77 protein-coding genes and 1 other RNA gene are annotated in these 88,780 nt (G+C 64.4%); 49 read left to right on the top strand and 29 right to left on the bottom strand.

Going from position 1 to position 88,780, the window contains the following annotated elements:
* The 8 genes from LNV23_RS22190 to LNV23_RS22150 all read right to left on the bottom strand — a co-directional run.
* On the bottom strand, window positions 1-2,048 hold a 2,048-nt coding region (locus tag LNV23_RS22190; RefSeq protein ID WP_263564993.1), incomplete at its 3' end, for an MCP four helix bundle domain-containing protein.
* Between the two features lie 36 nt (window positions 2,049-2,084).
* The gene (locus tag LNV23_RS24010; protein ID WP_318023260.1) at window positions 2,085-4,949 is read right to left on the bottom strand and encodes a methyl-accepting chemotaxis protein; all 2,865 of its coding nucleotides are present in this window, start codon (window positions 4,947-4,949) and stop codon (window positions 2,085-2,087) included.
* 40 nt (window positions 4,950-4,989) lie between these two features.
* On the bottom strand, window positions 4,990-7,326 hold the full coding sequence (locus LNV23_RS22175; protein WP_263564992.1) for a chemotaxis protein CheA: 2,337 nt from the start codon (window positions 7,324-7,326) through the stop codon (window positions 4,990-4,992).
* Window positions 7,317-7,649 (bottom strand): STAS domain-containing protein, encoded by a 333-nt coding sequence (locus LNV23_RS22170; protein ID WP_263564991.1) that lies wholly within the window; start codon window positions 7,647-7,649, stop codon window positions 7,317-7,319. Before LNV23_RS22170 ends, LNV23_RS22175 begins: the two co-directional genes overlap by 10 nt.
* Window positions 7,650-7,709: 60 nt before the next feature.
* Window positions 7,710-8,075 carry a response regulator gene (locus LNV23_RS22165; RefSeq protein ID WP_263564990.1) on the bottom strand — a complete coding sequence of 122 codons (366 nt, stop codon included), beginning with the start codon at window positions 8,073-8,075 and terminating at the stop codon, window positions 7,710-7,712.
* Between the two features lie 41 nt (window positions 8,076-8,116).
* Window positions 8,117-8,704, bottom strand: a complete 588-nt coding sequence (locus tag LNV23_RS22160; protein ID WP_263564989.1) for a hypothetical protein — start codon at window positions 8,702-8,704, stop codon at window positions 8,117-8,119.
* 367 nt (window positions 8,705-9,071) lie between these two features.
* Window positions 9,072-9,557, bottom strand: coding sequence for an outer membrane lipoprotein (locus LNV23_RS22155; RefSeq protein ID WP_263564988.1), 486 nt, complete (start codon window positions 9,555-9,557; stop codon window positions 9,072-9,074).
* 154 nt (window positions 9,558-9,711) lie between these two features.
* The gene (locus LNV23_RS22150) at window positions 9,712-10,269 is read right to left on the bottom strand and encodes an HNH endonuclease (RefSeq protein ID WP_263564987.1); all 558 of its coding nucleotides are present in this window, start codon (window positions 10,267-10,269) and stop codon (window positions 9,712-9,714) included.
* A gap of 382 nt (window positions 10,270-10,651) precedes the next feature.
* On the opposite strand from LNV23_RS22150, the gene LNV23_RS22145 reads away from it, so the two are divergent.
* The 8 genes from LNV23_RS22145 (at window position 10,652) to LNV23_RS22110 (ending at window position 19,443) form a co-directional block, all read left to right on the top strand.
* Complete coding sequence (locus tag LNV23_RS22145) at window positions 10,652-11,356, top strand: TetR/AcrR family transcriptional regulator (RefSeq protein WP_263564998.1); 705 nt, start codon at window positions 10,652-10,654, stop codon at window positions 11,354-11,356.
* 37 nt (window positions 11,357-11,393) lie between these two features.
* Window positions 11,394-13,184 carry an acyl-CoA dehydrogenase C-terminal domain-containing protein gene (locus LNV23_RS22140; RefSeq protein WP_263564986.1) on the top strand — a complete coding sequence of 597 codons (1,791 nt, stop codon included), beginning with the start codon at window positions 11,394-11,396 and terminating at the stop codon, window positions 13,182-13,184.
* A 71-nt stretch (window positions 13,185-13,255) separates the two neighbouring features.
* The gene (locus LNV23_RS22135; protein ID WP_263518889.1) at window positions 13,256-13,690 is read left to right on the top strand and encodes a DUF2147 domain-containing protein; all 435 of its coding nucleotides are present in this window, start codon (window positions 13,256-13,258) and stop codon (window positions 13,688-13,690) included.
* A 119-nt stretch (window positions 13,691-13,809) separates the two neighbouring features.
* Window positions 13,810-16,206: a 3-hydroxyacyl-CoA dehydrogenase/enoyl-CoA hydratase family protein gene (locus tag LNV23_RS22130; protein ID WP_263564985.1), complete on the top strand. Its 2,397-nt coding sequence runs from the start codon at window positions 13,810-13,812 to the stop codon at window positions 16,204-16,206.
* Window positions 16,207-16,340: 134 nt separating this feature from the next.
* Window positions 16,341-16,841: a DUF4442 domain-containing protein gene (locus LNV23_RS22125; RefSeq protein ID WP_263564984.1), complete on the top strand. Its 501-nt coding sequence runs from the start codon at window positions 16,341-16,343 to the stop codon at window positions 16,839-16,841.
* A gap of 17 nt (window positions 16,842-16,858) precedes the next feature.
* Window positions 16,859-18,073, top strand: coding sequence for an acetyl-CoA C-acyltransferase (locus tag LNV23_RS22120; RefSeq protein ID WP_263564983.1), 1,215 nt, complete (start codon window positions 16,859-16,861; stop codon window positions 18,071-18,073).
* The gene (locus LNV23_RS22115) at window positions 18,073-18,618 is read left to right on the top strand and encodes a DUF1569 domain-containing protein (protein ID WP_263564982.1); all 546 of its coding nucleotides are present in this window, start codon (window positions 18,073-18,075) and stop codon (window positions 18,616-18,618) included. The genes LNV23_RS22120 and LNV23_RS22115 overlap by 1 nt, the downstream gene beginning before the upstream one ends.
* Before the next feature lie 60 nt (window positions 18,619-18,678).
* Window positions 18,679-19,443: an enoyl-CoA hydratase gene (locus tag LNV23_RS22110; protein WP_263564981.1), complete on the top strand. Its 765-nt coding sequence runs from the start codon at window positions 18,679-18,681 to the stop codon at window positions 19,441-19,443.
* A 9-nt stretch (window positions 19,444-19,452) separates the two neighbouring features.
* On the opposite strand, the gene LNV23_RS22105 is transcribed toward LNV23_RS22110, so the two are convergent.
* Both LNV23_RS22105 and LNV23_RS22100 read right to left on the bottom strand, forming a co-directional pair.
* Window positions 19,453-20,595 carry an NAD(P)/FAD-dependent oxidoreductase gene (locus LNV23_RS22105; protein WP_263564980.1) on the bottom strand — a complete coding sequence of 381 codons (1,143 nt, stop codon included), beginning with the start codon at window positions 20,593-20,595 and terminating at the stop codon, window positions 19,453-19,455.
* Window positions 20,596-20,620: 25 nt separating this feature from the next.
* On the bottom strand, window positions 20,621-21,061 hold the full coding sequence (locus LNV23_RS22100; protein ID WP_411910618.1) for an acyl-CoA thioesterase: 441 nt from the start codon (window positions 21,059-21,061) through the stop codon (window positions 20,621-20,623).
* A 209-nt stretch (window positions 21,062-21,270) separates the two neighbouring features.
* On the opposite strand from LNV23_RS22100, the gene LNV23_RS22095 reads away from it, so the two are divergent.
* Window positions 21,271-23,097, top strand: coding sequence for an ABCB family ABC transporter ATP-binding protein/permease (locus LNV23_RS22095; RefSeq protein ID WP_263564979.1), 1,827 nt, complete (start codon window positions 21,271-21,273; stop codon window positions 23,095-23,097).
* 119 nt (window positions 23,098-23,216) lie between these two features.
* Here LNV23_RS22095 and LNV23_RS22090 read toward each other — a convergent pair whose 3' ends face one another.
* The gene (locus LNV23_RS22090; protein ID WP_263564978.1) at window positions 23,217-23,849 is read right to left on the bottom strand and encodes a PEP-CTERM sorting domain-containing protein; all 633 of its coding nucleotides are present in this window, start codon (window positions 23,847-23,849) and stop codon (window positions 23,217-23,219) included.
* A 246-nt stretch (window positions 23,850-24,095) separates the two neighbouring features.
* Here LNV23_RS22090 and LNV23_RS22085 point away from each other — a divergent pair, with 246 nt between their 5' ends.
* From LNV23_RS22085 to LNV23_RS22065, 5 genes are all read left to right on the top strand, one after another.
* Entirely contained in the window at window positions 24,096-25,022 is a 927-nt protein-coding gene (locus LNV23_RS22085; RefSeq protein ID WP_263564977.1) for a LysR family transcriptional regulator, read from the top strand.
* 139 nt (window positions 25,023-25,161) lie between these two features.
* A complete protein-coding gene (locus LNV23_RS22080; protein WP_263564976.1) occupies window positions 25,162-26,058 on the top strand; it encodes a transporter substrate-binding domain-containing protein in 897 nt (298 codons plus the stop codon).
* Between the two features lie 167 nt (window positions 26,059-26,225).
* Window positions 26,226-26,915, top strand: coding sequence for an amino acid ABC transporter permease (locus tag LNV23_RS22075; RefSeq protein WP_263564997.1), 690 nt, complete (start codon window positions 26,226-26,228; stop codon window positions 26,913-26,915).
* On the top strand, window positions 26,912-27,577 hold the full coding sequence (locus LNV23_RS22070; protein WP_263564975.1) for an amino acid ABC transporter permease: 666 nt from the start codon (window positions 26,912-26,914) through the stop codon (window positions 27,575-27,577). Before LNV23_RS22075 ends, LNV23_RS22070 begins: the two co-directional genes overlap by 4 nt.
* 21 nt (window positions 27,578-27,598) lie before the next feature.
* On the top strand, window positions 27,599-28,333 hold the full coding sequence (locus LNV23_RS22065; RefSeq protein ID WP_263518867.1) for an amino acid ABC transporter ATP-binding protein: 735 nt from the start codon (window positions 27,599-27,601) through the stop codon (window positions 28,331-28,333).
* Window positions 28,334-28,550: 217 nt separating this feature from the next.
* Here the strand turns inward: LNV23_RS22065 and LNV23_RS22060 are convergent, their stop codons facing one another.
* Entirely contained in the window at window positions 28,551-29,441 is an 891-nt protein-coding gene (locus LNV23_RS22060; protein ID WP_263564974.1) for a DUF4394 domain-containing protein, read from the bottom strand.
* Between the two features lie 137 nt (window positions 29,442-29,578).
* A complete protein-coding gene (locus tag LNV23_RS22055) occupies window positions 29,579-31,213 on the bottom strand; it encodes a GGDEF domain-containing protein (protein WP_263564973.1) in 1,635 nt (544 codons plus the stop codon).
* Between the two features lie 101 nt (window positions 31,214-31,314).
* Between LNV23_RS22055 and pyrC the strand changes: the two genes are divergently transcribed.
* The 4 genes from pyrC (at window position 31,315) to LNV23_RS22035 (ending at window position 35,571) form a co-directional block, all read left to right on the top strand.
* Window positions 31,315-32,403 carry a dihydroorotase gene (gene pyrC / locus LNV23_RS22050; RefSeq protein WP_263564972.1) on the top strand — a complete coding sequence of 363 codons (1,089 nt, stop codon included), beginning with the start codon at window positions 31,315-31,317 and terminating at the stop codon, window positions 32,401-32,403.
* Window positions 32,404-32,474: 71 nt separating this feature from the next.
* Window positions 32,475-33,167 carry a DUF3025 domain-containing protein gene (locus tag LNV23_RS22045; RefSeq protein WP_263564971.1) on the top strand — a complete coding sequence of 231 codons (693 nt, stop codon included), beginning with the start codon at window positions 32,475-32,477 and terminating at the stop codon, window positions 33,165-33,167.
* A 35-nt stretch (window positions 33,168-33,202) separates the two neighbouring features.
* On the top strand, window positions 33,203-34,600 hold the full coding sequence (locus LNV23_RS22040; RefSeq protein ID WP_263564970.1) for a S1 family peptidase: 1,398 nt from the start codon (window positions 33,203-33,205) through the stop codon (window positions 34,598-34,600).
* A complete protein-coding gene (locus LNV23_RS22035) occupies window positions 34,567-35,571 on the top strand; it encodes an FHA domain-containing protein (protein ID WP_263564969.1) in 1,005 nt (334 codons plus the stop codon). Before LNV23_RS22040 ends, LNV23_RS22035 begins: the two co-directional genes overlap by 34 nt.
* 85 nt (window positions 35,572-35,656) lie before the next feature.
* Here LNV23_RS22035 and cysK read toward each other — a convergent pair whose 3' ends face one another.
* Window positions 35,657-36,574, bottom strand: a complete 918-nt coding sequence (gene cysK, locus LNV23_RS22030) for a cysteine synthase A (RefSeq protein WP_263564968.1) — start codon at window positions 36,572-36,574, stop codon at window positions 35,657-35,659.
* Between the two features lie 112 nt (window positions 36,575-36,686).
* On the opposite strand from cysK, the gene rnpB reads away from it, so the two are divergent.
* An RNA gene (rnpB, locus tag LNV23_RS22025) (RNase P RNA component class A) lies at window positions 36,687-37,059 on the top strand.
* Window positions 37,060-37,515: 456 nt separating this feature from the next.
* Here the strand turns inward: rnpB and LNV23_RS22020 are convergent.
* A complete protein-coding gene (locus tag LNV23_RS22020; protein WP_263564967.1) occupies window positions 37,516-38,508 on the bottom strand; it encodes a Gfo/Idh/MocA family protein in 993 nt (330 codons plus the stop codon).
* Between the two features lie 119 nt (window positions 38,509-38,627).
* Here LNV23_RS22020 and LNV23_RS22015 point away from each other — a divergent pair, with 119 nt between their 5' ends.
* Together LNV23_RS22015 and LNV23_RS22010 are read left to right on the top strand one after the other, a co-directional pair.
* Complete coding sequence (locus tag LNV23_RS22015; RefSeq protein ID WP_263564966.1) at window positions 38,628-39,833, top strand: multidrug effflux MFS transporter; 1,206 nt, start codon at window positions 38,628-38,630, stop codon at window positions 39,831-39,833.
* Between the two features lie 97 nt (window positions 39,834-39,930).
* Window positions 39,931-40,938, top strand: coding sequence for a carbonic anhydrase (locus LNV23_RS22010; protein ID WP_263564965.1), 1,008 nt, complete (start codon window positions 39,931-39,933; stop codon window positions 40,936-40,938).
* 67 nt (window positions 40,939-41,005) lie between these two features.
* Here LNV23_RS22010 and LNV23_RS22005 read toward each other — a convergent pair whose 3' ends face one another.
* On the bottom strand, window positions 41,006-43,321 hold the full coding sequence (locus tag LNV23_RS22005) for an ATP-binding protein (protein ID WP_263564964.1): 2,316 nt from the start codon (window positions 43,319-43,321) through the stop codon (window positions 41,006-41,008).
* A gap of 370 nt (window positions 43,322-43,691) precedes the next feature.
* Between LNV23_RS22005 and mraZ the strand changes: the two genes are divergently transcribed.
* The 19 genes from mraZ to LNV23_RS21910 all read left to right on the top strand — a co-directional run bounded on the left by mraZ (window position 43,692) and on the right by LNV23_RS21910 (window position 66,879).
* Complete coding sequence (mraZ, locus tag LNV23_RS22000) at window positions 43,692-44,120, top strand: division/cell wall cluster transcriptional repressor MraZ (RefSeq protein ID WP_263519163.1); 429 nt, start codon at window positions 43,692-43,694, stop codon at window positions 44,118-44,120.
* The gene (rsmH, locus tag LNV23_RS21995; RefSeq protein ID WP_263564963.1) at window positions 44,120-45,124 is read left to right on the top strand and encodes a 16S rRNA (cytosine(1402)-N(4))-methyltransferase RsmH; all 1,005 of its coding nucleotides are present in this window, start codon (window positions 44,120-44,122) and stop codon (window positions 45,122-45,124) included. Before mraZ ends, rsmH begins: the two co-directional genes overlap by 1 nt.
* 4 nt (window positions 45,125-45,128) lie before the next feature.
* The gene (ftsL, locus tag LNV23_RS21990; RefSeq protein ID WP_263564962.1) at window positions 45,129-45,440 is read left to right on the top strand and encodes a cell division protein FtsL; all 312 of its coding nucleotides are present in this window, start codon (window positions 45,129-45,131) and stop codon (window positions 45,438-45,440) included.
* Entirely contained in the window at window positions 45,437-47,293 is a 1,857-nt protein-coding gene (locus LNV23_RS21985; protein ID WP_263564961.1) for a peptidoglycan D,D-transpeptidase FtsI family protein, read from the top strand. The genes ftsL and LNV23_RS21985 overlap by 4 nt, the downstream gene beginning before the upstream one ends.
* 2 nt (window positions 47,294-47,295) lie before the next feature.
* On the top strand, window positions 47,296-49,089 hold the full coding sequence (locus tag LNV23_RS21980; RefSeq protein WP_411910617.1) for a peptidoglycan D,D-transpeptidase FtsI family protein: 1,794 nt from the start codon (window positions 47,296-47,298) through the stop codon (window positions 49,087-49,089).
* 4 nt (window positions 49,090-49,093) lie between these two features.
* Window positions 49,094-50,593, top strand: a complete 1,500-nt coding sequence (locus LNV23_RS21975) for a UDP-N-acetylmuramoyl-L-alanyl-D-glutamate--2,6-diaminopimelate ligase (protein ID WP_263564960.1) — start codon at window positions 49,094-49,096, stop codon at window positions 50,591-50,593.
* Window positions 50,594-50,607: 14 nt separating this feature from the next.
* A complete protein-coding gene (locus LNV23_RS21970; protein WP_263564995.1) occupies window positions 50,608-52,011 on the top strand; it encodes a UDP-N-acetylmuramoyl-tripeptide--D-alanyl-D-alanine ligase in 1,404 nt (467 codons plus the stop codon).
* 4 nt (window positions 52,012-52,015) lie between these two features.
* Complete coding sequence (gene mraY, locus LNV23_RS21965; protein WP_263564959.1) at window positions 52,016-53,194, top strand: phospho-N-acetylmuramoyl-pentapeptide-transferase; 1,179 nt, start codon at window positions 52,016-52,018, stop codon at window positions 53,192-53,194.
* Between the two features lie 16 nt (window positions 53,195-53,210).
* A complete protein-coding gene (gene murD / locus LNV23_RS21960) occupies window positions 53,211-55,088 on the top strand; it encodes a UDP-N-acetylmuramoyl-L-alanine--D-glutamate ligase (protein ID WP_263564958.1) in 1,878 nt (625 codons plus the stop codon).
* 17 nt (window positions 55,089-55,105) lie between these two features.
* Window positions 55,106-56,353 (top strand): putative lipid II flippase FtsW, encoded by a 1,248-nt coding sequence (gene ftsW, locus LNV23_RS21955; RefSeq protein ID WP_263564994.1) that lies wholly within the window; start codon window positions 55,106-55,108, stop codon window positions 56,351-56,353.
* Entirely contained in the window at window positions 56,350-57,438 is a 1,089-nt protein-coding gene (gene murG, locus LNV23_RS21950; RefSeq protein WP_263564957.1) for an undecaprenyldiphospho-muramoylpentapeptide beta-N-acetylglucosaminyltransferase, read from the top strand. The genes ftsW and murG overlap by 4 nt, the downstream gene beginning before the upstream one ends.
* Window positions 57,435-58,838, top strand: a complete 1,404-nt coding sequence (murC, locus tag LNV23_RS21945; protein WP_263564956.1) for a UDP-N-acetylmuramate--L-alanine ligase — start codon at window positions 57,435-57,437, stop codon at window positions 58,836-58,838. The genes murG and murC overlap by 4 nt, the downstream gene beginning before the upstream one ends.
* A complete protein-coding gene (locus tag LNV23_RS21940) occupies window positions 58,835-59,821 on the top strand; it encodes a D-alanine--D-alanine ligase (protein ID WP_263564955.1) in 987 nt (328 codons plus the stop codon). Before murC ends, LNV23_RS21940 begins: the two co-directional genes overlap by 4 nt.
* A 27-nt stretch (window positions 59,822-59,848) precedes the next feature.
* Entirely contained in the window at window positions 59,849-60,721 is an 873-nt protein-coding gene (locus LNV23_RS21935; protein ID WP_263564954.1) for a cell division protein FtsQ/DivIB, read from the top strand.
* A 13-nt stretch (window positions 60,722-60,734) separates the two neighbouring features.
* Window positions 60,735-61,964, top strand: coding sequence for a cell division protein FtsA (gene ftsA, locus LNV23_RS21930; protein ID WP_102766240.1), 1,230 nt, complete (start codon window positions 60,735-60,737; stop codon window positions 61,962-61,964).
* 138 nt (window positions 61,965-62,102) lie between these two features.
* Entirely contained in the window at window positions 62,103-63,380 is a 1,278-nt protein-coding gene (ftsZ, locus tag LNV23_RS21925) for a cell division protein FtsZ (RefSeq protein WP_263564953.1), read from the top strand.
* 187 nt (window positions 63,381-63,567) lie between these two features.
* A complete protein-coding gene (locus LNV23_RS21920; protein ID WP_263564952.1) occupies window positions 63,568-65,691 on the top strand; it encodes a sensor histidine kinase in 2,124 nt (707 codons plus the stop codon).
* Window positions 65,692-65,708: 17 nt separating this feature from the next.
* The gene (gene lpxC / locus LNV23_RS21915; protein ID WP_263564951.1) at window positions 65,709-66,644 is read left to right on the top strand and encodes a UDP-3-O-acyl-N-acetylglucosamine deacetylase; all 936 of its coding nucleotides are present in this window, start codon (window positions 65,709-65,711) and stop codon (window positions 66,642-66,644) included.
* A gap of 49 nt (window positions 66,645-66,693) precedes the next feature.
* Window positions 66,694-66,879, top strand: a complete 186-nt coding sequence (locus LNV23_RS21910; RefSeq protein ID WP_263564950.1) for a hypothetical protein — start codon at window positions 66,694-66,696, stop codon at window positions 66,877-66,879.
* Between the two features lie 25 nt (window positions 66,880-66,904).
* Here LNV23_RS21910 and LNV23_RS21905 read toward each other — a convergent pair whose 3' ends face one another.
* On the bottom strand, window positions 66,905-68,545 hold the full coding sequence (locus LNV23_RS21905) for a M20/M25/M40 family metallo-hydrolase (protein WP_263564949.1): 1,641 nt from the start codon (window positions 68,543-68,545) through the stop codon (window positions 66,905-66,907).
* Window positions 68,546-68,974: 429 nt separating this feature from the next.
* On the opposite strand from LNV23_RS21905, the gene LNV23_RS21900 reads away from it, so the two are divergent.
* The 3 genes from LNV23_RS21900 to LNV23_RS21890 all read left to right on the top strand — a co-directional run bounded on the left by LNV23_RS21900 (window position 68,975) and on the right by LNV23_RS21890 (window position 74,679).
* On the top strand, window positions 68,975-70,801 hold the full coding sequence (locus LNV23_RS21900) for a M4 family metallopeptidase (protein WP_263564948.1): 1,827 nt from the start codon (window positions 68,975-68,977) through the stop codon (window positions 70,799-70,801).
* 167 nt (window positions 70,802-70,968) lie between these two features.
* A complete protein-coding gene (locus LNV23_RS21895; RefSeq protein WP_263564947.1) occupies window positions 70,969-72,756 on the top strand; it encodes an HDOD domain-containing protein in 1,788 nt (595 codons plus the stop codon).
* 132 nt (window positions 72,757-72,888) lie between these two features.
* Window positions 72,889-74,679 (top strand): HDOD domain-containing protein, encoded by a 1,791-nt coding sequence (locus LNV23_RS21890; protein ID WP_263564946.1) that lies wholly within the window; start codon window positions 72,889-72,891, stop codon window positions 74,677-74,679.
* A 310-nt stretch (window positions 74,680-74,989) separates the two neighbouring features.
* Here the strand turns inward: LNV23_RS21890 and LNV23_RS21885 are convergent, their stop codons facing one another.
* A complete protein-coding gene (locus tag LNV23_RS21885; RefSeq protein ID WP_263518821.1) occupies window positions 74,990-75,565 on the bottom strand; it encodes a nuclear transport factor 2 family protein in 576 nt (191 codons plus the stop codon).
* A gap of 1 nt (window position 75,566) precedes the next feature.
* Between LNV23_RS21885 and LNV23_RS21880 the strand changes: the two genes are divergently transcribed.
* Complete coding sequence (locus tag LNV23_RS21880) at window positions 75,567-77,507, top strand: CocE/NonD family hydrolase (RefSeq protein ID WP_263564945.1); 1,941 nt, start codon at window positions 75,567-75,569, stop codon at window positions 77,505-77,507.
* A 264-nt stretch (window positions 77,508-77,771) separates the two neighbouring features.
* Here LNV23_RS21880 and LNV23_RS21875 read toward each other — a convergent pair whose 3' ends face one another.
* Entirely contained in the window at window positions 77,772-78,584 is an 813-nt protein-coding gene (locus LNV23_RS21875) for a spondin domain-containing protein (protein ID WP_263564944.1), read from the bottom strand.
* A gap of 316 nt (window positions 78,585-78,900) precedes the next feature.
* Here LNV23_RS21875 and LNV23_RS21870 point away from each other — a divergent pair, with 316 nt between their 5' ends.
* A complete protein-coding gene (locus LNV23_RS21870; protein ID WP_263564943.1) occupies window positions 78,901-79,527 on the top strand; it encodes a pyridoxamine 5'-phosphate oxidase family protein in 627 nt (208 codons plus the stop codon).
* Window positions 79,528-79,530: 3 nt separating this feature from the next.
* Here the strand turns inward: LNV23_RS21870 and LNV23_RS21865 are convergent, their stop codons facing one another.
* Window positions 79,531-80,484 carry a LysR family transcriptional regulator gene (locus LNV23_RS21865; RefSeq protein ID WP_263564942.1) on the bottom strand — a complete coding sequence of 318 codons (954 nt, stop codon included), beginning with the start codon at window positions 80,482-80,484 and terminating at the stop codon, window positions 79,531-79,533.
* A 91-nt stretch (window positions 80,485-80,575) separates the two neighbouring features.
* On the opposite strand from LNV23_RS21865, the gene LNV23_RS21860 reads away from it, so the two are divergent.
* The 4 genes from LNV23_RS21860 (at window position 80,576) to LNV23_RS21845 (ending at window position 83,242) form a co-directional block, all read left to right on the top strand.
* Window positions 80,576-81,124, top strand: coding sequence for a carboxymuconolactone decarboxylase family protein (locus LNV23_RS21860; protein WP_263564941.1), 549 nt, complete (start codon window positions 80,576-80,578; stop codon window positions 81,122-81,124).
* Window positions 81,125-81,214: 90 nt separating this feature from the next.
* Window positions 81,215-81,697 (top strand): nuclear transport factor 2 family protein, encoded by a 483-nt coding sequence (locus tag LNV23_RS21855; RefSeq protein ID WP_263564940.1) that lies wholly within the window; start codon window positions 81,215-81,217, stop codon window positions 81,695-81,697.
* 83 nt (window positions 81,698-81,780) lie between these two features.
* Complete coding sequence (locus LNV23_RS21850; protein WP_263564939.1) at window positions 81,781-82,677, top strand: HD domain-containing phosphohydrolase; 897 nt, start codon at window positions 81,781-81,783, stop codon at window positions 82,675-82,677.
* A 40-nt stretch (window positions 82,678-82,717) separates the two neighbouring features.
* Window positions 82,718-83,242 carry a DUF7482 domain-containing protein gene (locus LNV23_RS21845; RefSeq protein WP_263564938.1) on the top strand — a complete coding sequence of 175 codons (525 nt, stop codon included), beginning with the start codon at window positions 82,718-82,720 and terminating at the stop codon, window positions 83,240-83,242.
* 207 nt (window positions 83,243-83,449) lie between these two features.
* Here LNV23_RS21845 and LNV23_RS21840 read toward each other — a convergent pair whose 3' ends face one another.
* The 9 genes from LNV23_RS21840 to LNV23_RS21800 form a co-directional block, all read right to left on the bottom strand.
* Window positions 83,450-83,872, bottom strand: a complete 423-nt coding sequence (locus tag LNV23_RS21840) for a hypothetical protein (protein WP_263564937.1) — start codon at window positions 83,870-83,872, stop codon at window positions 83,450-83,452.
* Window positions 83,873-84,279: 407 nt separating this feature from the next.
* Window positions 84,280-84,651, bottom strand: a complete 372-nt coding sequence (locus tag LNV23_RS21835) for a hypothetical protein (RefSeq protein WP_263564936.1) — start codon at window positions 84,649-84,651, stop codon at window positions 84,280-84,282.
* A 75-nt stretch (window positions 84,652-84,726) separates the two neighbouring features.
* The gene (locus tag LNV23_RS21830) at window positions 84,727-85,146 is read right to left on the bottom strand and encodes a hypothetical protein (protein WP_263564935.1); all 420 of its coding nucleotides are present in this window, start codon (window positions 85,144-85,146) and stop codon (window positions 84,727-84,729) included.
* Between the two features lie 177 nt (window positions 85,147-85,323).
* Window positions 85,324-85,737, bottom strand: coding sequence for a hypothetical protein (locus LNV23_RS21825; RefSeq protein ID WP_263564934.1), 414 nt, complete (start codon window positions 85,735-85,737; stop codon window positions 85,324-85,326).
* Window positions 85,738-85,786: 49 nt separating this feature from the next.
* Window positions 85,787-86,104, bottom strand: coding sequence for a hypothetical protein (locus LNV23_RS21820; protein ID WP_263564933.1), 318 nt, complete (start codon window positions 86,102-86,104; stop codon window positions 85,787-85,789).
* A 75-nt stretch (window positions 86,105-86,179) separates the two neighbouring features.
* Window positions 86,180-86,527 (bottom strand): hypothetical protein, encoded by a 348-nt coding sequence (locus LNV23_RS21815; RefSeq protein ID WP_263564932.1) that lies wholly within the window; start codon window positions 86,525-86,527, stop codon window positions 86,180-86,182.
* Between the two features lie 331 nt (window positions 86,528-86,858).
* On the bottom strand, window positions 86,859-87,407 hold the full coding sequence (locus LNV23_RS21810; protein WP_263564931.1) for a GNAT family N-acetyltransferase: 549 nt from the start codon (window positions 87,405-87,407) through the stop codon (window positions 86,859-86,861).
* Between the two features lie 83 nt (window positions 87,408-87,490).
* Window positions 87,491-88,003, bottom strand: a complete 513-nt coding sequence (locus tag LNV23_RS21805) for a GNAT family N-acetyltransferase (protein WP_263564930.1) — start codon at window positions 88,001-88,003, stop codon at window positions 87,491-87,493.
* Window positions 88,004-88,165: 162 nt separating this feature from the next.
* Window positions 88,166-88,780: transposase (locus LNV23_RS21800; protein WP_263564929.1), on the bottom strand; the 615-nt coding region annotated here is incomplete at its 5' end.

Genomic DNA, 88,780 nt, shown 5'->3' with positions numbered 1-88,780 from the left:
GCTTCGATCGCGGCATTGAGGGCCAGCAAATTGGTCTGGTACGCGATGTCGTCGACGATGGAAATCTTGGTGGCGATCTGCTTCATCGCATCCACCGTCATGCTGACGGCCTGACCGCCCTCCATGGCCTCGGCCGCGGCCTTGGTGGCCATGCTGTCGGTGACATGGGCGCTGTCGGCGTTCTGCTTGACCGAGGCCGCCATCTCCTGCAGTGAGGCCGTGGTTTCTTCGACATTGGCGGCTTGCTGCGAGGCCGAGTGGGAGAGCGACTGCGAGGTCTGCGAGACCTGGTCCGAGGCGCTGGACAGCTGCTCTGCGGCAGCCCGCACCTCGACGATGGTCTCCGCCACGGTGGCGATCAAGCTGTTGAATTTCTCGCCGATCTGGCGGAAGAAGCCTTGCTTGCCGTCCAGTGGAATGCGCTGGCTGAGGTCGCCCGCATTGGCGGCGCTGGCCAGGGCATCGAACTCACGCTCGGCCGCTAGCTGTTCGCTGCGGTCGATCCACTGGCCCACGCTGCCGACTATGTTGCCGCTGGCGTCACGGATGGGCGAGGTGGTGACGGCGTAATGGCGCCCGCCCAGAACCAGCTCGTCCTGGACCGTGGAATTGAGCTTGCTCAGCTGGGCCAGCGCCACCTGCGAGTCGCGGTAGAACATGCCGGCGGAGCCGCCGACGATGCGGCGAGCATCGAAGTTCGGCAGCTCGGCACGGATGGCGCTCTCGTCGCGCAAGGCCAGCTGGCTCAGTGCCTGGTTGATGTAGACGATGGTGCCGTCGGCGCTGGCGATTCGCACCGGCATGGCTGCCACATCCAAGGCCTCCTTGATGCGCGCGTTTTCTGCGGCCAGAGCCAGCTCGGCTTCGCGGGCTGCGAGTTCGGCGGTGCGGTCCTGCCATTCGACCACCGTACCCAAGCGTGTGCCTTGCGCATCGACGATGGGGTTGGCGATCAGGCGAAAAGTCAGGCCGGCCACCTTGATCTCGGTTTTGTACTCCGACTTGAGGCCGCCCAGCAGATTGCGTTGGTGGCTCGGGTTCTTGTGGAATTTGTCAAAGTTTTGCCCGACCAGCTCTTTCACATTGAGTTGCGGAAGTTCACGGCGCAGGGCGGCCTCATTGCCCTGCATCATCGCCATGACCGAGGCATTGGTGTAGATGATCTGACCGTCTGGGTCGGCCACCATGACGTTGGTGGAGCAGCGATCCAAGGCCTGGCGCACGCGGGCGTTTTCGGCCGCAACGCGGCTGTCGCGCTCATTGCGTTCGCGCAGCTGGGTCTGCATATGCTCCAGGGCTTGCAAGAGGCGCGCGGTCTCGTCTTCGCCCTCGCTGCGGAATTGGTTGTTCAGCTCGCCCTGGCCGATCGCCTCGGCCACCTTGCTGGCGATGGCCAGCGGCCGTGTGACACCGCGGGTCAACCACCAGGCTGTGGCAGCGCCGAGGACCAGGGCCAAGGTCGTCAATGCCATCATCAGTTTCTGCATCTGTGCGAAGTCCTGGGTGCCTTCCTCCGCGTCTGCCTGGGCGTCTGCGATTTGCAGCTTCAGCCCTTGGTCAATCGCTGCCTGTAAAGCCTTGGCCACAGGGCTGGCCTTGCTCAGCAGCAGCTCGGCAGCCTCGCTGTCCTTGTTCTGACGTGCCAGCTCGAAGACTTGATCATCGAGCGAACGAACCTGCGCACTCAGGGTCTGCACTTGCTTGAGGACGGCCAGATCCTCCTCACGTGTCGAGTTCTTGAGGAGTTGGTCCAGGGCCTTGTCGAACTCACCGCGCGATTCAATGATCTTCAGCCGCTCCGCCTCGATGGCATCGGCACTGCTGCGCAGGATGGCGCTGCGGATCACTCGCTGTTCGACGTGGGTGTGCTCGGATACATCATTGAGCTGCACGATGCGGGTGAAGTTCTCATCCACCAAATGCTGCAGCATGTGGTGCAGATGGTTCAAGTCGCGCCAAGACAGGCCCACCAGCAATGCCAGCAAGCTCAGTACCAGCGCAAAGCCCAGGCCCAGGCGTTGCCCCACTTTCATGTCCTTGATTGACATCGTTGTGCTCCAAGAAAAAACGAAGGATGCCGAGCGTCAGCTCCGTCGACCGCGCCCACCTGCGGGTGCTGCGGCTGCCGGTTCGAGTTTGAAGAAAGCCATCTGCTCCTGCAGCTGGCTGGCCTGTGCCGAGAGCTCCTCGGCCGTGGCCGACAGCTCCTCGGAGGCCGAGGCGGTCTGTTGGGTGATGTTGGACAGCTGATGCATCGCACTGGTGATCTGGCTCACGCCCTGGGACTGTTCGCCCGAGGCCGTGGCGATCTCATAAACCAGCTCCGAGGTGCGGCGGATCGAGGGCAGCATGCCGCTGAGCAAATGCCCCGCTTTCTCAGCCAGGTCGACGCTGGAGCCGGCCAGTTTGGAGATGTCCTGGGCCGCAGCCTGGCTGCGCTCGGCCAGCTTGCGCACCTCGGCCGCCACCACAGCAAAGCCCTTGCCATGCTCGCCGGCGCGCGCGGCTTCGATGGCGGCATTGAGGGCCAGCAGATTGGTCTGGTAGGCGATGTCGTCGATGATGGAAATCTTGGTGGCGATCTGCTTCATGGCCTCGGCTGTGGAGCTCACCGCCTGGCCGCCCTCGATCGCTTCGTTGGCCGCCTTGGTGGCGATGCCATCGGTCAGCGTGGCGCTGTCCGCGTTCTGCTTGACCGAGCTGGCCATCTCCTGCAGAGAGGCGGTGGTCTGCTCGACGCTGGCGGCCTGTTGCGAGGCCGAGTGCGAGAGCGACTGCGACGTCTGCGAGACCTGGTCCGAGGCACTGCCCAGCTGATCGGCCGCCGCCCGCACATCGACGATGGTCTGGCTGATGGTGTTGATCAGGGCGTTGAACTTCTCGCCGATCTGGCGGAAGAAACCTTGCTTGCCATCCAGGGCGATGCGTTGGCTGAGATCGCCGGCGGCGGCGGCGCTGGCCAGGTTGTCGAACTCGCGTTCGGCTGCCATTTGATCGGTGCGGTCCTGCCATTGGCCGACCGTGCCCAGCTGCGCTCCTGAAGCGTCACGAATTGGCGAAGTGGTGACGTCGTAGTTGCGGCCGCCCAGCACCATGGACGTGCGGGCCGTCTGTTGAAGCTGGCGCAGGCGTTCAACGGCGTCCTGCGGATCGCGGTAGAACATGCCGATCGAGCCGCCGATCACCCGGCTGACATCGAAGTTGGGTAGCTCTTTGCGGAAGGCCGCTTCGTCGCGGCGCAGGATGTTCATCAAGGCCTCGTTGGCGTAGACGACCGTGCCCTGGTCGTCGGAAATGCGCACTGGCATATCGGCCACGTCCAGCGCCTGCTTGATGCGAGCGTTGGCGGCTGCGAGCTTTTGCTCGGTCTCGCGTGCCGCCAGTTCGGCCGTCAGGTCCTGCCACTCGACCACGGTGCCCAGGCGCTGGCCCCGCTCGTCGGTGATGGGGTTGGCGATCAGCGAGAAGGTCAGGCCGGCCAGTTGAATGCGTGCGCGGTGTTCGCCGCGCAGGCCGGCGAGCAGATGGCGCTGGTGTGCCGGATTGCGGTGGAAGACATCGAAGTTCTGGCCGATCAAGCGGGCGACATCCAGGCTCGGCAATTCGCGCCGCAGGGTGGATTCGTTCCTCTGCATCATCTGCAGGACAGAAGGGTTGGCGTAGACGATGATGCCCTCCGCGTCGGCCACCATCACATTGGTGGAGCATCGGTCCAGCGCCTGTTTGACCCGTCCAGTTTCCGCCGCCACCCGTGCATCTCGATCGAGGCGTTCGCGCAGATTGCCCTGCATTGCACGCAAGCTCTTGAGCAACTGGCCCGCTTCGTCGCGGGCTCGGTCCTCGGTGTCGAAGTCCAGGTCGCCCTGAGCCACGGCATCGGCCGCGGCCAGGGCCCGCCCGACCGGCTCGGTGACTGATCGGACGATGGCATAGCCCAAGGCCTGGCTGAGCAAGATCAGTCCGACCAGCGCGCCGAAGATCAGATTGCGTTGTTGCCGCTGGCTGTCGGCGCGTTCGTGCAGCATGGCCTCAAGCACGCCGGCCGTGGTGTTGACCAGGGCGAACTGGGCATCCACCGCGATGCTGCCTTCGGCGAACAAGTCCTGCGGGGATTTGCTGGGCTTGGCGTTGCTGCGCAGCTCTTGTTGCAAGCTGCTGACAAAGGTCTCGGCTGCCTGGTCGGCCGCGTCAAAGGGCTTGCGCAGGCTGTCTGCCAGTTGAGGTGCCGCGGCCACGGCCTTGTCGACCTGGCGCTTGCTGCGCTCGCGCCAGAAGCTGATTTCGCGGGTGATCTGCCCCAGCGCCTGGCGCTCGCTGTCGCTGACCTCGCGTCCGGCCGCCAGATTGGCCACCAGGGCGGCACCCTTGCCGCGCCCCTGGGCGACCGACTCGGCCAGGCGGGGCATGTACTCGGCCAGCGCCGTGATCAGGAAATAGCTCTCTTCGACCGGGTCCAAGGACAAGCCGGAAGCATCGGCAATGCCCTCGATCAGCAGCATCAGTTCGTCGACCAGGCTGGTGTGGCCGGCGAAGCTGGCACCAGCGTCGACGCTCCTGCTTTTGACTTTGTCCAGCAAGACCTGACTGCCGCTGCCGATGTGCTTGATCTTGTCGCGAACGGCTTGGTAGTGCGCGCCTTCGGGCACGGCTGTCTGCAGCGCCGCCAGGCTGTCTTTGAGCTTCTGCTCGGTGGCCTGGCGTGAGGCCAGGGCACTCTCGTCACCGTTGAGCATGCGCAGGGCGAGACCGCGGTGCGTCTGTAAATGCTTCAGAACCACCACGGCTGCCTTCAGTGGGTCGAGCCCCAGGTCTTCGTTGATGGCGGTTTCGACCTGGGCCATGCGGTCGCGCAGCACCATGGTGGACGGAATCCCGCAAGCCAGCAGGCCGAGCAGGCCTACCAGGACGAAGCGTTGCCACAGCATCAGGCGGCGAAGTAGGTTTTGCATGGGGAGACTGCTTTCAGGCGGGGATGGGCGTGCAGGGGTTTCAGTTCTGCCGGGACGCAGCCCGCTGGGCGCGCTGTTCGGGGCTGAGTTGGCCTTGCTCGCGCTCGCGCTGGCCGCTGCGGATGGCGGCTGCGGTGAGCCCGGGCACATCCAGCAGCAGGGCGACTTCGCCCGAGCCCAGGATGGTGGAGCCGGCCAGCGCTTTCAGGTGCTGGAAGATGCCCGAGAGCGGCTTGATCACGGTCTGGTGCTCACCCATCAGGCGATCGACGATCAGGCCCAGGCGGGTCTGGCCATCTCGCACCACGACGACGCTGCGGCGCCGCCTATCAAGGGCATGGCCCGTTGAGGCGCCGGCGGGCTCGCTGTCCTGCTGGATGCCATAGAAGCGCGCCAGGTCCAGCCAGGGCAGGACCTCGCCGCGCAAATTGAAGGTACCGCTGATGCGGCGCTGGCCGGCCGGGCGTTCGGCCTCGCGCTCGCATTCCGCCGGCACGTCGATGCATTCGGCCACGGCCGCCAGGGGCAGCACATAGTTGACGCCACCGACCAAGGTCAGGAAGCCGTCGATCATGGCCAAAGTCAGGGGCAGGCGGATCTGCGTCAAGGTGCCGCGGCCGCTGCTGCTGCTCAGGCTGATGGTGCCGCGCAAGCTTTCGATGCTGCGCTTGACCACATCCATGCCGACACCGCGTCCGGACAAGTCGGTGATGGCTTCGGCGGTCGAGAAGCCCGGCAGAAAGATCAGCTGCCACACCTCATGGTCGGACAGCACCTGGTTGTCATGGATCAGCTCGCGTTCTATCGCCTTGTTCAGGATGCGCTCGCGGGCCAGTCCGCGGCCGTCGTCGCTGACTTCGATGACGATGGAACCCGCCTCATGGAAGGCATTGAGGGCCAGCCGGCCCAGGGCCTGCTTGCCGGCCGCGAGGCGCTCCGGCGGCGCCTCCAGGCCATGGTCCATGCTGTTGCGAACCAGATGCATCAGCGGGTCGGCAATGGCGTCCACCATGGACTTGTCGAGTTCAGCGTCGCCGCCGGTGACGACCAGCTCGACCTCCTTGCCCAACTGCTTGGAGATGTCGCGCACGACGCGCTGGAAGCGCGCAAAGGTCTCGCCGATCGGCACCATGCGCAGGGCCAAGGTACCGTCGCGGGTTTCTTGCACCAGGTCCATGACGCGCGAGTTCGCTTCCACCAGGGCTTCGTTGCCCTCCAAATGGGCAATCATCTGGGCGCCCGAGCCGGCGATGACCAGCTCGCCGATCAGGTCGATCAGCTTGTCGAGCTTGTCAGCGCGGACCCGCACAAAGCGGGTCTCGTCGCCCGCGCGGCGGTCGCGGCCGCCCTCGCGGCGTTCGCCGACACCGCTGCGCCGGTCACTGCCGCGTGTTGCATTGCGTTCGGGTGCGGCGGCTCGGCGTTCAATATGGGGCACGAGCTGCGGTTCCGCGATTTCGCTGTCGCTTTCGTCGGGGCTGGCCACTGCTTCAAGCCGCAGCTCGAAGCGCAGGCCCATGCCATGCCAGCATTCGAACAAGGCGGCCCGTGCGGCCGCGTCATCGCCGCAGCGCAGGCTGGCCAAGGTCTCGAAGTCGGCCGGCGGCGCACCGGGCGCGAGGATCTGGACGTCACTGTCGTCGACCGCGAACTCGAAGACGCGCTCGATGTCCTGGCGGCTGGCTGGGCTGTCGAAACGGACCTCAAAGCCGAGATGGCAGGCTTCGGCGTCCAGGTCTTCCAGTGCCGGCACGTCCTGAACCTGGGTCCGCACCGCCAGCACATCACCAAGGGTGGCCAGATAGCGCAGAAAAGACAGTGGGTCCAGGCCGTTGCGCAAGGCGTCCTGCTGGAAACGCAGGGACAGATGCCAGCAACTGCGTGGCGCCACCTCGTTGGGCTCGGCCAGCCTTGTGGCGGCCGCTTCGGGCGCGCTGGCTTGCGGGGCTGCTTCAGGCACTTCTGTGTGGCCCAGCAAGGCCCGCAGCCGCGCTGCCAGGGCCTGGCTGCTGGCTTTGACCGCTGGGTCTTCCTGACCGCTGCGCACCTCTTCGAGCAGGGCTTCCATTTGGTCTCGGCTTTCCAGCAAGGCCGCGACCACGGTCTCGTCAAGCTGGCGCTGCCCTGAGCGCAAGGCCTCGAGCAGGGTTTCTGCTTCATGGGTGAAGGCCACCACCGCCTCGCAGCCGAACATGCCGGCCGTACCCTTGATGGTGTGGGCGGCCCGGAAGGCGGAGTTCAGGCTTTCACTGTCGCCGGGATCGCTCTCCAGCACCAACAAACCCTGTTCGAACTGCCGCAGCATGTCCTGCGCCTCGTCGAGAAAACCGGCACGGGCAACAGCCAGGATCTCGGCATCGTCGTCACTCATGGACATGGTGCTTGCTCCTCGTCGGCCGTGGCTTGCGGCTCCAGCTGTGCGTCGAGGCCGTAGCAGCGCAGGCCCGCCAGGACCACGGCACTGGGTTCCAGCAGCTGCAGGCGGGCGCCGCGTTGCTGCAAGGTCCGTCGTGTGGACAGGAGCAGCTGAATGCCGGCACTGTCGAACTCACTGATGGCCGCGAGCTGCAAGCCCAGATCGCCTTGCAGCTTTGGAAGCAGCTCCAGCAGTTTTTGGTGGACCTCGCCGGCTTGGGCGATCGTCAACTCAGGCCCCAGAGGCCAGACCATGGCAGCCGAGCCGTCTTGTGTTTCGGACATGGACGTCATCCTTCGCGCGCCGCAGCAGACCCGGGCGCAGTCACGTCAAGCTACAAAGCTTCAGACACACAGCTTGTTGACGGCATCCACCAGTTGCGAGGGTTGGAACGGCTTGGTGATCCAGGCCTTGGCACCGGCGCTGCGGCCTTCGGCCTTCTTGGCTTCCTGGGACTCGGTGGTCAGCATGATGACCGGCGTGAACTTGTAGGCTGCCAGGGACTTCACATGCTTGAGGAAGGTCAGGCCGTCCATATTCGGCATGTTGACATCGCAGACGATCAAATTGATCTTGGCGCCGGTCAGCTTGGCGACGGCGTCCTGACCGTCAACCGCTTCGATCACGCTATAGCCTGCTTTTTGCAGTGCCAGTTTGACGACGGTGCGGAAGCTGCCGGAATCGTCAACGACCAGGATGGTTTTGCTCATATCGCGGGTCCTCTCGGGAAGTATCAGTCGGATGGTTGGACTCAGAAGAAGTCGACTTTGTCGGCCTTGGGTGCGGCCGGTTGGCCATGGTGAAATTGCCGTTGCTCTTCGGTGGTGAAGCGGGTTTCCAGGGCGTTCAGCCAGTCCTGGGCATGGCTGTCGCTCGCCTCTGCCATGCTTGGCATCCGGTCAAGAAACTGTTCGGTGTCCAGGCGCAGGATGTCGACCATCTGCGCCAAACGGTCGCCGAACTGCAGGCCGTGCATGGCCTGCTCACTCAAGCCTTGCATGTCCTGGCTGAGTGCCAGCAGCTCTTCGCTCGTGGCCTGGCGCGCCAGCATTTTTTCGAACTGATCCTGCAACTCCATCAAGCTGGAAAAGCTGGCCAGCAACTCTTGAGCACCGCTTTGGGTGGTGGACTGAATGGCGCCCAGCTGCCGGGTCCAAGCGGGGATCACAGCCTTAGCCATCCTGCGTACGCCGGCGTCGAGGGAGGGCGGGGGCGCGAGTGGGGCCTTGGCCACGGAATCGGCGTCGCGGCGTGCCCAGAGCAGACCTGCTGCGGAGACGCAGAGCAGCACGGCGGGCCAGTCGCGCTGCCAGAGCAGCCAGCCAGTCAGCAGGAGCATGATCAGCCAGGGCAGGTCCAGACGTACATCGAGTACGCCCCGGAGACCGGGCCTGCGTGCGGCCCGTGGGGCGCCTCTGAGGGGGTGACTCATCCGCTCTGCCTTTCTGCAATGGGTCAGGCCCATCTGCGCACGACCAAGGCGGTCGCTCTGACTTGCTGGAAATTCAGTCTCCCCGGCCTCCCTGTCGCTAGCAAGCCGGATAAAGGGGCAATTTAGCAAGCAAATCGTCACACTTGCCGAGAAAGTGAATGTGACGATTTCCTGTTGCTTGGCGAATACAGGCGCAAAAAAGCCGCCGCGAGCGCTGGGCTCGGCGGCGGCTGGGTGCGGGTGCTTGGCCGACCGAAACCGGCAGCCCCGGGGCTCAGTGGGCGCTCGGTGCGCTCTGCACTTGTGGGGCGCGCGTGACGCGGGTCTTGCCTCCGGTGGTCACGAGGATCACGGCTTCGCCTGGGTTCAGGGTTTCATTGGCTTTGGCCTGAACGATGGAGCGGCGCTCGCCATTGCGCAATTGAACCAGGACTTCGATCGCTTCTTCGCGCGTGGAGCTGCGTTCGATGGCATTGCCGATCACTGCGCCCGCCACGGCACCGATCACGCCGACGATCTGACCTTCACGACGGCCTCCTACCGAGGAGCCCGCGACCGCGCCGACCACACCGCCGGTCACGGCGCCGGCGCCGCTTTGCGAGCCGTCAACGGTGACGTTGCGCACGCTCAACACGGTGGCGTCCTGGACCACGGCCATGCGTTGGGCTTCGTTGCGCTGGATCACGTCGGGGCTGGTGGTCGAGCAGGCGCTCAAGGCGGCGAGGGCGATCAAACTGGCGCTGATGAGGGACTTGTTCATGGCTTTCTATCTCCTGGATGCTGCACGTGGATGCGGGTGCAACGGGAACCATTGTGTAGTCGTTGACCGCTGGCATCCGTTCGGCATGGGCCGTCCGACCAGGTACCGGGCGCTGCCGCTTCCGGGCGCAGAGCCTGCGCCTTGGCCGAGGCTCTCAGTCGTGCAAGCGGCTGCTGCGCGGCACGCAAGCGAGCAGGAAGTCCATCTGGTCGGCCAGGATGCGGCGGCCGCGCAGAATCATGTCTTCGTGCAGATTGGGCACATAGGGCAGGTAGAGCAGGCTCATATGGGCCTCCTCGGGCATGCGGCTGCCCTTGCGGCCATTGCAGCCGCGGCAGGCGGTGATGCAGTTCATCCAGCTGTCGGCGCCGCCGCGTGAGCTCGGCTGGATATGTTCGCGTGTCAAGTCGTCCGGATGAAAGCTGTGGCCGCAGTAGGCGCAGATGAAGCGGTCGCGGGCGAACAGCTTGTTGTTGGACAGCGCCGGAGCCTGCCGCCAGGCGCGGCTGGGGACGGCGCCGCGCACGGCGATGATGGGGTGAACCTCGATGCGCGACTGCAGGCCAGTGCGACGCTGCAGGCCACCGCGCAGCACTTGGCAGGGCTCGCCCAGGGTCCAGGCCACGCCGTCGCTGGCGTAGATCACGGCCGCTTCACGGGTCGTGATCCAGGCCTGCGGCCGGCCAGAGACATCCAGTTGCAGCACATCCACGGGGCGAACCTCCTGTTCGGAGCGTACTGCAAGAACGGTGCCGGACTCAAGTTATTGCTGTGCTGGCGGCCCGCTTGGCCCTGCTCGCTGGCGCACTGTGGCTGGCCGGCCACCGCCAAGCCCGGACGGGGCTTGCTTGTCACAAGCCGGTCAAAAACATGGCTGCTAGGCTCAATCCTCTAAAAATCCGGGCGAAAACCTTGCCTGTACGGCCGCGCTTTCTGCAAAATAGAACGATCGTTCGTTTTATTATGCGAAGCGTCGCCGGCGGGTCACTATGGGCCAGTCGGCGGTATCAAGCCAAGCCGAACATAGAAACACCTCCTCCAGGAACCCGACCGTGGCCCTTGCCGATCCGATCCGCTCCAGCACTGCCCAGGCCATCGAGCCTACGGCCAAGCCTGCGCGCGTGACCCGGTCGCTGCAGAAGGGTTTGCACACCCGGGCCGTGATCTTGGAGGCGGCTCTGGGCTTGGCTTCGCACATGGGCCTCGAAGGCCTGTCGATTGGCGCCCTGGCCGATGTGACCAAAATGAGCAAGTCGGGCGTGTTCGCCCATTTCGGCTCGCGCGAAGAATTGCAGATCGCCGTGGTGATGGAGTACCACGCCAAGTTCGAGGAAGAGGTGTTCTACACCGCCATCCGCGAGCCGCGCGGCCTGCCGCGCCTGCGCGCTCTGTTCGAGCGTTGGGTGCGCCGCGTCTCGGTGGAAATCGATTCTGGCTGCATCTACATCAGCGGCGCGGTCGAGTTTGACGACCGCCCCGGCCCGGTGCGCGATGCCCTGGTGGCCATGGTCAAGGCCTGGCATGCCGCCCTGCACAAAGCCATCGTGTTGGCGCAGCAGGAAGGGCATCTGCATGCCGATGCCGATGTCGAGCAGATTCTGTTTGAACTGCACGGCCTGATTCTGTCCCTGCATCACGATGCCCGATTCATGCGCAAGCCTGGCGCGCTCGACCGCGCCGGTGTGGGCTTTGAGCGAACCATCCAGTTTTACGCGACCGAGGCCGGCTTGCAGGCCGAGGCCGCCTTGAACTCTCCCGAGCAGTCACCCAAGCCGGCGGCCAAGAGCCGCCGAACCTGATCCTTTATCCCTTTCCGTTCGAAACCAGGAGCACACCATGCCCCAGTACAACCCGCCGCTGCGCGACATGCAGTTTGTGATGCACGAAGTGCTGAACATCGTCGACGAGCTCAAGCAGTGCCCCAAGCACGCTGACATCGATGCCGACACCATCAATGCCGTGCTGGAAGAAGGCGGCAAGTTTGCGGCCGAGGTGCTGGCTCCGCTGAACCTCAGCGGCGACGCGGAAGGCTGCAAGCTGGACAAGGCCACCCATGAAGTGACCCCGCCCAAGGGCTTCAAGGAAGCCTATGCCAAGTATGTGGAAGGCGGCTGGCCAGCCCTGGGTTGCGACCCCGAGTACGGCGGCCAAGGCCTGCCCCTGGTGGTCAACCAGGCCTTCTATGAAATGCTGAACTCGGCCAACCAGGCCTGGACCATGTACCCGGGTCTGAGCCACGGCGCCTACGAGTGCCTGCATGCCCATGGCACGCCCGAGCAGCAAGCCACCTACCTGCCCAAGCTGACCAGCGGCGAATGGACCGGCACCATGTGCCTGACCGAGCCGCATTGCGGCACCGACCTGGGCCTGCTGCGCAGCAAGGCCGAGCCGCAAGCCGACGGCACTTACAAGATCAACGGCGCCAAGATCTTCATCTCGGCCGGTGAGCATGACATGGTGGAGAACATCATCCATCTGGTGCTGGCCCGCCTGCCCGATGCACCCGAAGGCTCCAAGGGCATCTCGCTCTTCATCGTGCCCAAGTTCCTGGTCAATGCCGACGGCAGCCTGGGTGCCCGCAACGGCATCTTCTGCGCCGGCCTTGAGCACAAGATGGGCATCCACGCCAACTCGACCTGCCAGATGGTGCTGGAAGACGCGGTCGGCACCCTGGTCGGCCAGCCGAACAAGGGCCTGGCCGCCATGTTCGTGATGATGAATGCCGCCCGCCTGGGCGTGGGCAACCAGTCTTTGGGCTTGACCGAAGTGGCCTACCAGAACGCTGCGGCCTACGCCAAGGACCGCATCCAGATGCGCGCGCTGAGCGGCCCCAAGGCGCCCGAAAAGGCGGCCGACCCCATCATCGTTCACCCCGATGTGCGCAAGATGCTGCTGACCGCGCGTGCCTACGCCGAAGGTGGCCGTGCTCTGTCGACCTATGTGGCCGTGACCCTGGACAAGGCCCTGGCCAGCGATGATGAAGACGAGCGCAAGGCCGCTGACGATGAAGTCGCGCTGCTGACGCCCATCATCAAGGCCTTCATCACCGACAACGGCTGGATCGCCACCTCGCATTGCATGCAGGTCTTCGGTGGCCACGGCTTCATCCACGAATGGGGCATGGAACAGTTCGTGCGCGACGCGCGCATCAACATGATCTATGAAGGCACCAACACCATCCAGTCTCTGGACCTGCTGGGCCGCAAGATCCTGGGCGACAACGGCGCCAAGCTGAAGAAGTTCGGCAAGAAGATCGCAGCCTTCGTCGAGGAAGAGGGCACCAACGAGGCCATGCAGGAGTTCATCAACCCGCTGGCCGATCTGGGCGACAAGGTCACCAAATTGACCACCGAGATCGGCATGAAGGCCTTCCAGAACCCCGATGAAGTGGGTGCTGCGGCGGTCGACTACCTGCGTGTCGTCGGTCACCTGACCTTCGCCTACTTCTGGGCCCGCATGGCCAAGGTGGCGCTGGAGAAGCAAGGCAGCGGCGACAAGTTCTACAGCGCCAAGCTCTCGACAGCCCGCTTCTATTTTGCGAAGCTGCTGCCGGAAACGGCCACGTTGATCCGCACCGCCCGTGCCGGTCTGCAGCCTTTGATGGAAATGGACGAGGCGCTGTTCTAAGCCACACCTTCACCTAGCACCCCAGCCCGGCCGCCAGAGCCTGGCTTTTCATACCGAAACCAGGAGACGCCATGAAGAACTTGTTCGCCGCTGCCGTACTCAGCCTTGTTGCCGCGATGGCCTCGGCCCAGACCACCCCGGTGGGCCTGTGGAAGACCATTGACGACGACGGCAAGACCGAGAAGTCCCTGGTCCGCATCACCGAGAGCGGTGGTGTGCTGACCGGCACCATCGAAAAAGTCTTCGATCCGGCCAAGCAAGACGCCAAGTGCGACAAATGCGCTGACGAACGCAAGGACAAGCCGGTGCTCGGCCTGACCATCCTGCGCAACGTCAAGCAAGACGCCAGCGACAAAGAGCACTGGACCGGTGGCGAAATCCTGGACCCCAACAGCGGCAAGACCTACAAGGCGCGCCTGACACCGATTGACGGTGGCAAGAAGATGGAGATGCGTGGTTACATCGCCTTCTTCTACCGCACCCAGGTCTGGCAACGCGTCGAGTGAAGTGAAGTCACGATGAGCGGACTGCGCCTGCGCGCGTGTTCCCTCCCGAACCCGAGTCCGGTGCCTGAGAGCGGCGCCGGCCCCCTAGAAAAAGCCAAGCCTCTTCCAAGGAGAAGTACGTGAGTCGATTCCAAGTTCGCAAAGTTGCCGTGCTCGGCGCTGGCGTGATGGGCGCGCAGATTGCTGCGCATCTGGTCAACGTCAAGGTGCCGGTCGTGCTGTTCGACCTGCCGGCCAAGGAAGGCCCGAAGAACGGCATCGTGGCCAAGGCCATCGACGGTCTGAAGAAGCTCAAGCCCGCGCCCTTGGGTGATGTGGCCGACGCCGCGCTGATCCAGCAAGCCAATTACGAAGAGCACCTCGAGCTGCTCAAGGACTGCGACCTCATCATCGAGGCCATCGCCGAGCGCATGGACTGGAAGCTCGATCTGTACACCAAGATCGCGCCCTTCATCGCCCCGCACGCCATCGTCGCCTCCAACACCTCGGGCCTGAGCATCACCAAGCTGAGCGAAGTGCTGCCCGAAGAAATCAAGCCGCGTTTCTGCGGCATCCATTTCTTCAACCCGCCGCGTTATATGTATCTGGTGGAGTTGATCAACACCCCGACGACCCGTCCGGAAGTGATTGACCAGCTGGAAGGTTTCGTCACCACTGCCGTCGGCAAGGGCGTGGTGCGCGCCAATGACACGCCTAACTTCGTGGCCAACCGGGTCGGTATCGCCGGCATGATGGCCACCATGATCGAGGCCGAGAAGTTTGGCCTCTCGGTGGATCTGGTCGACGACCTGACCGGCAAGAAGCTGGGTCGCGCCTCGAGCGGCACCTTCCGCACCGCGGACGTGGTCGGCCTGGACACCATGGCCCATGTGGTCAAGACCATGCAGGACACGCTGCAGTCTGACCCCTTCTTCAACACCTACGCCACGCCCAAGGTGCTGGCCGGTCTGATCGAGAAGGGCGCCCTGGGCCAGAAGGCCGGCGCGGGCTTCTACAAAAAGGTCGGCAAGGACATCCAGCGCCTGGACTTCGCCACGGGTGAATACGTCGCCGGCGGCAAGAAGGCCGATGAGATCGTCGCCCGCATGCTGAAGAAGCCGGCCGCCGATCGCATCAAGCTGCTGCGTGAATCGAGCAACCCGCAGGCCCAGTTCCTCTGGTCCATCCTGCGTGACAGCTTCCACTATGTGGCCGTGCACCTGGCCACCGTGGCCGACACCGCTCGAGAAATCGACTTCGCCATGCGCTGGGGCTTCGGCTCTCAACAAGGTCCCTTCGAGCTGTGGCAAGCCGCCGGCTGGAAGCAAGTGGCCGAGTGGATCCAGGAAGACATCGCTGCCGGCAAGACTCTGGCCAGCGCGCCGCTGCCCGCCTGGGTGTTCGAAGGCCCAGTGGCCGAGAACGGTGGCGTGCACAGCGTCAACGGTTCCTGGAGCGCCGCAGAAGGCAAGTTCAAGCCGCGCGCCGAGCTGCCCGTCTACGCCCGCCAGGCTTTCCCGGAGCGTCTGGTCGGTGAAGGTGCCGTCGAGCCGCTGAAGGCCGGCACCGAGCTGTTCAAGAACGAGGAAGTGCGCGTCTGGACACTGGACAACGAGGTGGTCATCGCCTCCATCACCGCCAAGCTGCACCTGATCAGCCCGACCGTGACCGAGGGCCTGCTCAAGGCCGTCGAGATCGCTGAAGCCGGCTACAAGGGTCTGGTGATCTGGAGCCCGGATGATGTCTTCTCGGCCGGCGCCAATCTGGAAGCGCTGATGCCGGTCTTCATGAAGTCGGGTGCCAAGGGCATCGCGCCGGAAGAGAAGAAGCTGCAGGACATGATGCTGCGCGTGCGTTACGCCCAGGTCCCGGTGGTGGCTGCCATGCGCGGTCTGGCCCTGGGTGGCGGCGCCGAGCTGGCCGTGCATTGCGCGCGCCGTGTCGCGCACATGGAAAGTTATGTCGGTCTGGTGGAAGTGGGCGTGGGCCTGATCCCCGGTGGCGGCGGCCTGACCTATATCGCTCGCCGTGCGGCCGAAATGGCAGCGGCCGGCAACTCCGGCGTCGACCTGTTCGCCTTCCTGAAGGACGGCTTCACCACCGCGGCCACGGCCAAGGTGGCGACCTCGGCCCTGGAAGCCAAGAAGAACGGCTTCCTGCTCGACAGCGATGTGATCGTGCCCAACAAGGACGAGCTGCTGCACGTGGCCAGCGCCCAGGTCAAGGGCTTGTTCGAGTCGGGCTACCGCCCGCCGCTCAAGGCCTTGTTCCCGGTGGCCGGTCGCTCGGGCATCGCCACCATCAAGGGCCAGCTGGCCAATATGCGTGACGGTGGTTTCGTCAGTGCGCACGATTTCCATCTGGCCGCCCTGATCGCCGATGTGGTCTGTGGTGGTGCGGTGGAAGCCGGCTCCATGGTCGACGAGGAGTACCTGATGTCGCTGGAGCGCAAGCACTTCTGCAGCCTGCTGGAACACCCCAAGACGCAAGAACGCATCATGGGCATGCTCCAAACCGGCAAGCCGGTTCGCAACTGAGGCTACTGCGCGAACCCATGGCGTCGTTGCAGCCCACGCAATCCTCACGACCCTCAAGGTCGCTCCGGTTGCTCGCGGGCACCCGCGCCTAGCCCTGGGTCCGCTCGCTACGCCTCCCAAACACTGACGACACGATGAGCTCCGCTCCTAACCGCCTCGCACGTACCTTGGCCAAGCTCGACGCCTGGCCAGCGGCTGTGCGGCCGATGGCGCGCAATCTGGCGTTGCGCCGAGCCGTGCCCTTCACGGGAACGGCGAAGCTGGACTTTGTGCGCCTGGATACGGAAGTGGCGGAGATCGCCATCGCCAATCGGCGGGTGGTGCAAAACCACATCGGCGGCGTTCATGCCGCGGCGATGGGCTTGCTGGCTGAGACGGCAACGGGCATGGTGGTTGGCATGAATGTGCGCGACGACTGCCTGCCGCTGTGTAAATCCATGCATGTGGATTTCAAGAAGCGCGCCAGCGGTGCGATGCGGGCACGCGCCACGCTGAGCGCTGCCCAGCGCGAGCTGATGTTGGCCGAGCCCAAGGGTGAGGTCACCGTGTCGGTGGTGGTGACGGATGAGGCCGGTGTGAACCCGGTTGAATGTGAATTTGTCTGGGCTTGGATACCCAAGACCCCCAAGAACTGAAAGGTTGGTTGAACATCATGGCAAAGCAAGTGCAAGAAGCGTATATCTGCGCCGCCACCCGTCTGCCCATTGGCAAGTCGGGCCGTGGTTACTACAAGAACACCCGCCCCGATGAGATGCTGGTGCGCGCCATCCAGGCGGCCCTGGCCCAGGTGCCAGGTCTGGACCCGGCTGCGATTGAAGACGCCATCGTCGGTTGCTCCTTCCCCGAAGGCGAGCAAGGCATGAACATCGCCCGCGTCGGCGCCGTGCTGGCCGGTCTGCCCAACAGCGTCGGCGGCGTGACCGTCAACCGCTACTGCGCCTCGGGCATCACCGCCCTGCAAATGGCCGCCGACCGCATCCGCGTCGGCGAAGCCGAGGTGATGATCGCCGCCGGTGTCGAGTCCATGAGCATGGTGCCCATGGGCGGCAACAAGCCCTCGCTGTCGCCGCTGATTTTTGAGCGTGACGAGAACATCGGCATCGCCTACGGCATGGGCCTGACCGCCGAGAAGGTGGCGCAGCAATGGAAAATCAGCCGCGAAGACCAGGACGCTTTCGCTGCCGAGTCGCACCGCCGCGCCCTGGCGGCCATCGAGGCCGGCCACTTCGCTGCCGAGATGACGCCGTTTGAGTTGCTCGAGCGCCTGCCCAATCTGGCCGATGGCTCCATCATCGAGCGCCGCCGCAGCGTCAGCATCGACGAAGGTCCGCGCAAGGACACCTCGATCGAAGGTCTGGCCCGCCTCAAGCCGGTGTTCGCCGCCAAGGGCAGCGTCACGGCCGGCAACAGCTCGCAGACCTCGGACGGCGCCGGCGCCCTGATCGTGGCCTCGGAAGCCGCCGTCAAGCGCTTTGGCCTGACCCCGTTGGCCCGTTTCGTCAGCTTCGCCGTGCGCGGCGTGCCGCCGGAAATCATGGGCATCGGCCCGATCGAGGCCATCCCCGCCGCACTCAAGCTGGCCGGTATCACGGCTGCCGATCTGGACTGGGTCGAGTTGAACGAAGCTTTCGCTGCGCAGTCGCTGGCCGTGCTGAACGACCTGGACAGCAAGGGCATCGTGCTCGATCGCAGCAAGGTGAACCCGAACGGCGGCGCGATCGCCCTGGGCCACCCGCTGGGCGCCACCGGTGCCATCCGCGCCGCCAGCGTGATCCACGGACTGCGCCGCACCGGTGGCAAGTACGGCATGGTGACCATGTGCGTGGGTGCAGGGCAGGGCGCCGCAGGCATCCTCGAGCGTCTCTGATGTCGAGGCCGCACGGCGCCGCGAGGCGCCGTTTTCTGCGCGCTAGCGCGCTGCTGCTGGCCCCCACCGCCTTGGCGGGCTGCAGCGGCGAGTTGCAGTCCTTCAAGACTTGGCGTTATGCCCGCGAGGCGGTGCTGGAGTTGCTGTTCGGCGAGCCGCGCCTGCACGGTAATGCGCAGTGGAATCTGGTGCAGATGCTGCAGCACACGGCGCAGAGCATCGAGTTCTCGGTGCGCGGCTTTCCCGAGCTCAAGCCCGCCTGGTTTCGCGCCACGGCGGGTGCGGCCGCCTGGAGCTGGTTCGATGCGCGTGGCGCCATGTCGCACAGCCTGGACGAGCCGATTCCCGGCGCGGCCGCGCTGGACCCTGCATTGGCGCTGAAGGTGGCGGTGCAGCGTCTGCTTGATGCCATGGAAGCCTTCAGCAGCCACCAAGGCGCTTACGCTCCGCATTTCGCCTACGGCGATTTGACACGGGCGCAGTATGAGCGTGCCCACCTGATGCACCTGGCCAACCATTGGCAGCAGCTCAAGCCGTCGGCCTGAGTGCGGCCGCCCGCATGAGATCCAGCCTGCACAATGGCGGGCTTGCAAGGAGAGTTTGAGATGAGCATCAAGACGGCAGTGGTCAATGGCGTGGCGACGATCGAGATCGCCCGCCCCGAAAGAAAGAATGCGCTGACCGGCGCCATGTACGAAGCCATGGCCGAGGCCCTGATCGCCGTCAACAGCGACAAGAGCGTGCGTGCCGTGCTGATCCAGGGTCAGCCCAATATCTTCACCTCGGGCAATGACATCGACGACTTCATGAGCCGCCCGCCGCGCGATGAAGACGCGCCGGTGTTCCAGTTCATGCGTGCCCTGCTGGGTTGCGAGAAGCCGGTGATTGCCGCCGTCAACGGCGCCGCCATCGGCATCGGCACCACCTTGCTGCTGCACTGCGATTTCGTCTTCGTGGCCGATGACGCCCGCCTGGCCATGCCTTTTGTGGGCCTGGGCCTGGTGCCCGAGTTCGGCTCCAGCTTGGTCGTGCCGCGCCTGATGGGCCATGTCAAGGCGGCCGAAAAGCTGCTGCTGGGTGACCCCTTCACTGGCCCCGACGCGGTGGAATGCGGCATTGCCAACGCGGTGTTGCCGGGCAGCGAGGTGGTGGCCCATGCCCGCCGCGTGGCCGAACGCTTCAACACCCTGGCACCGGGTGCCGTGCGCGAGAGCAAGCGCCTGATGCGCCGCCACAGCCAGGATCAGCTGAACGAGGTGATCAAGGTCGAGGCCGAGATCTTCGCGGCCAAGCTGCGCTCGCCTGAGGCCATGGAGGCCTTCCAGGCTTTCTTTCAAAAGCGCGCCCCGGACTTCTCCAAATTTGACTGAACACCCAGTTCAGATGACATTGAGCTCGCGGTAGGGTTGATTCGCTGCCAGCCGCGCTGGGCTCAGCGGACTCAGGTCCAGGCTCTCGAAGCGGCCCGTGTGAATCCATTCGGCCAGACCGCGCCCCACAGCCGGCGCATGCTGCAGGCCATGCCCCGAGAAGCCGCAGGCCAGCAGCAGATTGGCGCAGCCGGGCAGGGCGCCGACCAGGCCGTTGTGGTCGAAATCGTTCATCTCGTAGTAGCCGGCCCAGGCTCGTTCCAGGCGCAGGCTCTCGAATCCAGGTACGCGCTGGGCCATGGCGGGCCAGAGCGATGCTTCAAACAGATCGGCCTCCGGGTCCAGCGGCAGGCCTGGCGCATCGTTCAGGGGCGTGCCGCCGCAGATGAACTGGTTCGGCCCTTCCGGCCGCAGCCACAGGCCGCTCGGGTCGATCAGCAGCGGGCAGCCCGGCGCAGGCTCGGGGCTGCGGAAGACGTAGACACTGCGCCGTCTGGCGCTGATAGGCAGGTCCAGGCCCGCCGTGGCCGCCAGGCTGCCCGACCAGGCGCCGGTGGCCAGCACATAGACGTCGGCCAGCAAGACCTGACCCTGTCGGGTGCGCACACCGCTGAGCGCACCGTGGCTGCCTCGCTGTAGTTCCACTGCCTCATCGGCCAGGTAGCGCACGCCCTGACTCAGCGCTTGAGCACGCAATGTCTGCAGCAAGGCCCAGCCGTCAAACCAGCCCTCGCCGCTGCGGCCCCAACTGCCCAAGCGCAGATCCTCACAGGCCAGCCAGGGCCAGCGCTGCTTCAATTCGTTGGGCGGCATCAGCGCGATGTCGGCGCCGGCCGCGGTTTGGATTGCATGAAGGGCCCGCAGTCCATCGGCGCGCTCGGCCGTGTCGGCGAGGTAGAGGTAGCCCTGCTCGCTGAGGCCGCATTCCGGATGGGCGCGCAGCCAATGCAGGCCGAACTGCGACATGGCGATGTTCAGCGGTGTGGAGAACTGCTGGCGGATCGAAGCGGCCGACAGGGCCGATGAAGCCTGGGCATAGCTCGGGTCGCGCTCCAGCACGCGGATCTCGCCGCTCCATCCGCCCGCGGACAAATAGGCCGCCACGGCGCTGCCAATGGCACCGCCGCCGAGGATCAGAACCGATGAACTCATGGAGCTTCCGGAGTCGCCCTCTAGATCAGGCTTGCTCAGCGAAGGGGCGGGGTTTGCCTTGGTCGTCGATGGCCACATAGGTCAGATTGGCCTCGGTGACTTTGACTACCTCTGGATTCATGGGGTTGCGCTCAGCCACCACTTCGACTCGCACAGTGATAGAGGTGCGGCCGATGCGGGTGATCTGCGAGTAGAACGAGAGCAAATCACCGACCGAGACGCGCTGCTTGAAGATGAACTCGTTGACGGCCACGGTGGTGACCCGACCTCGCGACAAACGCGCCGGCTGCACGGAGCCGGCCAAGTCCACCTGGGCCATGATCCAGCCGCCGAAGATGTCTCCGTTGGCATTGGCATCGGCCGGCATGGGCATCACGCGCAGCACCAGTTCGCGGGGCAGGGCAGGTGCGCCGGTGTTGGCGGATGCGGCGGGGATGCTGTCGGTGGGCGTACTGCTGCTGCTCATGGAGTTTCCTGGTTCGAGAAGGTCTGAATTGTCCGCCAATCGAATCGGCCGCAGGTGGGAGAGTCTGCGACTGTGCTGGACGACTGCTCCTATTTGGCGATGGCTCGGCCTCTGGCGAGCAAAGCACCGAGAATCCAGCCCAGACACCCGATGCGGCAGGGCCGCCCCCTCTCGGCCGAAGCCTGCCGACTTTTTGACGACGACAACACATGCGTGATCGAACCGCTGCATTGACAGCCCCCCCGGCTTCCGCACCCGCGGCGGCCCCCGCTCGATCGGATTGGGCCACCATCCGCAAGCTGCTGCCTTATCTGTGGCGCTACCGCTGGCGCGTGGGACTGGCCCTGGGCTTCATGTTGGCGGCCAAGTTCAGCAATGTGGGTGTGCCGCTCTTGCTCAAGTCCCTGGTGGACAGCCTGGCGATCAAGCCTGGCTCTCCCGAAAGCATGCTGGTGCTGCCCTTGGGCTTGCTGATCGCCTACGGCGGTTTGCGCCTGTCGACCTCGCTCTTCACCGAGTTGCGCGAGCTGATCTTCGCCAAAGCCACCGAGGGCACGGCGCGCAGCATTTCGCTGCAGGTGTTCCGCCATCTGCACGACCTCAGCTTGCGTTTCCACCTCGAGCGCCAGACCGGCGGCATGACCCGGGACATCGAGCGTGGCACGCGTGGCGTGCATTCCTTGATCTCGTATTCGCTCTACAGCATCGTGCCGACCCTGATCGAGGTGGCTTTGGTGTTGGGACTGCTGGCCTTCAAGTTCGACGCATCTTTCGCCTGGATCACGCTGGGCGCCCTGGTGCTCTACATCGGTTTCACCATCACGGTGACCGAGTGGCGTACCAAGTTCCGCAAGCAGCTCAACGAACTCGATTCGGTGGCGCACAGCAAGGCCATCGACTCACTGCTGAACTACGAGACGGTCAAGTACTTCAACAACGAAGACTTCGAGGCGCGGCGCTATGACGAAAGCCTGGAGAAGTTGCGCCGCGCCCAGCTGAAGTCGCAGTCCACCCTGTCGCTGCTGAATACCGGCCAGCAGCTGATCATCGCCAGCGCATTGGTGCTGATGCTGTGGCGCGCCACGGCCGGCGTGGTGGCGGGCACCATGAGCCTGGGCGATCTGGTCATGGTCAATGCCTTCATGATCCAGCTCTACATCCCGCTGAACTTTCTCGGCGTGATCTACCGCGAGATCAAGCAAAGCCTGACCGACCTCGACAAGATGTTCAGTTTGCTGGAGCGCGAGCGCGAAGTGGCTGACCGCTCCGATGCTCGCGAGTTGCAGGTCGCAGGTGCCGCCGTCCGCTTCGACAAAGTCAGCTTCGCCTATGACCCCAGCCGCCCGATTCTTCATGAACTGAGCTTCGAGATTCCGGCGGGGAAGAAGGTGGCTGTGGTGGGCCCCAGCGGCGCCGGCAAGAGCACGCTGGCCCGCTTGCTCTACCGTTTCTATGACGTGGATTCAGGGCAGATCACCATCGACGGCCAGGAGCTGCGCTCGGTCACACAGTCCAGCCTGCGCCGCGCCATTGGCATCGTGCCCCAGGACACGGTGCTCTTCAATGACACCGTGGCCTACAACATCGCTTACGGGCGACCCGGGGCCACGCAGATCGAGGTCGAGGAAGCGGCGCGCGCTGCCCATATTCATGGCTTCATCAGTGCCACGCCCAAGGGCTATGAAACCATGGTGGGGGAGCGTGGGCTGAAGCTCAGCGGCGGCGAGAAGCAGCGCGTGGCGATTGCACGCACTCTGCTGAAGAACCCGCCCCTGCTGATTTTTGACGAAGCAACCTCAGCCCTGGATTCCAGCAATGAGCGGGCCATTCAGGCTGAGCTGGAGGCGGCGGCACAGAACAAGACGGTCCTGGTGGTTGCGCATCGCTTGTCCACGGTGGTGGACGCGCACGAAATCCTGGTTCTCGAGGCTGGCCGCATCGTCGAACGCGGTTCTCATGCCACATTGCTGGCACTTCAGGGTGTCTATGCGCGGATGTGGCGTTTGCAGCAGGCCGGTGGAGCGTCGGGCGACTGAGGCGAAACCGTCAGCAAGAACGGCGTGCAGCATGCAAAACGCCGGGCCTGTTGCCAGGTCCGGCGTTTGAGGTGGCTCTATGCCCTGGACGGGCTTGGCCTACAAACTACAACTTGAAATCAGCGAGCGCTGCGGCGACGGCTCAAGCCCAAGGCGGCCAAGGCTGCAAAGCCGAGTGCAAAGCTGCTGGGCTCAGGCACGGTCGAGCCAGGTTGACCCAGTTGGATGTTGTCGAAGAAGTAGTTCGCGGTGCTTCCAAACAGTTTGATCGTATGGGCCACGCCGTTGAACTCAAACTTGGTGATGTCCCACACGCACAGATCGTCGGTACTGCTGGGGCAAGAACCTGCCGGCGGCTTGAATTGCTCCATGCCGAGCAAATTGCCTTTTTCGTCATAAACAGCAGCCCGCCCGCTGGCACCGAGCTTTCCTGCATACTCGATCGAGAAGAAATCTGCAAAGCCGCCTGCGACTGTCAGGGTCAGCACGTTCTCTTGCGTCGGGCTGTCGTTGAACATCGCCAGAGCGCCCAAATTCATCGGGTCGCGGAAAAAATTGCCCGAGCCACCGGCATCGCGGGCGCTGCGAATACCGAATGCATTGCCGGAAAAGCCGATGCCGAGAGCAGCGTAAGGGTTGTTGCCCGCTTGGCTCAGATTCGTCATATCGCCGATCGTCTCAAACGTCAGCTGAGGAATCACGGTGCCTGCGAAGGCCGGTGCAGCAAGGGCCAGCACGGCAGATGCCACCATTGTCTTGAGAGCGTTCATAACCTATCCCGTTGATTTGATTGATGGGTAGTGAGTTGCAGTGATGCCGGGTGACGGCTGCATCCTGCGAAGCTACCGTGGTGTCCGTTTTCCCCTGGGCTCGACTGTAATCACAGACATGCACGGATGGCATGACCTGGCCCCCTCCACTTGAGGGGGCTGCGTGCCCGGAAATTCAAGCGGCAGAGGGTTTTCATGGGGGATGGTCAGCGCGGCTACACTGAAACCGTGGAAACCAAGTGGTTTGAAGATTTCGTCAGCCTGGCCGAGACGCGCAGCTTTTCGCGCTCTGCCCAGCTTCGGCATGTCACCCAGCCGGCCTTCTCGCGCCGCATCCAGGCGCTCGAGGCCTGGGCCGGCGTGGACTTGGTCGATCGCTCCTCCTACCCCACGCGGCTGACCGGGGCAGGTGAAACCTTGTTGGCGCAGGCCGTGGAGATCTTGGGGAATCTCCAGGCGACGCGCAATATGTTGCGCAGCCACCAGTCTGCTGGGCAGGACATGATTGAGTTTGCCGTGCCGCATTCTCTGGCCTTCAGCTTCTTTCCCCATTGGCTGATGGATCTGCGTCAGCGCTTTGGAGCCCTGAAGTGCCGCCTCAATGCCCTGAACGTGCACGACGCCATGTTGCAACTCAGCGAAGGCAATTGCGACCTGCTGATCGTGTATCACCACGCCAGCCAGCCCTTGCAGCTGGACCCCGAGCGCTATCAGATGGCCTCCTTAGGTCACGAGACTCTGGCGGCCTATGCGCGCGCCGACGCCCATGGTGAGCCCATGTTTCGCTTGCCCGGGCACCCGGGGCAGAAAATCCCATTTCTCAGCTATGCCTCGGGTGCCTACTTGGGTCGTTTGGTCGAGCTGATCGTCAAGGCCTCGCCCTTGCCCTTGAATTTGGACGCCATCTACGAAACCGATATGGCCGAGGGCCTGAAGGCCATGGCGCTGGAGGGGCACGGGCTGACCTTCTTGCCGGCCAGTTCGGTCAAGAAGGAGCTCCACGCTCAGCGTCTGGTGCAAGCCGCGCCTGCGGGTCAGTTCGAACTGACCATGGAGCTGCGCATCTACCGCGAGCGGCCAGAGCTGTGCCGGCGCAGCAAGCCAGGTGTGCAAGCGCTCTGGGATTTCCTCACCCAGCAGCAAAAATCCGTCTGAATGCCCGCGATTGCTGTCGGGGGCTTCGTAAAAACACGTATTTGGCTGCAGCCCCGCACGTGGTCTGCTCTGTCATCGCCTGCGGCCGCCGCTTTTCTCATCCCGCAACTGAAGTCTTTTGATTCTGGAGTGCTCTTTCATGAACAAGAAATCCCTGCTTGTACTCGCCCTGTTCGCAGCCACCGGCCTGGCTCAGGCTCAGGACACGCTGAAGAAAATCAAGGACAGCGGCAGCGTCACCATGGGTGTGCGCGAGTCTTCGGGCTCTTTGTCCTACACCCTCGGTGATGGCAAGTACGTGGGGTACCACGTCGAGATCTGCCAGAAGGTGCTGGCCGATGTGCAAAAGCAGTTGGGCCTGGCCAAGCTGGATGTGAAGTACCAGCCGGTCACTTCACAGAACCGCATTCCGCTGGTGCAGAACGGCACCGTAGACATTGAGTGCGGTTCCACGACCAACAATGCGACCCGCCAGAAGGATGTGGCTTTTGCGGTCACCACCTTCGTCGAGGAAGTTCGTATCGCCGTCAAGGCCAGTTCGGGTATCACCAGCATTGCTCAGCTGAACGGCAAGAACGTCGCCACCACCACCGGCACCACGTCTGTGCAGTTGCTGCGCAAGCATGAGCGCGCGACCGGCGTGGACTTCAAGGAAGTCTTCGGCAAGGACCATGCTGACAGTTTCCTGCTGCTGGAGTCGGGCCGTGCCGACGCCTTCGTCATGGACGGCGCCATCCTGGCCGGCAACATCGCCAAGGCCAAGGTGCCGGCCGATTTCAAGATCGTTGGCGAAGTGCTGTCGGTCGAGCCGATCGCCATCATGATCCGCAAGGATGACCCGGCTTTCAAGAAGGCCGTGGACGACAGCATCATGGCTCAGATGAAGTCGGGCGACATCGCCAAGACCTGGAGCAAGTGGTTCGAACAGCCCATCCCCCCGACCAACACCAAGGTGGGCATGGCGGTCAACGACAACACCAAGAACGCTTGGGCTCACCCGAACGACAAGCCCGCCGAGGACTACGCCAAGAAGTGAGCGCTGAGCAGCGCAAGCTGAATCCAGACGGATTTTTGCTGTCTGCATGAACGAGGCTGCCGGGATTTCGCGCCCGGTGGCCTCGCTGTTTTTCTGATCGGAGAGCTGCTGTGGCGACGACTTGGGATTGGCAGGTGTTCTGTAAGAACACCATAGACCAGGAGGTGATGCCGCGTTGCATGGGCAATGCAGGCGAAATCACCTACCTGGATTGGATGATGTCGGCTTGGGGTTGGACGCTGTCGGTGTCAGGCTTGGCCTTGATCGTGGCGCTGTTCTTTGGCTTGCTGGTCGGTATCTTGCGCACCACGCCCAGCCGCGCACTGGTCTTGATCGGCGATGCCTGGACCGAGCTGTTTCGCAATATTCCGGTGTTGGTCCAGGTCTTCCTCTGGTACTTCGTAATTCCAGAGTTGGTGCCTGTGCTCAAAACGGTCCCCAGCTTTTTGCTGGTGGTGCTGGGCCTGGGCTTCTTCACCTCGGCGCGTATTTCCGAACAGGTCAAGGCCGGCATCCAGAGCCTGCCCGGTGGCCAGCGCAATGCCGGCCTGGCCATGGGTCTGACCCTGCCGCAAACCTACCGCTATGTGTTGCTGCCGGTGGCCCTGCGAATCATCATCCCGCCGCTGACCAGCGAGGCCATGGGCATCGTCAAGAATTCGGCCGTGGCTTTTGCGGTCTCGGTGCCCGAGCTCATCATGTTTGCTCGCCAGGCCCAGGAGGAAACCTCACGCGGCATTGAGATCTATCTGGCTGTGACCGGCCTCTATTTCGTATCGTCGATCGCGATCTTCGCCTTGGCACGTTTCATTGAATTGCGTGCCCGCGTGCCCGGCATGGTGGGGAGCGCCCAATGAATCTCGATTTCACTTTTCTCAACTGGCCCGTCATTGGCAGCTATGTGCTGCAGGGCTTTTACTTCTCGGTGCAGCTGACGCTGGTCGCGATGGTTGGCGGTATCGCCCTGGGCACGGTGTTGGCGCTGATGCGCCTGTCCGGCAAACCCTGGCTGGCTCTGCCGGCCGCCGGCTACATCAACACCATGCGCAGCATTCCGCTGGTGATGGTGATTCTGTGGTTCTTCCTGCTGATCCCCTTCGTCATCGGCCGGCCGCTGGGTGCTGAGATCTCGGCGGTGCTGACCTTCACCTTGTTTGAAGCGGCCTATTACGCCGAGATCATGCGTGCTGGCATCCAGAGCGTGCCCAAGGGCCAGACCCATGCCGGTTACGCCATGGGCATGAGCTACAGCCAGACCATGCAGCTGGTGGTCTTGCCCCAGGCCTTCCGCAATATGCTGCCGGTGCTGCTGACCCAGACCATCATCCTGTTCCAGGACACCTCCCTGGTCTACGCCATCGGTGCCTATGACCTGCTCAAGGGTTTTGAGACCGCAGGGCGCAATTTCAATCGTCCGGTCGAGACCTATCTGGTGGCCACGGTGGTCTATTTCGCCATTTGCTTCGGCATGTCCATGCTGGTGCGCCGCCTGCAAAAGAAGATCGCCATCATCCGCTGATGCGCCGTAGAGGAATTTCAAATGATCGACATCAAAAACGTCTCCAAGTGGTACGGCAGCTTCCAGGTGCTGACCGACTGTTCGACCAGCATCCAAAAAGGCGAGGTGGTGGTGGTCTGCGGCCCCTCGGGTTCGGGCAAGTCCACCCTGATCAAGACCGTCAACGCGCTGGAGCCTTTCCAGAAGGGTGACATCGTCGTCGACGGCATCTCGCTGGCCGACCCCAAGACCAATTTGCCCAAGTTGCGTTCGCGTGTCGGCATGGTGTTCCAGCATTTCGAGCTGTTCCCGCACCTCAGCGTGACCGAGAACCTGACTCTGGCCCAGATCAAGGTCCTGGGCCGCACGCCCGACGAGGCCAAGACGCGAGGCCTCAAGATGCTGGACCGCGTTGGCCTGTCGGCGCACAAGGACAAGTTCCCGGGTCAGCTCTCCGGCGGCCAGCAGCAGCGCGTGGCCATTGCGCGGGCGCTCAGCATGGACCCCATCGTCATGCTCTTCGATGAGCCCACCTCGGCGCTTGACCCGGAAATGGTCGGCGAGGTGCTCGACGTGATGGTCAAGCTGGCCCAGGAAGGCATGACCATGATGTGCGTGACCCACGAGATGGGATTCGCCAAGAAGGTCAGCAGCCGAGTCATCTTCATGGACGCCGGCAAGATCGTCGAAGACTGCAAGCGCGAAGACTTCTTCGGCAAACCCGAAGAACGCTCACCGCGCGCCAAGGACTTCCTGGCCAAGATCCTGCAGCACTGAGCCGGGACCGAAGTGGGTCCCTGCGGACCCACCGACGCCCGGCGAAGGCCGGGCCGCGTCCCGCGCGGCCTGGTTGAGCTCACAAGATAAGTGGGTCCCTGCGGACCCACCGACGCCCGGCGAAGGCCGGGCCGCGTCCCGCGCGGCCTGGCTGAGCCCACAAGACAAGTGGGTCCCTGCGTAACCACGGCCTGCCAGCGAAAGCCATGCCGCGACCTCAAGGTTCGATTGCCGCCCCCACCACTGCCGCGCCGCCGCCAATCGTGCCGATGCGCGTGGCCCTGCCGGTCTCCAGGTCGATGCGGTACCAAACCGAGCTGGCGCCGCGGCTGATTGCCGAATACGCCGTGTTCGACACATCCGAAACATCGAGTGTGGCCCGCTCGAAGGAGCCCAATCCCAATGAGCCGATGGTGAAGAGTCGGCCGCTGTTGGGCGAGATCATGGGCTGCACGCCTTCCTTGCTGCCCTGATGTACCAGCAGTCCTTGTCGGCCCTCGAGCGCGTAGTTGGTGGTGATCTTTTCGTCGCGCTTGTTGTAGCTGTAACCCGCGGCGACGATGCCCACTGGCTTGCCGGCGTTCACATCGCCGGCGTCAAAGGCCAGCCGACCATCGAATTGCAAGCCGGGCTGCTCGGCATTGCCGTCCACCACCGCGCCGGTGTCAGGGTGCAGGCGCAGATTGAAGCCGGCGTCGTTGACCACGCGGATTCGGTCCACGGTCGGGTTGAAATCAAAACCCCATTCCTGCGCGCCGTCAGAAGGCAGGGCTGAGGGTGTGCCGACGGTGCTGACGCTGCCGTCCTGGGTGTTGATGCGATAGAGCTGGCCGCTTGCGCCCAGGCCATAGAGCTGGCCTTTGGCGACACGGTAGTCGATGCCCAGCAGGCGCTCTTGCGGCGCCAGGCCACGCAGCGGTTTGCTGCTCAGCAGCACTTGCGGCTGGCCGGCGTTGAACTGGATCAGTTGCTGCGTGCTGGTGACGGCATAGATCATTTCCTTGGCGGCAGGTCCCGGAGTTTCGTAGGGCACACTGCTGCAGGCTGCCAGGCCAAGCGAAGCCAGCAGGGCCATGGCAGGGTTGAAACGCAAGGGGGTCGATCGCATGAATTGCACTCCTGAAGCGGCAAGTTAGACGTGCCGAGCTGCTGCACTCGGGGCCGGTTGATGCTGCCATGCTTCGCGTCTGTCCGCTGGCGCGAGTCGCATGGGCTTTGCGAACTTGTTCGCATTGCTTGACAGCGTCAAATGCCTGCCTCGCGGACACAGTTGCGCCCACCCGATTTGGCCGAGTACATGGCTTTGTCGGCTCGGCACAGCAAAGCCTCCAGGTCATCGCCGGGCTGGCGCTGGGCGACACCGATGCTGACGCTGACCGGCTGCGACGTGCCACAGCGCGACCAGTCGAAATCGGCCACACGTTGACGCACGCGCTCGCAGATCTGGCGGGCCTCGCCCAGGGGGCGTTCCGGCAGCAGAAGCACAAATTCCTCGCCACCCAGGCGCGCCAACACATCACTGGCGCGGATGTCCTGCTGCAGCAGCCGGGCCAGTTGCTTGAGCACGGCATCGCCGACCGCATGGCCGCATTGGTCGTTGACATGCTTGAAATGGTCGGCATCGATCAAGGCCAGGGTCAGCTGGCTCAGCTCTGGGCCGGCGTCCCAGAAGGCGCGCGCCTGTGCCTCCAGGCCGCGCCGGTTCAGCAACTCGGTCAGCCCGTCGCACATGGCGTCTTGTTGCAGCTGGGCTGCGCGTGCCATCAGCTCGGCCTGGCTGCGGATCAGCGCGGCCTCGCGCTGGATGGCGGCGCGCGCGCTCAGGCGCGCCTGTTCGGCTTCGGCCCAGACTTCGGCGCTGCGGGCCACCATGCGCAGGCGGCGCTTGTAGTGTTCCATCATCAGCTGATGGCGTTGCTCGTAGCGCTGCAGGGCCGCCTGCAGATGGCCATAGCTGCGCTCCAGGTGGCTGAGCTCAAACAGAATTTGATGGGTCAAATCCGGTTCGCGACATTCTTGAGCGGTCAGCAGTGCGCGCTCCAGGGCCTCTCGAGCTTCCTGCTCGCGGCCGCCTTCGGCTGCGGCCATGCCGCGTGTCAAGCCCAGCTCGGCGCGCAGGGCCGCGTTTTCGGCGGCGACCGGGGCGGCCAGTTGCAGCAAAGCCGGCACGCCGGTCAGCTGCCCCTGCAAGACCAGGGCGCGGGCATGCTTGACATGGGTCTCGCCCAGAATGCTTTTTTGGCCGTGCAGGATGCAGGCCTCAGCGGCTCGCTCGTACCAGCGGCTGCAGTCCTGGGCATGGCGGGCGGCGGCCGCGTCGTCATGGAGCTCTCTGCAGCGCAAGGCCTGGGTCAGATGGATCTCGGCCAAATTGGACAGACCAGCGCAGGCCGAGAGGCCGTAGCCATGGGCCTGAGCTTGCTCAATCCCGACGCTGAGGCTTTGTTCTGCGAGCTGCCAGTCCCCCATCTGGCTGATCAGCACGGCGCGATTCAAGTGGGCCCGCACCAGCTCACGTGCCGCGCCTTGCTGTTCGGCCAGGGCCAAGGCCTTGCTGGCCCATTCCAGGCCGCGCTCGGGGTCGCCCAGCATGCCGAGCGAGAAGCCGAGGACGCTGTAAGCCCGGCCTAATTCATGGCGTGCTTCGGTCGCCTCCAGCACCGGCACATGAGGCAGCAAGCGTTGCATGGCCTCCTCGTGGCGAGAGTCGTAGGCGGCGATCAGGCCCAAGGCGATGGCGGCGCGGCTGGTGGCCAACTCGTCTTCTTGGGCCGTTTCCAGGCAGTTCTGAGCCAAGTCGCGGGCGGCTGCCAGCTGGCCTTGATCGAGCAGACCATAGGCACGTTGCAGCTCGGGGTCCATGGTTGGCGTTGCATTCATGGCTGGCCAGGTCCGCTTTGTGATGCGGCCAAGCTGGCTGCGCCCAGGCCGCGACCGGCACAGCCGCCCCGGGCGCGGCAGGATTTGGGACAATCAAGCTCATGGCGCATACATCTTCCCCCTCCACATCTTCTTCCTCGTCTGCGGCCGTCTCGGCGGCTCCTCAGACCTTGAGTATCACCCGGCCTGATGACTGGCATCTGCATGTCCGGGATGAGGCAGCCTTGCAAAGCGTGCTGCCCTACACAGCCCGCCAATTCGCCCGCGCCATCATCATGCCCAATCTGCGCCCGCCGGTGACCACGGCCGCGCAAGCCATCGCCTACCGCGAGCGCATCCTCGCTGCCGTGCCCGCAGGCCTGAGCTTCCAGCCGCTGATGACCATGTACCTGACCGACGTGACGCCGGTCGAGGAGATCCAGCGCGCCAAAGACGCCGGTGTTGTCGCCCTCAAACTTTACCCTGCAGGCGCCACCACCAACAGCGATGCCGGCGTGACCGACATTCGCAAAACCTACAAAACCCTGGAGGCCATGCAGCGCGCAGGTCTGCTGCTGCTGGTGCACGGCGAGGTGACCGACCCGGACATCGATGTCTTCGACCGCGAGGCCGTGTTTATCGACCGCGTGATGCAGCCGCTGCGCCGCGACATGCCCGAGCTCAAGGTGGTGTTCGAGCACATCACCACCAAGGAAGCGGCTGATTACGTCAGCAGCGCCGACGACTTCACCGCCGCGACGCTGACGCCTCAACACCTGCTTTACAACCGCAATGCCATCTTCACCGGCGGCCTGCGCCCGCATTACTACTGCCTGCCCGTGCTCAAGCGCGAGCTGCACCGCCGTGCCTTGATCGAGGCCGCCACCTCGGGCAGCAAGAAGTTCTTCCTTGGCACCGACAGTGCGCCGCACGCCTCGCAAATGAAGGAAAACTCGGTCTGCGGCGCCGGTTGCTTCACCGCCATGTCGGCGCTCGAGCTCTATGCCGAAGCCTTCGAGGCCATGGGTGCGCTGGACAAGCTGGAGGCTTTTGCCAGCTTCAACGGCCCCGACTTCTACAACTTGCCGCGCAACGCCGGCCAGGTCACCCTGGTCAAACAGGACTGGACCCTGCCCAGCGCCGTGCCCTTCGGCTCGGCCGAGATCAAGCCGCTGCGCGGAGGCGAAACCCTGGGCTGGAAGCTGCTCTGAACGCGCGGCTCTCGGCGGACATCGACTGGGACGCCGCCTGGCTGGCGCCCTACCGGCAGCGGGGTCAGGTCTTGAGTGCCGCCCTGGCTGCAGGCGCCAGCGTCGCCGAGGCGCTGAACGACCAGCTGCACGCGCAGCCTATCCAGCTCTCGGCCGGTGCCTTGCGCTTTGTTGACCAGGACGAGCTGCCCGAGGGTGAAGCCTACGAGGCCTTCATTCACCGCACGGCCCGGGTGCCCACGCGCGACAACGCGCATGACTTGCTCAACGGTCTGATCTGGCTGCATTGGCCGGCCATCAAGGCCCGCCTCAATGCGCTGCACGAGCAGGCCTTGGCCGAGAGCGGTGGCGTGCAGACCCAGCGCGGGCCGCTGCGCGATGCCCTGACCTTGTTCGACGAAAACGCGGCCTTTCTGCAAGCGCCCCCAGCGCTCGTAGAGGCCTTGCGTCAGCGCGACTGGCTCCGTTTGTTCGGCCCATTGCGGCCTTTGTGGCAGCAGGCGCGGCTGCATCTGTTCGGCCATGCCTTGCTGGAAAAGCTGATGCTCCCGCGCAAGCCCATCTGCGCCCATGTTCTGCTCTTGCCCGAGAAGGCCGATCCCGCGCGGCCCGGGGCCTGGATGGCGGAGGAGGCCTTGGCCAGCAAACCTTTCCTGCCGCTGCCGGTTCTGGGCGTGCCCGGTTGGTGGCCCGGCAATGAAGCCGCCAACTTCTATGTCGATGCCGCCGTGTTCCGGCCCATGCCGGGCGCGCAAACCGGCTAGCATCGCCGCTTCCCTGGAACTTGAGGAGCTTCCTCTTGCAATTGACGACCTTGAATCCGGCGCGGCACGCGCCGTCCTGGCGCGGGCTGCTGACGCTGGGCCTGCTGCTCTGCGGCGCCGTCAGCCAGGCGGCCCCTGAGCCCACGCCAGCGTCAGTGCCGGCGCCTGCCGCAGCCGCATCGGCGCCACCGGCGGCCGTCTCGGCGACGGCCCGGCGTGTCTACGAGGGCACGCGCAGCCAGTTGCTGCAGATCCGCACCCTGCTCAAGAACCAGGACAGCCAGGCTTCGGTCGGCTCGGGCTTTCTGGTCAGCGAAGATGGCCATGTGCTGACCAACTACCACGTGATCAGCCAGTTTGCCCTGGAGCCTGAGCGTTATCGCCTGCGCTTTGCCAGCACCGAGGGTCAGGAAGGTCAGCTGGAGCTGCTGGATTTCGACGTTCGCCGCGACCTGGCCCTGCTGCGTGCGCCCGCCGGTGCCTTGAAAGGGCGGGGTGCTCTGAGCTTCCGCCCGGTGGAGCGGCCGCTGGCCAAGGGCGACCGCATCTACTCGATGGGCAACCCGCACGACGTGGCCTTTGCCGTGGTCGAGGGCACCTTCAACGGTTTGGTCGAGCGCAGCTTTGACCCGCTGATTTATTACTCGGGCAGCATCAATTCGGGCATGAGCGGCGGACCGGTGGTCGACGAAGACGGGCAGGTGGTCGGGGTCAATGTATCGGCCATGTTCTTCGCCCAGCAGATGAGCTTTCTCGTGCCCGGTGATTTTGCCCGTCAGCTGTTCGAGCGCAGCCGCACGGCCAAGCCCATGAACACCCCGGCCTGGCCGCGCTTGCGCGAACAGTTGCTGCGCTATCAGGATGAGCTCAGCGCGCGCTTCATTCAGCAGCCCTGGTCCTCAGCCGGGCACAGCCGTTACCAGCTGCCGGTGCCGCAGGAGCAGTTCATGCGCTGCTGGGGCCGCGGCACGCCTGCGGACAGCAAGGGTCTGGAGTTCCAGCGTTCGCAATGCCGCATGGAGCATGCCGTGTTTGTCAGCGACGCCATGCAGACCGGCTATCTCGACATGTCGCACGAAGCCTATGACGGCGGCAAGCTCGGGGCCATCCGCTTTGCCAAGCAGTACTCGGCCAGCTTTCGCAATGAACGCCTGGGCCGCAATGACAAGGACCGCACGGCGCCATTCTGCAAAGAGGAGTTTGTTGACCGTGACGGTCTGCCCCTGCGCGCCGTGGTCTGCCTGCGTGCTTACCGCAAGCTGGCCGGGCTGCATGATTTGAGCGTGCTGGTGACCACGGTGGATGCCAGCACCGAAGGCGCGCTTGGCCGTTTCGACGCCCGCGGCGTTAGCTTTGACAACGCGCTGAAACTGAGCGCGCATTACTTGGAGGGCTTTGCATGGAACGGCAAGAAGACCAGCGCATCGCGGTGATTGAGGTGCTGGGCCGCGACGGCGAGGTCCACGCGCTCCAGCGTATCCAGCAATGGCCGGCCTTGATTGGCCGCTCCGTCCTGTGTGATGTGGTGCTGGAAGACAGCCATGTGGCGGCCGAACATGCGCAGCTGCTTTGGGACGAGCAGGGCCCACGCCTGCGCTTGTTGCCCAGCCTGAACGGGGGCTGGCTTGATGACCGCCGCATGGGCGGCGGCGAGGTGGCAACGATGCCGGCCGCCGCCTCTTTCCAGCTCGGTGCCACCCATCTGCGCTGGCGCAGCAGTGCTGAAGTTTTGGCTCCTGAGTTGCCCATGCAAGCACACCAGCAGCGCGCCGCCAAGGCTGCCGCGGCCTGGGTTCCCGGCCTCCTGTGCCTCTGGCTGGCCCTGCTCTGGTTTGACCAATGGTCCTTGCTCAACCCGGGCTCGCCCTGGGTGGACTACAGCGGCGCCGTGCTACTGCCGCTGGCCGTTCTGCTCGGCTGGGCTGCCCTGTGGTCCTTGGTGACCCAGCTCTTCCAGCACCGCTTCCCTTTTGCCAGCCATTTGCGCCGGGCCCTGGTCGGCTTGACCGGCTTGCATCTGCTCGGCCTGAGTCTGCCCTTGCTGGCTTACGCGTTGAATGTGCCGCGCCTGATGGTGGTGGATGCCCTGGTCTTCCCGCTCGGTGTGGCGGCCCTGCTCTGGTGGCATGCCATCCTGGTCTGGCCCCGCGCGCGGCGCTGGTTGGGCCTGGCCATGGCGGCCGGTCTGCTCACCTTGCTGGTGCTGACAGTGGCGCGCCGCCTGGAGCAGCAGCATTGGTTCGGCCCCAATTACCTGAGCGCCTTGCCGCCGCCGTCCTTCCGTTTGACAGAGCCCAAGCCACCCGAAGCCCTGATCGACGCCTTGCGCCCGCTCGAAGCCGAGTTGGCACGGCAGGCCAGCAAGGACAATGAGACACCGAGCGGCGACGGCGAGTCGGACTGAGCCCAAGCGCAAGCAGTTTGCATGCAAAAGAAAAGGCCCCGGCCAGCGCGAGCTGCCGGGGCCTTCTGACTTTGAGGAGCCAGACTCAGGCCGGCAGGAAGCCTTCAATCGACAGATATCGCTCGCCCGTGTCGTAGTTGAAACCCAGCACGCGGGCGTCAGCGCCAAGCTCGGGCAGCTTTTGCGCGATGGCGGCCAGGGTGGCGCCGCTGGAGATACCCACCAGCAGACCTTCTTGCGCGGCGCTGCGGCGTGCGTATTCGCGTGCGGCCTCGGCCTCGACCTGGATCACGCCGTCCAGCAACTCGGTCTTCAGATTGACCGGAATGAAGCCGGCGCCGATGCCCTGGATCGGGTGTGGGCTCGGTGCGCCGCCGCTGATGACCGGCGAAGCCGAGGGCTCGACCGCGAAGACCTTGAGCTGCGGCCAGTGTTCTTTCAGCACCTGAGCGCAGCCGCTGATGTGGCCGCCGGTGCCCACGCCGGTGATCAGAGCGTCCAGGCCTTCAGGAAAGTCGCGCAGGATTTCCTGGGCGGTGCTGCGCACATGGACGTCGATATTGGCCGGATTCTCGAACTGCTGCGGCATCCAGGCGTTCTCATGCTCGGCCAGCAGTTCCTGGGCTCGAGCGATGGCGCCCTTCATACCTTTTTCACGTGGGGTCAGGTCAAAGCTCGCGCCGTAGGCCAGCATCAGGCGGCGGCGTTCCACCGACATGCTGTCCGGCATCACCAGGATCAGCTTGTAGCCCTTGACTGCGGCCACCATGGCCAGGCCAACGCCGGTGTTGCCCGAGGTCGGTTCGATGATGGTGCCGCCCGGCTGCAGCAGGCCGCGTGCCTCGGCGTCTTCCACCATGGCCAGTGCAATTCGGTCCTTGATGGAGCCGCCTGGGTTGCTGCGCTCGGACTTGATCCAGACCTGGGCATCGGCCCCGAACAGGCGCTGGATGCGGATGTGCGGCGTGTTGCCAATGGTGGCGAGAATGTTGTTGGCTTTCATGGCAATGGGGCTCCTTGAGGAAGCGCAAATGCTAGCCTGTGGCGCGGTCCTTGCCTTCACTGTTTTCGTGATGAGCTTATGCCGAGTGCGCCATCAGGGATAATGCCGCTGTGAAGCAAGTCAGACCGCCGCTGGTGCGAGCATGGAAACATGGCACTGGAGGAAGGTCCGGACTGCATAGAGCGGCGTAGCAGCTAACGGCTGTCCGGCGTGAGCCGAGGATCAGAGCAACAGAGACGAGTCGATCAAACGTGCCGGGCGCAAGCCGGGCGGGACCGGAAGCGCAGCCTCCGGGGTCGGGTGAAACGGGCAATCTCTACGCGCAGCAACACCAAGTAGGCCCGTATTGATGCGGCTCGCAGAGCGGGCGGGTAGGTGGCACCGAGCTGGGCAGCGATGTCCGGCCAAGAGGAATGGCGGTCACAGGACCGGGCCCGCAAGGGTCAGGTCTTGCACAGAATCCGGCCTATCGACTTGCTTCACTCTTTCTTTCTTTTTCTTGGCTGAGTCGCTCCGATCGGCGCCTTTCGGCACAGAGTAGCCTCTGAAGGTTGGGCTTGTGCCAAGGGGCGTCGGGCGAGTGCTTCCGCTCATGTCTGGGCCAGCGGCCCAGCCCTTCGCCAGGCACGAACAGTCCTCAGGACTGTTTGAGTCCGGGCTCAGTCCTTCGGCCTGTGCAGCGCACAGGCCTCCCCCTTTACTTCGCTTCAGCACTCACCCGACACCCCTTGTCAGTGCGATCGCTCGTCGTTTTCGTCGAAGGAGCATGGCCTCGCTGGATCGGGACGGCTGGGTGCTCTGCGAAGTGAAGTAAAGGAGGAGGCCCCAGCCGCAGGCTGGGGTCGGGGGACATGAACGGAGCAGAGTACCCAGTCGGCCCGATCAACACCCGACCCAAGGGCTGCTTCGTGCCGGTTTCAGTCGCTCGCCGAAGTCATGCCTCAGGCAGACGGGTGGAGCAGCGCCTCGATGGTTTCCTGCACGGCCAGGGCCTCGGCAAAGCCGGGCAGGCCGTGCGGCCGCCCTTCGATCAGGGCCACCCATTGATCCAACTGGCTCAGCTGGCCGTGTTGCCGCCGCTCGTTGGGGCCCGCACCAGTCGATCCGTTTGCAGCGCCTGTGTCTTCGATGCGGCTGAACCATTCGCGCAGCTCGATGCGGCCGTTGCTGGCCTGCCAGACCATGTGATTGAGGTCGGCCTCGCTGCCGCCCACCTGGCCCTGGATGCGCAGGGGCACACCGCCGATCCGCAGTTCGGCACTCAGGCTGAGTTCGGAACCCTGGCCTTCAACGGGGTAGATGACCCGCTGCGTCAGCACCTGAGCCGGGCCCAGCACGCGCTGCGCGGCAAAGATGAAATGCGAGAGCACCTCGCGGCTGAAGCCGCCTTCGGCGCGTTCGCCCAGCCAGAGGCCGGCCGCTGCCTGCCAGGGGCGCGGCCATTGGGCAAAGCCCAGTTCCAGATCGATGCGCTCTAGACCACCGCGGTCGGCACCGGCCGGCGCGCCGAAACGGCTTTGCAGCAAGGCCAGGCCAGGAGAGGAGGCCAGGGCAAAGTTGACGGCCGCACGCTGGCCTTCGCATTTGATGCGCTGGATGCTGCGCCGAGCGCCCGCGAAGTCCACCGTTAGCGGCTTCTCGCAGAACACGGCCAGGCCGGCGTCAAAGCCGAGCTCGCTGAGCTGGAGGTGGGCCGCCGGCGGCGTGGCGATGTAGAGGCTGTGCAGGCCGGGGTTGAAGATCAAGCTTTCCGCGCAGGCGGCTGCACGCAGACCAGGGAAACGGGCGAGGGTCGCGGCTAGCGCTGCAGGGTTGGCGTCCCAAACCCAATCGGCGCGCAAGCGCGCGTGACCCTGCAAGCGCTCCAGCATGCGCTGGCCCATCACGCCCAGGCCGATCACGCCAATCTTCAATGCGCTGCTCTCGTTCGCCATGTCTTGTTCGCTGTGCAAAGCCCTCGGGGCCTGCAGTGTAGGGGGCACCGCTACACTCGACCGGCTCCGCTGCAGCAGGCACCATCGCCGGGCGCGTGAACCGAGCCCCCTGTGTACCCATGAATCCTGAAGCCAGCCGTTTGTGGCGCGCACCTCGTTGGGCCTTGGCCGTTTTGTTGGCCTGCCTGGGCATGGTGGGCCCGTTTTCCATCGACACCTACCTGCCTGCGTTTGCTGGCATTGCCAGCGCCCTGCAGGCCTCGCCGGTAGAGATGCAGCAGACCCTGTCCAGCTATCTGCTGGGCTTTGCGGTGATGAATCTGTTCCACGGCGCCTTGTCCGACAGCCTCGGCCGGCGACCGGTGGTGCTGGTCGGCATGGCCATCTTCACCCTGGCCTCGGTCGGCTGTGCCCTGGCCGGCAGCATTGGCCAGTTGGTGTTCTGGCGCACGGTGCAGGGTATGTCGGCGGGCGCCGGTATCGTGGTCTCGCGCGCCATCATCCGCGATATGTTCCCGCCGTCCGAGGCGCAGCGGGTGATGTCCCAGGTCACCATCTTCTTCGGTGTGGCGCCAGCGATCGCACCCATGGTGGGCGGCTTTCTGTTCGTCCATGCCGACTGGCATTCGATTTTCTGGTTCCTGGTCTTTGTTGGCGCCGCCCTGTTCGTCGCCAACTGGCGCTTGCTTCCGGAAACCCTGCATCGCAAGGACCGCCAGCCCTTCCATGCCGGTGAGCTGATGCGCGGCTACCGGCAGATGGTCGGCAACCGCCGTTTCATCCTGCTGGCGCTGGCCAGCGGCATTCCCTTCAACGGCATGTTCCTCTATGTGCTGGCGGCGCCGGTGTTTGTGGGCGAGCATTTGCAGCTGGCGCCGACGCAGTTCTTCTGGTTCTTCTGTTTTTCCATCGGCGGCATCATGGGCGGTGCCGCCTTGAGCGGACGGCTGGCCGGGCGCATCGCGCCGAAGCGGCAGATTCGTATGGGCTTCACCATCATGGTGCTTGTGTCCCTGCTCAATGTGACGCTCAATCTGCTGCTGGCGCCGAGCCCCTTCTGGGCCTTGCCGGTGATCTCCTGCTTTTCCTTTGGCTGGGCGCTGATGGTGCCGGTCGTGACCCTGCTGGTGCTCGACGTGGTGCCCGAGCGGCGCGGCATGGCATCCTCGCTGCAGGCCTGTATCGGCAGCGCCGCCAATGGCTTGGTGGCCGGGGTGGTCGTGCCCCTGGTGATGCATTCCACCGTGGCCCTGGCCTTCACGTCCATGGGCTTGATGAGCATCGGGCTGCTGTCCTGGCTCTGGATCAAGGGCGAAGTTCATTGAGTGCGGGCCAGCGCTGCCGCTCAAGCCCGCACTGATTTGACCGAAGACATGACGATCAGGCCCGCAGAGTGGCCGGGAGCAGCGCATGTCTTCGACGATGAACAAGAGAAACAGTGCCGGCCTGCGGGTCGGTGTGAGCGGCCTGATCTTGGCCTTGCTGGCCGCAGGCGTGCTCAGCGGGCCGGCGTCGGCCAATGAGGGCAAGGCCAAGCCTGGGCCCAAGTCCGAATCGAAGGCCGAGCCGAAAGCTGAAGCCAAGGGCAGCGGCGAGGAGTCGCTTGACGTGCTGCGCCAGCGCCTGGCCGAACGCTTGAGCGACAAGTCCGATGCGCCCAAGCCCATGAAGGTCAGCGGCAAGGGCGCTGCCGATGAAGGCAGCAAGTCCGGGCGCACCAAGGGCAAGGCGGAGGCCAAACATGAGTCCAAGGACCATGCCCATTGGGGCTATACCGGTGAAGGCGGCCCCGAGAAATGGGCGGAGTTGAATCCGGAGTTCCGCCAATGTGCGATCGGCACGCGGCAGAGCCCGATCGACATCCGCGAGGGCATCCGCGTCGACCTGGAAAAGATCCAGTTCGAATACCGGCCGAGCAGCTTTGCCGTGCTGGACAACGGCCACACCATCCAGGTCAATGTGTCGCCGGGCAACAGCCTGCAGGTGATGGGGCGGCGCTTCGAGCTGCTGCAATTCCATTTTCACCGCCCCAGCGAAGAGCGCATCAACGGCCGCCAGTTCGATATGGTGGCTCATCTGGTGCACAAGGATGCCGAAGGGCGGCTGGCCGTGGTGGCGGTGTTGCTGGAGCGTGGCCAGGACCAGGCCCTGGTGCAGACCATCTGGAACAACCTGCCGCTGGAAAAAGGCGAGGCCTTGCCCGCGCCGGGCGTTTTAGACCTGAATCAGCTGCTGCCGGAGAACCGCGCCTACTACACCTATATGGGCTCGCTGACCACGCCGCCCTGCTCGGAAGGCGTGCTCTGGATGGTGATGCGCACGCCGGTGCAGGTCTCGCCCAACCAGATCGCCATCTTCTCGCGCCTCTACCCGATGAATGCCCGGCCCATTCAGGCCGGCTCGGGCCGCTTGATCAAGGAAAGCAACTGAGGGCGTGTGGCCGGCGGCCCGTGGTGGCCGCCGTGTACGGTGTCGGCACTGGCGGCGGGCGCCCGGCTCAGGCGACCGGCTGGCGCTGTTGCTCGGCGCGCCGCTCCAGCCAGCTGAACAAGGTGGCGAACAGCTGCTCGGCGACCACGGGCTTGGCTACATGGTCGTTCATGCCGGCATCGAGGCAGCGTTGGCGCTCTTCGGCGAAGGCATTGGCCGTCATGGCGAGGATGGGCACATCGCGGCCCAGGGGCAGGCCGCGGATGGCCCGGGTCGCGTCGAGGCCGTCCATCAAGGGCATTTGCACATCCATGAGGATCAAGGCGTAGTCGTAGGCCCCGGCCATGCGCAAGGCCTCTTCGCCGTCGCCGGCCACGTCGACGACCAGGCCGGCGCTGCCCAGCAAGGCCACGGCCACCTCCTGGTTGACCGGGTTGTCCTCGGCCAGCAGGATACGGGTGCCGCTGAATTGTTTGAGCTGCTCGCGCGCGGCCGTGCCGCGCGGCGCCGCAGCCAGGGCGGGCAGGGCGGCCTGGCTCTTGTCCAGGCGCAGCGAGAACCAGAAGCGGCTGCCCTCGCCGGGCGTGCTTTGCACACCGACTTCGCCTTGCATCAGCTCGGCCAGGCGTCGGCAGATGGCCAGGCCCAGACCGGTGCCGCCATAGCGCCGGGTGGTGGAGCTGTCGGCTTGTTCAAAGTCCTGGAACAAACGGGCCTGGGCTTCGGCGGCGATCCCGATGCCGCTGTCCTGGACATCGAAACGCAGACGCAGGGCGTCGCCCAGGTCCTCTTGCACGCTGGCGCTCAGGCGCACAAACCCCGCGTCGGTGAACTTGACCGCATTGCCGGCGAAATTCAGCAGCACCTCGGTGATGCGCTGGGCGTCGCCCAACAGCACCTGGGTGGCGAGCTGGTCTTCCAGGTCCAGCTGCACGCGCAGCTGCTTCTCGTGGGCGCGCTGGGCCAGCATGCTCGAGATGTTGTCCAAGACCTGGATGACGGTGAACTCGGTGTGCTCCAGCTGCAATTTGCCGGCCTCGATCTTGGAGAAGTCGAGCACATTGTTGATGACGCTGAGCAGGTGCTCGGCGGCATCCGCCACCTTCTGCAGGCGCTCTTGCTGCTCGGGCTCGGTGGTGTCGCTCTGCACCAGATAGGTCAGGCCGATGATGGCGTTCATCGGCGTGCGGATCTCGTGGCTCATATTGGCCAGGAAGGCGCTCTTGGCCAGGCTGGCCGCCTGAGCCGCATGGGTGGCCTCGGCCAGCTCGGCGGTGCGCGCCTCCACCAGCTCTTCGAGATGGTGGCGGTAGCGCAGCAGCTCCAGGGCGTCGCGGCGCTGGCGCGAAATGTCCGTCAAAAAGCCGTGCCAGAGCACGCTGCCGCCGTCTTCCAGCTGGGCAATGGCATTGCCAAAGATCCAGCGCTCGCTGCCGTCGCTGAAATGGGTGCGGAACTCCTGTTGCCAGGGCGCCAGATGCCGGGCCGAGGCGAGCAGGGATTCGCGCACGCTGGCGCGGTCGGCCGCTTCGATTTGGGCAAACCAGGGTTCGGCGTCCTGGCTCAGGGCGGCGGCGTTGAGGCGGAAATAGTCTTTCACTGCCTCGCTGACATAGGCAAAGCTGAAGCGGCCGTCGGTGCCCAGGCGCAGTTGGTAGACCACGCCGGGTACGGTCTCGGCCATGCCGCGCAGGCGTTCGATCAGGGCTCGTTGGGCCTCGAACTGCTGCTGCAGCGCGTCGCGCATGTGTTCCAGGTGGCCGCCGAGCAGGCCGATCTCATCGGGCCGGCCCGGCTTGAGTTCGGCGCTGAAGCGGCCTTCGGCCAGGTCATTGGCGAAGTCGCCGAGTTCGCGCAAGGGCCGCATCAGGCGTGAATTGACCAGCACCAGAATCAGGGCCAGCGAGGCCAAGAGCTGGCCACCCACGGTCGCGCCATAGAGCCAGCGCTGCCGTGTCAGGGCGGCAGTGCTGAGGTGGTCGTCGATCTCAATCTGGATATGGCCGATGCGGGTCAGGCCGCGGAAGATCTCGCGCTCGCCCTTGATGCTCTGGCCCTTCTTTCGCTCGGGGAAGCTCATCTCGATGAAGGGCTGGCCTTGCGAGGCATCGCTGACGTTGACCCGCACCACATCGGGTGAGGTCATGATGGCCGAGACCACTTCGCGCGCGGCCACCGTGTCGAGGTTCCAAAGCAGCTCGGGCAGGCTGCTGACCAGCACATCGAGCTTGGCATCCAGCTCACGTTGCTGGGCCGCTTCGGCCACCTGGGGTTCGCGCAGGCCGATCAAGAAGCCGCCCACGGCAATGGCTGGCAGCACCAAGCCGATGCTGGCGCCAAGCGCAATCGCGAAAAACAGCGAGCTGGAAGCTTTTCTGCTCAATATGACCTCGTCGTGCTCTCAGGCTGGGGCGGCGGCACTTTTTTTAGGGCCGCCTGAAACACTTTCACACGCTTGACCTTGTTTCTCGGCAAGACCGCTTGAAGCTGAAGCGCATTTTGGCGGTGTAAGGCCTGGGCGGACAGCGAAAGCTGTCCCTGGCGAAGAATTTGTCGCTTTCAAGTTCATCTTCCACTTGCAGACAGCTTTGCAAGTCCTTCATTTTGAACAACTTTTATCTGTGGGTTGTGTCGAGAAGTTGTATCTAAGTGCTTGATTTCATTGGAATTTTTTGCGATTTGCCTTGACTGGCCCGGGTTCGGTTAGTAAAGTGGTGAAAAGTGCATTTTGGTGGGTCGCCGTGGCGAATTTTGTGTTTCAGGGGGCTTCAGCCTTGGCAATGGATGCCAAGGGGCGTTTGGCCGTCCCGACACGCCACCGCGAAGTGCTGCAAGCGCTGTGCGCCGGGCAGCTGACCGTCACCAAGCATCCGGAAGGCTGCTTGATGGTCTTTCCCCGCCCGGCCTGGGAAGCCTTTCGCGACCGCATTGCTGCCCTGCCCATGTCGGCGGCCGGCTGGAAGCGGGTGTTCCTGGGAAATGCCATGGATGTCGAGATCGACGGCGCTGCCCGCGTGCTGATCTCGCCCGAGCTGCGCACCGCAGCCGGTTTGCAAAAAGACGTGATGCTGCTCGGCATGGGCAGCCACTTCGAACTCTGGGATGCCGCCACCTATGCCGCGCATGAGGCCAAGGTGATGGAATCCGAACTGCCGGACGCCCTCAAGGACTTCAGCTTCTGATGGACGCCCCACAAGACACCCCAACTGCCCAGTTCTCCCACACCACCGTGCTTCTGCACGAAACAGTGGAGGGCGTGCTCAACGATCCGAATGGCTGCTACGTCGACGGCACTTTCGGCCGCGGCGGTCATTCGCGCCTGCTGCTCGGCAAGTTGGGCGAGCAAGGGCGCTTGGTCGGCATCGACCGTGATCTGGAAGCGATTGCCGCCGCCAGCAGCGGCGCTACGGCCATCACCGATGCGCGCTTTCGCATCCTGCATTCGCCGTTTGCCGACATGCGCTCGCAGCTGGCGGGTCTGGGCATCGAGCAGGTGCAGGGTGTGCTGCTGGATCTGGGCGTTTCGAGCCCGCAGATCGACAACCCCGAGCGCGGTTTCAGCTTCCGTTTCAACGGACCGCTGGACATGCGCATGGACACCACCCGCGGCGAAAGTGCTGCGGATTTCCTGGCCCGCGCCGATGAGCGCCAGATCGCGGAAGTGATACGGAACTATGGGGAAGAACGGTTTGCTGTTCAGATTGCAAAGGCGCTTGTTGCTCGTCGGGAGAGCGGGAGTCCTGTGCGAAGCACCGATGAACTTTCCGAAGTCGTGGCTCGTGCAGTCAAAACCCGCGAAGCGGGCCAGAACCCTGCAACGCGGACATTTCAAGCTCTTCGGATTCACGTCAACGGCGAGCTTGAGGAGCTCGAACAGGGGCTGAATGCGGCCCTGCGCCTGCTCGCACCCGGCGGCCGCCTGGCCGTGATCAGCTTCCACTCGCTGGAAGACCGCATCGTCAAGACCTTCATCGGCGCGCACAGCAAGGACATCGTTGACCGCCGCGCCCTGTTTGCCGAACCCAAGGCGCAGCCTCTGCGCGCCATTGCCCGCATCAAGCCCAGCGAGGCCGAGGTGGCCGCCAACCCGCGCGCCCGCTCTGCCGTGCTGCGCGTGGCCGAGCGCACCGACGTGCCCTTGCCGGTTGAACACCTGAAGCGGCGCCACCAACGTACGGGCGGCTGATTCCGTGGGGCGGCTGAACTTCATCCTGCTGATCGCTGTGCTGGCCAGCGGCCTGATGCTGGTGCGCAGCGCCTACGAGGCGCGCCGCCTGTTCACCGCCGTCGATCGCGCCCAGGCCGAAACCCGTCGCCTGGAAGCTGACAGCGAGCGCCTGCAGGCCGAGCGCCATGCCCAGGCCACCAATCTGCGGGTCGAAAAAGTCGCGCGCGAACGCCTGCAAATGCATGGCATCACGCCGGCGTATAGCCAGCAGGTCGAAGACCGCGGTGTAGCCGGCAAGGCGCGCGCTGTGGCTGCCTCTGGAGCAGCGCCATGAGTTGGCTGCGTGGCGGCAAAAAGGGCGGTGCTGGCGCCACCCAGCGTCCTCTGCCCAAGGCCTCGACCGTGCGCGCCCAGAGCGCGCGCAGCGTCAGCTATTCCACCAGCCCTTTGCTGGCATCCAAGACGCCGCCCTGGCGTTCGCGCTTCCTGGTTGGCCTGGTCGGCTTGGCGTTCGCAGGCCTGTTGGGGCGTGCGCTCTATGTGCAGGTGATCGGCACCGAGTTCTACCAAAAGCAGGGCGAGGCCCGCTTTGTACACACGGTCGAGCTGCCCGCCAGCCGCGGCCGCATCAATGACCGCAGCGGCCAGGTCTTGGCCGCCAGCGTGGCCGTGCCTTCGGTCTGGGCGATTCCCAAGGAGGTCGACGAAGACCCGGTCAAGCGCCGCGCCCTGGCCAAGATTCTCGGCATCAGCCCCGCCGAGCTCGAGCGCAAGCTCGACCCTGCCACTCGTTTCGTTTGGCTGCGTCGCCAGGCCGAAGACCAGGTGGCGGCCGACATCAAGGCCTTGGGTCTGAAGGGCGTGTTTCAGGACCGCGAGTACAAGCGCAAATACCCCGAGGGCGAGGCCGCTGCCCATGTGGTCGGCTTCACCAATATCGAAGAGCGCGGCCAGGAGGGCATCGAGCTGGCCTTCCAGAAGGCGCTGCAGGGCAAGGATGGCTCGCGTTCGGTCGTGCGCGACCGCCTGGGCCGGGTGGTGGACGAAGACGTCGGCGAGCGCGTGCCCGCTGCCAACGGTCGCGACATCGACCTGTCCATCGATTCCAAGGTGCAGTTCTTCGCCTACCAGCGCATCCGTGATGCCGTGGCCGAGCACAAGGCCAAGGCAGGCTCGGTGGTGGTGCTTGATGTGCAGACCGGTGAGGTGCTGGCCCTGGCCAACTTCCCCAGCTACAACCCCGGCGAGCGCAAGAACCTCAGCGGCGCCCAGCTGCGCAACCGCGCGCTGACCGACATCTTCGAGCCCGGCTCGACCATGAAGCCCTTCATCACCGCGCTGGCGCTGGAGACCGGCCGGGTGACGCCCGAGACGCAGATCCAGACCGCGCCGGGCAGCATCGTCATCACTGGCTCCAAGATCACCGACGCGCACCCGCACGGCATATTGACGGTGGCTGAGGTGATCCAGAAGTCCAGCAATGTCGGCACGGTCAAGATGGCCATGGCCATGCCGGCGCGCGAAATGCACGAGATGTTCACGGCCATCGGCCTGGGCCAGCGTCCGCAGATCGATTTCCCCGGAGCCATCACCGGCAAGCTGCGCCCCTACAAGAGCTGGCGGCCGATCGAGCAGGCGACCATGAGCTATGGCTACGGCCTCTCGGCCTCGCTGCTGCAGCTGGCACGCGCCTACACCGTGTTTGCGCGTGACGGCGAAGTTATCCCCATCACCATGCTGCACCAGCCGGGTGGCGACATGGTCCACGGCCTCAAGGTCTTTTCGCCCAAGACTGCGCAAGACGTGCGCCAGATGCTGATGGCGGCCGCCGCACCGGGCGGCACCGCCCCCTTGGCCATGGCCAGCGGCTACAGCGTCGGCGGCAAGTCGGGCACGGCGCACAAGCAAGAAGGCAAGGGCTATGCCGGCCACAAATACCGCAGCTGGTTTGTCGGCCTGGCGCCGATCAGCAAGCCCCGCATCATCGTCGCGGTCATGGTGGACGAGCCCAGCAACGGCGTCTATTACGGCGGCGCGGTCGCAGGCCCGGTGTTCAGCCAAGTGGTGTCGCAAAGCCTGCGCCTGATGGGCGTGCCTACCGACCTCGAGGTCAAGCCGCAGATCATCGCCAGCCAGGGTGCCGGCAAGTCGCCGGCCGCCATACAGGCCGTGGAAGAGAGCTTCTGATCATGTGGAAGCCCCGCTTCATGCGTCGCCCCGTTCGTGACGGCCAAACTCAGCGTGGCCTCAGCCATGCCCGCAGCCCGGTGCTGAGCACACGCACGCCGATCTGGCGTTCGCAGTTCCTGCTCGCCCTGGTCGGCGCCGGTTTGGCCGCCTTGCTGGGTCGGGCGCTCTATGTGCAGGTGATCGGCACCCAGTTTTTCCAGAAGCAGGGCGAAGCCCGTTTGGTGCGCACCCTGGAGCTGCCGGCCAGCCGCGGCCGTATCCAGGATCGCAGCGGCCAGGTGCTGGCCAGCAGTGTGGCCGTGCCGTCCTTCTGGGCCATTCCGGCGGAAGTCGATGCCAGCCCGTCCCAGCGCCGCGCCCTGGCTCAGGCCCTGAGCCTGAGCGAGTCAGAGCTGAGCGCCAAGCTTGATCCCAATGCGCGTTTCGTCTGGTTGCGCCGTCAGGCCGATGGCGAGACGGCCGCCCGCGTGCAGGCGCTCAAGCTCAAGGGCGTGTTCCAGGACCGCGAGTTCCAGCGCCAGTATCCCGAGGGCGAGGCTGCGGCCCATGTGGTGGGCTTCACCAATCTGGAAGACCGCGGTCAGGAGGGCATTGAGCTGGCCTTCCAGAAGGATTTGCAAGGCCGCGATGGCCAGCGCTCGGTGATGCGCGACCGCTTCGGCCGCGTGGTTGAAGCGGCGGGCGAAACCGTGCCGGCCCACAACGGCCGCGATGTGGCCCTGTCCATCGATGCCAAGACCCAGTACTTCGCCTACCAGGCCATCCGCAGCGCGGTGGCCGAGAACCAGGCCAAGGCCGGCTCGGTGGTGGTGCTCGATGCGCGCAGCGGCGAGATCCTGGCCCTGGCCAACTTCCCCAGCTACAACCCGGCTCAGCGCAAGCATCTGAGCGGCGAGCAGCTGCGCAACCGCGCGCTGACCGATGTCTTCGAGCCGGGCTCGGTGATGAAGCCCTTCATTGCCGCCCAGGCCATGGACAGCGGTCGCGTGCGCGCCGACACCGTGATCGCCACCGACGGCGGCCGCATGACCATCACCGGTGCCACCATCCACGACTCCCACCCCAGCGATTCGCTGACCGTGGCCGAGATCATCCAGCGCTCCAGCAATGTCGGCACGGTCAAGATGGCCCTGCAGATGCCGGCCCAAGAGATGCACGGGCTCTACACCAGCCTGGGGCTGGGTCGCCGGCCGCAGATCGACTTCCCCGGTGCCGTCTCCGGCACCTTGCGTCCGGCCCACAAATGGCGGCCGATCGAGCAGGCGACCATGAGCTATGGCTATGGCCTGTCCACCTCGCTGCTGCAGCTGGCGCGCGCCTACACCGTGTTTGCGAACGACGGCGAGATCATCCCGCTGCGCATGACCAAGCTCTCAGGCGGCGAGGCCGTGCAGGGCCAGCGCATCTTCAGCGCTCCAACCACCCGCCAGGTGCGCGCCATGCTGCAGACCGTGACCGAGCAGGGCGGCACCTCGCTCAAGGCGCGCAGCGAGGGTTACAGCGTCGGCGGCAAATCGGGCACGGCCTACAAGCAAGAAGGCCGTGGCTACAACAAGAACAAGTTCCGCGCCTGGTTCGTCGGCCTGGCCCCGATCGACCAGCCGCGCCTGATCGTCGCGGTCATGGTGGATGAGCCCACCGGCCGCTTCCACGACGGCGGCAAGGTGGCCGGCCCCGTGTTCAGCCAGATCGTGGGCAAGAGCCTGCAGCTGCTGGGCGTGCCGCCGGATCTGGCCGTCAGCTCCCAAATTCTGGCCACGCGCCCCGCGCCGGCCCTGGACGAAATTCTCTGAAGCCATGTTGACACGACTCAAGTCCCCCGAAGCGGCCGCCCGCTGGTTGCAGGAATGGACCACCGGCGCCTTGCGCACCGACAGCCGCCAGGTGCAGGCCGGCGATGCCTTCATCGCCTGGCCCGGCTATGCCCGTGACGGCCGCGGCTTTGTGGCTGGCGCGTTGGCAGCCGGTGCCGCCACCTGCCTGGTCGAGGACGAGGGCGTGGAGGCGCATGGCTTTGTCGACGCCCGCGTGGCCTCGCTGCCCGGGCTCAAGGCCCGCACCGGCCTGATCGCCGCGGCCTACTACGGCGAGCCTTCCCGGCAGCTGGCCGTCATCGCCAGCACCGGCACCAATGGCAAGACCAGCACCGCCTGGTGGACGGCCCAGGCTCTGAGCCTGCTGGGCCAGCGCTGCGGCGTGGTCGGCACCCTGGGTGTGGGCGAGCCGCCCATCCCGGGCCGCGAGCAGCCCAGCCAGATCGACTACACCGGCCTGACCACGCCCGACCCGGTGCTGCTGCAGGCCGCCTTCCGGCGCATGCAGGATGAGGGTTATGGGGCTTGCGCCATCGAGGCTTCCAGCATCGGCCTGAAAGAGCACCGCCTGGACGGCACGCAGATCCGCGTCGCCCTTTTTACCAATTTCACGCAGGACCATCTCGACTACCACGGCACGATGGAGGCCTACTGGGCCGCCAAGCGCGAGCTCTTTGATCGCCCGGGCTTGCAGGCGGCGGTGGTGAATCTGGACGACGCAAAAGGCCTTGAGCTGGCCGAGGTCCTGCAAGACCGCCTCGATGTCTGGACCTATGGTCTGAACCGCGAGGCACGCCTCAGCGCCATCGATCTGCATTACCGCGCCGGCGGCCTGGCGTTCACGCTCAAGGAAGCGGATCAGGCGGTGCTGGTGGAAACCGGCCTGATCGGCGAGTACAACGTGTCCAACCTGCTGGCCGTGATCGGTGGCCTGCGCGCCCTGGGCCATGGCCTGGCCGAGGTGGCCGCCGTGGCCGGCCGCGTCACCCCCGTGCCGGGCCGCATGCAGCGGGTCGGCAACGGCCTGGAGCTGCCCCAGCTGGTGGTGGACTACGCCCACACGCCCGATGCCCTGGACAAAGCGCTCGGCGCCCTGGCCCCGCTGGCGCAGGCGCGCGGCGGCAAGCTGGTCTGCGTCTTCGGCTGCGGCGGCGACCGCGATCGCAGCAAGCGCCCGGCCATGGGCGCCATCGCAGCCCGCCTGGCCGACCGCGTCATCGTCACCAGCGACAACCCGCGCAGCGAAGCGCCGCAGCAGATCCTGGCGGACATCGAAGCTGGCCTGCCGGCTGGTGACGACCACCATAGTGTGGTGGACCGCCGCGAAGCGATCGCCGAAGCCGTGCTGCAAGCAGGCCCGCGCGACGTCATCTTGGTGGCCGGCAAGGGCCATGAGGACTACCAGGAAATCCAAGGTCAGCGCCATCCCTTCTCCGATGTGGACGAAGCGCGCGCCGCCCTGATCCGGAGGGCCGGTCTGTGAGCGCCCAAGCCTTGATGACCCTGGGCCAGGCCCATGCCCTCTTGCTGCCGCTGCTGCCCACGGTACGCTTGATCGGCTCGCCCGACATCGCCATTCAGCGCGTGCACAGCGACACGCGCAGCCTGGCGGCCGGCGATCTGTTTGTCGCTCTGCGCGGCGAGCGCTTCGATGCGCACGAGTTCCTGCCCCAAGCCGCTGCCGCCGGTGCGGTGGCGGCCTTGGCCGAGCGCGGCCTGGTCGAGGCCGGCCTGGCCGGCATCGAGGTGCCGGACAGCAAGCAGGCCCTGGGTCTGCTGGCCCAGGCTTGGCGTGCCCAGGTGCAGCTGCCGCTGATTGCCGTCACCGGCAGCAATGGCAAGACCACGGTCACCCAGATGATCGCCAGCATCCTGCGCGCCTGGCATGGCAGCAACTGCCTGGCGACCGAAGGCAATTACAACAACGACATCGGCGTGCCCCTGACCCTGCTGCGCCTGCGCCAGGACGAGGTGCTGTGGCAGCGCGCGGCCGTGGTCGAGCTGGGCATGAACCACCCGGGCGAGATCGCGCCGCTGGCCGCCTTTGCCCGGCCCACCGTGGCCCTGGTCAACAACGCCCAGCGCGAGCACCAGGAATTCATGCAGACGGTGGAAGCCGCCGCCCGCGAGAACGGCGCCGTGATCGAGGCCCTGGGGGCTACCGGCGTGGCCGTGTTCCCGGCCGAAGATGCCTGCGCACCGATCTGGCTGGAGCTGGCCGGCAGCCGCCCGCATCTGAGCTTTGCCCTGCAAGGCGAGGCCGATGTCACCGGCAGCGCCCGCTGGGTGGACAGCGGCCATTGGGCTCTGGAGCTGCACACGCCGGCTGGCGTGGCGCCGGTGGCCCTGGCCGTGGCTGGTTTGCATAACGTGCGAAATGCACTGGCTGCGGCGGCCTGCGCCCTGGCAGCAGGTGCGCCGCTGGCGGTGATCGCCCGCGGCCTGGAGGATTTCCGTCCGGTCAAGGGCCGCTCGCAGCTCAAGAGCTTCGAGCGTGCCGGTCAGCGCATCACCCTGATCGACGACAGCTACAACGCCAACCCCGACAGCGTGCGCGCCGCCATCGATGTGCTGGCAGAGCTGCCCGGTGAGTCCTGGCTGGTCCTGGGCGATATGGGCGAGGTCGGCGACCAGGGCCCGGCCTTCCACCGCGAGGTGGGGGCTTATGCCGCCGAGCGCGGCCTGGCGGCGCTGTGGACCGCCGGCTCGGCCGCGGCCGATGCCGCCGCGGCGTACGGCGCGAAGGCGCGCGCCTTTGCCACCGTGGCGGATCTGCTGGCCGCGCTGGCCGAGTCCGCGCCGACGGTGCAGAACATTTTGATCAAGGGATCTCGCTTCATGCGTATGGAACAAGTGGTCGCTGCCCTGCTGCAGACGGCCGACACGAAAGCGGGGGCCTGAAGACATGCTGCTGTCCTTGGCTCAATGGCTGCAAGGCCTTTACCCGGATTTGGGCTTTTTGCGCCTGTTCCAGTACATCACCTTCCGTGCCGTGATGGCTGCCATGACGGCGCTGCTGATCGGCTTGGCCTTCGGCCCCTGGGTGATCCGCCGCCTGACCGAGATGAAGATCGGCCAGCCCATCCGCGAGTACGGAATCCAGCAGCATCTGGCCAAGAACGGCACGCCCACCATGGGCGGCGTGCTGATCCTGATCGGCATCGGCGTCTCGACCCTGCTGTGGTTCGACTGGAGCAACCGCTTTGTCTGGGTGGTGATGCTGGTGACCATGGGCTTTGGCGCCGTGGGTTGGGTCGATGACTGGCGCAAGGTGGTGGACAAGAACCCCGAGGGCATGCGCAGCCGCGAGAAGTTCTTCTGGCAGTCGCTGATCGGCCTGGTGGCCGCGCTCTACCTGGCCTTCAGCGTGTCGGAGACGTCCTTTCTGGGTGTGGTGCAGCTGTTCTTCCGCTGGATCAGCAGCGGCTTCTCGACTGACCTGCCGCCCAAGGCCGACCTGATCGTGCCCTTCTTCAAGACGGTCAGTTATCCGCTTGGCGTGTTCGGTTTCATCGCGCTGTCTTTCTTTGTCATCGTCGGCTGCAGCAATGCGGTCAACTTCACCGATGGCCTCGATGGCCTGGCCATCATGCCGGTGGTGCTGGTGGGATCGGCCTTGGGTCTCTTCGCCTACCTGACCGGCTCCTCGGTGTTTTCCAAATACCTGCTGCTGCCCTACATCCCGGGGGCGGGCGAGCTGCTGATCTTCTGCGCGGCCATGGCGGGGGCAGGTCTTGCCTTCCTCTGGTTCAACGCCTACCCGGCCCAGGTCTTCATGGGCGATGTGGGCGCGCTGTCCCTGGGCGGTGCGCTGGGCACCCTGGCCGTGATCACGCGCCAGGAAATCGTGCTGGGCATCATGGGCGGCGTGTTCGTGGCCGAGGTGCTCTCGGTCATGTTGCAAGTGAGCTGGTTCAAGTACACCAAGAAGAAGTACGGCGAGGGCCGGCGCATCTTCAAGATGGCGCCGCTGCACCACCACTTCGAGAAGACCGGCTGGAAGGAAACGCAGGTGGTCGTGCGTTTCTGGATCATCACCATGCTGCTGTGCCTGGTCGGCCTGGCCAGCTTGAAGCTGCGTTGAGGCGGGCGAGGCGAGCATGAAGCATCTTCAAGGCCTGCGCGTGCTGATTCTGGGTCTCGGGGACTCGGGCCTGGCCATGGCCGCCTGGGTGGCGCGCCATGGCGCGGAGCGCATTGCGGTGTGGGACTCGCGCCCGCAGCCGCCGCAGGCCGCGGCCTTGGCCGAGCATGTGCCGGCCGCCCGCTTCTTCAGTGGCGAGCTGTCGGCCGACGAGCTGATCGGCGTGCAGCTGGTGCTCAAGAGCCCGGGCCTGTCGCCGTTGGATGCCCGCCTGCAGCCGCTGCTGAACCAGGCGCGCCAGACCGGCGTGCCGGTGCAGGGCGAGCTGGATTTGTTTGCCCGCGCCCTGGCCGACCTCAAGGCCGAGCGTGGCTATGCACCGGCCGTGCTGGCCATCACCGGCACCAATGGCAAGACCACCACCACCTGCATGACGGCCTTGCTGGCCGAACGTGCCGGCAAGCGCGTGGTCATGGCCGGCAATATCGGCCCCAGCATGCTGACGACCCTGGGCGCGGCCCTGGATCTGGAGCCGGCACCCGTGCTGCCCGAAGAAGTTCCGCAGGAGCTTGCTGCTGAAGCCGAGGTGCCCAATCCGGTGACCGATGAAGCTGTGGCATCTGAAGCTGCACCCGAAGCTGCACCCGAAGCTGCGACAGAAGCTGCGACAGAAGCGGAGGCAGCCCCGGCCGAGCTGGCTGTCGAGCCCGCTGCAGAGTCTGACGCAGCTGAACCCGCGCCGGCCGAGGCAACGCCTGCTGCCGCGAGTGCAGAAGCTGCCGAGGCGGTCAGCACCCTGGACATGGTCGAAGCCCTGCTCGACGAGGCGCCCCTGCCCATCAAGCCGCCGCCGCCCAAGGGCCCGGTCTTTGAGCACCTGCCCGAGGTCTGGGTGCTGGAGCTGTCCAGCTTCCAGCTCGATGGCGTGCAGGGCTTTGAGCCCACGGCCGGCGCCGTGCTGAATCTCACGCAAGACCATCTCGACTGGCATGGCGATATGGCCGCCTACACCCGGGCCAAGGCCTTTGTCTTCGGCCAGAACGGGCTGATGGTCATCAACCGCGACGACCCGGTGGTCGAGGGCTTGGTGCCGGCCGCCGTGATGGTCAAGCAAGGCCGCGGCCGCGCTGCCAAATCGGTGCAGCGCGCGGTCGCCCGTTTCGGCCTCGACGCGCCGGACCGCCCGGGCGACTTCGGCCTGGTGGAAGAGGGCGGCATGGCCTGGCTGGTGCGTGCCCGCGAGCAAGATGAAACCCTGAAACGTAAAAAGGGCGAGGACGAGGAAGAAATCACCCTGCAGCGCCTGATGCCGGCTGACGCCCTGCGTGTGCGCGGCCGCCATAACGCTGCCAATGCACTGGCCGCCCTGGCCCTGGCCAGCGCCGCCGGCTGTGCGCTGGCACCCATGCTGCATGGCCTGCGCGAGTACCGCGGCGAGCCGCACCGCGTCGAACATGTCGCCACGATCGAAGGCGTGGATTTCTACGACGATTCCAAGGGCACCAATGTCGGCGCCACCGTCGCCGCCATCACCGGCCTGGGCGCCGACCGTGCGCCGGCCAAGCTGGTCTTGATCCTCGGCGGCGACGGCAAGGGCCAGGATTTCAGCCCTCTGGCCGCCGGCGTGGCCCGCCATGCCCGCGCCGTGGCCCTGATCGGCCGCGACGGCCCGCAGATCGCCGCCGCCCTGGCCGATTGCGGCGTGCCTCTGCAAGCGCATGAAAGCTTGGAAGCCGCCACGGCCTGGTGCCAGGCACAAGCGCAAAGCGGCGACAGCGTGCTGCTGAGCCCGGCCTGCGCCAGCCTGGACATGTTCCGCAACTACGCCCACCGCGCCGAGGTCTTTGTGGCCGCCGTGCAGCAGCTGGCCGAAGACCGGGGGCTGAGCCTGTGAGCGCTGCCGCCGGACTGATGAAGCAATGGGGCGATCGCCTGCGCGAGCTGATCTCGGGGCGCGGCAAGGGCGGCGTCGAGAACGTGCCGGTGCGTGACTGGGTCAGCGTGTCCGCGGGCCAGCCGACCAAGCTCAGCGGCTTCGACCTGACCCTGGTCTGGGTCGTCTTGGCCCTGATGGGCCTGGGTTTGGTGATGGTGTATTCCGCCTCCATCGCCATGCCGGACAACCCGCGCTTCGAGAAGTATCTGCCGACCCATTTCCTGACTCGCCACATCATCGCCATCGCCTGCGGCCTGGTGGCCGGACTGATCACGGTGCAAGTACCGGTGGCGACCTGGGAGCGCTATGCGCCCTGGATGTTTGTGCTTGCCCTGGTCTTGCTGGTGGCCGTGCTGATCCCAGGCGTGGGCAAGGTCGTCTACGGTGCGCGGCGCTGGATCCCGCTGGGCGTGATGAACTTCCAGCCCTCGGAGCTGGCCAAGATGGCGATCGCCATGTATGCGGCCAGCTACATGATGCGCAAGATGGATGTGAAGGAGAACTTCTTCCAGGCCGTCTGGCCCATGGCCGTGTCGCTGGCCATCGTCGGCGTGCTGCTGCTGGCCGAGCCGGACATGGGCGCCTTCATGGTGATCGCGGCCATCGCCATGGGCATCTTGTTCCTGGGCGGTGTCAATGGCCGCATGTTTTTCTTGATCGTGGCCGTGCTGGTCGGCGCTTTCGTGCTGATGATTACCTTCAGCGAGTTCCGCCGCGAGCGCATCTTTGCCTACCTCAACCCCTGGGATGAGAAGTATGCCCAGGGCAAGGCCTACCAGCTGACGCATTCCCTGATCGCACTGGGCCGCGGCGAGTGGCTGGGCCAGGGCCTGGGCAGCAGCGTCGAAAAACTGCACTACCTGCCCGAGGCGCACACCGACTTTCTGCTCGCCGTGATCGGCGAAGAGCTGGGCTTTGTCGGTGTGGCCATCACCATCATTGCTTTCTTCTGGCTCTCGCGCCGGCTCTTCCACATCGGCCGCCAGGCCATCGCCCTAGACCGCGTGTTCGCCGGCCTCTACGCCCAAGGCATCGGCATCTGGATGGGCGGCCAGGCCTTCATCAATATGGGCGTGAACTTGGGCGCGCTGCCGACCAAGGGCCTGACCCTGCCGCTGATGAGCTTTGGCGGTTCGGCCATTTTGATGAACTGCGTGGCCTTGGCCATCGTGCTGCGGATAGACATCGAGAATAGGCAATTGATGCGCGGAGGCCGCGCATGAGTACCAAGCATCTGGTGATCATGGCTGCCGGCACCGGCGGCCACATCATCCCGGGCCTGGCTGTGGCTGAGGAGATGAAGCGCCGCGGCTGGAGCGTCAGCTGGATGGGCACCGAGCTGGGCATGGAAAACAAGCTGGTGCCGCCCACCGGCATTCCGCTCGATCGCTTGGCCTTTGCCGGCCTGCGCGGCAAGGGGCTGCTGCACACGGTCAAGGGTGTGTTCAAGCTGGCCCAGGCTTTTGTGCAGAGTCGTCAGGTGTTCGTGACGCGCAGCGCCGATGCGGTGCTGGGCATGGGCGGATACGTCTGCTTCCCCGGTGGCTTGATGGCTTGGTTGATGCGCCGGCCGCTGATGCTGGTCAATGCCGATGCGGCCATGCTGCTGAGCAACCAGAGCCTCAAGCCCATGGCTCACACCATTGCCTTTGGTTTCGACGGCGCGGCTGCGGCCTCGACGAGCAAGGCCGTGGTCACCGGCAACCCGGTGCGCGCCGAGATCGAAGCCCTGGCGCCGCCGGCCCAGCGCTATGCCGGCCGCAGCGGCCCGCTGCGTGTGCTGGTGGTGGGCGGCTCCTTGGGCGCGCGCGCCATCAACGATTTGCTGCCCAAGGCCCTGGCCCTGTGGCCGGCCGATCAGACGCGCCCGCAGGTGATCCATCAGACCGGCCAGGCCAATCTGGCGGCGGTGCAGGCGGCCTACAAGGCGGCCGGTGTGCAGGCCGACATCCGGCCTTTCATCGATGACATGGCGGCCGAACTCGCTGCGGCCGATGTGATGCTGTGCCGAGCCGGTGCAGTGACGGTCAGCGAGATCTGTGCGGCCGGCCTGGCCTCGGTGCTGGTGCCTCTGGTGGTCAGCACCACCTCGCACCAGCGCGACAACGCCCGCTTCATGGCTCAGCATGGCGCCGCGGTGCATCTGCCGCAAGAGGAAATGACGGCCGAGGGCCTGAAGCAGTTGCTGCAAGGCATGGACCGCGAGCATCTGCTGGCCATGGCCGACAAGGCCCGCACGCTGGCCCGCCCGCGCGCTGCGTCTCGGGTGGCCGATGAAATTGAAAAGATGAGTGGTGCCCGCCCATGAAACACGCCTTGCAACGCATTCACTTCGTGGGCATCGGCGGCGCCGGCATGAGCGGCATTGCCGAGATCTTGCAAGCCCAGGGCTACCGCGTCTCGGGCTCGGACCAGTCCGACAGCGCCACTTTGCAGCGCCTGGCCAGCCTGGGCCTGCGGGTGCAGATCGGCCATGCGGCCGAACACATCGGCGATGCCCAGGTGGTGGTCACTTCCACGGCCGTGCGCGCCGACAACCCCGAGGTGCTGGCCGCGCGCGCGCGCCACATCCCGGTGGTGCAGCGCGCCGTCATGCTGGCCGAGCTCATGCGCCAGCAAAAAGGCATCGCCATCGCCGGCACCCATGGCAAGACCACGACCACCTCCCTGGTCACCGATGTGCTGATCGAAGCCGGCCAGGACCCGAGCTTTGTGATCGGCGGCAAGCTGGCCAGCGCCGGCGCCAACTCTCGCCTGGGCCGGGGCGAGTTCATCGTCGTCGAAGCCGATGAGTCCGATGCCTCCTTCCTCAAGCTGCTGCCCATGCTGGCCGTCGTCACCAATATCGACGCCGACCACATGGACACCTACGGCCATGACTTCGCCCGCCTGAAGCTGGCTTTCGTCGATTTTCTGCACCGCATGCCTTTTTACGGCGCGGCGGTGATGTGCGCCGACGATGCCGGCGTGCGCTCCATCCTGCCGCTGCTCTCGCGCCCGGTGGTGACCTACGGCTTCGACGAAGACCTCGATGTGCGCGCCGTCGACATGCAAGCCCTGTCGGGTGGCGGCATGCGCTTCACTGTGCAGCGCCAGGGCCGGCCCGATCTGCCGGTGGTGTTGAACTTGGCGGGTCGGCATAACGTCTTGAATGCACTGGCCGCGATCGCCGTGGCCGACGAGCTGGAGTTGCCGGACGCACCGGTGCTGGCCGCGCTGGCCAAGTTCGGCGGCGTGGGCCGGCGCTTCCAGCGCTACGGCGAGCTGCCGGCATCGGCCGGCGGTCAGTTCAGCCTGGTCGATGACTACGGCCACCATCCGGTGGAGATGGCGGCGGTGCTGTCGGCGGCGCGCGGCGCCTTCCCGGGCCGCCGCCTGGTGCTGGCCTTCCAGCCGCACCGCTACACCCGCACGCGCGACTGCTTCGCCGAGTTCGTGCGCGTGATTGCCGGCTTCGACGCTGTGCTGCTGACCGAGGTGTACGCCGCCGGCGAGGGCGTGATCGCCGGCGCCGATGGCCGCGCGCTGCTGGCGGCGCTGCAGAAGACCTCGCTGGCCGAGGTGAGCTTTGTCGACGACGTCGCCTCCCTGCCGCAGGCCATTGCCGCGGCGGCGCGTGCCGACGACGTTGTGATCGTGATGGGCGCGGGCTCCATCGGTGCCGTGCCGGCACAAACCGTGACTTTTTTGAAGGGTGTCCAGCCATGAAACTGGATCTGAATATCGATCCTCGTACTCTGGGCAAAGTAGCCGTCTTGATGGGCGGCGACTCGGCCGAGCGCGAGGTCTCGCTGACCATGTCGGGCCCGGGCGTGCTCAAGGCCTTGCGTTCGCAAGGCGTAGATGCGCATGGCTTCGACCCGTCCGAGCGGCCGCTGCAAGTGCTCAAGGACGAGGGCTTCGAGCGCTGCTTCATCGCCCTGCATGGCCGCCACGGCGAAGACGGCACGGTCCAAGGTGCGCTGGAACTGCTGGGCATTCCCTACACCGGATCGGGTGTGCTGGCCTCCAGCATCGCCATCGACAAGATCATGACCAAGCGCCTGTGGCTGGCCGATGGCCTGCCCACGCCGCGCTATGTCAAGCTCAAGAAAAGCGCCATCAGCCGCGCGAACTGCATGGCCATCCCGGACCAACTGGGCCTGCCGGTCTTCGTCAAGCCGCCGCACGAGGGTTCGACCATCGGCATCAGCAAGGTCGAAGGCTATTCGCAGATGCAAGAGGCGGTTGAGCTGGCCGCGCGCTACGACGACGAGATCCTCTGCGAGGAATTCATCGACGGCCCCGAGCTCACCTGCCCGGTGCTGGGTGAGGGCGACACCGCCGTGGCTCTGCCGGTGGTGCAGATCGAAGCTGTCGGCGGCAACTACGACTACCAGAACAAGTACTTCACCGACACCACCCGTTACCTGACCGACACCCTGAGCATCGAGCTCGAACGTGAGGTGCGCGAGCTGACCCTGGCCGCCTACCGCTCGCTGGGCTGCCGCGGCTGGGCGCGCGCTGACGTGATGCTGCGCAAGCGCGACAACAAGCCCTTCTTGCTTGAAATGAACACCTCGCCGGGCATGACCTCGCATTCCCTGGTGCCGATTTCGGCCAAGGCCGCCGGCATCTCTTACGAGCAGCTGTGCATGTGGGTGCTGTCGCAGGCGCGCCTGGACGGCCAAGTTCCGGCCAAGCAGGCCTGACCGAGTCACCGCCCAAGACCAAGAATCATGCGCGCCTCCGCCACCCTCAGCAGCAGCTTGCCGCCTGACATCCGCTTGATGAATGCGGTGACGGCCTTGTTGCTCGCGGGTGTGTTGCTGCTGGCGGCCGGGCTCGGTCTGCGCTGGGTGTCGCGCCAGCCGGTGTTTGCCATTCGCGCCATTCAGGTGGAAGGCGATGTCGCGCGCAACAGCGCGGCGTCCTTGCGTGCCAATGCGCTGCCGGGCTTGTCGGGTTCCTTTTTGAGCATGAGCTTGCAGCAGGGGCGCGAAGCTTTCGAAGCCGTGCCTTGGGTGCGCAGCGCGGTGGTGCAGCGGGTCTGGCCGAACCAGCTCAAGGTCCGGCTCGAGGAGCACCGGCCTGCCGCCTACTGGGAAACCAAGGCCGAGGGTGCCGATGCCAACAGCGACGCCACCGTCGAACGCCGTCTGGTCAACAGCTTCGGCGAGGTGTTCCAGGCCAATCTGGGCGACGTCGAGGATGAAGACCTGCCGGTGCTGGCCGGCCCTTCCGGCACCTCGGCCAGCATGCTGCACATGTGGCAACGCTTGCAGCAAGCCAGCCGCGCCATGGACGACAGCATCGACCGGCTCGATCTGTCGGGCCGCGGCTCCTGGCGCATCACCCTGGACAAGGGAGCGGTGATCGAGCTGGGCCGCGGGGAGGAAGATGAGGTGTTGGCTCGCTATGAGCAGTTGGTGCGTACGGTCAGCCAGCTCACTTCACGCTTCCAGGCGCCGCTCTTGTCCGCCGATTTGCGTCACGCCGATGGTTATGCCGTGCGCCTGCAGGGCTACGCCACCGTCGCCAAACCTGTCAAAACCAACAAACCCGCGGCCAAGCCGGCCAAACCCGCCAGCGCGGGAACCATAAGAAACTGAAGGAAGAACAAGCATGGCCAAGGAATACAAGGATTTGGTCGTTGGGCTCGATATCGGCACGGCCAAGATCATGGCCGTGGTGGCCGAGGTGCTGGGCAATGGTGAATTGCGCATCGCCGGCCTCGGCGTGGCCAGCTCGAATGGTTTGAAGCGCGGCGTGGTGGTCAATATCGACGCCACCGTGCAATCGATCCAGCAGGCCTTGAAAGAGGCCGAAATGATGGCCGACTGCAAGATTTCCCGGGTTTACACCGGCATCACCGGCAGCCATATCCGCGGCCAGAATTCCACCGGCATGGTGATCGTGCGCGACAAGGAAGTGACACCGGTCGATGTTGCCCGGGTCGTGGAAACCGCCAAAGCCATCAATATTCCCAACGACCAGCGCCTGCTGCTGGTCGAGCCACAGGAATTCGTGATTGACGGCCATGAGGTCAAAGAACCCATCGGCATGAGCGGCGGCCGCCTGGAAGTGAAGGTCCATATCGTCACCGGCGCACAAAGCGCGGCGGAAAACATCGTCAAGTGCGTGCGCCGCTGCGGCCTGGAAGTGGATCAGCTGGTTTTGAATTCCAGCGCCTCCAGCCTGGCCGCCTTGACCGCCGACGAGCGCGATCTCGGCGTCGCCCTGGTCGATATTGGCGCCGGCACCACCGATGTGGCGATCTTCACCGGCGGCTCGATCCGGCATACCGCTGTCATCCCCATCGCTGGCGACCTGATCACCAGCGATATCGCCATGGCCTTGCGCACGCCGACCAAGGATGCCGAGGAAATCAAGGTCGAGTATGGCGTCGCGAAACAGATGCTGGCCGACCCGGCCGACCAAGTCGAGGTACCCGGTTTGGGCGATCGCGCCCCCCGAATGCTTTCAAAACAAGCACTTGCCGGTGTTATTGAACCCAGAGTCGAGGAAATATTCTCGCTGGTGAATCAAGTCATCCGCGAAAGCGGGTATGAAGAACTCTTGTCTTCGGGGATTGTTCTGACCGGCGGCTCGGCGGTGATGCCCGGTATGGTGGAACTCGCCGAGGACATATTCCTGAAACCCGTTCGGCGCGGCAACCCGACCTATGGCGGCGCTTTGTTCGACATGGTTTCGAACCCCCGTTCGGCCACCGTCATGGGTTTGCTGGAAGAAGCGCGTCTGTCGCGGACCCGGGGTTTGAAAGCGGCGCAACAGGCCGGTTCCATGAAAACCCTGTTCGGGCGGGCCAAGGATTGGTTCCTGGGTAACTTCTGAAACTCACATCTGCTTACCTGATGGGTAAGGCGGCACTGGTTTAACTGTCGGAAAACAACGGCAGCGCGTGAAAAAAAAGGGTCATCCCTATAGTTTTTCGGGCTTAGCGGCGGCACAATTGCTCAAGGAGAATTGATTATGGCGATCGAGATGATCGAAGAGTTTGACCAAGGCACCCAAATCAAGGTGATTGGGGTGGGTGGCGGTGGCGGCAACGCGGTGGACCACATGATCGCGCAGGGCGTGATGGGTGTGGAATTCATCTGCGCCAATACCGATGCCCAGGCGCTGAATCGCTCCAAGGCTGACCAGCTCCTGCAGCTGGGCAGCACCGGGCTCGGCGCCGGCGCCAAGCCTGAAATGGGCAAGGCCGCGGCGGAAGAGGCCGAAGCCCGCATCCGCGAGTCCATCCAGGGCGCGCACATGCTCTTCATCACCGCTGGTATGGGCGGTGGCACCGGCACCGGTGCGGCGCCTGTCATTGCTCGCGTGGCCAAGGACATGGGCATCCTGACCGTCGGTGTGGTGACCAAGCCTTTCGAATTCGAAGGCGGCCGTCGCTCCAAGGCGGCTGATGCCGGTCTGGCTGAGCTGGAAGCCAATGTCGACTCGCTGATCGTCGTGCTGAACGACAAGCTGCTGGATGTGCTCGGCGACGATGTCACGCAAGATCAAGCTTTCGCGCACGCCAATGACGTGTTGAAGAACGCTGTTGGCGGCATTTCCGACATCATTCACATCCCCGGTCTGGTCAACGTTGACTTCGAAGACGTCAAGACGGTGATGAGCGAACCCGGCAAGGCCATGATGGGCACGGCGCAAGCCAGCGGCCCGGATCGCGCCGCCAAGGCCGCCGAAGCAGCCGTGGCTTGCCCGCTGCTGGAAGGCATCGATCTGTCCGGCGCGCGCGGCGTGCTGGTGCTGATTGCCGCCAACCGCAACACCTTCAAGCTGAGCGAATCCCGCAATGCGATGAACGCCATCAAGCGTTACGCCTCGGAAGACGCGCATGTCATCTACGGCACGGCCTACGACGAAACGCTGGGCGACGCCCTGCGTGTCACCGTCATCGCCACCGGCCTGTCCTCACAGCGTGCGCGCCAGCAAGCGCCTTTGCAGGTGGTGCAGCAGCAGGTGCAGACACAGCTGCGCACGGGCACCTATGACGTGCCGGTCCTGACCGACCACGTCAAGATGCAGGCCGGCACGACGGTGGCGCAAGCCGGCGGTCTGGGCCTGGGTGGCATGGGCGGTGTCAGCAGCGGTGTGGCCTCGGGTCTTGGTGCCGATCTCGGCGCCTCGCACAGCGTTTGGCGTCATGGCCGTACTGCGGCCGCCACCAAGGTCGAGGCTTTGTCCTCGAACGGCATGGACGAGATCGAAATCCCGGCCTTCTTGCGCAAGCAAGCGGACTGAGCGAGCCAAGCGGATATCGGGCCTGAGGCTCGAACCAATGAGCGGACCCTGCGGGGTCCGTTTTTGTTGTTGGCGTACTCACCCTTGGGCCTGGACTCCTGAATGTCGAGCTTGTGCCCAGAGGGTCAGGCCATGCGCCTGTGGCATGCTCCTGCTTTGGGCCGCAGCGGTCAGGGCACAGCAAGGCATGAGCGACATTTTTCGAGCAGCATGGATCGGCGCCCTTTGGCGTCTTCGCCAGGTGTCGGGCGAGTCCGCCCTGTGTACGGGTCTTGCCTGGGTGGCCGCCATGCTGCTGCTCTTGGAGCCTGCTCTTGTGCAAGCGCAAGGTCAGTCCCAAGCCCAGGTGGAGATGCAAGCCCTGGCCTTGAACGGCCTGCCATTGAAGAACAATGGCGAGCAGGCCTTCAGCGCCGACCGCGCGATCAGCCTCTGGAGCCGTGAGGATCTCGATGCCTGGTGGGCCGCGCTGCGCTCGATGGAGGGCACGCATGGCATCCTGCCGGCGCGCCTGCAGCCGCCAGCCGACGCGGCCGCCTGGTCCACGGTCAGCCTGCCTGACGTCAAGCCACGCGCTTCCCACGCGATGGCGTCCAGCGCTGCCGGGCAGGCTCGCAGTTATGAAATGCGCTGGTATCGCCTGCGCTATGCACCGCCTCAGGGTCGCTGGCCCACCAGCGTGGCGCTTTACATGCCGCGCCTGTCGGCCATGTCGGCCGCCGTGCTCGTCAAGACCGATGAAGGATGGCGTCAGGTCTTTGACAACCAGTACGGTGCGCGTGAGCAATGGGTGCGGCCACTCTGGGCTTTGTTTCCTCCTGCTCTGACCGAACTGCACCAAAGCCGCAGCATCGAGCTGGTGGTGGCGGTGCCGGTCCGGCATGACAGCTTCTTCTCGGTGTCCACCGTATGGTTGGGCGCTCGCGAAGATCTGGAGACACTGCCGCGGCGGCGCTGGATGTTGCAGATTGGCGCGCCTCAAGCCATCAGCCTGACCCTGGTCACTCTGGGCTTGTTTTCCCTAGCTCTGTGGGTGCGGCGGCGCAGCGAACCGGCCTATTTGCTGTTTGCTCTGGCCTCGGTGGCCTGGCTCTTGCGCAATTTGCACTACCACCTGAACTTGCCGCGTTCGCCGTTGGGCTTGGAGTGGTTCTGGTGGATGACCCATGCCTCTATGTCATGGGTGATGTTGCTGACCTTTATGTTCGCCTTGCGCTTTGCCCGGCGCCAGTTCCATCGCCTGGAACGCACGGTGGCTTTGCTTGTGCTGGGGGGGAGCCTGCTGACCCTGCCTCTGTTCGGCCTGGCGCCTGACCCGGTGTTCCAGCAAGCCATCAATGCCCTGGTCAGCGTGCTAGGTACGGTCTTCGTCGGCGTCGTGGCTCTGCGCGAGGGCAGCCGCGAATTGCGTTTGATCGCCATCAGCTTGGCTCTGAGTCTGGTGCTGGGCGTGCACGATGTGATCTTGCTGGCCGGCTTGGCCTGGCCCGAGCACATCTATCTGATGCCGTATGCGACGCTGATCATCGTCGCTAGTTTTCTCTATGCCGTGCAACGCCGCTACATCGGAGCGCTGGAAGAGGTCGAGCAGCTCAATGCCTGTCAGGCGCAGCGCTTGCAGCAGCAAAGCGACGAGTTGCTGGCGCAGCACGAGCGCCTGCGCGAGGCGGAGCGGCAGCAGGCCTTGCTGATCGAGCGCCAGCGCCTGATGCAAGACATGCATGATGGCCTGGGTTCCTCGCTGCTCTCGGCCATGGTGGCGGTGGAGCAGGGCCGGATGGAGCAAGACAAGGTGGTCGAGGTCTTGCGCGAATGCGTGGACGATTTGCGCCTGGTGATCGATTCGCTCGAGCCGGTCGGCCATGACCTGGTGTCGCTGCTGGCCACCATGCGCTACCGCCTGGGTAAGCGTTTGCAGGTCGGCGGCCTGAGCCTGGAATGGGATGTGCAAGACCTGCCCCCGCTGGCTTGGTTGGAGCCGCCCGACGCCTTGCATGTGCTGCGCCTCTTGCAGGAAGCGCTGAGCAATGTGCTCAAGCACGCCAAGGCCTCGCGGGTGCGCATGGTGACGCGCAACCAGGGCAGCTATGTCGAGATCCGGGTTGAGGACGATGGCGAGGGCTTCGACCTCGCCACGGCGCAGCGCGGCCGCGGCCTGAAAAGCCAGCAGCGCCGGGCGCAGCGACTGGGCGGCTCGATCAAGATCGAGTCGAGCCCAGGGCAGGGCACGCGCCTGAGCCTGCGCCTGCCGGTGCAGCGCGCCGCCAGCGGTGAGGCGCCCTCAGCCCCAAGCCAGCAAGCCGCGTCCTGATCGCCGACAATCGAGGCATGCTGAAACAAAGAACCCTGAAGGCGCTGACCAAAGCGGTTGGCGTGGGCATCCACAGCGGCCAGCGTGTCGAACTGACCCTCAGGCCGGCGGCGCCTGACACTGGCATCGTCTTCCGCCGCGTCGATCTGTGCACGCCGGTGGACATTCCCGTGCGCCCCGATACGGTCTGTGACACCCGAATGGCCACCACCATCAGCCCCGGCGGCGACCCTGGCGCGCCCAAGGTGCAGACCATTGAGCATCTGTTGTCAGCCTGTGCCGGCTTGGGCCTGGACAATCTGTATGTGGACATCAATGCCGACGAGGTGCCCATCCTTGACGGCTCGGCCGCCAGCTTTGTCTACCTGCTGCAGAGCGCCGGCATCGAGCAGCAGAACGCTGCCAAGAAGTTCCTGCGCGTCAAGAAGGCGGTGGAAGTGCGCCAGGGCGAGGGCAAACGCCTGATGTGGGCGCGCCTGGAGCCGCATCACGGCTACACCTTGAGCTTCCAGATCGAGTTCGACAACCCGGCCGTGTCGGCCACCGGCCAGCAGTATGTCTTCGACATGGGTTCGGGCCAGTACAAAAAGGAAATCGCCCGCGCACGCACCTTCGGCATGACCAGCGACATCGAGCTGATGCGCTCGCGTGGTCTGACCCTCGGCGGCTCCATGGACAACGCCATCGTTGTCGATGACTACCGCGTTCTGAACGCTGATGGACTCCGTTATGACGACGAGTTCGTCAAGCACAAGATCCTCGACGCCATTGGCGATATGCAGGTGGCGGGCTATCCACTGCTGGCCGCCTACACCTCGTTCAAGGGCGGTCATGCCTTGAACAACAAGCTGGTGCGTGCCTTGCTGGCCGATGCCGAGGCCTACGAGCTGATCACCTTCGAGGACGATGCTCGCGCGCCGCAAGGCTTCGCTCAGCTGGCGCCGGCGTGGTGATCTGTTTCCTGCGGCCGCGCCAGCGGGCGCTCAGGCCTGGAGTGTGCCCATGATGATTTTTCGCCTCGTCGCCGGCCTGCTGATGTTCGCCGGCATCGTCAGCTTTGCCATCTACATCGCCACCGGGCAGAAGATCTGGCGGCGGCGCGGCCTGCTCATCGTCAAATGGACGCTGCTGGCCGCGCTGGGATTTTTCGCGGTGCTGGTGCTGGAGCGGCTCGCTCTGATGTTGTGAGTCCGCCGCCCCGGCTGCGCGCTTCTTATTGCGCCGTGTAGCTGACCGTCAGCTGGTAATTGCCGGCGGTATAGCCTTTCAGCAACACATAGACGTCGCTGTTGGCCGCCGCGCTGATGCTGCAGGTCTCGGTGGCGGTGCTGCCATCGCTCTTGCAGTCATAGCTGGCCGTCGTGGGCACAGCGGCTTTCTTGACGAACAAGTCGATGTCGCCGGTGCCGGTGGTGCTGGCCTTGAACGTGCCTCCGGCCTTGACCTTGAAGGGGCCGAAGCTCCGGGTCTGGTTCAGCGTCAGGCTGCCGCTGAAGTTTTCCACCTTGTCACCAGGCGGCGGCGTGCCAGGGCCGTCGGCACCCAGTTCCACCGCATAGGCCAGGGCCATGCGTGCGAACTTGAGCGAGTGTTCGGCATTGCTGCCGGTGTTGGCGTAGGTGTCGTTGGCGGAGTGGATGTAGGGGTTGTCGGCCGCGAACGAGGACTCAAACGGCATGGTCGCGAAGTAGCCTTGGGCGTTCCAGCTGGCATGGTCCGAGCAGGCGTAGCCGCAGCGGTCCGTGCCGATTTTCAGGGTCGGCAGATAGGTCTTGATCAGGTTGGTGACGAAGGTGTTCTGGCCGGCGTCGGTGTAGTCGGTGAAGATGTAGATGTCATTGGCGGCGCCTTTGTAATTCGTCATGTCCAGCTGGATCACGCCGACCACATTGGTGTTGGCCGCGGCAAAGCTGCGCGCGATCTCGGCCGAGCCACGCAGGCCCACCTCTTCTGCCGCATAGGCCATGAATTTCAGGGTGCGCCGAGGTTTGAAGTTATTGGCCACCAGGGTGCGGATGATTTCGGTCAGGCTGGCCACGCCGGAGGCGTCATCGTCGGCGCCCGGCGCACGCGTGGTTTCCCCGGTTCCCGAGCTGACGATGGAGTCCAGATGTGCGCCCAGCACGACCACCTCGGAGGCATTGTCCGTGCCCTTGAAGGTCAGGATGACCGACTTCTGCGGCCAGCTGGCGTGGGTGAATTGCTCCACCGTGATGTCGCTGCGCCCGCCGGCCAAGGTGGTCCAGCGGTTCTTCAGCCAGGTCGAGGCGGCGGTGCCGCCGCTGGTCGTGTAGTAGCGGTTGGTGTTTGCGGAAAGATCGAGGATGGTCTGGCCGATATTGCTGGCCTGCATTTGTGACAGCATGGGTGTGACCAGGGTTTGCTGGTCGATCACATAGCTGGGCCGCGTGGCGGCAACCAGGGGCTGCATGGGGCGGCTCAAGGCGCTCAGGCTGCGCTGACCCTCTGCCTGGCTGGGGTGGAACATATAGCCGCCGCAACGGCGCAGCTTTTCATGCACCGCGGCCGACAGCTGGCCCAGCAGTGCCTCCTCCACTTCAACCAGGTGCACGCGTTCGGGCTGGCGCGCTGCCGTGGCGTCACCGGCGGTCTCGCTCACCGAGGCCAGTGCGTCGACGCTGGCGCTGGAGCGGGCGGCCGGATGCACGCGTTGCAACTCCTTGAAGGCGGCATCGCCAAGGCTGATCCAAACCTTGTTGCTGGCCGCGGGCTTGCTGGCGTTTGTGGCTTGGGCCAAGGCGCTGGGGCTGAGCAGGGGACTGAGTGCCAGCAGGCCGGCCAAGGCTGGGGCCAGCCAGGTGCGCGGGCGCTGAAGAGAGTGCAGGGTGGGCATGGTCAAGGTCTCCTTGTGGGGGTGGGGGGCAGGCCTGCGCCGGCCGGCGCTGGCGCCAGTGCCGCTTGGGGCTTGCCGCAAACGCGGGTTCGCCGCGGCTTCGGCCAGCCGGTGTTGAGGGCCTCGCCGAGCGCGCAACCATCCTCCTTTAACACCTCAACGTGAAATTGGGGCGAATGCGGATGTCAGTTCTTACAGCTTGTGCGGAAACCGCCCGTCACTAGGATTCGCTCCCACTGACCGGCTGCCTTCAAACGTGGCGGGCGGCGGCTGCGGCGACTGGTGCTGCGGCACGGCGACCGGGGTCAGACGGTGAGGGGCACGGCCTTGCGATCCAGGGTTCGACCTTGCCGGCCCGCAAGCCACTCACCGGTCTGCCGGGTCTACAAACATGGGCTGACAAGCCTTCATTCCTAGGAGTCGAACGATATGCAAGCAAACTTCACCTTGATGGCCCGCAGCGCGCTGCTCGCCGCTGCGGCATCGCTGGCCTGCCAGGCCATGGCCGCTGACCGTTTGGAGCTGGACGGGACCAATTTGGCTCGTGCCGGCATCGTCGCCGCGCGTGGCGCCACCGGCCCGGCCGCGGCACTGGGCCTGGCCAGCGAAGAGCTCAAGCCCCTGCGCAGCCAAAGCTACGACAACGGCCTGGTCGTTACACGCTACCAGCAGCTCTACCAAGGTGTGCCGATCTGGGGTGAGGGCGTGGTCGAACATGTCGCCAACGGCTCCAAGACAGCCACCTTCTCCGGCGCCTTGCTGCGCAATCTGAACCAGGACCTGGCCCACACCCAGCCCAGCCTGTCCGCCGCTTCGGTGCTGACGGTCGCCAAGAGCCTGGTCAATGGCGTGTTCAAGGTCTCCAACACGGAGAACGAGCAGGTCACGCTCTACGTCAAACAGAACGACAAGGGCGTTGCCCAATTGGTCTATCTGGTCTCCTTCCTGACCAGCAAGGGTGATGAACCCAGCCGCCCGTACTTCCTGATCGACGCCAACAGCGGCTCGGTGATCGAGCGCTGGGAAGGCCTGAATCACGCCAATGCCACCGGCCCCGGCGGCAATGCCAAGACCGGCAAGTACGAGTACGGCACCACCTACGGCCCCCTGGTGGTGACCGCTGACTGCCAGATGAACAGCGGCAATGTCGTCACCGTTGACCTGAAAGGCGGAACCACCGGCAGCACGCCCTTCAAGTTCACCTGCCCTCGCAATGAGTACAAGCTGACCAATGGCGCCTACTCGCCGCTGAACGACGCGCATTACTTCGGCAATGTGGTCTTCAATATGTACCAAGGCTGGTTCAACCTCCGCCCGATCAGCCAGACCCTGTACATGAAGGTGCACTACAGCAGCAACTACGAGAACGCCTTCTGGGACGGCTCGGCCATGCACTTCGGTGACGGCGCTTCCACCTTCTACCCGCTGGTGTCGCTGGACGTGTCCGCGCACGAAGTCAGCCACGGCTTCACCGAGCAGAACTCGGGCCTGGTGTATTCCAACCAGTCCGGCGGCATGAATGAGGCTTTCTCCGACATGGCCGGCGAAGCCGCCGAGTACTTCATGAAGGGCACCAACGACTGGTTGGTTGGCAGCGAGATCTTCAAGGCCACGGGTGCCCTGCGCTATTTCGCCGACCCGACCCGCGACGGTCGCTCGATCGCCAACGCCGCCAACTACTACAACGGCTTGGACGTGCATCTGTCCAGCGGCGTCTACAACAAGGCCTTCTACTTGCTGGCCACCAAGCCCGGCTGGAATACCCGCAAGGCTTTTGAAGTGATGGTCGATGCCAATCGCTTGTACTGGGCGGCCAGCAGCACCTTCAATCAGGGCGCTTGCGGTGTCGAGAAGGCGGCCACCAACCGTGGCTACACCGTCGCTGACGTGACCGCGGCCTTCTCGGCCGTCGGTGTCAGCTGCGCCACCACACCGCCTCCCGCCACCATCCCCTTGACCAAGGGCGTGGCCAAGACCGGCATCAACCTGGCCACGAATGCCAAGCTGACTTACACCCTGGTGGTGCCGGCCGGCGCCAAGAACCTGAGCTTCAAGCTCTCGGGCGGCACGGGTGATGGCGACATCTACCTGAAGTTCGGCTCGGCTCCGACCACGACCAGCTATGAGCTCAAGTCGGATGGCTCGACCAACACCGAGACCATCACGGTCGCTGCCCCCAAAGCCGGCACTTACTACCTGCTGCTGAACGCTTACTCTGCGGTGTCGGGCACCAGCTTGGTCGCCAACCACAACTGAGTTTGAGCGCTGCCGCGGTCTCCGGGACGCGGTTGTCTGCTGAACCACGGCAAGGCCGGTCCTGACATGCGCAGGATCGGCCTTGCTTTTTGTGCTTTGGGCATAGACGCGGGTGGTGCGAAGATCGCGGCTCCGAATCTTTACGCCGCTCGGTGGGAAGCACATCCATGACTTCTTCTTCTGGCACGCAAGAACGGGATGCCGACGCGCTCCCGCCACCCGACGCTGAGGCGCCTGCCGATGCCGGCGCGGCTCTGGAGGCGGCACCGGGCCAGGAAGCCGAGGCAGCAACTGCCATCGACCCCGAGGAAGCCGAGCGCCTGGCCGCCCAGCGCGAGGCCGAAGAAAAAGAGGCAGCCGAGCGCGAAGCGCGCTTGCAGCGCCTGATGCAGAAGATCGCCGCCCACGCCGATTTCGCGTCCATGAAGGACTCGGTCCGCTCCATGCAAAAGGTCAGTCGCTCCGAGAAGGCGCACACCCGCGCCTTGACCGGCGAGATCTCCAACGACATCGCGATGACCGGCAAACTGTTGCGCCTGGTCAACGCCGCGTTCTACAGCTCGGCCGGTGGCGGCAGCATCACCAGCATGGAGCGCGCGGTTGCCTTGATGGGTTTCCAGACCATAGGCATGGTGGCGAGCTCCCTGATGTTGTTCGAGCGCCTGCCCAAGACGGCCGACGGCAACCGCCTGCGCCAGGAGTTCGGCCGGGCCCAGATGGCGGCCTTGCTGGCGCATGAGATGTGCAACAGCAGCAAGCACATCGAGGGCGCCTACCTGAATGCCCTGTTCCAGAACCTCGGCAGCATGCTGGCCGGCATGCATTTCGCTGAAGACACGGCCGCCATCGAGGCGCGCCTGCAGGCGGAGGGCCTGGTCGAAGGCGAACCCGCCTGGCATGACAAGCGCGAAAAACTGGCGCGCCAGCAATGGGGCCTGGGCTTCGAGGAAATCGGTGTCGAGGTGGCCAAGAGCTGGGGTTGGCCCGATTCCGTGCGTCAGACCATGCGCAGCCTGGCGCCCAGCAGCTTGGAGCGGCCGGCCGGGCCCGAGGAATACCAGCGCGTGCTCTGCACGGCGGCCAACCGTCTGGCTGGTGATCTGCTGCGCCTGCCCGGCGGCGGCAATGCCGAGGAGCGGGCCGAGGCGCGCAAAGCCTGTGTCGACCGCTTTGCCGCCGAGATGGGCGTACCCTTGAATCTTGACCCCGAGGTCCTGCCCGCCGTGGTCGAGCAGGTCAAGCTGGTTTGGGACGATCTGGCCAAGGCCCTGGGCTTCGACCCGGTGCCAGTGCCGGCCAAAGCCAAGACCGCAGAGAAGGCGCCCGAGAAGGCCGGCAGCAAGCCGGTCGAGAAGGCGCCCGCCAAGCCTGCACCGGCGCCCGCTCCAGCGGCCCGGCCTGCCGCCGCGCCGGCGCCCGCCAACCCCGTCATGGCCGAGGCCTTGTCGGCCGCGCTCGAGCGCGTCAGCGAGCTGGTGCTGTCCGGTGCGCCGGCGGCCAAGCTGCTGCAGCTGTGCATGAAGGAAATGCAAGACGCTTTGCAGCTGCAACGTGTCATCGTCTGTCTTCGTGACCCCGCCAGCGGCGGCCTGCGCGGCCGCATGGGCATGGGGGACCGGGCACAGGAGTTGGCGCCGGTGTTCGACATCCCGCTCAAACCGCCCAGCGAACTGTTCGGCCTGCTTTGCAGCAAGGGTGCCGACACCTTGATCTCGGACGCCTCCGACCCCGTCATTGCCCAGCGCCTGCCGCCCTGGTACGGCAAGCAGGTGCGCGCCCAGACCTTTGTGCTCTTGCCCATGGTGGCCGGCGATCAAGTGCTCGGCGCCTTCTACGGCGACCAGGCCGTGGCCGGCCGCCTGCAGATCGGCGAACGCGAGCTGCGCCTGCTCAAGACCCTGCGCAACCAGGTCGTGATGGCCATGCGCTTTGGCGGCGCCGCCCCTGGCAGTTGAGGCGCCCGCGTGAATTGTTGGCATTTGGGCGCGTGGGGGCGACCCGGCGGCGCACTGCGCACAAGCATGGATTGAGTTCGGGCGGCAACGGCCGATGAATCAGGGTCTGTCATCCGCTGCCTCCAAAAAGACATGAACTCAGAAACGAGCGCCACAGAGGCCCTGGCCTCGGCCAGTCCCGATTTTCCCGTGGCCGAAGCTGCCGTGGACCTAGCTGCCGACCCTGCTGACCCTGCTGCACTGGCAGCCGCCGAAGCCGAGGCTGCCCGGCTGGCCGCCGAGCGCCAGGCCGCCCAGGAAGCCGAAGATCGCGCCGCCGCCGAGCGCGAGGCGCGCCTGCAGCGCCTGATGCAGCGCATCGCCAAGCATGCCGATTTCGCCTCCATGAAGGACTCGACCCGGCTGCTGCAAAAGATTGCCCGTTCCGAGAACGCGCACGCGCGTGCGCTGAGCGGCGCCATCTCCGACGATGTGGCCATGACGGCCAAGCTGCTGCGCCTGGTCAATGCCGCCTTCTACAGCTCGGCCGGCGGCGGCAGCATCACCAGCTTGCAGCGCGCCGTGGCCTTGATGGGCTTCCAGACCATAGGCATGGTGGCCAATTCCTTGATGCTGTTCGAGCGTCTGCCCAAGGGCGCCGATGGCAACCGCCTGCGCCAGGAGTTCGGCCGTGCCCAGCTGGCGGCCTTGTTGGCCCACCAGTTCTGCAACAGCAGCAAGCAACTCGACGGCGCCTACCTGATTGCCTTGTTCCAGAACCTGGGCGGCATGCTGGCCGGCTTGCACTTTGCCGATGACATGGAGGCCATCGAGGCTGCCTTGCAGGCCCGCGAACTGGCCGAGGGCAGCCTGGCTTGGCAGGAGGGGCGCGAAAAACTGGCCCGCGAGCAATGGGGCCAGGGGCTGGAGGACATCGCCATCGAAGTGGCGCGGCAATGGGGCTGGCCCGAATCGGTGCGCATGGGCATGCGCACGCTGCGCCCCAGCAATCTGGAGCGCGCCTGCAGCCCCGAGGAGTACCAACGCGTACTCTGCACCGCCGCCAATGACCTGGCCGCCCAGCTGCTCAAGCTGCCGCACTCGGGCAGCCCCGAGGAGCGCGCCGAGGCCCGCAAGGCCTGCGTCGAGCGCTTCGCCGCCGAGCTGGCCGTGCCCTTGGGCCTGGACCCCGAGCCCATGCCCGAGGCGGTCGAGAGCGTCAAGCAGGTCTGGGACGATCTGGCCCAGACCCTGGGCTTTGGCGCCGTCGTGGCTGCGCCGGCTGCGGCTGGCAAGTCAAGCAGTTCCTCCAAGCCGGCCAAGCCCGGCGATCTGGCGACCCCTGCGAACAAAGCTGCACCGGCGCCTGCGGCCGCTGCACCCCGCCCGGCGGCGCGCCCGGCGGCGGCCAACCCGGCCATGGCCGAAGCTTTGTCCAGCGCGCTGGAGCAGCTCAGCGAAATGGTCTTGTCCGGCGCCGCACCGGGCCAGCTGCTGCAGCTGTGCATGAAGCAGATGCACGAGGCGCTGAACCTGCAGCGCGTCATCGTCTGCCTGCGCGACGCCAGCCATGGCGGCTCCTACCTCAAGGGTCGGATGGGCCTGGGCGAGCGGGCCACCGTGCTGGCGCCGCTGTTCGACATACCGCTGGCCCCGCCGACGGAGCTGTTCGGCCTGCTCTGCAGCAAGGGCGCCGATACGCTGATCTCCGACACCGCCGACCCCGTGATCGCCCAGCGCTTGCCCGCCTGGCACCGCCAGCAGGTCCGCGCCGGCACCTTTGTGTTGCTGCCCATGGTTGCAGGCGGCCAGGTCTTGGGCACCTTCTATGGCGACCGCGCCGAGGCGGGCACCTTGCATATCAGCGAGCGCGAGCTGACCCTGCTCAAGACCTTGCGCAATCAGGTGGTGATGGCGATGAGGTTTGGTGGGGGGAAGGGCTGAGCAGGTGAACAGGTGGGCAGGTGAATCGTGAATCGTGAATCGTGAGTCGTGAGTCGTGAGTCGGTTGCTTGGTAAACCTGGGCTAGTCCTGGGCATTCCTCTGCCGAGGTAGAACAACTGCTGCGGCAGTCGGTAGGCCCTCAGGCGTGACCCCCGTGATGTTTTGGACATGCTTGCCCGGTGACGCACCGCCGCGGTACACGAGAAAGAAAAAGTGATCGGCCAGGAACAGCAGCGAGTAATCGAAGGCGCCAGTGCTGGGTATGCCCATGCAGTAGCTTGCTAGGACTGCCTGCGTGAAACACCCGGGCTAATTGGCTGCCACAGGCGCCAGCGGGGGAACGGGGCGATGGTCCAGACTCATCACTCGTGCGAGCCGCCAACGCCCGTCTTGGAAGCGCCAGAGATTGACAAACTTTGCCATGCTGCTCGTGCTGGCGCCTCGCTCGTCAAACCGATGCATCCCGATCTGCGCGGCGCCGTATCCGTGGATCGGATACACCCTCAAGCTACCAGGCACGAGCGTTCGCTTGACACCCCGGTGACCGGGGCACGAAGCGGTGAGTCGGCGGGTGTTCTCGCGTACTTGTTCACCGACCGCCAGACCAGTTTGGTCGTGATAGAACTCAACGTCGTCGGTGAAGATGGCGTTGGCTTTTGCCGCGTCGCAGGTCTCGAAAGAGGCTTCGAAGAGGGAACGGTCCATCTGCGCCAGGGCGTCGAACAACTCACCGGACTGCAAACCGTCGGTGTTTGCCGCAGGCGGCGCTGCGGGTATGTGCGCGAGGCCCACCGGCGACGCGGCCGTGCTGGGCTGATCGGGCGGGCTTGCACCAGCAAGCGAAACGACTGAGGCGGCGAGTACTGAGAAGACGAGGAATCGCAAGATGCTCTCCTGTGTTGTGTATCTCGATGGGCGTGGCGAGCCGCTGAATGCAAAGGTCGCGCGCCGGCATGCTATCCAAGGGCGAATCAAGCCGCTATCGAGGAATTCCCATGGGAGACGCCAAGCTGCCACCTTCGCGCTCATCGGTACAAGCGTCAGGCCGTTAGCATCACCGTTCTTGGACAAGATCACTGAACCATGCTCTGAAAGGGTGGCTGTGAAGAGATGGCTTGCGATATTCGCGTTCGTGTTCGCCTTCCTGCTCTGCATGGCGGGCACCGCTCAAGCACAGCCCGAGCTGGGCAGCGTTTACGACGTGCAGGACAAGCTCTTGCTCAAGACGCGCGACGGTGCGACGGTCTCTGGCATTCTGGTTCGTCGGAAGGATGCGACGGCTCCCTTGCCCACGGTCTTGCAGTTCACGATCTACGTCCGCCCGGAACGCGACCTGGCCAGTCTGAAAGAGATTGCCGACCGTGGCTATGTGGCCATGATCGCCTACAGCCGCGGCAAGTATCTGAGCCCGGACGCCATCGCCCCCTACGAGCACGACGGCAGCGATGCCTATGACGCGATCGACTGGATCAGTCGCCAGCCCTGGAGCAATGGTGCGGTCGGAATGTTCGGTGGCAGTTACAACGGCTTCACCCAATGGGCGGCGGCCAAGAAGCTGCATCCCGCCCTCAAGACCATCGTGCCTTATGTGGCAAACCGTCCGGGCATGGGCTTGCCGATGGAGAACAATATCTTCATCAATCCCAACTATCAGTGGGTCTTCTACGTTAGCAATAACAAGACTCTGGATGAAGAGGTAAACCAGGATCGCGATCGCTTCCGCAACTTGCAGTTCGCTTGGTGGAACAGCGGCGCGGCCTATCGCAGCATCGACAAGCTCGATGGCACGCCCAATCCCCTGCTGCAACGCTGGCTGCAGCATCCGTCCTACGACAGCTATTGGCAGGCCATGGCCCCGTATGGCGAGGAGTTCAAGCAGATCCGGATACCGGTGCTTTCGGTCGATGGCTATTACAACGACTCCCAGGTGTCCGGCCTGGACTATCTGCGCGAGCATGTGCGCCATGTGCCCAAGGCCGAGCATTACCTGATCATCGGCCCCTACGGTCACTTCGGTGCGCAGCGGGGCGGTGAGAAGGTCATCAATAGTTTGGACCTGCCTGCAGCCGCACTGATCGATACCAAGGCCATCACCTATCAATGGCTGGACCATGTCTTGAAGGGTGGGCCCAAGCCTTCGGTGTTGAAGGACAAGATCAACTACCAAGTGATGGGTACAGACCGGTGGGGCAGCGCGCCGTCACTGGAAGCGATGAGCCAGCAGACGCTCAAGCTCTTCCTGCGTGGGTCGCGCCTGGATGCCGCACGGCCTGGCAAGGAGGCCTTCCTCACGCAAGAGGTGGACCTGAAAGACCGCGAGCAATGGAACAACAGCTATTACCCGGGGTCCATCGTGACGGATGACATCGATAGGAGCAGCCGCTATGTCTTTGTCAGCGAACCGTTTGAAGACGAGGTGCTGTTCAACGGCGCCTTCAGCGGCGAGATTTGCGCGCGCATCAACAAGCGAGACTTCGACCTCGGCGTCACCCTGTATGAACTGACACCGGAGGGCAAGTACTTTCATCTGTCCTACGTGATCAAGCGCGCCAGCTACGCCAAAGACCCTGCGCGGCGCAACGTGCTCACGCCCGGAAAGATCGAATGCATTCCCCTCGGCTCGACGAAACTGGTCAGCAAGCTCATGGTCAAAGGCAGCCGCCTGGTCGCCTACCTGAATGTGAACAAGAACCCGTTTTCTCAACTGAACTACGGCACCGGCAAAGACGTCAGTGAGGAAACCATCGCCGACGCGACCCAAGCGCTCAAGGTTGAGTGGTCGAACCGTAGCTTCATCACCGTGCCGATTTTGCGGACGGGGCCATGATCGTCAACGAAGAGGCTTGGACCCGCTGAGCCTGGCAGGCACGAGGCACCGCGGGTGTAAACAGAAGAGCCCGGCAGTCTCGGACTGCAGGGCTTTTGAGGCCTTCATCGCCGAACTTCGGAGATCGCTGCCTGGATCTTGAGGCCCGAACCGGTGGCCTCCCGGCAGCGCCAGGCCATGAGCTTGCGAACATGGGCCTGACACGCGCCGACGGCGCTGCGGCCTAACAAGCCGGGCTGGCGGTACCTGGCAGAGCCTGCCGCCTCAGGACTTCCGGCTGCGCCGACGAACCACGGACACCATGGCGGCCAGTCCGGCCAGCATCAGTGCGTAGCTTTCGGGCTCGGGCACCGGCTGGGCCGAGAAGTCGATGCGGTAGACATCGGTGCCGGCCGCCAAGCCGCTGTTGAAGGTGTAGCCGTAGGCGGTGCTTTGGCCGTTGTAGGCCGCGAACTCAGCGAAGTTGCGTGCCACCACGGAGTTCTGCGCATCGCGTGCCAGGGCATTGGATCCGACGATGAAGGCCGCGTTGGCAATGTTGAACTCTTCCGAGCCAGCGTCCCAGATGTCGCGTGCCTTTTGGCCAATGCTGCTGATCTGCAAATTGCCGGCGGCGTCGAAAAGCTTGTAGGCCTTGGCAGCATCATTGCCGATGAAGAAGTCATTGCTGGGAACCACCATGGCAATGAAGCTGAAATAGCTGTTCAGCGAGGTGTCGATGCGAAAGGTCTGGGTGGCCGACAGTCCCGCTGCCAGCGGCGCAGCGCCCACCACACCGAGCACAGCGCCCGAGTCCGTCGCCGCAAACGCATCGCGCCACAGGCCGCCATTGCCCAGCTCGGCCGCTCTCACGATGGAAGCATTGGCCGCTGCGCCCAGATCAAAGCCGTCAAACAGGCCTTGACCCAGGCCGACGCTCAGCGGTGCCACTACGACGCCATTGCTCGGTGCCAGGTTGTGAACCGTGATCGTCAAATCAACGATTGCGGCGTGGGCCATGGGGCTGAAGCCGGTCGCGGCGAGCAGGGCCGCGCGGGCCACGGTCTTGCGCAGACCGGGCTTGAAGGATGGGTGCATAGGTTTCTCCAGAGAGGGTGATGTGGGCTGGGTGAACTGGACTCGCACGCCCGGCAATGGCGCCGACTTGCGTGCCCCTCTGAGTCGCGGTGAAGCGTGAATTCCTTACGCTTCCTGAAGAAAAAATAGGTCCCTGTCGAATTGATGGATGGGCGCTGCCGTCGAACCGGCGGGCCAGCTCACACCCGCGCTGTTCCGCTCAGCGAAACACTCCATTCAGTGGGCTGGGCATTCTGTTTTTGGGCGCCGCCCATCACAGTTCGGTCACACGCTGCAGACCTTGCGGCTTGATCCACCTCACCGGACCGACCGAACCATGAGCCGCGCCTATTCCGACCTTGCCTTCACGCCCGCTGTGCGCGCCATGCAGACCCACATGGGCAGCCGCTCCTCCTATGCGCGCCTGGATCAGGCTGAAGACCGACGCGATGCCTTGACGTCGCATGAGGCCGAATTCATTCACCAGCGCGATGGCTTCTATCAAGCCACGGTGGGCGAGACCGCTTGGCCCTACGTCCAATTCCGCGGCGGCCCCGCCGGCTTCTTGAAGGTGCTGGACGCCCAGACCATAGGCTACGCCGACTTCCGCGGCAATCGCCAATACATCAGCGTCGGCAATCTCGCGGGCAATGACCGCGTCTCCCTCATGTTGATGGACTACGCCAATCAGCGGCGCTTGAAGATTCTCGGTCGGGTGCGCCTGGTCGGTGAGCAGGAAGACCCGGCCATGCTGGCCCGGCTCCAGCTGCCGCAGTACCGTGCGCAGGTCGAGCGTGCCTTCCTCATCACGGTCGAAGCCTTCGACTGGAACTGCCCCCAGCACATCACGCCGCGCTTCACCGAAGCCGAGATCGAGCAAGCCGTCCTGCCCCTGCGCATGGAGCTGGAGCAGGCCCAGCGCGAGCTCGCGCTCTTGCGAGCCGCCTCGCAGCCAGTGCCTTGATCGTCAGCCGGGCAGCATCAGCCGCTCGCGCAGCCGCTCGATGGCCAGGTCCATGAAGGCACGCGCCTTGTGAGACGCATGGCGGCCTTCACGGTGTACCAGATGCACCGGCAGCGGCGCCTGCTCGTAGGCTTCGAGCACCCGTTGCAGTTGGCCGCTAAGCACCAGCGCGTCGACCTGGTAGGACATCAGGCGCGTCAGACCGAAGCCGCCCAACGCGGCTGCAATGGCCGAGTCGTTGGTGGTGGTCAGCATGCGCGGCGCCACCTTGACCGTCCGGACTTCCCCCTCCACTTTGAAGCGCCACTCGGGCGCTGGCGTCACGGCGTTGGCCGAGATCAGGATGTGGTCGAGTAGATCCTCGGGCCCTTGCGGCTCGCCGTGCTGGGCCAGATAGCTCGGCGCGGCGCAGATGACGCGGCGCACGCTGCCCACGCGAATGGCCTGCAATGAGGAGTCCGGCAACTCCCCGATGCGCACCGCCACATCGACCCCTTCGTCCGTCAGATTCACCACCCGGTCCAGGAACCAGCACGATGCACTGACTTCGGGATAGCGCTGCAGGAACTCGGTCACGACCGGGGTGACATGCAGCGCCCCGAACAGCACAGGCGCCGTGACGGTCAGACGCCCACGTGGCGCCCCATGCAGGCCGCTGACCGACTCGTCGGCCTCGGCCAGCTCGGCCAGGATGCGCCGGCAGTCCTCCACATAACGCGCACCGGCCTCGGTCACCCGCACGACCCGCGTGGTGCGGGTCAGCAGGCGTGCGCCCAGGTGCGCTTCCAGTTCACTGATGGCCCGCGTGACGGCCGGCGGCGAGATGCCCAGCTTGCGTGCCGCGCCAGCAAAACCGCTGGCATCGACCACTGCCACAAAGACACTGATGAGATGCAATCGGTCCAACTGTTCCTCCGGGCGTAACGGTGTATTGGGTTTGGCGGTGATTCTAATCATCGGCCGATTCAAAGACAGTTCAGTCATTCGCTGAACACGCAGCGGATACCCACCGCGAACCCACCTTTCTTGACCCATCTGGAGAATGAATATGTCCCGCCTCAGCATCCCTAGCGTCGACCAATCCCTCGAAGCTTCCAAGCCCTTGCTGGCTGCTGTCCACAAGCAACTGGGCGTGGTGCCCAATCTGATGAAGCTGGTGGGCCACAGTCCGGCCGCCCTGGAAGGCTATCTGTCGCTGAGTGGTGCGCTGGCCAAAGGCAAGCTGAGCGTGCAGTTGCGCGAACGCATCGCCCTGACCGTGGCTGAGTTCAATGGCTGCGACTACTGCCTCTCGGCGCACAGCTACCTCGCTGCCAACGTGGCCAAGATCAGCGCGAGCGAAGTCGAAGCTGCCCGCGAGGCCCGCTCCGACGATGCGCGCACCGCGGCTGCGCTGCAGTTTGCCCGCCGTGTGGCCGAGTCGCGCGGCCGTGTCGCCGATGCCGATCTGGCGGCCTTGCGCGCCGCTGATTTTGACGAAGCGGCCGTGCTGGAGATCGTCTTGAACGTGGCCCTCAATGTGCTGACCAACTACGTCAACAACGTGGCCCAGACCGACATCGACTTTCCCGTCGTCACCGCCAAGGCTGCGGCCTGAGCCTGCGCCTGCGCCTGCGCTGGGCGGCTTGGCAGCCTTGCCGCCTGGCTGCCCAGCCGTCCTTGCCCTCACTTTCCACAGCTAGCGATCATGAGCCACACCCCGGAAGCCCCACGCCCACCCTTGCCGCCCTTCACGCTGGAGACCGCGGTGCAAAAAGTCCGCATGGCCGAGGACGCATGGAACACGCGTGATCCACAGCGTGTGGTCCTGGCCTACACGCCGGACAGCCGCTGGCGCAACCGCAGCGAGTTCCCTCGCGGCCGTGAGCAGATTCAGCAACTGCTCGAGCGCAAATGGGCGCGCGAGCTGGACTACCGCCTCATCAAGGAGCTGTGGGCGCATGAGGGCAGGCGGATCGCGGTGCGTTTTGCCTATGAATGGCGCGACGATGCCAGCAACTGGTTTCGTTCCTACGGCAACGAGAACTGGGAGTTCGATGACGGCGGCTACATGGCTGTGCGCCACGCCAGCATCAACGACCGGCCGATCTCGGCGCGGGAGCGCCTGTTCCATTGGCCTCAAGGGCCGCGCCCCGCGGATCATGCCGGCCTCAGTGAATTGGGCCTGTGAACGCTTCTGAAACGGGCCCCAAGTCGGTCTTGGGTCTACCATGGTCGGCAGTGCCAGCCCGTAACACGACCCCAAGAGCCATCATGAGTTCTGAACCGTCCTCGAATGAAGTGCAAGGCCTGCGCCAGCAGCTGGCCAGCCAGCGCCAGGCTTTGCTGGCCAGCTTGCTGGTCTCGGCCTGGATGGTCGAGGCGCGCGACCCCTACACCGGCGGTCACCTCTGGCGCGTGGCTCGCATGGCGCATGCACTGGCCCTGGGCTCGGGCAGCACGCCGTGCGAGGCCAGTCGCATCGCCATGGCCGGCTTTCTGCACGACCTGGGCAAGGTCGGCATCCCCGACGCCATCCTGCGCAAGCCTGGGCGGCTCAGCGACGAAGAGTTCGCAACGATCAAGACCCACCCGCGCGTGGGCGCACGCATGCTGGCTGGCCATCCCTTGGCGGACATGGTCGTTGGCGTGATTCACCATCACCACGAAATGCCCAACGGGCGCGGCTATCCCGTGGGTCTGGTGGATACGGAGATTCCGCACGATGCCCTTCTGGTCGGCATCTGCGACGCCTTCGATGCCATGACCAGCACGCGGCCCTACCGCGCGGGCATGCCCATCGCCAAGGCTCTCGACATCATCGAGTCGGAACTGGGTCAGCAGTTCGACCGGGCGCTCGGGACGACGTTTGTGCGCATGGGGCGGGCCGGCGCCTTCGATGCAGTGGTTGGTCACAGCGATGAGGGCATTCCGCTGCAGCACTGCCCCGCCTGCGGGCCGACCCTGGTGCGCACGCGCAGCGCGCGCGTTGGCGACCACCTGGCCTGCCCCGCATGCGCGGCCCGGTTCACCTGGGCCGCCACCGAGCAGGGCTTGCAAGCCCTGCCAACTGGCGAGCAGGCCTTGCCCGAAGAGATGGAGCCCGGCCTGGACCGCGCTCAGATCGAAGCCTTGGTGCTCGATTGGGCCGACGCCATCGCGGGCGACTGAAGGCTTTCGAAACCCCACCTTGTTTTCCGGACCTAAAACCATGCGCAGTCTTCGTCTTTGCTTGCCGCTTCTGGCCGCGGCCTTGCTCTGTGCTTGCAGCGCCGTGCCCGATGCGGGCCGGTCGCCGACGGTGTCCTTGCCCTTGCATCAGGCCTGGTTCGACGGACGCAAGGTCGACTATGTGACCACGGACATCTCGGATCCGGCCATGGCCCAGGCCCTGGGCGTCAATCTCGTACCCCGGCTGGCCCTGGCCCTACCGGCGCCCGGCCGACCCTCGGTGGTGGAGCGGGTTTACAAATTCGTCGACGACTCCCAGATCACCGTCTTCCAGTCCGCGCCGTCGCCAAGCGGCCCGGGCAACACCGACACCTCCTACAGCCCGCTGTGGCGCATGGTGCTGGTGAAGTGGAAGCAGCCCGCTCAGGCGCGCGAGTTGAAGTCCGAGGAGCAGATCTTGAGCGCCGTGGAAGCCCAGGAACTCTCGCTGCAAATGACGGACATCGTCGTCAACTGCCCGATCACGCGCTCGGTCGACGGCCGGGCGATCGCCGGGACCAAGTAGCGCAAGCAGGTGAGGCTTGGGAGAAGCCGGGCCGGCGCGTATTGAAGTCAGTTCACGGCGCGGACTTGCGCTCAAAGAGGCCATGCGCAGACGGAGTCTGGGCACAGGGCGCACGGAGGACGGCGTGTGCTGGGCTAGGGGGCAGGTCTTGCCATTTGGGCTTGGAGCGGTGTGTGGCCCTTGCAGACGGGCTAGGCTGCAGCTCGGCTACTTGACCAGTCGGCGTTCCCCGACACAGCTGGCTTCATAACCCTCAAGGTCCTTTTTGAAGGAGGCAGCTCTCGTGTTGTATGCAGTGACTGCTTCATTGAACTTTGTCGATGCGGAGCTGACGTCCTGAACTGACGAATTGAAGGCCAAAGCTCTGGCCGATAGATCTGCCGCTCGAGTTCGAAGTTGATTGGCCTTCTGATTTCTCTTGCCTATGCGTTCCTTGAGCGCCGCGATACTGGCATTCAGTCGTTTGACCTCTGCAGGAGGCAGGCTTGAGCTTGACTTTGACTTCTCAATCGATGCCCGATCCGAATCCAGGGCCGAGTCTCCACTCGCCAGTTCTGCCAGTGCGAGGGCCAAGGCCTTTTCATCGGCTTCCAGTGACTCGCGATCTCGGTCGAGTTCGTTCGTCCTCACGCGCAAGGCCTCGGATTGGCTACTCAACTGAGAAAGGAAGCTTTCAAGGTCCCTAGCCCGCTTCGGTGCGTCCCAACCAGCACCGAAGCACTTGGCGAGGTCCTCGAGCCGAAGCTCCTCTTTTTTCGGAAGTTCAGGTAGCTTCCAACTGCGAGGGGGAATAGAGGGCGGAGGTATTGAACTTTGCTTGTCTTCACCGGCCGACGCGCTCCCCGGCGAGTGCGTAGCGAGAAAGCATGCAAGTGCAAGTGCAAGAGCCCGTGCGAGACCGAGTCGACTCCTCACAATTCCCCCTTCTGGCGGCATAACTTTGAAGCCAATGGGCCGAAACCAGTAGGCCGTGCGAAGCCGAAATCACAAAGGCTGCATAGCGTGGCCAGGTGGCCGTGGTCCATTTGGGAGACCAGCTAGGCACCTTCGCCCAAGAGCACAAATGGCAGCGCTGCGATGCAGACCACTGCAAGCGAGAGTACGCCAACGCCAAGAAAGCGCAGGATGGCCTTGACCTTCTGTCCCTCCGGACGACTGCGCGCCAAATAGTAAGGAATTGCGATCAATGAAAGTGCTATGACAGCACCACCCAGAACTGCCGTTCGCTTGTACTTTTGCTCCGCCGCATCAAAGTAGTACCAAAGGTAAATGAGTACGGCTGACGCAGCCGTGAACAGAAATTCCACTGGGTTAGAAGGGGTCGTGTTGTGCGATACACAGTACCCAACAACGGCACCATAAACAGCCATCAGGAGAAAGAACAGTTGTAGCGCGCGTTTCGAAGTCATCGAGTTTGACTGATCTAGAAATTGGGGCCCAAGGTTTCACATAGCCGGAACTGGGCTGTCGGATTGGTCAGCGGGTCAGGCCGCTCGCCTCAGGCGCGCTGTGCTGCTAAAGGCGTTGACGAACGCTCCAAGGGCAATAAAGGCGAGTGTGAATGCGCCAGCCAGATGCCATTCTTCCGCTCTTGTCAACCAAAGCCAAACTGAACTAGCCGTCAAGAACACCGCCAGTGCAAGATCGGGCCAAGATACCCAGGCGGCAGATTGCGTTCTGTGTTCGCGATACTGAAGGCGCATGAGCGATATTGCATGGTCCCTCGCAAGGTTTGTCACCTCGTGATCTTCGCCCATGTGAAGTTTTGACTTTTCGAGAATCTCCAGATCTGTCTTTATTTTGCCTCGTAAGGCGGTGTTTTGATTGTTCAAAAGCCAAGAAATTATTGCCCATGCGAAACCAGCAAAGGCTGTGATGAGTGGTCCATACTCTTTGAAATTCACAGTTTTCCCCTCTCAGACGAATAAAAGATCGGTTTGGACTGGGCGCCCGTGCAGTTTAGAAGAGCAAGAGCGAGCTAGGCGAGAAAGCTGTGCCGCGAGTGGTGGTTGGGCATGGGCGGCTCAAAATCAAATGAGGCCTGAGGTGGTCTCCCGTTGCGAGTCGGTTCGAACAAGGTGTCAGTTCACATTTTCTTTGGGCCGCCGACGCCAAGTAATGAAGAGGATGCCTGCGCAGACAGCAGATACCACCATCCAATAGAAATAGCTAACAGACTCAGTAGAAAGTGGAGTGAGTGTCGTCAACCCTGAATTCAGGCGTTCCGCTATTGGCCTGACGAGTGCCGCAAACTCTACGAGTTGTCGGTGCGAAAGTATCAAAGCACCGAAGTTTCCAATACAGAAAAGAACGTAGCCTGCAACGACAATGGTCGCCTCAACAAACGACTTTGAAACCTTGTCACTTGCGACGGAGAAACCAAGCACTGCCAGCGTTACTGATGAGAAGTACGCCCAAAGCTTGTCTGTAGCCGAGTACTGGGTCGCGTACAAGTCAAGCGCCGCTTTCAGTTCCTGCAAATCATGAATTGTCAAGTTTGTGTCCTATGGAAGATGGGGTGTTGACGCAGCGTAAAGTTTGAGCTCAGGGCAGTCCGCCCTGCGGCGAATCGCTATGCACGTCATCCACGAAAAGTTTGATGTCTTCTGCCAAAACCATTTGGCCTTGCTTCATTACGTTTGCCTTGTAGTTGATGTACTTCTTTCCACTTTCTTTAACAACACCGAAAGTAATGGAAATCCATTTTGCATTGCCCGTTGGTACTCCTGGATCACCATCCTCACGACGCCATACATATCCGCTCCACTTTCCAATCGCCGCTCGCTCTTGCGTCGGCTCAACATATTTCGGTTTGGATATTTCTCCCAATGCTGTGTAGACGATCCCATTCTTCACATCCACTCGAACGGATTTAAATGCGGAGCTCTTGTCGCTGATGTCTATTTGGGTAATGGCTCCGCTTGTTTTTGCTGAGATTTAAATCTTTCCCACCTCAATTATTCGCGCCGATTTCTGAATGCTCTCAATGAAAAATCGGTATTCATCTTCTGATATGCCGAAGTTCTTGTGATAAGGAAGAATATCTCCTGGCTTCAGGTTGCTGTGCGCAGCGACGTACCCTTTAAACCACTCATTATTGGCCTGCGCCGCTGCGGTAAAAATTCTTGAAATTTTTTCTACTTTAGGGTCTGTCGCAATCCCGAGAATAGATGCCGTCGACAGCCCCGTCGGTAGAACCGAAAAGATGCCTAGCCTATTCTCTGCAAACGCGGAAAATGAAGCGGCTGCAGCCAAAACAGCTACGGTCTTCTTGATGAAATTCATGGGATCTCTGGTTAAGTACGTAACGAGGCAGTCCAATGGCTCGAAATCCACAGTCACCCTCAACGCTCTGGGCGTGAGAATGTCGGCGATCGCGAGGTTCTGGGTTCATCGATGAACCGAGATCGCTGAGTTGCATTCCCGGCAACTGAGCACGATTGGGTCGCCTGGTGGCTGCGTTACTGAAATCTGTTTTGCCCGGTCCCCGCTTTCGACTGTCTCTTGATCTTGTGCGACATGCTGTACAGACTCCACTGCGTTCTGATCTTGTCCCCCCCGCGGTAGTTGAGGCAGATAGGGCTATGTACGCATTGCCATACGAGTGGAGATCTCGTTATGTGGCATTGTGTGTCCCCAAAATATGCGCGTACATGTAAAAGTTGCCTGGGTTGCCGCGAACGATGCGGTAGGAGTCAAGAAGGCCCTCCCGGACGAAACCGACGCGCTCAAGGACGCGAATCGAGGCGGCGTTGGACTGCAGCACCGTTGCCTGGACTCGAACCACGTTTGCCTTTTTGTGTGCCCAAGAAACCAGGTCGATTGCACTGGCTGTAGCCACGCCCTTGCGCCACATGGATGGATGCAAGTCGTAGGCAAGCTCAGCTGACCGATTCTGTTCTGAGGCGGTGTGGAATCCGATCGTGCCGACAAGCGTGTCGTACTCGCGCTCCGCAATGGCCAAGCGCAGCAGCGCAGATGGCTCCGTGTTCGTCTCGTTGCCCAAGTAGGACGACAGTTCCTGCGCCGTGGGGTGATTCCAGCTCGTGTGCTGATACACCTCAGGCAGGTTGAGGTAGTTTGCCCATGGTTCGATATCTGCCGCACGGAGGGGCCGCAGATGCACCAGCGGGTGATCGGTGCTTGGCAGGCGATGAAACTTCACTTGGTGCGCTTGAGAGGTGGAGTGGCTGTCGCTTGACGCTTGAGCTAACCGGCGCGCCGCGATGTGTCCAATTGAGCGAAGGGCTAGGCGTCATTTCGCAACCGGAGGCAGACTTCCTCAACTTGGCGACCGCCGAGTTCAAACTGCTTTTCGCTGCCTTCGACGTGCGAGAACCCACAGCTCTTGTAGAAACTGACTCCGCGCTCGTTCCGGCCAATGACCCATAGTGAGACTTCGACATAGCCACGGGCGCGTAGCTCCAGGAGGGCTTGAGCCATGAGCGCGCGACCGACGCCCTGACTCCACGATTGCGGCTCGGCGTAGAGCGCCCAGATTTCGCCTTGCTCTGGAGACGCTTGCTCGTGGCGCCAGTGGCCGTAGCTGATGAAGCCGACGACGCTGTCGTCTCGGAGCGCAACGAGCGTCGTGGACTCTTGCTTCTGAAGTATGTCTTCCCACCGAAGCGCCCGATCCTCGACAGAAAGTTGGTCCAGGAACGCTTGGTCGAGGATGCCGGCGTAGGCCGCTTGCCAAGAGCGGATGTGGACTTTGGCGATGCCGGACGCGTGCTCGCGAGTGGCAGGAGCGATGTTCATGACGCTTAACGAGGTTGTCCAATAACCCGAAATCCCCAACCACACTCAACGCTCAGTACGTGTGAATGTCGGCGAAGGCGAGTTTCTGGGTTCATCGGTGAATTGGGGTCTGTAAGCCGATCCAGCGGCACCTGAGTGCAATTGTGCCGCCTGTGGACTGCGTTATTGAACCCCGATTTGCCCGAGTCCCGCTTTCGAGAGTTTCTCGATGTTGTGCACCATGCAATACAGGCTCCACTGCGTGCGCACTTTGGCCTGCCCTCGGTGGTTCAAGCGAGTCAGCCGCTTGTTGTGCCGCAGATTGGCAAACACCGGCTCCACCGTGCCGATGCGCTGGCTGTAGAGCTGCCTGCCCTGCGGTGAATCGATGGCCTGGCGCATGCGCTCACTGGGGTGGTCGGGGTCTGGTGCCTTGGGCAGGAAGCGGCTGATTTGCCGGCCTCGTTCCAGTGGGCTCTTCTCATCGGCTTGGCGGGTCTTGATGCATTTGGAGCGCAGCGCGCAGCCGCTGCAATCCGTCGTCTTGGCGATGTAGGTCTGGTAAGGCTGGCCACTCGCGGTGATGTGGATGCGCCCGCTGCTGCTCAAGACCTGGCCCGCCGGGCACGTGGCGGTGGTGTCCTCGTCGTTGAAGTGGAAGTCCTTGGGCCGGAAGAACTTGATCTCTGCGGCCTCGCTGCTGGCCTTCTTCTCCGACAAGGGGTCAGGCTTTGCCTTGTGCTTGGCCTGATCCGCAAAGCGCTCATCGCGCTTGCGCATCTGGCCGTCCGCAATCAG

It is taken from the genome of Kinneretia sp. DJ1R-11, assembly GCF_025717595.1.
GTDB lineage: Bacteria > Pseudomonadota > Gammaproteobacteria > Burkholderiales > Burkholderiaceae_C > Paucibacter_A.
The sequence above is the reverse complement of the archived record's forward strand: the minus strand, read 5'-3'. Positions and strand labels throughout refer to the sequence as shown.

Excerpts from the sequence above, each read along its gene's own strand:
- LNV23_RS24010 (WP_318023260.1), bottom strand. The coding sequence starts at position 4,949 with ATGCAAAACCTACTTCGCCGCCTGATGCTGTGGCAACGCTTCGTCCTG.
- LNV23_RS22175 (WP_263564992.1), bottom strand. The coding sequence starts at position 7,326 with ATGTCCATGAGTGACGACGATGCCGAGATCCTGGCTGTTGCCCGTGCC.
- LNV23_RS22170 (WP_263564991.1), bottom strand. The coding sequence starts at position 7,649 with ATGTCCGAAACACAAGACGGCTCGGCTGCCATGGTCTGGCCTCTGGGG.
- LNV23_RS22165 (WP_263564990.1), bottom strand. The coding sequence starts at position 8,075 with ATGAGCAAAACCATCCTGGTCGTTGACGATTCCGGCAGCTTCCGCACC.
- LNV23_RS22160 (WP_263564989.1), bottom strand. The coding sequence starts at position 8,704 with ATGCTCCTGCTGACTGGCTGGCTGCTCTGGCAGCGCGACTGGCCCGCC.
- LNV23_RS22155 (WP_263564988.1), bottom strand. The coding sequence starts at position 9,557 with ATGAACAAGTCCCTCATCAGCGCCAGTTTGATCGCCCTCGCCGCCTTG.
- LNV23_RS22140 (WP_263564986.1), top strand. The coding sequence starts at position 11,394 with ATGCCCCAGTACAACCCGCCGCTGCGCGACATGCAGTTTGTGATGCAC.
- LNV23_RS22135 (WP_263518889.1), top strand. The coding sequence starts at position 13,256 with ATGAAGAACTTGTTCGCCGCTGCCGTACTCAGCCTTGTTGCCGCGATG.
- LNV23_RS22125 (WP_263564984.1), top strand. The coding sequence starts at position 16,341 with ATGAGCTCCGCTCCTAACCGCCTCGCACGTACCTTGGCCAAGCTCGAC.
- LNV23_RS22120 (WP_263564983.1), top strand. The coding sequence starts at position 16,859 with ATGGCAAAGCAAGTGCAAGAAGCGTATATCTGCGCCGCCACCCGTCTG.
- LNV23_RS22115 (WP_263564982.1), top strand. The coding sequence starts at position 18,073 with ATGTCGAGGCCGCACGGCGCCGCGAGGCGCCGTTTTCTGCGCGCTAGC.
- LNV23_RS22110 (WP_263564981.1), top strand. The coding sequence starts at position 18,679 with ATGAGCATCAAGACGGCAGTGGTCAATGGCGTGGCGACGATCGAGATC.
- LNV23_RS22105 (WP_263564980.1), bottom strand. The coding sequence starts at position 20,595 with ATGAGTTCATCGGTTCTGATCCTCGGCGGCGGTGCCATTGGCAGCGCC.
- LNV23_RS22100 (WP_411910618.1), bottom strand. The coding sequence starts at position 21,061 with ATGAGCAGCAGCAGTACGCCCACCGACAGCATCCCCGCCGCATCCGCC.
- LNV23_RS22095 (WP_263564979.1), top strand. The coding sequence starts at position 21,271 with ATGCGTGATCGAACCGCTGCATTGACAGCCCCCCCGGCTTCCGCACCC.
- LNV23_RS22090 (WP_263564978.1), bottom strand. The coding sequence starts at position 23,849 with ATGGTGGCATCTGCCGTGCTGGCCCTTGCTGCACCGGCCTTCGCAGGC.
- LNV23_RS22080 (WP_263564976.1), top strand. The coding sequence starts at position 25,162 with ATGAACAAGAAATCCCTGCTTGTACTCGCCCTGTTCGCAGCCACCGGC.
- LNV23_RS22075 (WP_263564997.1), top strand. The coding sequence starts at position 26,226 with ATGCCGCGTTGCATGGGCAATGCAGGCGAAATCACCTACCTGGATTGG.
- LNV23_RS22070 (WP_263564975.1), top strand. The coding sequence starts at position 26,912 with ATGAATCTCGATTTCACTTTTCTCAACTGGCCCGTCATTGGCAGCTAT.
- LNV23_RS22065 (WP_263518867.1), top strand. The coding sequence starts at position 27,599 with ATGATCGACATCAAAAACGTCTCCAAGTGGTACGGCAGCTTCCAGGTG.
- LNV23_RS22060 (WP_263564974.1), bottom strand. The coding sequence starts at position 29,441 with ATGCGATCGACCCCCTTGCGTTTCAACCCTGCCATGGCCCTGCTGGCT.
- LNV23_RS22055 (WP_263564973.1), bottom strand. The coding sequence starts at position 31,213 with ATGAATGCAACGCCAACCATGGACCCCGAGCTGCAACGTGCCTATGGT.
- pyrC (WP_263564972.1), top strand. The coding sequence starts at position 31,315 with ATGGCGCATACATCTTCCCCCTCCACATCTTCTTCCTCGTCTGCGGCC.
- LNV23_RS22035 (WP_263564969.1), top strand. The coding sequence starts at position 34,567 with ATGGAACGGCAAGAAGACCAGCGCATCGCGGTGATTGAGGTGCTGGGC.
- cysK (WP_263564968.1), bottom strand. The coding sequence starts at position 36,574 with ATGAAAGCCAACAACATTCTCGCCACCATTGGCAACACGCCGCACATC.
- LNV23_RS22020 (WP_263564967.1), bottom strand. The coding sequence starts at position 38,508 with ATGGCGAACGAGAGCAGCGCATTGAAGATTGGCGTGATCGGCCTGGGC.
- LNV23_RS22015 (WP_263564966.1), top strand. The coding sequence starts at position 38,628 with ATGAATCCTGAAGCCAGCCGTTTGTGGCGCGCACCTCGTTGGGCCTTG.
- LNV23_RS22010 (WP_263564965.1), top strand. The coding sequence starts at position 39,931 with ATGAACAAGAGAAACAGTGCCGGCCTGCGGGTCGGTGTGAGCGGCCTG.
- rsmH (WP_263564963.1), top strand. The coding sequence starts at position 44,120 with ATGGACGCCCCACAAGACACCCCAACTGCCCAGTTCTCCCACACCACC.
- LNV23_RS21985 (WP_263564961.1), top strand. The coding sequence starts at position 45,437 with ATGAGTTGGCTGCGTGGCGGCAAAAAGGGCGGTGCTGGCGCCACCCAG.
- LNV23_RS21980 (WP_411910617.1), top strand. The coding sequence starts at position 47,296 with ATGTGGAAGCCCCGCTTCATGCGTCGCCCCGTTCGTGACGGCCAAACT.
- LNV23_RS21975 (WP_263564960.1), top strand. The coding sequence starts at position 49,094 with ATGTTGACACGACTCAAGTCCCCCGAAGCGGCCGCCCGCTGGTTGCAG.
- LNV23_RS21970 (WP_263564995.1), top strand. The coding sequence starts at position 50,608 with ATGACCCTGGGCCAGGCCCATGCCCTCTTGCTGCCGCTGCTGCCCACG.
- mraY (WP_263564959.1), top strand. The coding sequence starts at position 52,016 with ATGCTGCTGTCCTTGGCTCAATGGCTGCAAGGCCTTTACCCGGATTTG.
- murD (WP_263564958.1), top strand. The coding sequence starts at position 53,211 with ATGAAGCATCTTCAAGGCCTGCGCGTGCTGATTCTGGGTCTCGGGGAC.
- ftsW (WP_263564994.1), top strand. The coding sequence starts at position 55,106 with ATGAAGCAATGGGGCGATCGCCTGCGCGAGCTGATCTCGGGGCGCGGC.
- murG (WP_263564957.1), top strand. The coding sequence starts at position 56,350 with ATGAGTACCAAGCATCTGGTGATCATGGCTGCCGGCACCGGCGGCCAC.
- murC (WP_263564956.1), top strand. The coding sequence starts at position 57,435 with ATGAAACACGCCTTGCAACGCATTCACTTCGTGGGCATCGGCGGCGCC.
- LNV23_RS21940 (WP_263564955.1), top strand. The coding sequence starts at position 58,835 with ATGAAACTGGATCTGAATATCGATCCTCGTACTCTGGGCAAAGTAGCC.
- LNV23_RS21935 (WP_263564954.1), top strand. The coding sequence starts at position 59,849 with ATGCGCGCCTCCGCCACCCTCAGCAGCAGCTTGCCGCCTGACATCCGC.
- ftsA (WP_102766240.1), top strand. The coding sequence starts at position 60,735 with ATGGCCAAGGAATACAAGGATTTGGTCGTTGGGCTCGATATCGGCACG.
- ftsZ (WP_263564953.1), top strand. The coding sequence starts at position 62,103 with ATGGCGATCGAGATGATCGAAGAGTTTGACCAAGGCACCCAAATCAAG.
- LNV23_RS21920 (WP_263564952.1), top strand. The coding sequence starts at position 63,568 with ATGAGCGACATTTTTCGAGCAGCATGGATCGGCGCCCTTTGGCGTCTT.
- lpxC (WP_263564951.1), top strand. The coding sequence starts at position 65,709 with ATGCTGAAACAAAGAACCCTGAAGGCGCTGACCAAAGCGGTTGGCGTG.
- LNV23_RS21910 (WP_263564950.1), top strand. The coding sequence starts at position 66,694 with ATGATGATTTTTCGCCTCGTCGCCGGCCTGCTGATGTTCGCCGGCATC.
- LNV23_RS21905 (WP_263564949.1), bottom strand. The coding sequence starts at position 68,545 with ATGCCCACCCTGCACTCTCTTCAGCGCCCGCGCACCTGGCTGGCCCCA.
- LNV23_RS21900 (WP_263564948.1), top strand. The coding sequence starts at position 68,975 with ATGCAAGCAAACTTCACCTTGATGGCCCGCAGCGCGCTGCTCGCCGCT.
- LNV23_RS21895 (WP_263564947.1), top strand. The coding sequence starts at position 70,969 with ATGACTTCTTCTTCTGGCACGCAAGAACGGGATGCCGACGCGCTCCCG.
- LNV23_RS21890 (WP_263564946.1), top strand. The coding sequence starts at position 72,889 with ATGAACTCAGAAACGAGCGCCACAGAGGCCCTGGCCTCGGCCAGTCCC.
- LNV23_RS21880 (WP_263564945.1), top strand. The coding sequence starts at position 75,567 with ATGCTCTCCTGTGTTGTGTATCTCGATGGGCGTGGCGAGCCGCTGAAT.
- LNV23_RS21875 (WP_263564944.1), bottom strand. The coding sequence starts at position 78,584 with ATGCACCCATCCTTCAAGCCCGGTCTGCGCAAGACCGTGGCCCGCGCG.
- LNV23_RS21870 (WP_263564943.1), top strand. The coding sequence starts at position 78,901 with ATGAGCCGCGCCTATTCCGACCTTGCCTTCACGCCCGCTGTGCGCGCC.
- LNV23_RS21865 (WP_263564942.1), bottom strand. The coding sequence starts at position 80,484 with ATGATTAGAATCACCGCCAAACCCAATACACCGTTACGCCCGGAGGAA.
- LNV23_RS21860 (WP_263564941.1), top strand. The coding sequence starts at position 80,576 with ATGTCCCGCCTCAGCATCCCTAGCGTCGACCAATCCCTCGAAGCTTCC.
- LNV23_RS21855 (WP_263564940.1), top strand. The coding sequence starts at position 81,215 with ATGAGCCACACCCCGGAAGCCCCACGCCCACCCTTGCCGCCCTTCACG.
- LNV23_RS21850 (WP_263564939.1), top strand. The coding sequence starts at position 81,781 with ATGAGTTCTGAACCGTCCTCGAATGAAGTGCAAGGCCTGCGCCAGCAG.
- LNV23_RS21845 (WP_263564938.1), top strand. The coding sequence starts at position 82,718 with ATGCGCAGTCTTCGTCTTTGCTTGCCGCTTCTGGCCGCGGCCTTGCTC.
- LNV23_RS21835 (WP_263564936.1), bottom strand. The coding sequence starts at position 84,651 with ATGACTTCGAAACGCGCGCTACAACTGTTCTTTCTCCTGATGGCTGTT.
- LNV23_RS21815 (WP_263564932.1), bottom strand. The coding sequence starts at position 86,527 with ATGAATTTCATCAAGAAGACCGTAGCTGTTTTGGCTGCAGCCGCTTCA.
- LNV23_RS21805 (WP_263564930.1), bottom strand. The coding sequence starts at position 88,003 with ATGAACATCGCTCCTGCCACTCGCGAGCACGCGTCCGGCATCGCCAAA.